Raw genomic sequence first — 115,343 nt, 5'->3', positions numbered from 1 at the left:
CTGGACGGGTTTCCATTAATGAATTCAAGCGATTTGGCAATGCTAACTAAGCAGGTTGGCGGGAATACTTTTGGCAATTCAGTCATCAGTAATGTAAATATCGCGGATATAGAGCAGATTACATTTTTAAAAGATGCTTCTGCAACGTCAATCTGGGGTTCAAGAGCTGCAAATGGCGTAATTGTGATTGAAACTAAAAAAGGCAGAAAGATAGCACCGTCCTTAAATGTAAGTTACCTTTTCGGTATCTCTAAGAATCCGTCTATCGCCGATTTGCACTGGATGAATAGTGCACAGTATATCGATTTGGAACAGGAAATGGTTGATAAAGGATTGCTTGTAGATCCGGCAGCGGCACCAGCATCGAGTGCCATTTACACGCCAAATAATAGTGAGGCTACCGAATGGATGTTTAAAGTAAAACGCGGCACGGCTACAATTGCCCAGCGTGATGCAGCTTTGGCAGAAATCGGATCGAGAGATGGAATGGCGCAAATAGAAAAATATTTGTTGCAGAACGCGGTGAACCACCAGTACAATCTTTCGTACTCCGGTGGGTCAGAAAGCAGTACCTATTATATCTCTGGCAACTACACGAAAGATACCCCAATTTTTAAAAGTAACTATGGCGAAAACGCATTCGTTAATGCCAATACCTCAACCGATTTTCTGAACAAGAAAATTACCCTGAGGGCTTTAATTAATTACCAGTATTCAAAATCTCAGTACAACGCTGCGGCAGTTAATGGGCTTTCAGTAAGCACTACGGCACTTCGTCCTTATGACTTATTGGTAGATGCCAATGGTAATAGTATTGGACGAAACATCATTATCCGTGAATCTTTAGCCAATACGATGGTATCGCAAGGTTATCTTCCTTTTACCTATAATACGTTAGATGAGTTAAATTATTCCAACTCTATTTATAAAACCAATGTTTTCAGAATGAGTGCAGGTTTAAATGGTAAAATCGCCAAATGGTTAAACGCTGATGTATCGGTATCCAACCAGCGAATGATAGAGAATGCATACACCCTGGACGAGCTAAACAGTTACGCAGGTCGGATCCTGGTTAACACGTTTACGGTTTTATTGAATGGTAAAGCTTCAAACACGGTCAATTACGGGGGCAGATATATCACTAATGGCAGGACGTCTTCTGAAACGTCTTACAGAGGGCAATTAAATGCTGATTTGAAGATTGCTGATAAACATCAGATCAATGCCATTGCAGGCGCTGAAATAAGAGAAACCTTTTCTGATAATACTTCAGAAACCAGGTATGGCTACAATGCAGATACACGGTCGGTTATTACCGTTAATCCTACCGTACAGTATCCAACCATGTATGGTTACTCGCAATCGCTTGGTGCAAACCTCAGTAATTTAACCAGCTACAGAAAACGTTATTTATCTTATTACAGTAATGCATCTTACAGCTATGATGATAAATATTTTGTAACAGGTAGCGTTCGCTTTGATGATTACACACTTTTAGGGTTGGATAGAAGCAAAAGGGCGGTTCCATTCTGGTCTGTGGGATTAAGATGGAATGCAAACAGGGAAGAATTTATTAAAGATTTAAGCTGGTTAAATACTTTTGGCGTTCGTGCTACATTGGGTACAAGTGGTGTTGTACCACAGGCAGGAACAAATATTGCCATTATTAATGTCACAGGAACTGATTTCAGAACCGGACAATCTATTGCAAGCATTGAAACACCAGCAAATTCTGATCTTGGTTGGGAAACGACCAAAATGGCCAACCTAGGTGTTGATTTTGGATTTTTTAAAGGCAGATTAGGCGGTAGTTTTGATGTGTATACCAAACGTACCACAGGAATATTGGCTGCATTCGCCTATAATGCAACTTATGGCTGGTCTAATTTATCTTTCAATAGTGGTACATTAACCGGAAATGGTTACGAGTTCTCTATCAATGCTGAAATATTAAGAGCAGGAAGGTTCAGCTGGAAATCTTTGCTGAATTTTGGATACAATACCAACAAGGTTACCGAGTTAAGGTATGCAAATAATGCGAGCACAATTGCGGGTACGAGCGCTACTATCGAAGGGATGCCATTAGGTTCGCTTTATGTTTACCGTTGGGCAGGCCTTGATAATAAAGGTCAAGCGCAGATTTACGACAGGAACAATAACATTATCAACAATACGACCAATTTAACCAATTCGTTTACAAAAGAAGATTTAGCTTATGTAGGCCGGCGGTATGCCCCTTACACTGCCGGGTTTAACCACAATTTCAAATATGGTCAGCTGGATTTGGGTATCAGGTTTACCGGTTATTTTGGACATGTATTCTTAAAAAATGCCATTACCAATTATCCAACCACAGCCGATTTTGCTTATACGGGCGTACTTGGCCGTCAGGGTGAACTGGCCGAACGATGGAGAAAACCAGGTGATGAGGCGACTACCGATGTGCCGGGAATAACAGGGGTAAATTTTAACAGTATCAACCGCTACCGCTTTTCTGATGCTTTGGTAAGAAGTGCAGATAATATCCGCCTGCAGCAAATCTCCTTATCTTACAGTGTTCCGCAACGGTTCCTGCCACGTAACACAGTAAAATCAATATCTCTTTCTGCCAATGTCAGGAATCTGGGAATTGTCTGGCGGGCAAATAAAGATGGGATTGATCCTGAATTTATCAACACCGGAAATTTCGGTAGTGTAACCCCTACACCAAGTTATGTTTTTGGAATAAACGCCACACTTTAATTAACATGAAAAAAAGATATTTAATTATTTGGTTTGCGCTGGCTGTTGCCATGGCAGGCTGCAGAAAATATGTAGAAATAGATCAGCTGTCTATCAGGACGTTGAAATATACTTCTGATTTCAGGTACACCTTAAATAATAACAATGTGCTCGAAGGAACATTTTCTTACCCTATTTTATCGGGCGATGATACTGAAATTAACGATGCCACAAGGCAAAACAGCCTTGGCGATATTCTAAGCAACGTTTATACCTGGGCAGCAAAGTATACGTCAGAGTCGCAAAGTGATGGCGATTGGGAAAAGCAATATAAAACCATTTACACCTGCAATGAGGTGTTGGAAGGCGTTTTAACTTCGCAGGATGGCACAGAAGCTGAAAAGCAAAAGCTTTATGCCGAAGCCTTGGTGCACCGTGCCTATGCATACCTGATTTTAGTCAACATGTATGGCAAGCAATATAACGCGGCTACAGCCTCAGCTGATTTAGGGGTGCCTTTGTTAACCACACCCAATTTATACACCAAATTAAACAGGGCATCTGTTGCTGATGTGTATGCGCTTATCCTGAAAGATTTAAGATCTTCGGTAAGTCGCTTACCCGCTCTGCCAGATTATAATGTGAGACCGGCAAAAGTTTCTGCCTATGCTCTATTCGCTAAAACATACCTGAACATGCGCGATTTTAACAATGCAAGTTTGTATGCAGATAGTGCTTTAGCTTTACAAAATGGTTTGCTTGATTTGAAAACCTACGAAACCGCTGCCAGTACAATCCCTGTACGTTTAAGCAATCCTGAAGTTATCTTCTCAAAAATTGCAAATGTGGCTTATACCGCTATTCCGGTAAGTAACGATTTGCTGACTGCAATGGGTACAAATGATTTGCGTTACAAACTTTTCACTGATGTAAGAAGCCGTTTTGGTACACAGCTCAGTACTGCATTTACCGGAAGGGCATCATGCAGATACCTGATTAATGAATTTGTCATCAACAACGGTCCAACGGTGCCAGAAATGATGCTGATTAAAGCCGAATGCCTGGCCAGGGCGGGCAGAACTACCGATGCGGTTGCATTGGTAAACAGTTTACGAATCAAACGGTTCACTACCGCTAACTACGTGCCTGTAACGGCCTCAAGTGCCGCCGATGCATTGCGATTGGTGGTGGAAGAAAAAAGAAAAGAGTTTTTTGGTACAGGCCTGCGTTGGTTCGATCAGAAACGATTGAACCTCGATGCTGACTTTGCTTTAACCAAAGCCAGAAATTTCAAAAGTGCCGACTACACTTTGCAGCCCAATTCCAACCGTTATCTATACCCAATTGGCGACAAATACATTCTTTTAAACCCAGAGCTGGAACAAAATCCACGATAAGCTGATATCACTATGAAAAAACATTTTTTAAAAAAATGTCTGCTACTGCTTTGCCCGTTTTTTGGGCAGCAGCTGGCGGCACAAACCCTAAGTTTCAATCCTGCAGTACCCCTGCAAAACAAACAAATTACCTTTTCTTACCAGCCTAAAGGGGGCGATTTAGAATTTAGCGACGATGCTAAAGCAATGGTAGCATTTTACGATGGTTCGAAATGGAAAACCAATACCGTTGTTTTGAAGAAAGAAAATAACAATTGGACCGGAGATTATATGTTGCCGGAAAACGCTTCATTTATAGCTTTAAAATTTTATCAGGGTGAAGCAGTAACTCCTGAGGCTTCAGATAATAACCAAGGAAAAGGTTATTACAGCAAGGTACTGTCGGCGGGCAAAAAGGGTGTTTCGGGGAATTACCTTGCTGAGGCTGCTCTTCGTTCAGGTACAACCGGAGAGTGGAGTTTAAACAGTTTTGTAACCCCGGTTAAGAATGCAAAATTGATTGATTCGTTGCTGCGACTGGAAGAGAAACTTTCCCCTGGCTCGTTCCGGTCAACTTTGTTTAACTACCTCGATCTTAAGCGCATTACCATGTCGCCAGCAGATTTTGATGTTTTTGCAGATGGTGTGATGAAAAGTGAAATCAAAAAAGGAAATCTTAATGAGCAACTTCTTGCAGGGATGCAACGCTATTACAATAAAATTAAAAATGATAAAGGTGCTGATGGTGTAGAGCAGCTCATTTATAAAGATTATCCTAAAAGTGCTACATCCAGGTTTTTAGCTTACCAAAAAGCTACAAACAGCAAAAATTACCAGGCTGATGTGGAAGCCTATCTTCAAAAATTCCCTTATGCTGAATGGAAAAATGCACCCGATTATCAGGAATACATTTATTACACCATTTACAGAGGCTTAGGTGCGCATTACTTCGAAACCAATCAAATAGATAAATTTCTTTCCCTTTACCAGGATATCAATTTTAAAACCGGCAATGAAATCTACCGGTGGAATATTACCAAAGGGCAAATGATGGGCAAGGTAGATCGTAAAATGCTTTATGCAGTAAGTAATAAAATTATCCCTTATCTGCTCCAGCGCCAAAAAGATCAGTCTTACCTTATTGATTTCGGAAATGATGCTCAGAAAGCGCAGGAGAATGCCGATAACCAGATGAATGATCGTTTATTCACGCACATCTTTTTAGCCAATAACCAGGAAGATTATGCCGGGGGAAATCATTATTTCCAATATCTATCGAAATCCGGGGCGTACAGTAATGCTGATTTGAATGCCATTCACCTGAATATCTTAACGCACTTGGACGATCAGAAATCGTTGAAAACATTGCTGGAGCAAAGTGTGGCAGCCAATGCAGTTACACCAGCCATGTTTGATAAGTTAAAACTGCTTTATAAATCTGAACACAACGGTAAAGAGGAAGGCTACGATAAATATCTTGCCTCGCTAATGCCTGATGATAAAAAAGCAGAAATGCGCGCACATGTAATGGCAAACATGGTTAATTATCCCCTGGTTCCTTTCAGCCTGGAAGATGCAGATGGCAAGATGGTCAACTCTAAAGACTGGGCAGATAAAATCGTGGTAATCGATTTTTGGGCCACCTGGTGCCGCCCATGCATTATGGCATTTCCCGGCATGCAGCTTTTGGTAGATCAATATGCAAAAGATCCTAAAGTTGGGGTTTACATGATTGGTACCATGCAGTTTGGTGACTATAAAACCAAATCGGTAAACTATGTGCGGGGGGAAGGTTTTCGCTTCAACCTTTTGCACGATGCTATAGGGCCCAAAGGAGAACAGGATCAGGTGTTCAAAAGCCTGGTGCCGCTTTTCAAATCTTCTGCAATCCCAAGGAAAATAATTGTAAAAAATGGTGTGGTCAGGTACAGTTCTGAAGGTTATTCGGGCAGCCCGAGCCAGCTTCGGGATGAGCTCTCAATGGCTGTGGAAATTTTAAGAGCAGAGAAATAAATTATGAAAACTAAAATAACAGTGTTATGCATAACGGCCATGTTGATGGGCTTTGCTGCACAGGCGCAAATGAATCCAAAGGCTAAATTGCAGGATGCGCTTAAATTAATTCAGGATAACTATGTTGATCCGGTAAATGATGAGCAGGTTGTTGATGCAGCCATCAAAGCCATGCTTAGCGACCTCGATCCGCATTCGAGTTATATTAATCGCGAAGATGTAGAAGCCATGAAAACTTCTATGACAGGCAGTTTTGCTGGTATCGGGATTACTTTCGTTATGGTCGCTGACAGTACATTTATCACTGCAGTTAATCCTGACGGGCCTGCTGCCAAAGCCGGAATACTGGTGGGCGACAGAATCAACGCGGTTGATGGTGCAGGCATCTTCGGTAAAAAGCTCAAAAATCAGGATGTTATGCACATGCTGAGAGGCGAGAAGGGAACGGCAGTTAAATTGAGTATTATCCGTAAAGCACAAAATGCACCTCTGGAGTTCAACGTGATGAGGGAGCAGATTGCCGAACTTTCCATTGCCGCCAGTTACATGGTCAGTAAAAATGTTGGCTACATTTCTTTATCGATTTTCTCGCAATCTACGCGGAGGGAAATGGATGCTGCACTTAAAAACCTGAAGGCGCAAGGCATGACAAAGCTCATTCTTGATTTGCAATCGAATGGCGGTGGTTTGGTTGAGGCGGCCATTGGTGTTGCAGATGAGTTTTTGCCAAAAGAGAGTATGGTCTTCTACTCAATAACGAATTCAGGTGTAAAAGATCATTATTTAACAGGCGGGTTCGGACAGTTCATGACCGGAGACCTGGTCGTACTGATCGATGAGTCTACTGCTTCTTCAAGTGAAATACTTACTGGTGCGCTACAAGATTGGGATAGGGCAGTAATTGTTGGCAGAAGAAGTTTTGGAAAAGGCCTGATGCAAAAAGGGCTTGAACTGAGCGATGGTTCAGTAATACGCCTTACTGCAGCACGCTACTACACACCGTCGGGCAGGTCAATTCAAAAACCTTACGCAAAAGGAAAAACCGATTATTTTGAAGATTTCAACCGGAGAATGGCATCGGGAGAACTTACCGAAGGTGGCCATATTAATTTCCCAGATTCACTTAAACATACCACTTTAAAAAACAAGCGAACAGTGTATGGCGGCGGTGGTATTATGCCTGATCAGTTTGTGCCAATTGATACGGCAATTTATAGCAGCTGGCTCAACAGGCTAATGAACAGTGGAAGGCTAAGCCAGGCCGCTTTCAATGATGTACAACAAAACCGGGCCTCACTGACTACAAAATATCCTTCGTTTGAAAATTTCGACCAAACATTCTCTCCGGATGAGCAGATGATCGATAAAATCATCGATGGCGCCACGGCTCAGGGCATCAAGCTTCCATCAAAAAACGATCCGGTGCTACGAAAAACCATTGGCGTGGAACTTAAAGCAGCAATTGCTGAGATGTTATACAGTGGTAAAGGGTATGCCTTAAGGGTTCGTAACGAGTCGAGCAGCACATTTAGCAACGCACTTTCTATCATCAATACCCAACCTGTTTACGATAAACTGCTCGCAGCAGGCAGTGTCCAAAAATCAACAAAACAAAACAAAAACTCCAAAAAATAATACCATGAAAAAAACAATATTAGCCATTTTGGTTGCTACAGCGGCCATGAACGCATCTGCACAGAATGGATATACCATCAAAGGACAAATAGGCAAGTTAGGGAAACCGGCAAAAGCATTTTTGCTTATCAAAATGGAAGGGAAAGAGCAGCTAGATTCGGTTGCATTGGTCAATGGTTCTTTCACTTTCAAGGGATCAGTTCCTTCACCCATGGAGGCTACCATTCGTTTAAAACACGACAATTTAATAGACACTCCCGGAAAACGAATTAAGGTAGATGGCGTTGGCCTCATCTTAGGGAACGAAAATATTACCATTACCGGAAAAGATTCAGTAAAAACAGCTATCATTAAAGGTTCTAACTTAACCGATGAAAGCAGGCACGTAGATGATTTGCTTCGACCCATTTATGCAAAGCTACAAGGATTAAATAAGGAATATGCTGATGCTCCTGAAGCTAAGAAACAGGATAACACTTTTATTCTTGATCTCGAAAAAAGGGCCCGGGCAATAGAAAAAGAGATTTTCGATGCAAAAATTGGTTATGCTAAACAGCATCCTGACAAATACATGTCGTTAATGGCACTAAATTCTACACTTGCACCAGGCTTTGATGCCATAGAGATGGAAAAAATCTTTCTAAACATCAGTCCTGAACTCCGTAACTCTTATTTCGGAAAACAGGTTGCAGAACGTATAGCTACATTTAAAAAAACACAAGAGGGCGTTGCAGCACAGGATTTTACCCAGCCAGATGTTGATGGAAAGCCCATAAAGCTCTCCGACTATCGCGGTAAATATGTATTGATTGATTTCTGGGCTTCCTGGTGTGCACCATGCAGACGGGAGAATCCAAACCTGGTAAAGGTTTATGAACAATATAAGTCTAAAGGCTTTGAAATTCTGGGTGTTTCTTTAGATAAGGCAGCAGATAAAACTAAATGGATCAAAGCTATTGCAGATGATCATTTGACATGGAAACAGGTGGGCGATTTGAAAGGCTGGGAGAATGAGGCTGCTCAGGCTTACGAGGTCAAAGCTATCCCAATGAACTTCTTAATAGATCCTACCGGAAAAATCATTGCCAAGGAACTGCGTGGAGTAGCATTGGAGAGCAAAATCAAGGAGATTTTCCAGGGAAAATAGTATCCAAATTTTAATAGTTAGTGATGAAAATGCAGGTTGACGGATGTCGCCTGCATTTTTTTTAGAAAGAGCCCGTAGCAGAATGCAGATTAATATCCATATTAAGGCCGGTGGTTCATGATTTGTTATTACAATGGACAGTCCTGATCAGATACAAAATCATTGCCAACAGACAAAACAACTTTCCAAGGCAAGCACTATTGTATGCTGTTCCGGTACACATTAATTTTCTGCCCGGAGAAAATGATAAAACCATCCTTTTACTTTTAAGCGTAGTAAATGAGTGCTTATGTTATGCCACCAAAAAGCATCTATACCCCCTTATTTCAAATCAATCCCTTCGTTCGGCATAGTTTTAAAAAGAAAATATGCTTAGATTTGGTGGCGGGTAAGCAAATGCTGACACCCACGACGCAACACTAAAGGTCATCCTTATAATTGATTTGAGTGCACTTGCGGGAATAATTTTCAACCAACCTTCATCATTGATTTTGGACAATAGCTTAACAGATCAGCAGCTTTGGATCCGCTTGTTGGATGGCGATATGGAAGCGCTGGAAGGGCTATACAGGCGCTATGCTCCTTCCGTTTTTCAGTATGGCTCCCGGTTGCTTTACGATTCGGAAGCGGTAAGGGATTGTATGCAGGATGTTTTTGAAGGCTTTTGGCTTAAGAGAAATAAACTCCCTGAAGTATCTAACGTCCGCAGTTTTATTATTGCTTCTTTTCGTAACTCTGCTGCTAATTATCGCTTATCAAAAAAAAGATTTAAGGATACTGAGGTAAATGACTTCGACTATTTTGATCTGAACTTTTCTGTTGAGGCTGAGTTAATCAAAAAAGAGAATCAAAACGAGCAAACACAAAGAATTTCGAAAGCGATGGAGCAGCTTACTTCCCGGCAGAAAGAAATTATTTATCTAAAATATTTTGAGGAGCTCGATTATCAGGAGATCGCCGAAATTTTGGATCTTACCATCAAGGGTACCTACAAACTAAATGCCCGGGCAATTGAAGCCCTGCGGATGATCATGCAAATTGATAAGGGACTTTTGATGATCTATCTGATCGGTATCAGCAAAAGCCATATTTTGTAGTGTCCAATCCTATCAACATAAATCTTAATTTTTTTTTTCTTTCATGGGGTAATTTCGAAGGTTAGTTTGTCTATAGGCTGAAACTGTTTAAAAGGCCAATTGGATGAACCAGAAAAAATACCATGAATATAGTGTTGAAGATTTCCTGAACGATAAAGATTTTATTCGTTTTGTCAAATTCAACCTTGATGATGATATCAAATTCTGGAACCGATGGGTGCAAACAAACCCTAATGCCACTGGAAATTATAGTTCTGCGTTAGAGCAGTTAAACTACATTCTTTCTGCTCATCAAACTGCGCTTCCTCCACTCTTTCTTGATAAATTATGGACTGATATCAAATTTTCCATAGCGGAAAAAGAAACGAGAATGATAAAGCGCAAACGCGCTGTGCTATGGATTTCATCAATGGCCGCCTCACTCTTGATCGCTGCTTTTTCAGTGTGGTATTTTACCAGTGAAATTGTGATCAGAACGGGTTTTGGAGAAACTAAAATGGTGAGTTTGGATGATAGTACCAAAATAAGGCTGAATGCAAATTCCACACTAACCATGTCCAGGGCATTTAAATGGAAAAACATCAGATCAGTAGAGCTGCAGGGAGAAGCTTATTTTAAAGTCAGGCATTTAAATATCAACCCTTCGCATGTAAGGCGTGGAGAATTGTTTGTGGTGAATACAAAAACGGTTCAGGTGCAGGTATTGGGAACAGAATTTAATGTTCAAGACCGTCGGGAAGAATCGAAAGTCGCACTAATCAGTGGACGGGTCATGGTGAAGTCTTTAAGAACAGGCAGCCATATCATCATGCAGCCGGGAAATATCTTCAAAAGCAACATGCTTTCCGAAAAAATTAGCCCCAGTTCAATCCAATCCATATCTCCGTCATCCTGGATTGAAGGAAAACTGGTCCTCAAGCAGGCAAAGGTAAGTGAAATTATCGCTGCATTTCAGGATTTATATGGGTACAAAGTGATGCTTGATGATCCGAAACTTTTAAACGAAGTGATAGATGGGACAATTTCTATCAAGGATGAGAGTGGTGTGATGTTCACGCTCAGTAATATACTTCATGTTAACATAAAAAAGGAGGGCAATGTAATTACACTGAAATCAAAACGCTGACCTATGCACTATTAAATATATAACCAACCAACCAAACAAAAATGAAGACCAAACTAACTAAACTAATCACTTTTGTGATTCTTTTCCTTTCCGTGTTTCTTCTGGTTCCCGACTCTTTTGGGCAACAAAAAACGATAACACTGGAGAAAGCATTAAATGAAATATCTGCCCGTTTCAAAATAAAGTTTGCTTATAAGCACAGTATTATACAAGGCAAAAACACAACTGATGCAAGTGTGAAAGCAAAATCAATCGATGAGGCATTAAAAAACGTCTTATATCCCAATAAACTTTTGTTCCTATATGTGAGTGAAGGTAATTATACCATCATTGAACAAGACAATCAATCGCTCGAAAACCAATTCGCAAATACACCTTTAATTGAAGGTAACGGAGAAATTTTCTATAGTGGAACAGTTACAGATCAGGATGGGGCAGGTATGCCTGGTGTAACCATAAAATCAGATGGCTCCAACCGGGCCGTGATTACCGACCGACTGGGTAATTTTTCGATCTTTCTTCCGAATACAGCGAAGCTGATAAGCTTTTTTTATCTGGGCTATCAATCTGTTTCAAAAAATCTGGATGGAAAGCCGGCAAGACTTTACATCAGGATGAACCCCTCTTCCGGACAACAACTTCAGGAGGTAACGGTGGTATCAAATGGATATCAAACATTGCCGAAGGAACGATCTACTGCAGCAGCAGCAGTGATCAAAGCTGAAGATTTACAAAAAATAAAAACACCGAATTTGGTTCAGCGGCTGGAAAATCAAACCGCAGGCTTAAAAGTTGATTTACTTTCCGACAATATGTTCACCTACGGCAATACCCAAGTGGGCATTAATAGCAGTACGCGTTCACTTGGCAGATCTGATTATAACATGTCTATTCGTGGTACCAGTACCATAAGGGGTGAAAGCTTTCCGTTGGTTGTTGTGGATGGCGCTATAAGCGAAATGGATATGTCAACAATTAATCCCAATGATGTGGAAAATATTACCATTTTGAAAGATGCTGCAGCTGCTTCTATCTGGGGTACCCGTGCCGCTAACGGTGTAATTGTAATTACCACCAAGAAAGGTACTCCCAATCAGTCGCCTAAGGTAAGTTTCTCGGTTTCAGCTACCGCATCAAATAAACCTAATCTTAACTATCTTAAAATTATCAACTCCGCTCAAGCCATCTCATTTGAACAAGATCTGGTATCAAAAAATCTAATCACAGCACCAAATTCTGCCACACCTTTCGGTCAGCCTGTTGCTAATGTAACAGATCTTGTTTTCAAGCTCCGGGCCGGCACAATTTCCCAGAATGCTTTTGATGCTGCGATAGCCCGATATACCAGCATTGATAGCCGCGACCAGATTTCTCAGTATCTAATAAGAGCTTCCAATAACCAGCAGTATGATTTGTCGGTTAGCGGCGGGGGTAAAAGCAGTGATTACTATTACTCTGCTTCTTACAGCCGTGAAAATCCGCAAACCGTAGGGGTGGATGGCCAGCGTTTAACCGTTACCTTGAATAATAATTTCAAAATTTTTAAAGTCGCAACCCTCTCTACAAATATCAAAGGTTCATTTTTCAAGTTTAATAACAATGGACAGTCGCTCAATACTTTGTTCGCACCTTCTGCATCTACATTTATGCCATATGATAGGTTAGTAGATGATCAGGGGAACCGGATCTCTTTCGGCAGGCAATACTATTCCGGATGGACAAATATCCTTCTAAGCCGGGGATATCGCAGCTGGCTTTATAATCCTTTAGATGAGCTGGACAACGCAGACAATACGCAGCAAGACAATAACTATTCAATAAATCTTAACCTTAATGTACCAGTTTTTAAAGGTTTGTCGGCAAACGTTTTCTATAATAATGAGCGAAGCTTTTCCCAGTCGAGAAGTTATTATAATGAAGCATCTTATTACTACCGTAACTTTATCAACAGCTATACGCCAATTCCCACAAGTGGAATTGCTCAAAACTCCATTGGTTTACCTGTAGGAAGTGGCATTTTAGGTAACGTAAACACCAATAGCAATAACTACAGTGTACGCGGACAATTAAACTATGATAACCTTTTTGCAGGATTGCATCAGTTAACTGTTATTGCCGGTTCCGAAATTCGTCAAACAAGAATCGGACAAGGTTCAAATACACTATATGGCTTTAATACTGGTACAGGTTTATCCAGGCCGGTCGATTTTTTTACCCCTTATGCAACAGTATCGGGCTTTTCGAGTACATTAAACGGCGCGCCTTCACAGCAGGATAAAATAAGAAGATATTTATCTTATTATGCAAATGCTGCATATACCTATGATGGGAAGTATACTTTATCCGGTAGTGTCCGCTATGATGATTATAATAACTTTGGAGTCGATCGCAAATTCAGGGCTACACCACTATGGTCAACAGGTTTGAAATGGGACATAAAAAAGGAAAAATTCCTTCAATCAGCCGAATTTTTAAACTCGCTAAGCATCCGGGCAACATATGGTGTTAATGGAAATATATCAACTAATACCTACCCTTTTACCTATATCGGCTTAGGAAGTGCCGATCTCACTACTGGTCAGCCATATGCCTTCCTTGTGTCACCTGCGAACCCGGAATTGAGATGGGAAAAAACGTATGTAGCCAATTTTGGACTTGATTTTTCACTATTCAGCGGTCGTTTATCCGGAAGTGCAGATGTTTATTCTAAACGCGGTAAAGATTTATTTTATGAGTTTCCGATCAATGGAACATATGGTGTGACTACCCTTAACCGAAATTCAACTAACCTGTCTGGCAACGGTATGGACCTAAGTGTAAGGGGCGCTATCATACGAACCAAAAATTTCGAGTGGAACAGCGGAATTAACTTTGCTTATAATACCAACAAAATAACCGATGCAAGGTTCGGAATTACCTCTTCGTTTTATTCCAACCCTGCATTTGGATCCAATCTTAATGATTATCCTACTGATAAACTTTTTGTTTACCGTAATGCCGGTTTAGATCAGAATGGACTGACCCAGGTATACAATGAATCCGGAGCAAAAGTCAGTGCATCGCAAAACATCACCTCACTGGATGCCTTGGAATATGCGGGACGTAAAACAGCACCGTATTTCGGGAACTTCAATACATCAGTAAAATATAAAGCTTTTACCGTAATGGCCATTGCTTCCTATCAGTTCGGGAGTGTATTTCTCCGCCCCACCATTACATCCTATCCTGCTGCAAGAACGGGGGTAAGATACGATTTGCATGAAGATATTGCCAGACGTTGGGTTAAAGCCGGCGACGAAGCATTTACCAACGTTCCCGGGCCTGTAGGCAATTTCGCTGCCCAGAGTTTGTTGCGCTATCAGCAATCTGATATTAATGTTCTAAAAGGCGACTATGTACGTCTTCGCGAATTATCCATGTCTTACCAGATCCCAACCCAAAAAATAACAACTTATATAGGTTCAGCCAATTTTACTTTTGCCGTGAGAAACCTTGGGCTCATCTGGCGAGCGAATAAGGAAGGTATTGACCCGGATTTTACAGCCGGACTTAATTCCACAACACTCGGTCTTCCATCTGCAGTATCCTATAATTTTTCTTTAAATGTTAACTTTTAATCTACGAAAATCATGAAATTACATCAAATTGTTTTAGGCCTTTCCGTGATCATGATGGCTACGGCCGGTTGTAAAAAATATGTTGACATCAAAACTCAGGGAAACCTGGTGCCAAATCAAACCATCAATTACCGTTATTTGCTTAATAACACATCTGCTTTTGAAAATGTTCAAAACCTGGCAGATTTTGCCTCATCTGATATAGATATCAACGATGCTGCACAGCAAAATTCACTTAGCGGATCGCAATTCTACTCTTATTATACAGGAAGCTATAACTGGAGACCGGTAATTTTTCCTTTCGGGTCTCCCTATGAGCAGGACCAAAGCTGGAATACTTTATATGTTGCCATACTCAACTGCAATACCATCATTAACGAACTTCCTGCAAGTGATGGAACAGCGACAGAAAAAGCGGCCCTTGAGGCTGAAGCATTGGTTCACCGGGCTGATGCTTACTTATGTTTGGTTAATACATATGCTAAACCGTATGTAAAATCTACGGCAGGGTCTGATGCCGGCGTACCCCTCATTTTGGTACAAACGATCAGTCAGTCATTGAATAGGGCAAGTATAGAGCGGGTATATAACCAGATCACCACTGATCTGTTACAGGCAATCCCTGCATTGCCTGCTACTCAGGCTTACAATACATTGCCGTCTAAAGCCTCCGCATATGGCGAACTGGCACGCGTTTATTTAATGATGGCAGATTACCCGAATGCGCTAAAATATGCCGACGAGGCTTTAAAGCTGCGCAATACATTAATTGATTTATCATCTATTACTTCGGTTAATACCACAAATTATCCACGAAGGATTGTAAATCCCGAAATTTTGCTATCAAAACTTCCGGTAGGCGGGTCATTAACCTTCGCGCCAACAACACTCAAGCTTAGCAATGATTTCCTTGCCATATTAGGTACAAAAGATCAGCGCTATACACTTTTCACCGTTCCGGCTGCCACCGTTTCGGCTACTTACACCGGCCGGTTTTTTTATAAAGAAAGTGTTACCGGCGAAACCAGGAACCAGGGGGTTTCCGTTCCCGAAATGCTCCTTATCCGGGCAGAGTGTCTAGCACGTTCCGGTGATGTGTCAGCTGCACTGAATGCATTGAACATGTTACGTAGTAAACGATTCAGGCCTGCCGACTATCAACCTGAAAGTGCTCAAAATGCAAATGAGGCTCTTGTTAAAGTAATCGATGAGCGGAGGAGGGAATTCTTTGGAAATATGTTACGGTGGTGGGATATGAGGAGACTGAATAGTGAACCTGCTTTTCAAAAAAATTATACCAGAGTTTTCGGGGGAGTTACCTATACTTTAACACCAAACAGTAACCGCTATACCTTTCCAATAGCAGAATACCTTCGGAACCTTAACCCTGAACTAGAACCCAATCCATAAAAGTGATATTGCCACATACACAAAAGATAATATAAACAAAAAAACATGATCCGTTACACCCTAACTCTTTTATTCTTCATTACCCTCTCTTTTACCAGCTTCGGCCAGTATACTAAAAATTTCAGGTTTTTACCTGAAAAACCCTACAATGGCAGTACACTGGACGTTTTTTATCATCCGCCGGGTGCCTCAGTTAAGAATAAAACATTTGTTGATGCGGTTGTCTACAGATATAATAATTTCAAATGGGAGGCCGCTGACGTGAAATTTACAAAAGCTGGAGCAGAATATAAAGCAGCTGTCCAGGTTCCTGCAAGCACGGGCCTCCTTGCCTTTAAATTTTTCAACGGCGATTCAGTTGACAACAACGGCAACCTGGGTTATTTCGTGATGCTGAATGATAAGGACAGGGCTGGAAAAATGGCTCCCGGCAGTTATGCGGGTTGGGGGCTTGCCAGGTCGCCCAATTACGGCAAAGACATTCCTGAGTATATTAAATTTAAGGGGATCAGTGATACCGCAACCTATCACTGGCTTAGTCAGGAAATCCTCAACAATCAAAAATCCAAATCTTTATTGGCCCGCGATTACGCAATCGCCCTGAAGGCTTTTATGGGAGAAGGAGCTAATCCTAAACTCTTGCTGGCCAAAAACTACCTGGCCCGACCAGAAGCAAACGAAGCTGAATTGCTTGACGCCAGGTACATCAGCGCAAACCTTCTCCGAAATAAGAACCTTACAGATTCTATAAATGATGTGATCACCAAAAAATTTCCTACAGGAAGTATAGCGCGGCTTGCGGCTTTTAAAAAGCTGTCGTCTATCCGAAACGTAGATACACTGTTGATAGCTTCTAATGATTTTGTGTCTAAGTTTCCTGAAGCAAATACGAATCCAAAATTCGACTCAGAAAACAGGATCAATTATGGTATCATTTATCAGAACCTGATGGTTTTTGGAACTTTAAATAAAACATCAACGGATTATGTAAAAAAATACATCGATTCCCTGTCGTATAACATTTTAACTTCCGTGTATTACAAAATGATAGGAATCCCCTATCACAGAAAGGAGGGAGATTTAAATAAAATCGCCGAATATTCTGATCTTTTGGTTAAAAAGTTTGAATATTTTAAAGTTCATCAGCCAGAAGAACTGCGCTATCTCTCTCCAGTCGAATGGCAAAATCTTTACCAGAAAACATTTGTATCCAATGTATCTTCAGATCATATTGGCCTGCTGAACTATATGAAAAAATACCAGGAAGCTTTATCATATGCGTTAGAGGCACAAAAAATCATGCAATATGGCAACGCCGAGGTGAACAATCAACACGCATTGAGCTTAAAAATGCTCGGAAAAAGCAAAGAGTTACAGGCACTCCTCAAGCGAAGCATGTTTAAGAACCAAAGCTCCACCGAAATGATCGCAATGCTCAAAGAATCATTTGTAAAAGCGAATGGTTCTGAGAAAGGATTTCAGGAATATCTGGAAAGCCTGAAAAACCCGGCAGATAAAGAGCAGGAAATGAAAGAAGTGATGTCGACAATGATCAAAAAAGAAATGCCGAGCTGGAGTATGAAGGATTTGAATGGAAAGACAGTTAATTCTGATGACCTTAAAGGCAAAACGGTAGTGTTGGATTTCTGGGCAACCTGGTGTGTTCCATGTAAAGCTTCCTTTCCAGGGATGAAACTTGCAGTTGAAAAATATAAAAATGACCCGAATGTTGTTTTCTATTTTGTTGATACAGAGGAAAGGGGAGATACTTATAAGACGGAAAATGCAAAATATATTAAAGATCATCATTACCCTTTTAATGTTTTGTTTGACAACCGTTTGGAAGGCATGAAAACCAATTCAGAGGTATTCAATAAAATTTGTCAGGCATTTACTATTTCAGGTATTCCTCAAAAGCTTATCATTGATAAAAACGGATATCTCAGGTTCATCTCTATTGGTTTCAAAGGGAGTGCAACAGGATTGGCTGATGAAATGACAGCATTAATTGAAATTACGAAAAAAGCAGATTAATATAAACATGAACAGAATCAAATTGCTCGTTGCCGTATTGGCAATATGTGCCCAAACAAGCTTCGCCCAAAATTTCAACGATAAGGACATTATATTTAAGTCGAACGACGATTCCATCACCTATGCAGGAACCTTGTCTGTTCCTAAGGCAGCGAAAAAAAGCCCTGCAGTTGTAATTGTCTCCGGAACCGGCAGGCAGGACCGGGACGGGCTCATGTCAGGCCATAAAATTTTTAAAGAGATAGGGGATAGCCTCGCCAGCCACGGTTACATTGTGCTGCGGATGGATGATAGGCAAACAGGTAAAACAACCGGGTTTTACGATAAGGCCACCACAGGGGATTTTGCAAATGATGCTTTGCTTGCTGTTAATTATTTAAAAACAGTACCACAGGTCAATGCCAGGAAGATTGGTTTGATCGGGCATAGCGAAGGAGGGGCAATTATTTCCATCGCCGCCTCAAAGAGTAAAGATGTCCGGTTTCTGATTAGTCTTTCCGGATTGGCTATGAACGGATACGATGCCCTGATATCGCAAAATGAGAGTATGGTAAACAACTCCAAACTTCCTGATTATGACAAGGCCAGATCGAATGATATTAATGCACGCATGTTTAAAACTGCTTTAAAGTATGCAGATTCTGCCAATATGGGAGCAAAACTGAATGAAACGTACGATGCCTGGAAGGTGAAAGATGACGCCTACTTTAAAACGCTTAATATAGAATTCGACCATTTCCGGTTTCCCGTTTATAGCTACGTCAATTATGCCATAGGCCCATGGTATAGATATTTTGTCAAGTATGATGCGGCAAAGACTATGGCAAAGATCAAAGTTCCTGTTCTGGCCATCAATGGCGATAAGGATAATTATGTGGTGCCTGAAGCAAATCTGCAAAACTGGAAGACATACATTGCAGCGGGTGGGAATAAAAATGTGGAAACTTATCTTTTAAAAAATGTGAACCACCTTTTATTGCCGTGCGTAACCTGCGAACAGGCGGAAATCAAAGATATTAAGGGTGGCGTAGCACCAGAAGCGTTTCGCATTATTCTCTCCTGGTTAAATAAAACAGTAAAGTAATACAAGAGAACCGGTCTGCGGATCGCGAATGTAAATTAGTTAGTGATGAAAGGGGGATGTGCCGGATGGCCATCCCCTTTTTTAGGCTCAGGCTTCAATGGAATTTACCCACTTTAGTAAAAGACCGGGCATTCGGCCACGACTTACCATTAAGCGCTAATACCAGGCAAAAAAACGCAAGTATAGCGTACAGGAAGCCTGTCAAAAAAACCATCTTAAGGTCTTTGAGTAGATAAACTGCAAGTAATGGCAACAGTTGCAAAGCGTGCATTCCGATGAAATGGGCGATGCGCAGATCGCCATATTTAAGACTCCAGTTCAGAAAAGGTATTGTTTGGCCGTCATTAGCACCTATCCTGGGCGAACCATTTGCACCCATCACAGCGCCTTCAGAAGCAAATATGACAAATAAAAAGATTCCTAACCGAATGGCCCAAACGTAATAATCAGGAAGGGTGGCAAACCTGTAGGTACAAAACAAAATGCCAATATAACCAGTATACAAGGTAACAGCTATTGCTGCAATAGCCATTGCTACAGTAAGTGAAGTATATAAACCCGAACTGAAATTATAATGTGACAGCTGACTCCGGGAAGCCTGAAGTGTGATGTAAAACAATTCGAATCCCAGAAAGATAATCACTGACCAGTTGTATACGCTGATGTATTTAAAAGCATCAAGATATCCGGTATACCACCCCATCGTTAAGCTAAAAATCCCTATTGATAGCGCAAATTTGGCCGGTTTGTACCATGTATTTACACCATTCATCTGTATATAAACAATTTTTGATAGGATCAGGATTAAAACTGCAAGAAAAAGACATAGCATCCCAAAATAAAATAAGTACTCATTTCTCGATTTCAATAAGGCTAAAAAATCCAACATATAGCGATTGATAATTTAAAATTAATTAAAAGACGCCCTGAATTCAACCGGAGTAAGTTCGGTTTTACTCTTAAATAATTTGCTAAACGACTGTGGATATTCGAATCCCAGCTCAAAAGCAATTTCCCCAATGGTGAGTGTAGTAGTGGAAAGTTTTTCTTTTGCTTTTGTAATAATTTTTTCATGAATGTGCTGCTGGGTATTTTGACCAGTAAGCGTTTTCAAAATACCACTCAAATAGTTGGGAGAACAATTGAGCTGTTGCGCAATATGCTGTACGGTAGGCAATCCATTATTAATAATGTCTTCATTGTTAAAATAGTCGTCAAGAATTTTTTCCAGTTTATCCAGTATTTGATTTCCAGATATTTTACGGGTAAGAAACTGACGCATATAAAACCGATTTGAATAATTGAGGAATGATTCAATCTGAGAGATCATAATCGATTCACTGAATTGATCAATATGTGAACGATATTCCTGCTCGATATTTTTGATAAGGCTTTTCAAAACAATTTCTTCTTTTTCAGAAACAAAAAGTGCTTCATTTATCGCATAATTAAAAAACTCATATTTTTTAATGACTTTGGCTAATGGATTGCCCCACAGGAAATCCGGATGAATCAACAGCATACTTCCCGCACTCCTAAAAGCATCATCAGCTTTAAATGAAAATATCTGGTTAGGAGCTATAAAAAATAGTATGCCATCATCGAAATCATACTTTTGTTGTCCATAACCATAATGAACATCTCCTTCTTCCACCTTTTTCAGTGAGATAATATAAAAATCGAAAACCACCCTGATTGTTTCCTCACTTCGATATGGTGTTATTTCAGCAAGGTTTATCACGCTAATCATCGGATGCTCAGGATTGGCTATACCCAGTATTTTATGGTAATCCTTAATTGTTGTTATTCGGTAAGGCTGCTGCTGATTCATTCCGGCAATTTAAAAGATTTAAATATAAGATTATTCCACATCAACTTTTTCCAAAGTCAGTCCGCGATTTAAGCCAAAGAAAGAGATTCCCCAAAAGCCTTTAATATTGAGGCTGCCGTTTTTAGTAATGGTTAGATAAGAGTCATAGGTATTACCCTTCTGCCCATCATAATCATAAAGCTTTCCCTTCCAGCTATTCTTTTGGTTATCAAATGTAATTTCTTTCAATAAAAGAATGCCTACCAGCGGCATTTTTCGTTTTTCTTTGTCAGGATTGTTGACATCTAAAATGGGTTTTCCATCAATATCGACAGCATTTTTTAAATAGATCAGTTTCCCATAGTATTTTTCACCGGTCTTAAATATTTGCACATTGCCCTCTTTTACCTGACTGTACCATACACCAACAATATCATCGGCTTTTGATTGTGAAAATAACAGTGTACAAAAATTAAGAAAAAGGATTGTTAAAAGCAGATGTTTCATTGTCTCGTTTCATTTTAAGGCGACTTACCATTTTATTATAATGCAAAGTTCAGTCAAATGAAATTGTCACAAGTGTTCAAATCCACTTTTCTTGTGTTCGAAAACACTTCAAAGTCACTCGTTAAAAAATCAATAACCATCAGAATGTAGATTACGCCCCATACTCACTTAAAGGCTATCGTTGCAAATCTGCCGCGGCAAATTTCATAAAAACCGTAAGGTAAAATTCTACGTTTATAACACTGTAGGGTAGGAATACATTGGGAATAACGTTGGATTGATTTCCTTTAGATTAACAATTTGTTGTACGACACCATTTCAACAAACATCTGCTTCGTATCAGTTTCGAGCGCATTCGAGTACGCATGTTGATCCACAATGTTTAAATCTTTTATGAATGAAAAAATCAACAAAAAAATATAGCTGTATCATCATTGATGATGATTCAAATGGAATTGAGGTGATAAAAGAGCATATCTCACTGGTTCCAAAGTTGCAATTGATAAAATCTTACCTAAATCCTGTGGAAGCGCTGAAAAAGACGGAAAATTTCAAAAATATTGACTTTCTCTTTCTTGACATTAATATGCAAATTTCTGGTTTGGATTTTGCAAGACTCATTCGTGAGCATGTCCGGTTCATTATTTTTGTAACCGGTCATCCCGAACATGCGCTGCAAGCCTTTCAGGTAGAGGCAGACCATTTTCTTTCAAAACCTATCAGGTTTACCAAGTTTTTACTGGCTATCAATCAGCTGCTGCATAAGCGAATGAGTAGCCGTCTAAGAAATTTGAGTCCTTATTCATAAACATCAGGATGATAGTTAACCTAAAAAATCTTTAGGTTAACGATTTGTCTTCAAAAAAATGTATTGTTGATGCATCATAGCGCTAAACAAGATATTCACCTCCACCATAGCGCTTATGGTTAGGAAAGCTTCATGTGGCTTGTTACCATGTTAAATTTAAGATCAATATATAGGTAAATTAAAATGCCGCATGTGCGGCATTTTTAATTCAAGGGTATTAAATTTCGATTTGACAGGAAACTATTTTTTCTTGTTTCTAATCCATGCAATCATCAGCACGCTTACCGCCGCTGTAACCAATATTTTGGTTGCAAATCCTTTAGCATTGTACCGAAGTTCCGATTTTATACCTCGCTCGGCAAGTACATTTGGAATAATGCCCTTTGCTAAATCTTCAATAATACCCTCCCAGGCATTAACCCTGTCGGCCATAATGAGGGGGATCCAGTGCCGGTATCTGTCCTCGCTATGTTTAAAAGCATAGCGCCTGATCATTCCGCTTAATCCGGATGGTGGTACGGTATTTCCAAACACTACACTATATTGCGGCCGTTCATTGGATTTTAAAAGTTCAACATCGACCTTCTGCTGTTCGGAACGTTCGTAATCGCTTCTTTTATGATCATCTCCGGTATAATTTTTCATGGGATAGGTAGGCTCATTATCTAAGTCTATATCCATTCCCCATCCTGGAATGTTTTTATAATCTTCGTTTTCAATATTCATGATTTTAATGTTTAGCTGAAGGGATTAACACGGTTTTGATACATTCGTCAAGTTTTTTTGAGAAGATATTATAAGCATCGGAAATCTCCTCCAATGGAACACGATGGGTGATAAGGCCTTTCGGATTTAGCCTGCCAGATTGAACATGTTCGATAAGTTTCGGAAGCAACCTTTTTACGGAGGCCTGATTTGCCCGAAGGGTAATCCCTTTATTAAGTACATTACCGATAGGTACATAATTAAAAGGTGGGCCGTAAACGCCAACTACAGATACAATTCCACCCTTTTTTACCGAATTGATAGCCCATTGTAATGCAGTTGCAGCACCTGCCTGCATCAATGTTACCTTACCGCTAAAGGTTTGTAAAGTATTGCCTTCCGCTTCACATCCTACACAATCAATACACACATCAGCACCGTACCAGTCTGTGGTCTTTTTCAGGAATACAACCGGGTCGGCCATTGATTTAAAATTGTATGCTTCGCACTTTGCATAGTTTTTCGCAAACTCCAGGCGGTACTCGATATGGTCAATGATGATTACACGGGCGGCACCGAAAAACCAGGCACACCTAGCAGCCATAATCCCAATCGGCCCGGCTCCGAAAACCACAACAGTATCACCTTCTTTAATACCGCCCATTTCTGCTGCCTGGTAACTGGTAGGTACCACATCGGTAAGCAGAACAGCGTCGTCGGGATCCATATCAGCAGGAATAACTGTAGGGCCGAAATTCGCATATGGAACCCTTACGTATTCGGCCTGACCACCGTTATAACCGCCGGCTGTATGCGAATAGCCAAATATTCCACCTACAGCGGTAGCCATGGAATTAGATTCATGGCAATTGCCATACAGCCCCTGTTTGCAAAAGTTGCACTTTCCGCAGGCAATGTTGAAGGGCACCAATACCTGGTCTCCAATTTTTACATTGGTTACCAACGGGCCTACTTCTTCAATAATACCTATAAACTCATGCCCAAATGTTGAGCCTACGCGGGTATCAGGAACCATTCCATGATAGAGGTGCAGATCGGAGCCACAGATACAGGTTCGTGTTACACGTACTATCGCATCCTCGGGATGGAGAATTTCTGGCATGGGGCGCTGTTCGGCGCGGACGCGGAATGGCCCCCTGTAATTCATTGCTAGCATGGTGATGTGGTTTAAGTAATATTAATATGTTTTCCTTAACGCATTCAGAAAGGTCATTTTTAGCGTCCAGATATCATAATTTACAACCATAATTAAATGAATAAGGTTTTATAAATTTCATCTGTACCACCCTAAATGTTAATTTAGTTCGCTAGCAATCTGCTACCAGGCTTATTTGATGGCACAACTTGTAAATTTGCAATAGATCCAAAATATCCCAACAATTTTAGCCGTTTGCGTGTTCTCACATCGCCATATCCTATAAAAACCTGATTTAAACTATGGAGACATCAATTCCCGGATTATTTTTATTTCCTGATTTTATCGATGAGGAACTGGAAAAACAATTACTTTCTGAAATTGACAACCAAATCTGGGCAGTCGACTATTCCAGGCGATTGCAATATTATGGATACCGCAACGAGCTGGAATCCCCCTATGATTTAATCCCATTTCCCGTTCCAATACCGCCAAAAATTTATCAGCTATCAGAAAAACTTGTGAGTACAGGGACCTTGCAGTATCAACCGGATCAGGTAATTATAAACGAATATGTACCTGGAGAGGGCATTAAACCTCATAAAGACCGGGCCTATTATGAAAACCAGATTTGTGGCGTTAATTTAGGAAGTGGCTGCGTGATGCGTTTCATTAAAGGTGCCAATCTGGAAGTGATTGATGTGGAGATTCCAAGGCGTTCAATGTATATTATGCAAGATGATTCGCGCAAAAAATGGAGCCATGGTATACCACCGAGAAAGAAAGACAAACTAAACGGAGAATTTCAGCACAGACAAAGAAGGGTGTCTATCACTTACAGAAAAGTTAAGCCTTCAAGGGTTAAGCCGATAAACCTGCAAGGGAAGGTAGCAGAAATTTTAAAAGAAAAGTTTAATGTTTTTGTTTAAACATGGTGATGAGGAGCTGCTTCCAAACAATTAAGCAGAATTTTCGATTTGTGAGTTTACTTTACCTTGAAAAAATTGCTTCAAACATCCCGTTCTGAAATGTCTGTTAGCCTTAGAGGGCATACCACAAGTACAATCGATCATCTCGTTGTCTGGTTTCTAAATATTTTTATAAGTGTGTATCTTTGATGAATTCTAAAATAAAATATGTCAGTCTATTCTCAAACGCAGAATGAACAAGATCGTCTTCTTGCGCTCCATTCGTACCAAATTTTGGATACACTCCCGGAAGAGGAATATAACGACCTGACTGAGTTGGCGGCGGGTATCTGCGGTACACCAATCGCCTTGATTAGCCTGGTGGACAAGGAAAGGCAATGGTTCAAATCTAACTATGGTCTGGGAGTTGCAGAAACAGACAGGGCTTACTCTTTTTGCGCTCATGCAATTCTCGACCCTAAAGAATTGATGGAGATAGAGGATGCGACCCAGGATGAGCGGTTTAGCGATAATCCATTGGTAACAGGTCATCCTGATATTGCATTTTATGCAGGCGTTCCTCTTGTAAATCAGGAAGGGTTTGCTTTAGGCTCACTTTGCGTAATCGATTCGGTTGCGAAAAAGCTTACGGATCAACAAAAGAAAGCCTTGAGGATTATCGCCCGCCAGGTGATGGATAAAATGGAACTCAGACGGAACGTCAGGTTGTTGAAAGCGGCTGACGAAGAAAACAAACAATTACTTAGTGCCAGTTTGTTAAGTGATGCACGTGGCCGCAGTTTAATCAACCAGGCACCTGTTGCTATTGTTTTATTTCGTGGTATTGATCTAAACATCGAGGCTGCCAACCCTCAAATGCTTGAATTATTGGGCAAAACCACAGACATTGTTGGCAAGTCTTTACTTGATGCGATACCAGAACTGGCCGGGCAAGAAGCTTACCAACTGCTTTGTAAGGTATTCACAACCGGCGAAACCATTCGTGGTTATGGTAATCAAGTTACTTTGATACGCAATGGGCAACAGGAAACCGGGTATTATGATTTCTCCTATAGCCCTCTGATCGAGGATGGTCAAATCACCGGCGTGATCGATATGGCTGTTGATGTAACCGATCAGGTTAAGGCCCGCAATGATTTGGAACGTTTGAACAAGCAATTCAATTTAGCAGTTTCAGCAGCTCGCCTGGGGATCTGGCACATTAACCCGCTATCAAAAAACCTGCAATACAACGATATGCTGGCCAGGATTTTCGGGTATGAAAGCAGTTTGCCAATGACTTATGAACAGGCTATCGGGCAAGTAACTGAGGAGTTCCGACCAATCATTCTGGCCGATATCGAAAGGTCGATCAGAGAAGGGTTAGATTATGATATCACTTATCAGCAGAAGCGCTTTAACGATAACGAGATCATTTGGCTACGCTCGCTTGGCCGGGTTACTCAAGATGAAAAAGGAGAATTAGACAACTTCTCGGGCATTGTTATGGATATTACCGAAGCAAAAAAGGATGATCAGCGCAAAAATGATTTTATTGCCATGGTTAGCCATGAGCTGAAAACACCGCTCACCTCTTTGAGTGGCTTTCTTCAAGTGCTCGAAGCGAAGGCAAAAAAGGGCGAGGATAGGCTTTCACAAACCATACTCGAGAAAGGAAGGAAGCAGGTGAGCAAAATGACAACAATGATCAATGGTTTTCTGAATGTCTCCCGCCTGGAGGCCGGCAAAATCCATATAGATAAACACCGCTTCGATATGAAAGACCTGGTAAAGGAAATTGAAGAGGAAACGATTCCAGCCAATACTACCCATCATATTATTTTCGAACCCGTATTAACAACCTGGGTAGAAGGCGATCGCGATAAGATTGGCCAGGTCATTACTAACCTGATCAGCAACGCACTAAAGTACTCCGCACCAGATACTACTATCCGGATTGCCTGTGTGGCAGAGGAAGGTTGTGCCAGGGTAAGCGTAAATGATGAGGGTATGGGTATCGCTGAAAAAGACCTGGAAAAATTGTTCGACCGTTATTATCGGGTGGAGGGAAATAACACGGCAGGCATATCTGGATTTGGGATCGGTCTCTACCTGTGTTCAGAAATTATCCAGAGACATCATGGTAGGATATGGGTAAAAAGTATTCCCCAAAAAGGATCGACCTTTTTCTTTAGTATACCTGTATTTAAACCCTAATCCCAGCAGTTTAAAATTGGAATGGATTTGGCAACGATTGAATTGACGAACGTGGTTAGGGCAGTGGTTGATGAATATATGAATACAAGTAGTGGTCATCATATTACTCAAAAGTTTAGTGATAAACTATTTATCAATGCAGATGGAGATAAACTAGGTCAGGTGATTAATAATCTGATTAGTAATGCTATTAAATATTCACCTAATAATACTGAAATATTTATTGATTGCTTCGCAGATCAACACAACGCTATTTTTAGGATTATAGACTCAGGAATGGGGATTAGCCAAGCCGATCTTCCCAGATTATTTGATAGATTTTATAGAGTTGAAAACCTGAAAACAGCTACCGTGGATGGTTAGATAGCGCAATAGTTATATGGTTTGCTTAATAAGGATGCTGTTAACTTCCGCTACAAAGCGTTCCACTTTTTTTGTGCTAAAGAAACTTGATAAAACCAATACATCTTCTTTCTGCTTGCCTGGTATTAAAAAATATAACTGTACATCGGTTCCCGAATAAATCATATTAGTTGATTTTCTAACCGTTTGAATTCCATTAAAATCATCAAATGAATAAGTTCTGTTCCCCAATCCGATAGGGTTTTTTCGCGTGAGCATTCTGGAACCCTTGTCAAAAGTGATTTCGGTAAAACCTGACAGGATAATGGCCGGTCCTCCAACCAGGGTAAAAAGCAGAAAGCAAACTCTACCGATATTAAAGCCGCCGCCGAGCCATGCATAGGGGGTAATTTCATGAACGCCTATAGCCAAAAGACAAACGCCAAGTAGCAGACTGCCGATTCTGTTCCTTTTAAGAATGTATGCGCCACCATTTGGGATAAAAAACTTATACTCATCAATATGGTGTGGGGCGAAATCTCCCGGGCTATCATGCGCTTCCAGATGACGGTGTATAGGTGTGATAACCTCATCGACAAAGGCGATTGCATTGGGATCATCATTTTTTCCATAACTGGATGATACCAATATCCCTTTTCCGTATCGATCATTTTTTTTAAATAGCCTGTAGGTATAGGAACCAGCCATGTTGGAAACAGGTGAAATGCCGTATATTTTAGAAAAGGGAAGAGAGGATATGGTTAGCAAGCCCATTATTTTTTTTCGCATGATGCCAGCACTAGTGTCAAACTCTACAGATGTGCCCGCCCACAGGATGAACAAGGTAACGACCGCCATCAGGATAATAAGTAGTGGCAGAGAAGAAGTAAAAGAATTTCGGAGATAATAAAGATAGACCAGGTATCCGCTCAGGAAAAAAATGGACAGTATGGCAGCAAGAATATAGGATAGGCCGTATGGGTAAACTGTTATACGGCCCGGCTCAATCCGCCATCGGGTTTTTGATAAAGATTTCAATGACAAGGGCTTTAGATTTTATTTACATCTAAACACTTTATGAGCAATTTGGTTTTGCCGAACTTTAAGGAAATCATTAGCTCAAAGCAAGAAGCAACCGGTGGAAAAACATTCGTTTTTTGAGACAATTGTTAAGTTCAAGCTATATTTCCTAGTCAGCCTTAGAGGCTAAATAACTTACAAGTGAAATCAATACTACTGTAATTGACTTAAGGTAGCTCCCAGAAAATGTTTGCAACTTTTTAATTAGAAACAAATTCGTAATTGGTGTTTAGTAGACACCAATTACGAATCTGTATGTAAATTCTTATCGCCCCGAAGACCTGTTCAATATATACCTGGCCGGAGATGATCTAAAACCTGTAGCTCACCATTGAGGGAATTTAGCCTTTATCGTTGCTTCAGGCCTAAAGTACGAACAAAAAGCCCGCTGGTAAAACAGATTGTCAAAGCGCCTGGTGTTGAGCCTTGGTTTTGAATTTCATTTGACAAATTACCTTTACACCTTCGGGCAACTGATATTGGGTTTTAACTTCTCAACCAAATCCTTGATGTTTAGCTGCTCTTTACTAAATCCTTCCATTGTTTCCAATACCATTACCACATCGGCATTTTTCAAATCGAGGTGTTTGTAGCTTCCTTCAAAAGAATAATCCAGACGGGTTCGCATCTGTTTAGGTATATCGTAGCTTTCTAAAGTCAGGGCGCAGGCATAATAGTAAAGGCTCAGTAAAATGGAATCGTAGAATGTGATGAAATGGAACAATAGCTGAGCATAACTTTTGGTGATGAGGTGATCCTGTATGGTAGGACTATAGCGTGCTGATGCTTCTTCGATCTCGGTACTGTCCAGGCATTCAAATGTGGTGATGCCATGTCTCAATTCTATATCGTTTGCTAATGTTATACAAACAATCATGGATTGGTATGATCTTACCACAAACGGATCTTCAACGGTTGCGAAGAAATCGGCATCCTGAACCAAAATCTCTTCATCCAACTCTTTTAAATTATAGCCATAGTGCTTCAGGCTTTTTTTGAAAGTGAGGAATAAGCAGAAATCATAAAATTGTGTTTGGATTTCACGGGTGGTGTAAACGAGTGCAGATAGGCAAATTTTGTAGTCGAATGGAGCGTTTTTATTCATGTGAGTTTTTGTTGAGAAATGAAGTGATCTTGTTTGGTTTTTTACCCATGGTAAGGGAATTGCGAAGGTCTTAAGCGCTGAAACCCTAATTGATATTATTTGTTTATTTATATATTATTAGATTTCCAGCTTAGTGTATTTGTAAACTAATCTGGAGGCGCAGGCTTATAGATTGCATAGTCAATAGTCACCGGATGTCTTAAACCGGTTAGCGGTATTTTACTCATGATAAAAAGATTTAACAGTTTTTAAACGCTGTGTAAATCATGAGATGATCTGAAACAATGGGGATAGTGCTAATTTAATAAATTGATTATAAAAAATCCAAACATGTGATAAAAAAGACATATCGCATGCGATTTACTTAGCAGACACCTGCAACAAAGTTCCCCATCGGAATATCCTTTTCCAGCATAAAATGAACGGTTGTTTCGACCTAAAAATTATCATTTACTCATTATCAAAAACTGAATTTTATGTTTGATTAATGGAATGAGTTTATGAGAAGTTAGTAAGTAAGCGGAAATTAGGAAGATAAAAAATAAACCCTTTTATAACAGATAGTATTTCCAAGCCCTAAATCGCTGATTGCCTATCAAATAACGAGGGAATAATGATAAGTTAAGTACACAAGCAATAAATTGCCTCACATACGACCATTTCTCTTTTTGCCGTAAAGCTGAAAAATAAAACTAACTAACTAACTAACGAGAACCATCTATACAAACTAGGGATTAATTATTCTTGCTTCGATGTATTTAAGTGTAATCCGTATAATTATAATTGATATTCATCTGCCCAATTGACTTAATCGCATTTAGTTATTCAATTCCTTTGACATTCATTGGCAATATATATACTTCCTTCATTGCTGTAATTAATAACACATCGTGGTTAGACCCACCAAAACATAGATTCGTGATAGTTTCTGAGGGAGTTCGAATGACTGCAATTTGAACTCCTTTTGGGTTTACAACCGTAATCATTTTACCTGTTAGGTAAAGATTGCCTCTTTCATCTAAAGTAATGCCGTCTGCGCCCTTATTGAAAAACACGACCTTGTCTTTAAGCGTTCCGTCAGCATTTATACTGTACCTATATGTTTTGTCAGCTTTAATGTCTGCAATATAAAGCATATGTCCATCTGCAGTCCCTACAATGCCGTTTGGTTTAATTAATTCTCCCTCTATCGTAACTACTTTGCTGGTTTGTCCTTTCTTTAACAATAGTACCCGCTGACTGGCGGTGTCAGATCGGATAATTGAGGTAGATCCATCTGAAGGAGGATAATATGGATCCGTAAAATAAATGTCGCCCTTTTTATTTATCCATAGATCGTTTGGGCCGTTTAAAGGTTCGAAATCGTTTTTGCCCAGCAGTGTAGTTATTTTTCCCTTTTTATCTAGCATGAGTAGTTGATGGCTCGAACTTGAGCAAGCTGCCAGGTTGCCGTTAGGATCCATGTACATTCCACTTAAATTACCTGAATTCAATTTAAAGACACTCAGCTGCCCTTGCGGTGAATACTTATAAGTTTTATCATCATTAATATCATTAAAATAAAGTGTGCCATCACTGCCGACAGCAGCACCTTCGGTAACAAGAAACTGATTGGAAAGCAGTTTTGGTGTTACATTTCCCTTTATAAAGAGTGTTGAGTCAATTGGCTCGGCATGTTTAGCGCTATCTGTCTGTTGCGCGGCCTGAACAGGCTTGCTTTTTAAAAAACTACAAGACAGGCTAAGGCAATAAATAAGGATAGTGTATCTTTTCATAAAATATGTTTTTAGTTGTTATCTATAATTACTATAAGCTAAGTACGATTAACTCTGGTGTCAGATTTGCCCCGCCGGTTGTGATAGCAATATATTGTTTACCATTCAACTCATAGGTCATTGGAGCAGCGGTGACATTCCTTGGCAATGGGATCTCACCTATAAAGTGTCCATCAGATTTGTCGTATGCTTCTAATTTTGGATTCTTTATTTGAAAAGTGGCAGGTTGATCGTCTGATTCTCTTTGGGTAGTGCCTTCCTGCCCGGCAATCAGCAATGTTTCGGTTAACAGAATATGAGTTCGTGCTGCCCTGCCCAATTTGGGTAATCCAAGGCCTTTTAGCCTAGCATTATCTTTTCCGATATCTCCGATTGGTGTCATCCATTTGTGAAGGCCAGTTTGCATATCAATCGCTGTAACACGTCCGTAAGGTGGTTTCCATATTGGCACTTCATCAATGCTTTCTACAGGCATATTTTTCCCAATCAAGCTGTACCCTTTGACCTCCGATTTTACCAGTTCCACCACGTAAGGAAAAGTGTTTGATGGAATGTATAAGGTTTGCGTCCTGGGATCAAAAGCCGCCCCAGACCAACTTGCCCCGCCTGCAATACCAGGCATTTTTATGGTTGGCTTATCTAACGCCGGAGGTGTATACAAAACCCCTGAATGGTATTTAGAAAACACTTTCATTGCCTGTTCCCGTAATTTGGGCGTAAAATCTACAAGATCATCTGCGGTCATCCCCTGGCGGTCAAACGGTGCTGGCTTTGTTGGAAAAGGCTGTGTTGGTGAAGACTCCTCCCCCGGAACATTGGATTGTGGGACAGGCTTTTCTACGATGGGCCAGACTGGTTTTCCACTAGTCCGATCAAATACGTAGGTAAACCCTTGTTTTGTAACCTGTGCAACCGCCTTAATCAGTTTATTGCCCACATTAATATCCATCAGATTCGGCGCAGCAGGCAGATCATAGTCCCAAAGTCCATGGTGGACCATTTGATAGTGCCAGACCCGCTTACCGGTCGAAGCATCAAGACATACCAGGCTTTCACCAAAAAGATTGTCTCCAGGTCGTTTGCCACCATAGCTATCGTCTGATGGTGTGCTGAATGGTAAATAGACATAGCCTAGATCGTCATCAGCACTCATTAGAGTCCAGACATTGGTACTTCCCATTTGTTTCCAGGAACCATCTTTCCAGGTTTCGTTTCCTGCTTCCCCTTCCTGGGGAATAGCATGGAATATCCATTTCTGTTTCCCTGTACGCACGTCGAATCCCCTGACGTCTCCCGGTGGCATGGGTAATTCTGAAGGCACATCATCAACCTTAGAGCCAACCACAATTACATCCTTGCAGATGACTACAGGTGAAGATACTCCGTATAGTTCTCGTTTCACTGGCCTGCCTAGTCCCTGTGTGAGGTCAATTCTGCCCTCTAACCCGAACTTATTTACCGGCTTTCCTGTTTTAGCGTCCAAAGAAATTAAAAATCCGTCCGCAGTACCAATGACAATCCGTTTATCTTTGCCATCTGCCCAGTAGGTTATTCCTCTGTGAACAAATCCATTATTGGAGGGAAGGCCATTTAACCAGGTCAGGGGATCATACACCCAAAGGGTATGACCATTACTGGCATCAATTGCAGCAACCTGAGACATGGACGTGCTGATATAAAGAACGCCATCCGCCATAACAGGAGTAGACTCCCATACCCAGGTTTTAAGCTTGGGATGCTTAAGGGTAATTTCTGCATCGGGAGATATCCAGCTCCACGCGACTTTAAGCTTGTCAAAGTTGTTTGCATTGATCTGATTGAGCTCAGAATACTTCATTCCGGCCTTATCGTTTCCCTGTCCTGCTCCATTGATTAATTTAGATTGCTGTGCATCACATAGGGTTGTAATCAAGAGCAATAAGGCCAGTATTATTGGTGATGTCCCGGCTGGGATGAAGTTAAAAGCTGTTCTTTCCAATGCTTTAACTGTTGATATTTTCATAACTACAAGAGTTTAGTTTTAGAGTTATCTGATTCAGTCATTCAATGTTTCTGAAGGGATTGCGATTACTACCGGCCAAAGGAGCTACTGAATGATTGTCCGGACTCAACCATTTTGCGAACATGCTTTAACCTGCTTGATTCATAGTTAAGCAATGCCTGAATTATATCGGTTTCCTTATTAATGGATTCTGCAAGCATAGCTGCATCCTGTAATGAGGCGTTAAAGCCCATTGCTGTTATAGGTGTTACCGTATGAGCTGCATCACCTGCTAAGGCAATACGCCCCTTTACCAACTGGTCAGGAATATATTCAGAGATTGGTAGGCCGGTAAGCTTGCGAGATCGGATACTGTACTGAGTAGCAGCAAGCCATGGCTGAGGCCAGCGCACGGCAGCCTGGTTGGTTAACTCTTTTAATGTTTTCGCCGGAATGTCTGCACCATTAAGGGAATGCTGTACAAGGTTTCCATTGATGCAACCCAGCTCCCGAAAAAGTTTATTCCGGGTATTGTCATACCAGGCCCATCCTAATCTTCGCTGCCCGGGTTCTCGTGATCCTGTTTCTCCATCAATGACCGACCCAAGCAAAAAATCACCAATGCCGTTTGGCATGCTTACACCAGCATTAGCCGAAGGCCGATACTTTTCCGGGATATCCTGTTCGTTCAAAAGTGCAACCCAGATCACATACCCTGCAAAGGTCGCGTTAGGTTTGTCCGGTGATACAGCCATGCGCACAGTACTTCGATACCCATCGGCACCAATTACCAGGTCTCCTGCAAACCGTTCACCTTTATTTGTTAACACCCAGGCGCTTGTATCATCCTGCGCGATGCTTTGAACGCGTATATTAAAGTGTAATTCGATGTTTGTGTCTGCACTTATTTGTGCTTGTAACCGACTCCAAATTGAATTCCATGCCTCTGGAGACCTTAAGCCACCAGATGCCAGCTTTCTCAATAGTTTTGCCGTATCTGAGAAGTCCGCCTCCCCACTGTTTACCTGCAATACAGCACCAGTACGCGCGTTAGGTCCCGATCGCTCAAGAACTGTGACCTTTATTCCTGTCCGGGCTAGTGCTATAGCTGTCATCAGGCCACATAGTGAGGCACCAACTATTACTGCTGATTGATTGCTAGTATTCATTATTTATCTTAATTTTCATTCTTTTAGCTATTCACTGTAGGTCGAATAAATTTAATCTCAAAGAAAATTTATCATTCAATAAGCGTATAGTATTTAAGCAGAGCCCTCTCGAAATTTGGAAGGCTTCTGCTTAAATAGAAAACCCTGACCTTTAAGTATTGGCAACCTCCAAGGATTTCAGTTTAGCAACATCTTCATCTGTACGGTTGCCATGTATTTGAATCCCGGATAGTGCAAACTCAAATGCAATGAACTCTTCATCACTAAAGTCAATGTCGGCAGCTCCAAAATTTTCCTGCATCCTTTCAAGGGTACGACCTCCAGGGATAGGTACGATAAAGTCTTTCTTCTTTAACATCCAGGCCAGCGAAATTTGTGCAGGCGTAACTTGTTTTTGCTGAGCTATATTATTAAGCAAATCCAATAGCGGCTGGTTGGCAGCAACATTTTCTTCATCAAAGCGGGTAATTACTCTACGTACATCGTCACCTGAATAGCTATTGCCGGTTTGCCCTTTACCAGAAAGGAATCCGCTAGCTAGCGGTGAAAAGGGAACAAAGCCAATGCCCAGCTCCTGGCAAGCCGGAATTACATCCGTTTCAAACATCCGTTCCATTAGAGAGTATTCGCTCTGAACTGCGCTTAATGGAGTCACTGCGTGTGCTCGTCTTATTTCTTGTTCTGTTGACTGTGATTGGCCCCAGCCAAGTATTTTGCCTTCTTTAATCAATTCTCCCATGCACCAGGCTACATCTTCAACAGGTATACCCTTAATTACCCGGTGCTGATAGTATAATTCAATCCGGTCAGTACGCAATCGTTTTAAGGATGCCTCTAAATGGCTTCTGATTTCCTTTAACAGTGAATTTGGAGTATAACTGTCATTTTTAGGGATATTGAACTTGCTAGCAAGAACAATATTGTCTCTGAATCCTTGCAGCCCTTCGCCAACAACTTCTTCGTTATGACCTTTTCCATAAACTTCAGCAGTGTCAAAGAAGGTACAACCCAGGTCATAAGCCTGATGGATTATCCGTAATGCATCGCTTTTTTCAGTAGTATTGCCATAACCATGACTAAGGCCCATACAGCCGTAACCAACAGCTGATACTTCCAATTTCCCTATTTTTCTAGTTTTCATATATAGTAATTTTATAAGTTTTTGAAATCTATATTACATTAAGTACGCTAATACTTAAGATTGTATTCACATCAAGTTATTGTAAAAACCTCCTTTTAATAAAATAGCCTGCCCCACAGAGCCGCCGGTTTTGAATCGACCCTACGATGCATTATAATTCAATTAGTATTGTTGTAGTGTTTGCTCGGACAGGCAGGCCTTTAATTCACACGTCCGGTAAGGCATTTTAATCAGTCATGTATCTTATTTTCGCCTAACCATTTTACTGTAGCAGGATCACGATGATCTATAAAGGCGCTCACTTTTTGGTCAAGTGTACCAATCACTGCCATATCCTCACTGCTCAATTCAAAATCAAAGACATCGAAGTTTTCGATAATGCGTTCCTTTTTTACCGACTTTGGAATAACAACTACATCTCTTTGTATCATCCAGCGTAAGACTACCTGCGCAGTACTTTTGCCATACTTGTCTCCGGTAGCTTTCAGCAATTCATTTGCAAAAAGGTTATTTTTACCTTCCGCAAAAGGTCCCCAAGATTCAATTTGGACCTTGTTTTCTTTGAGGAACTTTTGGGTTTCTACTTGTTGGTGGAAAGGGTGTGTTTCAATTTGATTAACCACAGGCACTACTTTATTATGTACGATTAAATCCATAAGGCGGTCAGGTTGAAAATTGCTTACCCCGATAGCCCGGATCTTCTTTTCCTCGTACAATTCTTCCATTGCCCGCCAGGAACCATAGACATCGCCAAAAGGTTGGTGGATCAGGTATAGGTCCAGATAGTCCAAACCAAGTTTTTTCAGCGACATATCGAAAGCTTTTTTTGCATTTTCATATCCTGCATCCTGAATCCAAAGCTTTGTTGTAATAAACAGTTCTTCTCTCGGTACACCACTTCTTTTGATAGCCTTACCCACGGCTTCCTCATTCAAATAAGCAGCAGCAGTATCAATTAAGCGATATCCTGCCTGTAACGCATCAAATACGCTTCTTTCGCATTCTTCTGCATCAGGTATTTGAAAAACTCCAAAGCCTAAAATAGGCATCTCAACTCCATTGTTCAATACGACACTTCTGGGCTTGTTATTAGTTGTTTCCATTTTAATCTTATTTAAAGGTTTATATATTTTAAAGCTATTTTACCACTTGAACACTACTTCCTGGTTGCTTCTACGTATTCCTTGTCAGGAACTGGCTCAAGCCATGTGTTTTCATTGGTCTGTGGATTGCCAGTTATGGCAAGATGTGAAAACCAACTATCTGGTGCTGCGCCATGCCAATGCTCAACGTTTTTCCCAACTTCAATTACGTCTCCAGGCTGCATACGTACTGCTTTCTTTCCACGCTCTTGATAGTAGCCTACTCCACCAACGGCTACGAGAACTTGCCCTCCGGTATGGCTGTGCCAGTTGTTACGGCAACCGGGTTCGAAAGTGATGTTGTTGATCGGGACGTTCAGGTACTTATTAAAGGTTAATGGCGCATTCCACGATTTTCCTGTAAAGTACTGTGCATACGCTGCATTCTCCTCTCCTAAAGGAAAATCGCTGATTTTTGATGGTGCTGTAGCTTTCATGTTTCTTTTGTTTGGTTTATCTTGTTCTTTTTGCTGTGCTGATAGCTGTCCTGATATTGCAAGAAGAACAACTGCTATGATTGCTGATTTTTTCATTTATTTGTATTCAAATGTTTATTGTGCACTTGTTGTGTTAGAAGGAAAATCCAGGTCAGGCGTTAAACAGGATCTCCAATTCTATATTCCCCAAACCATTTTACCGTAGCAGGATCACGGAAATCAAACATAGCGCCGTTGCTATCATCCAGTGTTTTAATGGCCTCCATATCTTCAGTACTTAAGTTGAAATCGAAAACGTTTAAGTTCTCTTCCATCCGCTCTTTTTTCACTGTTTTTGGAATCACAATCACCCCGCGCTGAGTCAGACAGCGAAGAATAACTTGTGCGACGGTCTTATTATATTTTTTTCCAATGGAAGCAAGAACTTCATTATTAAAAACATCCTTTTGACCTTCTGCTAGTGGTCCCCAGGATTCAATCTGTACATTGTTCTCCTTCATAAACCTTTGCGCCTCTTCCTGTTGGTAAAAAGGATGTGTTTCCACTTGATTTACGGCAGGAACGATTTCATTGTGGACAATCAGATCCATCAGCCTGTCATTGTAAAAATTGGAAACACCTATCGCTCTGATTTTACCGGCTTTATACAATTCTTCCATTGCCCGCCAGGTACCATGTACATCGCCAAACTGGGAATGCATAAGGTATAAATCAAGATAATCCAGCTGTAGTCTTTTTAATGCCTGCTCAAATGCTTTGAGCGTACTTTCGTAGCCATAGTTCTGTATCCAGATCTTTGTGGTTATAAATAATTCTTCCCTCGGGACTCCACTGCGTTTTATTGCATTACCGACTGCTTCTTCATTCATGTATGATTCAGCGGTATCAATCAGTCTATAGCCTATATTGATTGCATCTAATACAGCTCTTTCACATTCGGCATGAATTTGAAAAACGCCGAATCCTAAAATCGGCATTTCAACGCCGTTATTTAATGTTACTGTTTTCATATGTCAGGTGTTTTATTTCTTTTCCGGAATTATTTCATTGATGCAGGTGACTGCATTGAGTGTCCTTGGATAACCGATATAGGGTAATAACTGCGTAGTCACTGCAAGCAGGGTCTGTTTATCATTGCCTACATTTACATTTCCCTGAACGTGACCTTTAACCTGGGACTCAGCGCCGCCCAAAGAGATAAGGATTGAAAAAGTGAGCAGCTCCCTTGTTTTTACGTCAAATACCGGTCGCGTTTGATAATCGCCAAAACAGTTGGCCGATAGGTATTTTTGAAAATGCAGCTGGTCGGCCTGAGATGTTTGATACAGTTTATCGATCTGGCTGCCAAAAATGGATTTTTGAAAGGAAAGTCCTTTTTCTAAACGCGTATTTTCGTTGACTACCGCTTGCGTTTCCAGCGGAAGCTTTACGCCATTTTCTTTTAAGAAATCATTGGCTACCTCAATAAGTTCAGCAACTTTTGGCATGCCGACATAGGGAACCGCATGATATAGCACTTCCTTTATTTCTACAGGGGTTATGCCGTTTGCGAATGCTGCGTAGAGCGTTTTACGATATTCTCCTGGTGTATGCTGTGCAATGGTGGATGCCATGGTAACAATAATCCGTGTTTTGACATTCAGATTTCCATATTGCTGAGTTTCCCCGAATGCAAAATTCTTAAAAATTGATGAAAGTTCAGGATCAGTTGTATCTAGTGTAGAGGAATACTCAGGATACCACTTTTTATAGTTTTTTTCCGCTGTTTTCATATTCTTGTCCTGTGCGTGTAGTGTGCTGCTGGTTATTACCGCCAGCAGCACTAATGTTGAAATGATTACTTTCATCATTTGTTATTTTAGAGAATGGAATTGTGTATTCTTTTAACTCTCTTAAAACAGGTCCTTGGTGTGGAGTTTTTCGCTGGTCAAGTCCTTTTTCTTTGAGAAATTTTTCAAGCAAATCGGCTATTTGAACATTATTTAAATCCGCAAAAGGTGCATGTGTGTTGCCGTAGATACCCAATTCATTTAGCAGGATCAATTTTGCATCCCCGCCGTGACGATTAACTGCATCAACGAATTGTTTTGCGCGTTTACTGGCTACCCGCCAAACTTCACTATTAAAAACATCGGTCAGTTCTGTGGAGATATTATCACCGTAAATGATGAGAATTGGCATTTTTGTTAACTTCTTGAATTCATCAATAGGGACCAATTGCGGAGCCAGCGCTTCATTAACGAAATCTAGGGATGTAGAAATTGTATCAGGAACTTCACTGTCCGGAAAAACAACCCGTCCTGGTTCGTAGGCTACGATTGCCTTTAGCTTCTCTGGCGCTTCTAATGCGGTAGCCCAGCCATATTGTCCACTGTTTGAGTGGGTGATAAGAATTGATGGCCCCGTCTCGTCTAATAGCTTAGACATTGTTTTGCCCATGAATGCCCTTTGCTCATCTGTACGTGGCTCCTCGCCGGTATCTGGCGCTTGCTGGCGGAAAAACTGGTCTACAGCATACGGTGATTGAGGAAATTGGGACTTTTTGAAAAAATAAGGATTTACGGGTTGTTTCCAGATTCCGTTTCTAAAAGCATCCCAAACTGCACTTTCCTTTAAAATGGTCGGTATAGCATTTGTAGTGTTGATCTTGGACATGGTATAACCTGCACGGCCACGACGCGGTTGGTCAATGATGTAAACAGACCAATCCCTGCGTGGTAAAATGGACATATATCCTTCTCTTCCATCAGGTGTAGATTCGTAAGTTCTTCCAGATTGTCCAATGCCGTGCCACATCACAATTGGATAGGTTCGTGACTTTTGTGGGATGTAATACTGCGCGTATCCATGATCCCCGTGGAATGTTTCTCCACTTTTCATTGTCGTTACCGTGCCTCCGAAGAATAAGCTGCCCATCGTTCTTAAAACGATTGGATCTTCATTTTTCTGTGCATAGGAAGATACGCTTGATGTTGCAAGTATAACTACCAGTATTATCTCTTTTAATCTTGATTTCATCTATTTTATCTTTGTTTTTTATTAAGACAAAAGTACATGGTGCCTTTTGTTATTCTGTTTCACACAGGGCGGGACTATTTTCACTTTTTTCCGTTTTTAAGTAATTATTAAAATCATCATAATAATGAAAGACCTGTAAGCCTGTTATTTAAATATTTTAACTTTCTTTGTTTTGTATGCGAGAAGAAAAAATGAAAAATACGTTCTACCCTACACCTATAGGAAATGTGCATCCAGGCTACTATGGTTTTGAGCCGTCAGACCTCGTTTTTTCTGACTCTCTTGAAGAAGTAGACTCTGACAGGTTTAGTCTGTATGCCATACATGTCCTTTGTAAAAAAGGGCATTGCAATTTTCAGATGTCAGGAAGTTCTTTTAGAATAAAAGAGGGTGATTTTGTGATTTGGACGCATGGAAAACTTGTCTCTGAAATTTCTATTTCTGATGACTTTGATGTCACCGTTCTTTACGTTTCCTATCAGTTTGTTCGCAAAAATTCTCCATATAACGACTATGACATTATCGGTAACCTCGCGCTGCTTCAAAATCCTGTTCTTACACTCACAGCTGAAGAAAGGGCAATATGTGACAATGACCTGAAGCAGATTGCATATCGACTACCCGAGATCACGCATACGTTTTATCATGAATTAATGGGTTGTTTAGTTGTTGCATTTTTCCTTGACCTTTATAATATCCACAAACGAATAAATAGTAAAAGTTCCGTCTCTGATCAGAATGCCTTCCTTTTAAGACGTTTTGTGGAACTCTTAGAAACAGGCGAGTATCGGAAAAATAGAGAGGTAGCTTATTATGCCTCTAAATTGTTTGTTACGCCAAAATACCTTTCGGAAGTCTGTAAAAAGGTTAGTGGCCGCACGGCTACCTTTTGGATAGACCGGTTTACCATCAGCGAAATAACAACGCTATTGCGAAATAAACAATTAACGCTGACCGATATCTCGGAGGAAATGAATTTTTCGTCCATTTCCTATTTTAGCCGCTATGTGTTACGAACCATAGGTGTATCTCCAACGGAATACCGGCAAAGTGCAGATAAACGTAATATGACTTAAAGCATTCGATTTAGACAATTTAGCCTTACCATATCAAATACTCATTTCATTTTATATCATTAAACGGTCTATTCTTAGACGATCCCAAATAACAAGAAATTATGAGAGATGTCAAGCTTATTTTAATGAGATGGTAATATAGTAGAAGAGTCTCTACTTCTAGCCGATCTTCATGGCTACTTTCTGGCAGGTATTAAATCATCAATAAGTTCCGGCTGCATAAACTCATCGGCCTAATGGCTCCTGAATCAGTATCTAGTGATGAATAAGCAGCACTTAGAAAGGGTGCTTTCAGGGAGATTTATAGTTAGCCGCCTAAGGCAGACATAGACGTATGAACTGATCCTCCGCTCAATTCCGCTTCAAAACCATCACGCGCGCGTTTCGAAACCGCTTCAATAATCTGCTGTTCTATCATCGGCACTGGAACCTTTTCACGCAAGAAATCACGAAGATTCAGTACTGGTGCACCATAAAGACAGGTACGCAGCTCTCCTGTCGCTGACAGGCGAACACGGTTACAAGTACCGCAGAATGTCCGGCTGAACGAGGGGATAATTCCAAAAGTGCCATTGTAGCCATTGATTCTGTAATTGATAGAAGTTGAACTAGTCGCATTATACAGAGGAATAATATTATTGTAGTGCTCACAGATATAATTGTTTATCTCTTTATGCCCCCACAAAAATTCGTTAGCTGACTGACTGTTTCCATTGAACGGCATTTCTTCAAGGAAACGGACTGAAAGATCATAATGTCTGGTCAGTTCGACAAAAGGAATAATGTCCTGAATATTTTTATTGTTTGCTACAACACAGTTGAGCTTTACCTCAAAGCCCCAATCCAGCAGTTTAATAATGCTGCCGAACACGTTATCAAAACTGTCCCTTCGGGTAATTTGAGCAAAACGCTCACGGTCCAGGGAATCCAGGCTGATATTTATTTTACGAATTCCAAGTTGTAACAGCTCCTTACGGTAATTGTCAGACAAAGTGCCGTTGCTGGTTACTGTAATCTCATTTAAACTTTCGGTAAAACTCAGCTGGCGCAAAAAAGGCATAATCCCCTGCCGTAAAAAAGGCTCACCGCCAGTAATTCGGATTTTAGAGATTCCTAAACGGCAAAACAAAGAAGTCAACTGCAGCATCTCTTCGAAGCTCATCAGTTCTTTTCGCTGAACATAAGTAACGCCTTCTTCAGGCATACAGTAATAACACCTGAAATTACAACGGTCTGTGACCGAAAGACGCAGGTAGTCGAGTGTTCTGCCGTGTTGATCAATTAATTTTGATGTCATATCTATTTAGCTATAACGATAGCTTGTAAGTTGTACTCCCAGTAATCCTTCGTTAGTAAACGGACCGTATACTTCTGCTGTATCAAAAAAGTTAATGCCTTTTTCAACTGCTGCACGAATCAGTTCGATCATATCTGCTTTGTCAGCTGCAGGGCCATAATCAAAGCTCATACCCATACAATCCAGTCCAACGCTGATACTTCCAATCCGCAATTGCCAAATCTTCGCTTTTCCATAATTGATTATCTTTGATATTTATTATAAGGTTATATCAATTACGACTGGCAGCTATTTTAGCTTAGCTGCCAGATCTCAATACGTTCAAACCGGCTTCCTTATCATGTCTAAAGTTCCTGCGCTGTTGGACGGAAGATGACTTCATTAATATCTACATCCTCGGGTTGGCTGATTGCAAAAGCAACCACACGTGCAAAACTATCCGGACTGATTCCCACTTCTCCCACATAATCTTTGTTAGCCTGCTGAATATCAGCCTCGGTGATATGTTCCAATAACTCTGTTTTAACAGCGCCGGGGCAAACAATTGTGGTTCGAATATTATAAGGCTTTACCTCCATACGTAAGCCTTCTGAAAGTGCCCTTACAGCAAATTTAGTAGCCGAATAAACTGCTGATCCGTTAAATATTTTATGACCGGCTACAGAAGAGGTGTTGATGATCTGACCTGATTTTTGCGCTTTCATGTAAGGAAGAACAGCGGCAATACCATTGAGTACTCCTTTGATATTCACATCTATCATTGCATCCCACTCCTCAAAATTTAGGCGGTCTATCGGCGATAGCGGCATGACACCTGCATTATTAAGAATTACGTCCACACGTCCAAATTGTTCCACAGCGGCATCTACCAGCCCCTTTACCTGTTCCCGGACCGTTACATCCACAGCATAGGCAAGTGCATTTCCGCCCATTTCCTGTATATCTTCGGCGAGCTTTTTAATTTTGTCAGTTCTTCTTGCGCCCAGTACAACTGTTGCTCCAAGTGCTGACAGGTATTTAGCAGCTGCTTCGCCCATTCCACTACTTGCTCCGGTAATGACTACTACTTTACCTTTGATATTATTTTCCATGATTGATTTTGTTTATGTTATATAATGCTCAAGCCACCATCCACAGAGATTGGCTGACCAATAATAAAGCTTGCTGCCGGGCTTAAGAGCCACAATACGACTTCAGCTACTTCGCTAGGTTTGCCCAGTCTTTTAATCGGAGCTCCCTGTTCATTGGCCTGCTTATCCAAATCACCCAATTCGAACATTTCTGCGACCATTGGCGTTTCTATCGTCCCGGGGCAAACTGCATTGATGCGAATACCTAAAGGTGCATATTCTACAGCTGCTGATTTAGTAAGGCCTAGTACACCATGCTTTGTGGCGTGATAAGCTGCTCTGCCTGGGCCGGCTTTTAGCCCGCCGATAGATGAGTTGTTGACAATTACCCCACCTCCCTGTTTTTGCATCTGCTGCAGTTCATATTTCAAACAAAGAAATACGCCTTTTAAGTTAATATTCATTACCCGATCATATTCTTCTTCGCTCAGGTCTGCCAGTTTTTTGGGGCGGGGCTGTATACCGGCATTATTGAATGCCGCATCTAACTTGCCGTAGGTATCTACCGAAAACTTAATTGCTGCCTCTACCTCACTGGCTGAAGAAACATCGCATTTTACCGCACTAGCCTCTCCACCGGCTGCTTTGATCTTATTTACCGTTTGCCGGGCAGCCTCCTCATTGACATCTGCTACTACCACTTTAGCGCCTCTTTCAGCCGCCAAAATCGCTACCGCTTCCCCCATACCGATAGCTCCTCCTGTTATAAATATTACCTGATCTTTCATTGCATTTAATATTAAATACTTGTTGTTGTATTATATTGTTGCCGCATCAATGACATAACGATATCGGGCCTGTTTTTTCACCACCTTTTCCCAGGCATCATTGATCTCACCGGCCTTAATAATCTGGATCTGTGGATAGATCTTATTTTCTGCACAATAATCCATTAGTTCCTGTGTCTCCGGAATTCCTCCGATCATTGATCCGTTGAAGTTTACTCGGTTAAAGATCATGTTGAAATTATTGATCGGCAGGGCACCATTGATAGGCTGGCCAACCTGTGTAAAATTGCCATATGGCTTTACGCAATCTATATATGGCGACATTTCATAGCTGTATGGAACAGTAGAGATCATATAATCAAGCTTGCCTTTCCAGGGTTTCAAATTGTCTGCTGACTCAACGACGATTACTTTTTTTGCACCAAACTTTTTAATGTCATCCGTTTTTGAAGCAGAAGTGGTGAAGGCATAGACTTCGGCTCCCTTTGAAACTGCAATTTTTATCGCCATGTGTCCAAGTCCACCAATACCAACCACACCAACTTTGTCCCCTTTCCTCATTTTATACTGCATCATCGGAGAATAGGTGGTAATCCCAGCACAAAGCAATGGCGCTGCATATTGAAGTTCGATGTTTTTAGGGATTTTTATAGCAAAATGCTCCGTAACCACGATGTTGTTGGAATAGCCCCCTTGGGTAATACCTGTTGGAGAGCTTTTTTCCGGCGTGCCGTAGGTGCCAACCATTCCCGTTGTTTCGCAGTGGTGTTCTTCTCCGTTTTTGCAGCTCTCACATTGCATACAACTATTTACCATACATCCGACACCTGCTTTATCGCCCACTTTAAACTTGGTAACATTTTTACCAACTGCGGTTACGATACCGGCAATCTCGTGCCCTGGAACCTGAGGGTATTTTTGCTCGCCCCAATGCCCTTTTATCGTATGGATATCGGAATGGCAGATCCCGGAATATTTTATGTCAATTAGCACATCGTTATCACCCACAGCTCTTCTTTCAAAGTTCCATGGAGCCATTTTCCCTGCCACATCTTTTCCTGCATATCCCCTTGATTTAATATTGCTGGCCATAATTTCTGGCTGATCGTTCTGTGAAAGCACCCGTAATGGATCTGCTAATATTAATCCTGCACCTACCAGTGTGGTCTGCTGAATAAACTTTCTTCTTGATGATTGATTATTGTCCTTCATTAAAATCACTTTTATTATTCTCTTCCATGTTATCTTTGCAGCTAAGCGCTACGCTTCTAATTGTTTTTTATCTGTTTCCATTTTTTCCTGGTTTTGATTGTTGCTACATGCTATTCCCAGTATGCAGCTGATGGATATCAACGTTATTTTTACAATGCTTTTCATAGTGATTTGATCTAATAATTTTAAAACTTCATGACCACGATTAGATTTCTTTTTCGAGCTCGAAACTCCTAAAAGGTAATAGCACAAATATCGATAGTCTGAGCTTTTGCCGTTTTATACAGAATACTGTATTATTTACCACTTTTACAGATTCACATTATAGATAGGCAAAGCAGGTTTTTTTAGGCCGCCTTTAACAGATCCAAGATTGTGGGCACGCGGCAGTATGCCTACATATTAAATGCAGAATATGACCGGACGGACACAGCTTCATCATACTTACAATGTCACAGGTGACTAATATGGCCAGGTTTTTCTGGATTTATAGGTTGTGATCGTTTATTTATAAATTTCTGTAAGGCCTTTGATGGTTACTGGAATCCCAGTAACCATAGGCATACTTTAGGCATCTATTTTAATCTTTCCTAATAGCTTATCTATAGTAATTGGATATTCCCGTACCCTTACCCCAGTTGCATTATAAACTGCGTTGGCAATGGCAGCTGCGACCCCAACAAGGCCAAGCTCACCAATTCCCTTAGCTTTCATAGGCGACATGGTAGGATCGACATCATCTAACATAATGACCTCCTGATAAGGAATGTCTGCATGGACCGGAACTTCGTAGCCTGCCAGATCGTGATTTACAAAGAAACCCCGGTTTTTGTCAACGACAAGATCTTCCATTAAAGCTGCACCTACACCCATAGTCATTGCGCCAATAACCTGGCTACGTGCCGATTTTGGATTTAAAATTCTACCAGCATGACAAACTGCAAGCATTCGCCTAACCCGTATCTCGCATGTATAGACATTTACACCAACCTCAACAAAGTGTGCACCAAAGGTGTCCTGTGCATATTGTTTAGAAAGCTCTCCATAAGTCATCTCATCTTCGGCAACTATTTCCTCTGTTTTTACAGCAGCACGGAGCACGAAACTACGGCTACCTGAATGTACTTTCCCATCAGAAAACTCTGTTTTCTCAGGGTCAAATCCTAAAGATCTGGCCACCGCTTCGCGAAGCTTTATGCAGGCGGCGTAAACACCGGATGTCGACGAAGCAGCTCCCCATTGTCCACCGGATCCTGAAGATTCCGGGAAGGAAGAGTCGCCAATCTTTACAATCACCTTTTCAATTCCTACACCCATCATTTCAGCTGCAGTCTGTCCGATTATAGTATAACTGCCTGTTCCAAGATCTGTCATATCAGTTTCTACAGTTACGATCCCATCTTTGTTAAGGCGAACACGGGCTGCAGATTTAGTAATTGGAGCGCCGCGAACTGCAGAAGCTACTCCCATCCCAATCAACCATTTTCCTTCTTTCATGGTACCTACTGAGTCCGGACGCCTGTTCCAATTAAATTTTTCTGCTCCCTCACTCAAGCATTTCGCCAGTAGTCGTGTCGAGAATCTACGTTTATTCTCGGCCGGGTCTACCTGAGTATCATTAAGGATCCTGAATGCTACAGGGTCCATCTTTAACTTTTCAGCCATCTCGTCCATTGCAATTTCAAGAGCCATCATCCCGCTAGCCTCTCCTGGTGCCCGCATTGCATTACCTTCCCCAAGGTCTAGAACTGCCTGGCGCAAATGAAGCATACGATTGGCGCCGGCATAAAGTGAACTGGTGGGCGCTGTTGCAGATTCACTCATACCCCCAGGAAGGTTTCCAGACCAGCTTTCATGTCCTATTGCAGTAATGGTACCGTCTTTTTTAGTTCCAATCCTAATTCGCTGTATTGTAGCCGGACGATGTGTCGTGTTATTAAAGATTAATGGCCTCTGAAGGGCTATTTTTACCGGACGTCCGGCTGCTCTTGCGCCAAGTGATGCAGCAACTATATCTGACAGCACTGTACCTTTACCACCAAAACCTCCTCCAATGAAACGGGAAATCAGTCTAACATTCTCTTTGGGTATGCCAAGAACATTTGCCAAATCCCGTACACCCCAGTTTAGCTGTTGTATCGAACACCAGCAGGTTAATTTATCCCCGTCCCACCTGGCGATAGTAGCATGAGGTTCCATCATGGCGTGGGATTGATCTGGGGTGGTATAAGTCTGGTCAAGTTTAACATCGGCTGTATCGAAGGCACCTTTAAAGTTACCTACTTCACTTTGAGGGGCCGGACCATACGCTCCACGCTTTGGGGTAATGGAAGAATCTTTAAGCGCTTTGAAATCAAAGGATCCTTTGAGCCTCGTATAATTTACTTTCAATAAGGCTGCAGCTGACCTGGCTTGTTCAAACGTCTCTGCAACAATTACTGCCACCGCCTGGTGGTAATGGTCAATTTCCGGACCTGCCAGAAGCCTGTCTACATAGAACATACCTTTTTGAAGTGGTCCTGCATTTTCATAAGTGACAATGGCGAGAACTCCAGGAGCTCTTTTGGCCGCGTACTGGTTAATGGAATCGATCCGCCCTTTTCCAATGGCTGCGCCCACAATGTATCCATATGCATGACCTTTGTTCGGCTCATTATATTCATAGGCATATTTTGCGGTTCCAGTAGTTTTTAAGGGTCCGTCAATCCGGTCTAGTGGCTTACCAATAACCTTCATCTGGTCAGTTGGATTTTTGCCTGCTGGTTTATCAAATTTCATATTAACTTCTCCCTTCTTTTAAAATTCCTTCTAAAGCGCGCTCGACCAGTTGAATCTTAAATGCATTCTCCTGTGTAGGTCTAGCTTTTGCAAATAATTTTTCAGTAAAGGCTTTCGCGCCCAAAGGCACTACTTTTTCAATGCTCTTATTTCTCCAGGGTTTAGCAGCAACTCCTCCAACTGCGATTTGACCTGAACCATCCTTATGCAGGATAGCACCTACGGACACCAAAGCAAAAGCATACGAAGAACGGTCGCGAACCTTATGATAAAAATGCATACCACCAGATGGCGGGGGAAGAACTACGGAGGTAATCAGTTCATTTTTTTCTAAAACAGTTTCTATATGCGGGGTTTTTCCGGGAAGCCGGTAAAAGTCTGCGATCGGAATAAGCCGGACTTTACCTTTAGGATTTATTGTTTCAATAACAGCGTCAAGAGCCATCATGGCAACGGCCATATCACTGGGGTGAGTCGCAATGCAGGCATTACTTGAACCAATTACGGCCAGTTGCCTGCTAAAACCGGTTATAGCAGCGCAACCACTGCCCGGAACCCGTTTATTGCAGGGCTGGTTGGTATCATAAAAATAAGGACAACGGGTTCTTTGCAACAAATTCCCCGCTGTTGTCGCCTTATTTCTGAGCTGTCCGGATGCCCCTGCAAGTAAGGCCCTGGCTAATATCTGATAATCCCGTCTCACCGATAAATCCGCGGCCAGGTCAGTATTTGAAAGCAAGGCTCCTATTCGGAGCCCGCCGGTCAAAGTGTGTTCTATTTTATTAAGTTCTAGTTTGCCAATATCAATCAGGTGTACCGGAGTTTCAATCTGTAATTTCATCAAATCAAGCAAATTGGTACCTCCGGCAAGAAACTTTGATCCTGGCATGCGGGCTGCAGCTGCTGCCGCTTCTGCGGGCGTATGCACACGCTCGTAAGTAAATGATTTCATAGTGCTATGATAAGTGTGAATTAACTTCGGCCATAGCCTCCGCAATGTTTGAATAGGCGCCGCAACGGCATATGTTTCCGCTCATTCTTTCCCGAACTTCCATGTTGCTAAACTCTGGTTGTAGCGTCAAGTCTTCACTTACATGGCTGGGAATGCCTGCTTTAATTTCCTGTAGAACTGCTACTGCAGAACAAATTTGTCCTGGTGTACAATAACCACATTGATAACCATCGTGCTTAACAAAAGCGGCCTGCATGGGATGAAGTTTATCAGGCGTTCCTAACCCTTCAATAGTTACAATGTTATCGCCCTCATGTTGTAGTGCTAAAGATAGGCAGGAGTTGATGCGTCTTCCATTGACCAGGACCGTACATGCCCCGCATTGTCCATGATCACAACCTTTTTTTGTTCCAGTGAGCTGAAGATGTTCGCGCAGACTATCCAGCAAGGTTGTCCTTGTATCCAAATTTAGCTGCTGGGCTTTGCCGTTGACGTTAAAATTAATCGTTGCAGATGGCACTATATCAGCGCTGTTAATAGTTAAAGATTCGACCTTTTCAATAGTTCCAGCTCCAAGAGAAACAGTGACTGCAGTCGCTGTACCTACAATCATTTCCCTTCGCGTGAGGATAAGTTTTTTTGAATCTTTCATATAATATCATTTATGACCTTAGTAGAAGGCTCATGTTCAATTAAGTTCAAATTTTACGGTTACATTCCCATTACCTAAGGCCCTAGACAACTCCGAAGGGTTCTCAATTCGTCCAATCGGTGAGTAGGAATAGGACGATGAGAATGTTTTATAGAATAAAACCAGTGTATTTGTACCATACAGCATCACATCGCCGGTCTGGATATTTCCTGGTTTGCTTGCTCCTGTAGGCAGTGCAGCCGATAAGTCAATATGCTTTTCATTTCTGTTTAAGTCTGCCATGTCAAGGCTTAATGGTAGCCTGGCTTTGAATGCAGTTGCAGTTGCATTATTATTTAACCTGGCTGTAAACACATTTGACCCCACTGTTATTTTTATTTTTGCCGTGTCTGTTTGTTCCATGGTTTCTGGATTTTGTACTGGTCCAACATTATCCTTGCTACATGCACTTAGCTGTAAGCAGATTAAACTGATGAGAATTGTATGAAGCATTTTCATTTAAGTTGATTTTTTAGAGATATATGAATTGGTCATGCAGAGTCCGGTTTTATGATAGGCTACATCGTGCAATCTATACTGCCTTGACAGATAAGCCCTTTCAAAAATATTTCACCATTTACAATAGCTATATACAAATATAACAGGTCTCATTTGGCTGGGTTTTATACAGAATACGGATTCATTTACCACTTTTACTGATTTGGGTTGAAACCGGACGCTTAACAGGGAACGTTTAGTAATTTTGTTCAGCAAAAGGTACAATAATGGAAAAAGTAGAAATTATAAATACGGTACAGGACTATAACAATCAGTTTGGTGTAGACACGCTTCATCCATTGGTAAGTGTGGTGAATTTCAATGAAATCCCTTCTGTTCATCGTTTTAGAATGAATATTGGCTTGTATGCAATATTTCTCAAGAACATTAAATGTGGAGATATGATTTATGGTTGCCAGCCGTATGATTATGAGGATGGAACTTTGGTCTTTGTATCTCCAGGACAAACCTATGGGATCAACAGCAATGGTGTTGCTTATAAGGCCTCTGGATATGCTTTAGTATTCCATCCGGATTTAATTTTAGGTACTCATCTAGGCAAGCTTATTAATGATTACACATTCTTTTCGTATGAAGTGAATGAAGCCCTGCATTTATCAAAAAAAAGAATGCTACCATTGTTGAATGCTTACAGAAAATCAATACTGAAATCAAGCAGAATATTGACAAACACAGTAAAACCCTGATCGTCTCGACCATAGAATTATTGTTGAATTACTTTATGCGCTTTTATGACCGTCAGTTCATTACCCGGACTCATATTAACAAAGATATTTTGGTACGTTTTGAGAACTTACTTAATGACTACTTTAAATCAGACAAGGCGCAGACATTAGGTCTGCCAAGTGTTACCTATTGCGCAGATCAACTATACCTTTCAGCTAACTATTTTGGAGATCTAATTAAAAAGGAAACAGGTAATACTGCTTTGGAGTATATTCAACTTAAGCTTATAAATGAGGCGAAAGAAAGAATCTTTGATAACTCAAAATCAATAAATGTCATAGCTGGCGAATTGGGCTTCAAATACCAGCAGCACTTTACCAGGTTATTTAAACAAAAAACGGGAATGACACCCAATGAATACCGAAGTTTAAATTAATCCTTCCATATTCATCACGTTTAAACCATTCGTAAGGGTTTATTATTCAGGTGTATGCTAAAACTTCAAACACTTCCGTTACCAAGCAAGATAAAATTTAGATTTTAATAAGTTAAAAAACGGCCTATATTTACAATTTTGCTGCCTACTTCACCAGGCAGTCCTAACTGCCTATATTCAATATGGACAACAATGATATAAAAAGACTCTCGCGATTGACAGCAATCTTAACCCAGTTACAAACAAAAAGACTGAGCCACGCAGTAATGGATGATAATTATTGAACAGGTAGCCATACTGAATTGAAATTGCGCATATGGCCGAAAGGCATCGTGTATTATTCGCCTGATAGTTGTTTCAAAGGCGAGGTGGAAATGATAGAACTTTGGAAAAAGGATAATCGGAAAGTAGAAACAAAAACGAGCGGAGCGGCTACAATGAGGCAAAAGTAATAGGCGCAGCAAAGCGTAAGGAAAACATCGCGGCAGTGAGCAGCACGAGGGTTAGGGTTACCTGGTGGTACTGGGTAGCGCTAGTATTGGTGGGTTGAGTTTGGTGGAAGGTGAACCGCTAAATTAAAATAAGATAAATGTTCTTTACGGCTCATTTCGGAAACCTGGAACATTTTGGGTGGTAGTTTGTGGATATGCTGATTTTCGACAGTTTAATTGCGTAATTTAGCAGTTGTAATTTTTGCCTCTTGAATTTAACTTAATGCTCTCGTGAACAAAAATATCTTTTTCATTATTCTCGCTATCCTAAGCGTTCAAGCATCCGCACAGGTTGCAAGTGGGCCAACTGCTATGTCGTATTTTATTGCAAAGGAGTTTAGTAAAGATATAGCTCTTTACCGGGCTAAAGATTATGTTGTGAGGAATGTGCTCGGTAAAACAGATGCAGTGGTTGAATTCCAAATGGATCCCTTAGCTGCAACTGCCTCTGGTGAAGTGACATCTTTGGTTTACAATTGCAAAGCACTTAAAAAAGAAGGCCTTGTTTTAGGTTTTTTTGGAAGCCGATCTAATGAGGCAGGTGAAATTTATCAGGCGTATGCATTTAAAGAACTGCCTGCTGATAAGGCTGTGTACCTGATGAACAAAATCGAAACAGTGATCAAAGAAAAATCAGAATACCTTAACGCCTTACCTAATTCTAATAACATTTACTTTTCGTATGAAGACATGACTTTTATTATTACAATAAATGTAGGCACTGAAATAAGAATTTTTTGGGAAGGTTTTGATGCGAGTTGGGAAGGGGTTGCATTTAAACGAACGAAACGAAGACTGTTGAAGAAGTTGGATTAATATGCCAGCTCAATGCCATCAACCAATACATTTTTCAACCCCTTTATCAGGATAAAAATTGTTAATCAATAAACTAAGATATTTATGAAAGCCAATACTGTATTGTTCAAGCATTATCTACAGCTATTTTTTCCATTTCTAATTATTATGCTTGGAGTAGGCCATGCAATTTCAGGATACAACCACTTAATTAAGCATGCTCCGATATTTTTATTGGGCTTGTCTTACAGGCCTACAATATGGACATTTGCGGCAACAATAATAACTACAATTGTTGCCGCTTTTATTGCAATAAGGATGTTATTAAAAATACGAAAACATCAAGAAGGAAATCGTTAAGGATCATTAATCTATAAAATGATGAAGTTACTTGTAAAATCACTGATCGTGATGGCATTGCTGTGATGTACGTTATCTACCTATGCAAAAAAAACTTTCCGCTTTCTTCGCTGATGGCATGGTGCTGCAACAAAATAGTCAGGCAAAGCTCTGAGGAATCAGCGATCAAAGGGTGGTAGTAGCCTATCATTGAAGTCATTGCCGAATGGGGAAAACAGCACCGTGAGCGTACAATAAGGGAAATGAAGGTTAAGTAGTTAGCGAATAACCAACTAAGGTGAGCATGGAGGGCTTAAAAACCAGTCAAGGTGAATTTAGTTCAGCGCCCGGTATGCTTTAGGGGAATAGCCTGTTTTATTTTTAAACAATTTCGTGAAATGAGAGGGATGTTCAAATCCAAGGTCGTACGCTATTTCACTTATGGAATAACTGGTACTCCATAAGAGGTGTTTTGCTTTATCTATTAACTTTAAATGCACGTGTGTTTGGGTAGATTTACCTGTATACTTTACAAGTAAATCAGAGAGGTAATTTGTTGATATGCCCAATCGTTCGGCAAAGTATTTGCCATCTGGTAGCCCTGATTGGATCAGGAAGTCTTTTTTGAAATAATCTGTAAGCAGGCTCTCAAATCTTTCCAATAAGTCGTGTGCCGGCTTTACACGGGTCATGAACTGTCGCCCATAAAATCTTGCCGCATAAGACAGCACAAGTTCCAGGTTTGACAGTATAAGGTGATGGGAATGGTCGTCTAAGGTGCTGGAGATCTCGGAGGAGATATTCTTAAGACTTGCTTCAATGACTTTCTTTTCTGCATCGGAAACATGCAGTCCTTCATTGAAGTCATACCCGAAAAAAGAATATTCGGTTAATTTTCTGCCTTTCGCTGTGGCGTTCAACAGATCCGGATGTATAAAAATGCCCCACCCTTCTACCTGGTTATCAGGATCTGGGAAGAGAATTTGATCAGGGCTGGTGAAAAGCATCGTTCCCTCTGCAAAATCAATATGGGTTCGCCCGTATTTAAAATTGCCTTTTACTTTTTTTAAAGTTATTCCATAGAGACCTATCCTGTACCCCACATTTGGTTTCCTGTGTGTGCGGTCAACAAGTCCCATGTCAACGATAGTGATTAGTGGATGAAGAGGTTTAGAATACCTGAAGAAGTGATGTAGTTCTGCGACTGAATTAATATCAAAATATTCCATTGCCCTATATTATGCTTTCATGTTTAAAGATAATAAAATAATGCACCAAACCCATTGGGTCCATCGGTGCATTAGTCTCCTAGATCATTATCCCGCCGCCTATTTCAATGCGCTGGGCATTAACAAACCTGCTGTCATCCGATAGCATTGAAGCAACAAAAAGGCCTATATCATCCGCAACACCCAGACGGCCAAGCGCAGTTGCGGAGGCAATTTGGTTTCGATGTTCTTCGTTGCCTTTTCCGCCCCCGAACTCTGTATCTATTGCTCCCGGTGCAACGCTATTTACCCGGATCTTACGAATGGCATATTCTTTCGCGAAATATCTGGTTAAACCTTCTAAGGCCGCCTTCAAAGCCCCGTATACTGCCGAGCCGGGGAATGCAAAACGGGCGAGGCCAGATGAAATATTGATGATCTGCCCACCATCAACGATTAGAGGGATCAGATTTTTTGTCAAAAAAAACACACCTTTCAGATTGATATTTACCAACTCGTCGAAAATCTCCTCTGTTGTATCTTGTATTAGAGATCGTTGTCCAATGCCTGCGTTGTTAATCAGATAATCAAAATTTTCACGATTCCAATCTCTACGTAACGTTAAAGCAACCTGTTTTACAAACTCAACGAAAGATGGGATGTTACCTGTATCCAGCTGTAATGAAACTGCTTTACCTCCGCTCGTAATAATTTCATTTATCACTTCTTGCGCACTCTGAGCCTGGTTATTATAAGTTAAGATAACACCAAGACCGCGTTTTGCAGCGTTGAGTGCTATACTTCTGCCGATGCCGCGACTTCCCCCAGTCACTAACACGATTTTTTGTTGTTCATTTATTGTCGTCATGTTATTAATGTTTTGATACATACAAATGTCCATAGATTCTGCCTGCATCATTTGTACTTTTTACGGAAACTCTTATACATTTCACTGCATGTGATTTCCAATGAAGATTACTGATAGGATGGTAATGACTTTATCGTAATGTGGAATTAGGCCTAGCGCGAATGGAAGTAGCGCCCGCTGAAATGGAAATGGTACGATAACAGGATTAAAAACAAACGATTGCATTTATTGTTGGTTGATTAGCAAAGCTTTTTAAAACCTTAGCCCGTGATATATGGATTGGAGTAGTATTTTTTTGAACGGCCTTGATGGAGCTATGGCGCTGGAAATTGGGTTACGTACCGTTATTATGTTCACCATGATATTGGTTTTTCTCAGGTCGACAGGAAAGAAGGGGGTAAGGCAGCTTAGTATATTTGAAATTGCGATTATTATTGCCCTGGGATCTGCTGCCGGGGACCCAATGTTGAGCGGCCAGTCAGCTATTTTACCATCTTTGATCGTTTTTCTTGTGATCTTGTTGACATACCGTTTGATCACGTACTTCGCGGTTAAAAATCAGAAAGTAGAAAACATCCTTGAGGGTGTTCCTCAATATATTATTGAAGATGGAATGTTTACAATGGCAGAGGACGGAGATGCGAATTTTGCACGGGATGAATTTTTCTCTGAAATGCGTGTGCAAAGTGTAGAACACATCGGCCAGATCAGGACAGCGGTGCTGGAAACCAATGGGCAGGTGAGTTTTTTATATTATGAAAAAGATGAAGTAAAGCCTGGTCTGCCGGTTTTTCCAAAGGCATTTGCAAAAAAGTCTAAACATGTTGCGGTTCCAGGTTTATACGCCTGTACAAACTGTGCCAATGTGATGTTCCTTGATACTGCGAATCAATGCCCCAGATGTAAACAGGATGAGTGGGTGGATGCCATGTCTTCACATAGAATATCTTAACGCTAAAAAAGCTAAACTATTCGCCGACCAGCGATGTTTGCACATTACAACAGGAGCGTAATAGTTCGCTTGCATCTTAACTTTTAAAGTTCTCGTTGACAAAGTTTTGAGTGTATTTTCGAATCACCTCTCTTGCCTCACTGAATTGCTCCATCACTTCTTCGTCTGTTCCGGTAGCTTTGGCAGGATCAGGAAAATTATAATGAAACTTTCGCGCGCGGGTTGGGAAGTAAGTGAAAGTCTGTTTGGCATTATCGCAAATGGTGATCACGTAATCGAAATCAATAGCCTTGGAACCGGATACCTTTACAAGAATAATTATTACCTATTTTTGAATGTACAATTGCATCAATGAAAATATTAGTTATCGAAGATGAGCCTGCATTGGCAGGAAGTATTTTGTCTTATTTTAAGGGGGAGGGGAATGTTTGCGAACATGCGGCCGACTTCAATTCAGCAACCGGGAAAATAGAACTTTATACTTATGATTGCATTCTGTTAGATCTTGGGTTACCAGGAGGTGATGGACTTCAACTGCTGTCAAGAATAAAGGAAATGAATAAAAAAGACGGTGTGCTGATTATTTCCGCACGGCACTCTCTTGACGACAGGCTATCGGGGCTTGATATGGGAGCAGATGATTATTTGGTCAAGCCATTCCATCTTTCGGAACTTAAATCCAGGGTGAGCGCTATCGTACGTCGTAAAAACTTTGATGGAGGTAACATCATCATTTTCAATGAAGTGAAAATTGATGTGGCAGCTATGAAAGTTACAATTAATGAAAAGCCTATCGTACTAACAAAGAAGGAATTTGATCTGCTGGTTTACTTTCTGTCCAATAAAAATAAAGTAGTGACAAAAAATGCCATGGTAGAGCACTTGTGGGGAGATCAAATCGATTTGTCGGATGACTTTGATTTTATCTATACCCATGTTAAAAACCTGAAAAAAAAGTTTGCAGAGGCTGGTGCGCGTGATTATTTGCGCTCTGTATATGGAATTGGGTATAAATTCTCCGACAGATGAAGCTATCAGCGCATTACAACAGGGTAAATATCATCACCTCTATGATCATATTGGTGATTACCGGGGTTATCTATTATTTTTTTATACACCTCATCCTCACCAATAAACTCGATAGGGATCTTGCGGTGGAAGAAAATGAGATTCGTCAGTATACGAATACCTTCCATGAACTTCCTCTGCCTGCGACTTACCTCGATCAGCAGGTATCTTACTGTCCTGCGAAAGTGGATAGTGCTTCGATCAGGGATTTTAGCTATACCACCTACTACAACCCCAAGGAGAAAGAAGAGGAGCCGGGCAGAATGTTGCTGACCACGGTCAATCTTAAAGGGAAAACCATATTAGTCACCATCATCAAGTCCAGAGTAGAGTCAGAAGATTTGGTTCGGGTAATTCTGATGATTACACTGGCGGTTACCATAGTGCTCATGGGAACGCTTTTCATGATCAACAGATTTTTCCTCAAAAGGCTTTGGCAACCTTTTTACAATATCCTTAAAAGAATGAAGAATTTCGAGGTGACGAGAATGGAGCTTGTTGGTCCGGAACCCAGCCGGATTGACGAGTTTGAGGAGCTTAATCAATCTGCGAATGCTATGGCTGAACGGGTAAGGCAGGATTACAAAGAGCTGAAAAGCTTTACCGATAATGCCTCACATGAAATGATGACGCCGTTGGCAGTGATCAATTCAAAGCTTGATTCATTGCTTCAGACGGATGACTTTACCGCTGAGCAGGGTACGCTTCTGGAGGATATCTACCACGCGACCGGACGGCTTTCCAGACTTCACCAGTCTTTACTTTTACTGGCTAAAATAGAGAATAACCTGATTTCTGACGTTCAACAAGTTGATCTGAAAGAGCTGATCTCGCAGAAGATAAGGCAGTTTCAGGAATTTTTCGAACGCGATGGACTAACTGTAGAAATCAGAATGGAGGAAAAAACGACCGTTATGAGCAGGTATCTTGCCGATATAATATTGAACAATTTGTTCAGCAATGCCGTTAGGCACAATATCAAGGGTGGAAGTATCGCCGTGGAACTTTCTGCATCCCGGCTCGTGATCGCCAACACTGGAAAGGCGCTTGACAATAAAACGAGGCTATTCGACCGTTTCTCCAAATCATCTGAATCGGAAGGAATGGGATTAGGCCTGGCCATTACCAGGCAGGTATGCAACCTCTATGCTTATCAGCTTGATTATAGGGAGGAAGCTGGATGGCATTATTTTTCGATCATTTTTTAGTACCAAGCCCGAACTACAGAATTTCTACATATTTGGATTATAGTTTTGATGGAAATTAAAACTATGAAACAAATTTTTGGACGTCCTCTATTCGCGTTCGGCATGGTATTTTCATTAACGTTGCTGCTGGTAGCAGCATCATTAAGCACTTTTGCCCAGCGAATCGATTCGGCTAATGCAAGCATTATACATGATACCACAGGCCGATGGTATTCAGCTAAAACAATCCCTAAAAATAAGTTCAGGCCAGCTGCGTTTATTGCTCCCGCCATATTGATAGGTTACGGCTTTGTAGCAGTTTATGATAAAGGAGCGCTCAGAGAACTCGATCTAAGTACTAAATATGAGTTACAGGAAGATCATCCTTTATTTGCCGCCCACGTAGACGATTACCTGCAACTTGCACCTGCTGCGGCGGTTTATGCTTTAAACCTTTCCGGAGTGAAAGGAAAACATAACCTCTTTGACGCTTCTATGCTTTATGTCACTTCTGCAGCAATTATGGGGGTATCCACACATTTTGTTAAACAGGGAGTGGGCCGGATGAGACCCAATTTTTCAGGAAATAATTCTTTCCCTTCAGGACATACGGCTTCTGCTTTCATGGCCGCTGAATTCCTCCATCAGGAATACAAGGATGTTAACCCATGGATTGGTTATGCCGGCTACTTTGTGGCTACCGCTACCGGAACCCTTCGGATGTATAACAATAAGCACTGGTTTAGCGATGTGGTCGCCGGTGCCGGATTTGGTATTGCATCCACAAAAATCGCCTATCTGATTTATCCTTATATGAAACAGATGTTCGTTAAAAAGCAAGACATCAAGTTTAGCTTAATGCCCTATTATCAACCAGGTGCTGCTGGTTTAGTGCTTTCAGGGCGTTTTTAGTTGCATTATCATCTATCAAAACCCGGCTTCGGTATAAAAATTGGAGCAAATAGATTTCATGGTGGAAATGGCGGGTGTGGGCCGACAAACTGATATGCAAAGCTTTAACCAGGATGAGTGGGTAAATGCCATGTTTTCGCATAGGATATCTTAACACTAAAAAATCTACCGTAGTGATTATTTTTTTGTTCCTGGCTTTGTAGTGGTTCTTTTCGGTTTTTGTTTTGCTTTGGTGAGTGCCCTTTTTGGCTTAGGCTTTATAGCTTTTGGTTTCTTTTTCGCAGGCTTTGTTTTCCTGGCATTCTTGATTCGGTATTCCAGCAGGTACAACCTGGTCTGCCATTTTTCTATGGTAGTGTCGTCATTTTTTGGAAGTCCGGTGGGTTCGAGCAGACCCAGTACCTTGGCAAGTTCACGTGAGCTTTCTGCCTTTTCACTGTTCTGTTTTGCCCATTCCTCCTGTTTGCTGTGTAGTGCGCCCTGGTAGCTGGAGATGGCAAGCTTGATCAGTTTTACTTCATCTTCTCCGGATCTGGTCTTTCGGTAGATTATCATCAGCCTGTTCCAGGCATGGTGATTGGCAGGATCTGTTACGGTTGCCTTTTGGTAAAGTTTCATCGCACCCCCGGTATCGCCAGACTTTTCGAGTTCCAATGCTGCATCGAACTGCTCTTTTGATCTGATCTGCTTTCTCCTTGACATAGTGGTTTCAACAAGTGGGTCAGTCTGATTGTTTGATCATTCGAGTACGCAATGCTTCCACTGCCGCAAATCCTCAAAAGGTAAAACCAATTGCTACGAATTTGGTTAGACTATATTGATATCTTAATACAATTGATCAGGCATTAGCACATGGAAAACTACAGAATAGGAATAATTGGTTACGGTGGATTCGGAAAGTTTCTTCACCATTGGTTCGATAAGATGGAAAATGCAAAGGTTGTTGCCATTGCCGAAACAGGTCATCGGACCCACGATATTCCTGATTGCAAAGTTTATTACGACTGGAAAGAGTTGCTTGGCGATCCTGAAATTGATATTGTGAGCATCGTTACTCCGCCAGGCTTACATGCGGAGATGGCATGCGAAGCCATGAAGGCAGGTAAGCATGTATTGCTCGAGAAACCGGTAGCCATTACAGAAGAGACGGCAGAAGAGATTCTAAAAGTACAGCAGGAAACCGGGAAAATCATCACGGTAAATCACATGATCCGCTATAATCCCATCATGCAAAAAGTGAAAGAACTGGGTGAAAGTGGTGCCTTTGGAGAGTTAAGACACGTTGTGGTAAATAACTATGCTCAGGATGAGGCCTTACCGCTGGAACATTGGTTCTGGAATGAAGAAATGTCTGGTGGCATACTGGTAGAGCATGGTGTACATTTTTTTGATATTGTAAATTCACTTACCAGGCAAAAGTTTAAGCAAGTGTTTGGAACTTCCCATCACCGGAACAGCGAACAACGCGACAGGGTAGCAGCCATGGTGTTATATGATGACGGGATGATTGGCAGCTATTATCATGCTTTCTCAGGACCGGGAATGTTTGAACAGACCACGATACAACTTGCATATGACCTGGCCAGAATAGAAATTGAAGGCTGGATGCCTTTGAAAGGTAAAATTCACGCAATGGTAAATGACATGACTAAGGCAGAAATCGGTGAACTACCTGGCTGGACAATGCAAAGTGGTGAGTCACTGGAATCATCCGAAGACAGTTCGAGACCTGAGGGATGGGGCAGCAGTGAATATAGCCACGATACAGCCACCAAAGTTTTTGCCGGAATTGCTTATCCTGTTGATGAAGTGATGACAGGTACTTTTGAAATTCATGAATCTAAAGGTGAGGTGTATGGTAAGTGTGTGCAATCGATATTGAATGATTTGATACAAAAGATAGAGAACAAAGACCATAAACTTCAGATAACCATAGAAGATGGTGTTTTAGCATTGAAAATTGCGCTGTTAGCCTCGGAATAAGTTTACTTACATTCAGCGTAAAATATCAGCTGCATACAAAAGGAGAGAATCTAAAAACATTTAGGAATATTTCCTTTCGAAGTGCAGCCCATGTTTTAATTTAGAAAAAAAAATAGATTTGGATAAAATTCAATACGGAAAGTTCAACTTTTCAAAGGAGAACTGGGAAAAAGATTTCGGGCTTTTGTCTAAAGCTTTAGATGCATCAATATCCGGCATTATCATTACCGATAATACGCAGCCTGATAATCCGATAATATACTGTAATCAGGCTTTTGAAAAAATCAGTGGTTATCAAAGACATGAGATAATAGGCCATAATTGCCGTTTTCTTCAGAAAGATGACCGGGGACAGCAAGCGAGAAGCATTTTGAAAAATGCTGTTGAAAAAGGCATTGAATGCACGGTTGATATTCGTAATTACCGCAAAAACGGTGATCTGTTTTGGAACGAATTGTACATGTCTCCGATTAAAGACGAAGCCGGTAACGTTACCCACTTCATTGGGGTGCAGAACGATGTTTCTGCCAGAAAGAAAGCGGAGCAGGATCTCCGTCAGCAACAGGATCAAATGGAAAGGGTTATCCAGGAGCGTACGCTGGAACTACGGGATAATGAAGCGTTTCTTTCCAGTATTATCCAAACCGTTAGAGAAAGTCTTCTGGTATTGGATCCCAAATTTTTCGTGGTCAGTGCGAACACCCATTTTCTTAAAACATTTAAAGTTAACGCGGAAGAAACTGTAGGTAAGCATTTATATGACCTCGGCAATCACCAGTGGGATATTCCCCAATTGAAAGAGCTTTTGATCAGCATTTTACCAACAAATAACCCGGTTGAAGATTTTGAGGTGGAACATGATTTTCCGCATATCGGGAGAAAACTAATGCTGCTGAACGCCTATAGGGTTGAGCTCGAAGGCCAATACAAAGATCAGATTTTGCTGGCTATCGAGGATATTACCGACAGGCGGGAAATTGAGCGGAGAAAGGACGACTTTCTTTCGATAGCAAGCCATGAGCTGAAAACACCATTAACCACCATTAAAGGTTACATTCAGGCATTGGAACGTATGGCTCCTAAAGAATCGAGCGACAAATTTAAGACGATTCTTGGTAAGACCGCTGTGTATGTGGAAAGGCTCAATACCCTCATTGCAGAACTGCTTGACGTTTCAAGAATTCAAACTGGAAATATAGAATTGCATAAAGCACCCTTCGACTTTGATAAAATGGTAGTGGATTCAGTCGAGGCAATCCAGTCGGCTGCGCAACAACACACAATTATTGTAAAGGGGGAATCTGGCGTTCGCTTATGGGGCGATGAGTCTCATATTATTCAGGTTGTGAATAACCTGGTTTCGAATGCGATAAAATATGCTCCGGACTCCAATGAGGTTTTAGTCTACATTTCCAGGATTTCCGATTATGTGAAACTTTCGGTAACAGATTATGGGATGGGTATTAGTCAGGAGGATCAGAAAAAGGTGTTTGAACGATTCTTCAGGGCGGGGGATATTCAACAACGCTTTCCGGGAATGGGAATAGGTTTATACATTTGCGATCAGATCATTAAAAATCATGAAGGAACGTTATGGGTCGAGAGTGAAAAAGGGAAAGGATCTACGTTTAGTTTTACACTTCCAATAAAAGAAGGGGATTTGGATGCCGAATAAAAAAATACTTATCTGCGATGATGATGAAGGAATACTGGATATGCTTGAACTGATATTGGAAGATACCGGTTATACCATAATTCCAGAAAAAAACAGCCTTAATATTAAACATTTAATTGAAGACCAATTACCTGATCTTATTCTTCTTGACTTGTGGATGCCGGTACTATCCGGAGATCAGGTATTGCGCACATTGAGGAAAAATCCAGAAACGATGCATCTGCCAGTGATTGTGATCTCCGCCAGCCGGGAAGGAAAGCAGATTGCAGCTGAAGCTGGTGCGTCAGCATTCATATCGAAACCCTTTGATTTTGATGAGTTGATAGGTACAATAAAGCACTACCTGAATTAAGTTTAATTTCAGATGTGCTCGTTCCTTCTATTTATGAATTTAAATTCTGATTTGATAACCAGCTAATTGAATTTCCAAACCATCAGGCTAAAACAAATGTTTAACCAGTATACCTAAAAATATAAACATTATGGCAAGAGGAACAAAAGTGGAAAGAAACTCTGTTTCTAACCAGGATCATGAAATCAAATACGAAGCAGATAAACTGGATGTGAAACCTGCAAAAGTTAAAGAAGCAAAAGCCGGCGCGGGTAATCAACGTAAGGCGATTGAAAAGAAAGTGAAGTAAAACATGTGCCCCGCAGTTGCGGGGCTTTTTTCGCTTATGAAAATCGCTACCTACAACATCAACGGCATCAATGGCCGGATCGAAACCCTGCTGAAATGGCTTCAACGTGCTCAGCCGGATATTTTGTGTTTGCAGGAACTGAAGTGCGAGGATAAATCTTTTCCGATTAGCCAGATTAATGAAGCCGGCTATCATGCGTTGTGGCACGGACAGAAAGCGTGGAACGGGGTAGCGGTATTAAGCAAGAAAGAAATCAAGGAGCTGAGGCGCGACCTCCCAGGAGCGGACAAAGAATATACCCATAGCCGCTACCTGGAAGTATTTACTTTCGACACCGTAATTGGCTGCATTTATTTGCCATACGGCAACCCGTTTCCAGGACCAAAATTTGAGTATAAGAAACGCTGGTTTGGGCGATTAGTGGACCATGCAAAAACTTTAATAGCAACGGGACTACCGATAATGCTTATAGGTGATTACAATGTGATGCCTACTGATCTAGATACTTATAAACCTGAGAAGTATAAAAACGACGCACTTTTCCAGCCGGAAATTAAAGAGGCTTACGCGAGTTTATTAGATCAGGGCTGGACAGATGCCATCCGCACACTCCATCCTGATGAAGCCATTTATACTTATTGGGATTACCTTCGGAAAGCTTACGATCGAAATGCAGGGATCCGCCTTGATCATTTCCTGCTTAGCTCCGACCTGGCAGAAAAGCTGAAATCGGGAAATGTAGATAAAGAGGTAAGGGGCTGGGAGGGCGCCAGCGATCATGCGCCGGTATGGATCGAGTTATCGGCCAAAGCCCTTAAAAAGAACATCAGTAAGCAGGGTAAGAACGGCAAATCAGCAAAAACAAACAGCAACCTTAAATTATCGGACTCTGTGGCTAAAATTTTAGACGCAGGAGATATGACTGAGATGATGCAAGATTTGAGCGAAACCAAAAAAGCTGTAGTTAAAGTCGCGAAACCCGTAAAAGGCAAAAGTTTCAAGCCAAAAGAAACCCCGCTGTTAATGGGTAGAGCCGATACCGAGGAGAAAAAGATCGATGGGCACCTGTTGAAATTTACCCATCTCTCGAAACTTTACTGGCCGGAGGATAAGGTGAGCAAAAGGGAAATGTTTAATTATTACGATGCCGTTGCCCCGTTGATGCTGCCCTATCTGCTCGACCGGCCGATGTCGCTAAACCGGTATCCGGGAGGTATTCACAGTCAAAGCTTTTATCAAAAGAATGTGAAAGAGACAGCCCCGGAATGGACACATACCATGCCCCACACCAACGAAAAAGGAGAGGAGAAAAGTTATCTGCTGGGTTATAACCGGGCAACACTGTTATGGATGGCCAGCCTCGGCTGTATTGAAATGAACCCCTGGTTTTCCAGAGCTGCCAATCCGGATTATCCTGATTATTGTGTCATCGATCTCGACCCGGACAAAAACACATTCGACCAGGTAATTAAGGCCGCGCAGGTTACCCGGAAGGTACTTGATGCCATCGGGGTACCCAGCTATCCTAAAACCTCCGGTTCAACAGGTATGCACATTTACATTCCCCTCGGTGCGCAATATACCTATGAGCAAAGTCAGCTATTTGCCAATCTGGTGGTTCGCCAGGTGAACCGTGAGCTGCCGAAATTTACTACGCTTGAACGGATGATTTCTAACCGGGGTGGGAAAATGTATCTTGATTTTTTGCAAAACCGACCCGGCGCCACTATCGCCGGTGTTTATTCGCTGCGGCCAAAGCCAGGGGCCACAGTTAGCATGCCACTCACATGGGATGAAGTTAAACCAGGATTAAAAATGAAGGATTTCACCATATTTAATGCGGTGGACCGACTAAAAGAAACCGGCGATCTGTTTACAGGGGTGCTGAGTAAGGGCATTGATATGCAAAAAGTGATTGCCAGTGCTCAGGATGCGTTTAGCTAATTGATTATGGCTGAAAGCCTTGTACTACTGCAGAATTGTTTGTGTAACCTTTCAAATAAAACCAATTAATATTTCCGATTAATTTATTTTGTAGATTCGCACGTCATCGCCATACATGTCAGCAAATCTTCCATATAACGATCAGCAACTCATCTTACTCCTAAAGCAGGATAGTAAGGACGCGTTTGGGGAGATATATGGCCGGTACCAGACTTTACTTTTTTTATTCGCGGTCAAGAAACTTCAGGATGAGGAAGCTGCGAAAGATATTGTACAGGAAGTATTTATCTCCTTATGGAACAACAGGGCCACACTTATTGATAGTGCTCCTCTTGCGCCCTATCTTTACCGGTCAGTATTGAACAAAGTGCTTAACATTTTCCGTGGAAAAGGTGTCACTGATGAATACATCGCTTCTTTACAACATTCTTTAAACAGCAATTCTAATCTCTCTGCAGATTATCTGGTGCGCGAGAAAGATATTTCTGCAATGATCGAGTTGGAAATTTCAAATTTGCCCGATAAAATGCGTGAGGTTTTTGAATTGCGGCGCAAAATGTATTTAAGTAACAAAGAAATTGCCTTAAAACTTAATCTATCTGAGCATACAGTTGCTACGCAGATGAAAAATGCATTAAAAATTCTTCGTAAAAGACTAGGTTCTGCTATCTTTTCAGTTTATTTCATCAATCTTTAATTTTTTTTCCTTTTCTATACCCGATTGGCCAAAGTTGGGTGTAATGTATGGTATAGAACCATCGGAGAATGCAGAAACGCGAAGCTGAAGAATTATTTGAAAAGTTTAAAAATGGAAGCTGTAATGCATCCGAAATGGAAGCTATTCGCTATTGGCTCCACTACTACCGCTCCGAAATGGCCGGGAACTATTCATCAGACGATCTTGAAAAGATTTCAGTAGAGATATGGAGTAAGGTAGAGCCTTTATTAATTGACCGTAAACCCCGGGTGATTTCCCTGAAAGCAAAAATTGCTGCCGCTGCCGCAATCATACTATTGGCGTTAGGTGGGCTTTATGTGATTCAGAAAAAAGCAACCAATACAGGTCAGATGGCTAGCATATATAAAAATGATATTAATCCCGGAGGGGATAAGGCCTATTTAACGCTCGCCGATGGGAAAAAGATTAGTCTGGATCATTTACAACAACGCGATATTGCCCAGCCTGGCGTCGAAATATCAAAATTGGCAGACGGAATGGTGGTTTACAAAGTTTCTGCTGGTCGGGAGGCCACAGATGCAACCAACACCCTTGAAACACCAAATGGCGGGAAGTTTTCGATTATTCTTCCTGATGGGACAAAAGCCTGGCTTAACGCAGGCTCTAGCCTAACTTACCCACTCTCATTCAGGAACAAAAAAGAACGTAGAGTAACATTATCAGGGGAGGGATATTTCGAAGTGGCACACGATAAGGCGCACCCGTTTCTGGTGAATTCTCAAAGGCAAACCGTTCAGGTACTGGGAACACGTTTCAATATACAGTCCTATGCTAATGAAAAGTACATCAGGACAACCCTATTATCGGGTTCGGTACGCATCTCTGGCAATACAACAGTTGCTAAAATACTTAAACCTGGAGAACAGGCAGATTTCGACACAAATGGAATTAAGGTTTCTCAGGCAGATATGGAGCAGGCAAATGCCTGGATAAATGATGATTTTGTATTTAACGGCGAAGACCTGCACACGGTAATGAGACAGGTAGCAAGGTGGTATGATGTGGAGGTAGTGTATGATGGAGAAAAGGATAATGCAGCATTTTACAGTACCATTTCGAGAAAGAAAAAGCTTTCTGAAATATTGAAAGCGCTAACCATGAATCAGGGTGTACACTTTAAACTGGAAGGAAGGAGGGTAACTGTTATGCCTTAAAGGGAAATTCCTGTGCTGGTAAAAAAGCGGGAGCGTTGGAGGCGCCCCCGGTTAAAGGCCGGTACAGATGAATAATTGTTCAAACACTATTATCAACTAAAACCAACCAAACAAATGTATAAAAAATACCATGGAAATGGGTATGATCCAACTAATCATGTCCATCAGTCAGGTTCCTTATTTCAAAAGATCCGTCATGATGTAGGCGTAGTGCCGGGATCTTTTTCTTTTTGGCTATATTGTTTATTGTTCATTTTTCTGCTGTTTCCGACACGGTCTTTTGCGCAGAACGAGCGTGTAAGCTTGGCAAAAAAAGACGCCCCCCTCACAGAGGTACTAAGGGATATCCGCAAGCAGACTGGATTTGATTTTGTGATTAACCGTGAGCAGGTAGCGCGCTCGAAACGGGTAAACATTCAGATTAAAGATGCCGGTTTAAAAACGGTTCTGGATGAATGTTTTCGCGGTCAGCCTTTCGACTATAGCATAGAAAACAGGATTATCGTAGTAATTAACCGGATTAAAACAGAAAATAAAGCCTTTTTAATTAACCTTAAAGTCCGGGTACAGGATCAAAAAGGCGGGGTATTGCCTAGCGCCAGCGTAACCTCAAAAGAGGCAGGCCTGATGGGATTTACCGATACGAACGGTGAGTTCGTGTTTTCAAGGATTCCGCGCGATGCAAATGTTGTAGTTTCCTATGTCGGTTACAAATCTGACACACTTACGGTTAAATCAGCATCCGAGATTGTAGTCATGCTAAGTCAGCAAATCAATACGATAGATGAGGTGTCCGTTGTTTCTACCGGTTACCAGACCCTTTCCCGTGAGCGGGCAACCGGATCTTTTGGCAAGCCAGACATGCAAATCTATCAAAACAGGGTAGCTACGCAAGACCTGGTTTCCAGGCTGGATGGGTTAGTTGCCGGAGTAACGGTAATTGCCGGTCCGAAAGGTGTGACAGGAAACAGACAGTTTGGAGGTGGAAATACGCAACAAAGTATCATCAGGGGTAGATCGACTGTTCAGGCAAATTTCGATCCACTTTACGTTGTAAATGGCGTGCCAGTGACCGACCTGTCGGTGATCAATCCGGATGACGTGCAGGATATTTCGGTATTGAAAGATGCCTCCGCAGCTTCTATCTGGGGCGTAAGGGCTTCAAATGGTGTAATTGTAATTACGACTAAGAAGGGTTCTGCGGGCACACCCATAAAAATCAGCTATTCAGGCAACATATCGCTGTTCGGTAAACCGGATCTTGATTATGTTCCAATGATGAACAGTGCTCAATACATACAAACGGCAGGGGAGCTGTTTAATCCCGCTGCGTTTCCATATGCAGCCATTGGCACCTCGGTAATCGCACCACACGAACAAATCCTCTATAACCAGAACCGGGGTTTGATCACTGCGGCTCAGGCACAGCGCAGTCTGGATAGTCTGAGCAATATTAACAACAAAGATCAGATACGGGATTTGTTGTTTCGGAATGCTTTCACCACCAACCATACGCTTTCTGCCTCGGGCGGCACATCAGCCTACAATTTCTATGCTTCCGGTTCTTATACCAACACCACAAGTAGCCATCCGGGAGATCAGAATGGCGCATATCGGTTAAACATCAATCAGACTTTCATCCCCATCAGCAGACTTCGGATCAGTCTGAATACAGCATTAAACAATACTATAACCAGTAGCGACAAGAGCATCGTTATCGGAAGCAGTTTTATTCCTTATCAGCTGTTTCAAAATGATGCAGGAAACAACCTTCAAATGAATTATGTTCAGGGACTTTCACCAGAGGTAAGAAAAGATTACCAGACCAGAAGCCGGATCAATCTGGATTACTCGCCTTTGGACGAAGTTAGTATGGGATTTATTAAGGGAAATGCCCTATCAGTGAACCTCACCGGGAATGTGAACTTAAAAATATGGAGAGGACTTAGCTTTGACGGTACATACAGTTATCAGAAAGCTCCCTCCGCAAGCCAGCTTTATAATGATAGTAAAACCTACGAACTCAGAAGGGAGCTGCTGGGCTTCACTGTTGCAAGGACTGCCAACGATGTTCCCGTATACTATTTACCTACATCTGGAGGAACCTATAAAACAGTAAATATTGATCAGCGAAATTATACGCTAAGAAACCAGCTGATTTATACAATGGCGCTGAGGGATGGAAGGGACAGGATTAATGTTCAGATCGGCCATGAAGCCCTCGAGCAGCTTGCTACCAACAGAACAACTATTGCCCGGGGGTATGATCTTGATCTGTTGACTTCCGGGAGCGTAAATTATTTAGCCCTGAGCCAGGGAATTTTCGGGGCAGTATCATCTTTCAGAAGTACGTTTAACGAAAAACCATTCGAGACGTTTGAGCAACTTAACCGGAATGAATCCTTTTTCGGATTGTTTAATTACACCCTGAACGAAAAGTACATGCTGGATGCCAGTATCAGGAGGGATTACAGCAATCTGTTTGGTTCCGAAAAAGGCAAGCAACGTAAACCGACCTTCAGCGTTGGCACGAAATGGCTGATCAGTAAGGAAAGCTTCATTGAGAAGAGTACCTGGATCAATAATCTGGCACTTCGCACCACGTACGGGATTACTGGCAATTCGCCATTCATCGGTGCCGGTTCATCAAGAGATGTGATTCAGATTGGCCGTAACAATGTAACTGGTGACTATTACTCGCTTATAGGCCTGGCAAATAACCAGCTTACCTTTGAAAAAACTGCGACGGTTAATATCGGGGTTGATTTTAGTGTGCTGCAAAATGCGATTAGCGGAAGTATTGATTTGTATAATAAGAAAACCACCGATATTCTTGGGCAGGTAGATCTTAATCCGGTTAACGGCGCATCTATTATTCGCGGTAACCTTGGAAACATGAACAACCGCGGATTGGAAGTTACCTTGAATTCGAGAAATTTGCAGCTTAAAGATTTTAGCTGGACTACGGGATTAACCTTCAGTTTGAATAGAAATCGCCTGCTGAATTATTCAACTCCCCAGCCTACTCAGCTTACAACCAATGGTAGAATCAATAGCAATTATGTGGTTGGCTACGGAATACAACCCTTGTTTGCCTACGAGTTTGCCGGACTGGATGCACTTGGCGATCCGCAAATCCGTTTGGCAAATGGAACCATAACCAAGGATCCTGATGTTGCTACGGCCGACGATCTGATTTATATGGGTACCACTATTCCAAAATTTAATGGCGGATTGAGTAATACTTTCCGATACAAGAACCTTTCACTTACCGCAAACATGATCTATAATTTCGGCAACGTGATGAGACGGGATGTTAACCGTTATTTTTATGGACGCATCGATTACGGCACTGGTAGTTTTGGCGGAAACCTGAGTCCGGAGTTTCTGGATAGATGGAAAAAACCAGGGGATGAACTGCTGACCAATATCCCCTCGTATGTGGCTAGTGCAGGCGTAAATGTGAGCAGGAGAAATATTGATTATTACACCTATGCTGATATCAATGTGGTGAGCGCGTCTTATATCAAACTCAGAGACGTTACGCTGAATTATATAGTGGGACCAAGATTATTGAACCGCCTGCACGTTGCATCTTTATCGCTTTTTGCACAGACCGGAAACTTCATGATCTGGAAAGCAAATGAGTTCGGCATAGATCCTGAATACCAATCGTTCAATCAGGGAGGAAGAAATATGCCTGCCTTTAAGCACAGTTTCAGTTTCGGTGCAAATCTTACCTTTTAATTTACAATGATGAAAATATACCAATATTTCTATTTCTTCCTGTTGCTGATCTTGATAGCAGGGTGTAAAAAATCCTTTCTTGAGGTAGTTCCCAAAGGCCTGTTAGTGGCCCGCACAACCGACGATTATGAGAAGATCATGAATGCTCCGGATCTTTATCTTTACTCTTTTGCAGGTGGCTGGCAATCGATGGTACTTATGGGCGACGATGTAGCTGCAGAAGGCAGTTACTTTTCATCAGCTTCACCAATGAGCCAGAATGCATTCAATTACAAGGCAGACATATTCAGGGTAAAGGATAATACCTTCGATTTTAAGGTTTACAGCAGCAACCTGTATACGGTAAACAAGGTGATAAACGAGATCGGGGAATCTACCGGGGGTAGCACCGAACAGAAGATGGCATTGAAAGCAGAAGCGCAGGCTAACCGGGCATGGATATATTTCCAGCTCATTAACATTTATGCTAAGCCATATAACGCTGCAACCGCATCGCAGGATTTAGGTTTTCCTATTATCCGGGACGCGGACATCAATTTGAGTGGACATGTTAGAAATAGTGTGGACGAGGTTTATGCGTTTATCATTCAGGACCTCAACGACGCCATCAGTACCTTGCCCCTTAATAATAAATTTGCCCAGCGGTTTTCAAAGCCCGCCGCGGAAGGAATGCTGGCTAAGGTTTATCTCTACATGGGCAGAAATGCGGAGGCACTAACGATGTTTAATGCCTCAATAGCGGATGTTGCCGCGCAAACCAAACCTGCCAGACTTTACGATTATAATGTAGAATTTGCTTCGGGCGGGAAGTTTGATCCGATTGGCTACAATGGCCCGAATAACTCGCCGGGGATAAACTATGACGACGTAACCGAATCAGTGCTCGCGAAAACATTTTACAATGGGCCTTACAGCGGAAACGAGTTTGGCAATGATTTTCTTGTGCTTTCACCCAAGGCACAGGCTCTTTTTGCGCAGGGTGATTTAAGGCTGAACTTTTATGGCGCTTATTTCCCGTATTCAACACCGAATCCTTCGGGCAGGCTATCCAAGTATTCAGTTAATTATTCAAAATTTGGATTGCAACTGGCTGATTTATACTTGCTGAGGGCAGAAGCAAATGCGAGGTTAAATAATCTTGTGGCCGCAGTTTCTGATCTGGAGCTGCTGCGCAGAATCCGTATGCCTGTAAATGTTGCCGCTGTTCCAGCTCAGGCTGCTTCCAGCAAAGAATCACTGATCAGGTTTATCTTCCAGGAGCGTATAAGGGAGTTTGCAATGGAAGGATACCGGTGGTTTGATATGCGACGCTGCTCTCTCGATCCGGTTTTCTCGGGTGAGACATTCTCTCATATCATTTATAATGACGAGACCTTCACCAATATTACCAGTTTTAATCTGCCCCAAGACAGGCTTACGCTTCGGCTACCGCCAATCGTAATGAATGCCAATCCGGGCTTTACCAATAACCCTTAAATAATAATCATGAATATTTTAAAAAGCAATATACGCTTAACCCTTACCTTTGGTTTGCTCCTGGTTTCAGCAGCAGCCTTTTCACAGAACGAATTCACCATCAAGGGCCAGCTTTCGCCGGAAATTAATGGTAAGAAGATTTTGCTGACGTACAAAAACAATGGCGTAAGTGTAGAAGATTCTACTATGGCCGAAATGGGGAAATTTACTTTCAAAGGCCTGATTGGAGATCCGGCTTATGCGAGGATCAGTGTAAATCCACCTGCCATGACGACTATGCAAAATATAAAGAGTCTTGATGTACGCGACTTCTTTATCGATGCCGGAGAGATTGTGATTACGAGCTCTGCCGGGGCAAAAACGGCTACGGTTAAAGGCGGAAAAACTCAGGCCGATTATCAGAGAAGATTTGACCTTTACAAGCCGGTGCAGGCCCGTGTAGATTCACTAAATAATTTGATTGCGGTTTATAAGGAGAGTGGCAATACTAAAGCAATGGATGCTGCCCGGCTGGAGATGAATGCAGAGTTCGCCAAAACTGCAAAAATCGACAGCAATTTCATCAGGGAAAACCCGGGAAGCTTTCTGTCGCTTGATATCTGGAGATCGAAACACCGCGGAACCCTTCGTTCCAACTTTGCGCCTGAGTTCCAAAAATTCAGCCCTGCGGTTAGAAATACCTTTGCCGGTAAAGAGATACAGGCGAAGTTTGATTTAGCGAAAAAACTTGCTCCTGGGCAACTTGCCCCTGATTTCAAATTGAAGGATACTGCTGGCAGGGAAGTTTCGCTATCCTCACTTCGGGGAAAGAATGTATTCGTTTGTTTCTATACACCGGATTTTATGAACTATGATGCCTTTACTTTTAACCTTGGGCGGATTAACAGGGCTTTAAAGGATAAAAATACGGTGATGGTAACGGTTTATTATAGTTATGCCAACAGGCAGGATTCATACTGGATGGAAACAATAAAAAGATCCAACTTTAGCTGGCTAAACCTGAATGATATTGGCGGCGTGAACGACGCGGGAAGTGTGAGTCCGACGGCAAAAGCTTATGGATTAACCTACTATACGTTGCCTAGTGCACTTCTTATTGGTGCGGATGGTAAGATACTGGCAAGCCAGCTTAAATTAAACGATATCGGTCTTGGTCAGGAACTTGCACAGTTAATCAAATAAAAATGAAAAGAAAAGTAATATTAGTAATGGCGTTTATGGCATTTGCTATCATGAGTATGTATGCCCAAACTCCCAAACGGGAATTTCTTGATGTTGGAGACTCTATCAATACCTATCCGAAGGTGGAATGGATTAAGGGGAACGCCGTAAGTAAGTTTGATCCATCCAAAATATACATTATAGATCTTTGGGCCACATGGTGTAAGCCCTGTATTGCCGCTATGCCCCATTTCAACGCCATAGCATCAAAATTTAAAAACCGGGGAGTAGTGTTTATTGCGCAAGACGTGATGGAAGACGACCGGCCAAAAGTATTGGATTTTGTTAAAGCCAATGATAAAATGATGAGTTTTGACGTTGCCTTTGGCGGAGGAAAAGGAAGTGACTTTGAACAGGAATGGATTAAGCCGGCAGGCGTGAATGCTATACCCCAAACCTTCGTGATCAAGGGAAACAAGTTGCTTTGGCAAACCTCGCCGGATATGATTACTGAACCGGTTATTGAAATGCTGATCAAAGGTGATTTCAGTATCGAAAAAGCGAAAAAATTAAGCGCAAATTAAAATATCTCCTGATGCCTGCTGCTGGTAACTGATCGGGTTGTCAGTAGCATGCTCAGGTAAAGTTAGACTAGGTTGTGAAAGTTTTAAAAACTTTTATTCAGGTCATACCCAGTACTGTCGTTCCTAGCCTCCTCCCGGTAATCTTCCAGAAATCTGGCCACATCTGCCGGTGGAGACATTTTGGCCAGAATGCTTTTCAGTTTCGTATCGTCTTTAAGGATTTTGTGAAAATTGTCATCCCAGTTCATTATCGCTTCAGATATGGAAAGACCAGACCCGAAAATTCCATTTTGTGGAGTTTCTCCGTAGAGCACACAGTAAATATCATCTTGTTTGTAAACCTGCGGTTTAAGTCTGGCTGCCAGGCCTTTCAGGGGCGTTTTGATTAATAATTCTGGTGGAATGATCATATATTCAAGGATTGGTCTCAAAAACATGTAGTGAGTCAATATTAGCATAAACTGCAGTTAGGGTCCAAATGTTTCAAACCTAAGTATTTATATAAGTCACCACCCGTATTAAACCGGTATCAAATACCCGAAATACATGCACCTGTCACTTATAGACGGTTTTTCAAAACTTCAGCTTGTGTGCGTATGTTCAATGATAAACCCTACAACTAAACGAACATGCAAACATGGAAACAATTACCTGGCCGGGCTTTCCCGTTAGGTCCTACATGGGACAAACGAGGTACTAATTTCGCGCTGTTTGCCAAAAACGCTGAGCGGGTAGAATTGTGCTTTTTTGACCAGGATGAAAACGAAATTTCCAGATATGAACTAACGGAGCGCGAACATGATATTTTTCATACCTACCTGGAGGGTGTAGGCCCTGGGCAAAAATATGGATACAGGGTTTATGGCCCCTATATTCCCGAAGATGGCCTGCGCTTTAATTCGAATAAACTGCTGATTGATCCTTATGCGAAAGCCATATCAGGTGATATCACCTGGGATGATGCTTTGTTTGGTTATGAAATTTCCTCGCCCCTGGGCGACTTAAGTTTTTCGGATCAGGATAGTGCCCCATTTATACCCAAGTCGGTAGTGGTTGATCAGTACTTCGACTGGCAGGATGACGTTTCACCTGAAATCCCGTTTAACCAAACGGTGATTTACGAATTGCACGTGAGGGGATTTACGCAGTTAAATGTCCGGATTCCGGAAGAACTGCGCGGTACCTATGCCGGATTAGCGCATCCGGAGTGCATCAAATACCTCAAATCTTTGGGAGTAACAACGATTGAACTAATGCCTGTGCACCATTTCGTATCCGACAGGCACCTGATCGAGCGGGGACTTCAAAATTACTGGGGTTACAATACCATCGGTTTTTTTGCGCCAGATTCGAGGTATGCTGCTACAGGAAAAAATGGGGAACAACTGCAGGAATTCAAGGAAATGGTGAGGGCCTTCCACGCCAATGGAATCGAAGTGATTCTTGATGTAGTATATAACCATACGGCTGAAGGAAACCACAATGGCCCAACGCTTTCATTTAAAGGTATTGATAACCAGACCTATTACCGGCTGGAAGAAAATGAGCCACGTTACTACACAGATTATACAGGCACTGGGAACACCCTCAATAGCCGGATGCCTGCTGTACTCCGTTTTATTATGGATAGTTTACGTTATTGGGTGCAGGAAGTACATATCGACGGTTTTCGCTTTGATCTGGCATCTACACTCGCCCGTGGTTTACATGAGGTAGATCGCCTGGGCGCATTTTTCGATATTATTCATCAGGACCCGGTTATCTCGCAGGTAAAGCTCATTGCAGAGCCATGGGATGTGGGTGAGGGTGGTTATCAGGTTGGAAAATTTCCTGCCGAATGGGCAGAATGGAATGGTAAATACAGAGATCTGATTCGCAGGGTGTGGAAAGGGGAGGAGGGATTGATGGGCGAATTTGCCCAGCGCATACTGGGTAGCCCGGATTTGTACATGAAAGATTACCGGAGGCCAACGGCCAGCATCAATTTTATTACTGCCCACGATGGTTTTACACTCCATGACCTGGTTACTTATAATGAAAAATGTAATGAAGCAAATGGTGATGACAATGAGGACGGTGAGGCTCACAACCACTCCTGGAACTGTGGTGCTGAAGGGGAAACGGCCATAGAAGAAGTAAATCAACTAAGGGCTAAACAAAAACGAAATTACCTGATGACACTCTTCCTGTCACAAGGTATTCCAATGATTGTAGCGGGAGACGAACTGGGCAGGACACAGCATGGTAACAATAATGCTTATTGCCAAAACAGTGCGCTATCCTGGATCAATTGGGAAAAAGCTGATGCCGGGCTACAAAATTTTACAGCGCAGCTGATCCAGCTTCGGAAAAATCATCCCAGTTTGAGTAGGAAAGAGTGGATCCTCGGCAATACGATTGAGGCAGACGGCCTGCTGGATATCGGATGGTTCAATGTAGACGGCACTCAAATGCAACACCACGACTGGGAGCGTATTGCCCCTGTGCGTATTGGTGTGTTTTTACATGGGGAAGGTATAGTAAGTACAGATGTTAAGGGAAATGGAATTTTGGATGCTCATTTCTTCATCATCTTTAATGCGGGCGCTGATGATATAGCCTTTAAACTTCCGGAAGGGGGCTATCCGGAAAAATGGAGTGTTGCGATCAGCACCGGAACTTTACAAGCAGGAATGACAAACCTTTCAGCAGGCCAAATGGTAGACATTGAAGGTAGAAGTGTCACAGTATTTCGGGCAAGTTAACCTAATGGCGATAGATTGATATTAAAAGTAGTAACCGGGTATGGTACCTGGTGTTCGAGATAATATATGGATAACCTTAAAAATTTATAATATGGAAAGTCAAAATGAAAAAAATAAAAACCTTGGGGATGCCCAAGCGGACAATACGGTAGAGCGAACCAATATGCCCGACAACCAGGTTCCAAGATTTAGGAGTAACGAAAATTCTCAGGAGAATCGCGTAAAAAGCGAGGCCGGCTTTTTGAGTCGCGAAGTAGGAGAGGGGGATTTTGGATCAGAAGAAGCCCGAGCTGACTGGGAAAAAGGAAACGAAGGTGAAGCTGGAAACATGCCGAATTCAGTATCCAAAGAAGCTTTGGAAGCAAAAGAAAAGTTCCCGTCAAAACTTCAGTCGATATTCCATGGGATCACCGGAACCAATTGGAGAACCACTGAAACGCTTGAGATTATACTTGAAGGCGATGTTGATGTTGAAAACTTTACAAATGATTTGAAGAGTAAGGTAACCGAATTGGTAGATTTTACTGAGCACATTGATTTAGTGATAAAGAATGAAGTCAGTTCATATTTTCAGATTATTGAGATTAATAAACATTCTACTTCAGAAAATGAAGCTGTATAAGCTGACTTGGAAATTCAACAGCACTTGTTCAAATCGACCTGATCTGTTGTAAAAGTAATTAAACAAAAAATGCCGCTCTTCGCGGCATTTTAAATAATTATTGAATTTCGATCTGGCGTGTGACCATTTTTGCTTCCTCTTTTTTTGGAATGGTAAGCATTAGAATTCCATCGTTATAACTCGCCTGTATTCCATCCACATTGGCACTTTCAGGTAATGTGAACGCCCGGGTGAAGGAATGAAAGCTGAATTCCCTTTTGTTGTAAGTTCTATCTGATGATTGACTTTCTTGCTGTGTCGAAATTGTTAATGTCTCCCGCTCTACTGAAACCTTGAAATCTTCCTTTTTCAGTCCTGGCGCAGCAAGTTCGATATGAAAAGATTCGGGGGTTTCTGAAATATTGACCGCAGGTAATGTATTTAGCTTACGGTCTGCGAAAAAGCTATCGCTAAGTACAGATTCGAAAATGTCATTAAAGCCTGGCATTAATGCATTGTTTTTCTTCTCAGGATTAAATTTAACCAATGTCATAGTGTAATCTCCTTTTAAAATTTTTTAGTTAATAAATGGACTATAAATCAATTAATTCAAATGAACGCCAAACCGCGTTCTCCCTTATACATGAACAACTCAAATGCCAAACCATGATTTGTAATTTTATGTTATAAAATCCTGAAAAAATTTCAGTTTTTATGAAAAAAAATCAGCTCCAGACTGAAAAAATATCAGTTGTGTGTTGGCTAAACACAATGGGGATTTGGTTTAAAACAAGTTAGTACCCCCGAAAATTTTTTGCTTACAAATCTGTTGTAAAACTAAGTATAAGCCTCTGATAGGGATGAATACCTGAATATGAGCTCTACAAAACAAAGGCTTGCCTAATCAGCTTCTCATATTAAAACGGAAACTATGAAAACAAATCATGCTATTTATGTTGTGTTTACAGCATTTACCTTAATCGCGGCAGCCTGTACAAACTACAAACCGGTAAAGGAAGATTATTATAAGGATAATGAAGATACAATAAAAAAGGATTCCCTGAATCCCGGTAAGCGAGTGGACGTTAAAGACAGTATTCAGAAATACTAGTTCCGCTACCACAATTTGAACTGATTTTCCTTCAAAATTACTTTGCCCCTTCCCGGTATTTGTTAAGGTATTTTTTAAGCAAATGCCGGGCCTGGTGAATGTGCGTTTTTACGGTACCTAATGGTATATTCATTTGAACAGCAATTTCCTCGTATTTATACCCTTCGAAATATCGCTGAAAGGGGATGCGATAATTTTCCGGAATACTTTGCATTGCTTTTTCAATGTCATTCATCACGAATGTAGACTCACCGCTATTGGTTGATGCACTACTCATTAGATTGGCACTCGATATCTCATCATCCACCTGTATCACTTCTTGTCGCCTTTTTGCCTGTCGGTAACTGTTGATGTAAGTATTTTTCATGATGACGTATAACCATGCTTTGACGTTGGTTCCCTCGTCGAATTTATGACAAAAACGCACCCCTTTTAATAGTGTTTCCTGCACAAGGTCTTTGGCTTCATCGTCATCCTGGGTAAAACGAAGTGCGTTGGAATGTAAAGAGGTAGAGTAGCGGTCGGCAATTAAACTAAATTCGTGTTGATCCATTTTTACAAGGTTGATGTTATATTAACCAACAGATGAATCAGCTTAATGTTTGACCACTTTGGTTCCAGCTGATACTTACTTTCTGACTACCATTTACATCCATCTCAATCTGTTTATTTTTAACTGGTACTGAAAGAAATTGGGTGCCATTTAAAGCCATTTTAAAGCTTAAATCAGCCTGATATTCTTGGTGGAATACAATTTTTACCCGATAGGTCATGGCTTGGTGACTTAACATATTGAAAGTCACTTTTCCACTTTTTTTGCGCACTGTTCCAAACGGCCCGTCAACATAGATCATAAATGTTTCATCTGGAATTCTGATAAAGTGTCTTGGTAATATTCCAAAGGCATTCCCGGCGCCATAAACCTCTTGTCCCACTGCACCACTTTGCTCAATGCCATCATGGATGTCTTCTAATCAGGTAGCTGTTTCCTGCCACCCGCGACCAGCAACCTGGGTTTTCGATCAGATCTTTCAGTCCATTTTTTAGGATGTTTGGCCAGGGGCGATATTGGGTGTTGGGTTTGGGCAAGGAGATGTAAATGGTTGACAGCATGTTCAGGTAGTCAATCGCCTAACATTAAGATTGGATGTAATGTCCGAAGTGATAGTGGGATAAAAGGAAAAGTGTGCCAGATATATATAGTTGAGTTACGCTATGAACACCACCATTATTTCAGGTTAGAAAACGGCGCTGGAACCATTCTTATCATCAAATGATTTCCCTGTAGCAAACCGACAAGTAAGTTACTGACCGGAATGATGTTCAACAGATCATTTTGAAATCCTTTTAATACCGACTTTCATCAGGGAATAATTTTGTTTGCTTTCATTTCATCAAAATGACTATAAAACATCTTTTCTGTATCAATGAATTCATGAAAACCGAACCGACGTGCTTTGGTACCATCAGCAAAAAAATCATAATCCCACGAGAACACTGCATCTCCGAATGGCCATGAAGATAGCGCACCATATGTACTTTTCAGGCCATATTTTATGGACATTTCCGTCCACAGCAATTCCTTGTCTGCCATCACCGTCTGTAACGACATGTGGAGTGGGGGCGCAAATTGCAGACCAAAATATGCTGCTATTTTTGGCCAAAGTTCATTCCACCGAAACAGATCGCCATTGGAAATGTTAAAGGCCTGGTTGGCACATTGAATTTCGGTTGCTGCCCATACCGTTGCCTTGGCCAGCAGATCGGCATCGGTCATTTCCATGAGCTTATCATATGCTCCTGGTTTTCCTGGAAACCGCAGTGGAATTCGGAGCTCCTTTGAAATGGCTGCATAAACTGCAATCACTGAGATCAGGTTCATGGGATTGCCCAATGCGGTTCCGGCCACTACAGAAGGTCTGATTGCCGACCAGCTCCACTTTTTTCCCTGTTGTTTTCGTTCAAGGAATTCCTGCTGGTCTACGTTGAATTCGGGTGGCATATGTCCTGCGTCGGTTTCCTTCGCCGGGGTTTTAAAAGGCCCCAGGTGGGCACCATAAACTTTGTACCCCTGCATCAGGCTTATATGATGAAGGTTTGTTGCTACTGGTTCTATAGCCTCTACAACATTGATTAGCATGTCGAGATTTGGTTGTACAAGTTCTGCCCATGTCGGCATATCCTTGAATGCTGCATAAAATATATGGGTGACATGACTGAGGTTACTAAGTACGTTTTTACATTCCAGACTATCCAGCAGATCCACTCGAATGTAGCTTAATCTCTCTTGATCCTGACCTCCGCGACGCGACAGGCCAATAATGTTCCAGTTACCGAGCGTACGTAAATGTTTAATCAGGTTGGATGCAATTACCCCGTTTGCACCCACCACTAAGGCTGTGTTTTCCATTTCTAAATCTTTAGATACAAAGGTGTGGGATCTTGAAATTTAACCTGGGGTAAAAATCCGATACAAATCGGTACTTTTATGTCATGAAGCGATACAAGCAGTTTCAACCCATAGTGGTCTCAGACTTTGAGGTGGATACCTGGCCCCATCCCCTTCACCTTCATAACCATTATGAGTTTATCTTTATCATGAATGGGACGGGTATTCATATGATCAATGAATATAGGATTCCTTACCAGCCTGGTGATGTGTTCCTGGTTGGCCCCGAAGAAAGCCATCAGTTTAAAATTGAAAACGCAACTCGGTTTGTATATGTCAAGTTCACTGATATACATCTTCATTGTGCGTATTTTGTTTACGGTTTGCAAGCGCTGGAATATTTGGTGAAAAGCCGGGAAACACATCTATCCGGCTTTGAGCTTTGCTTAGAGGATAGGATAACCGTAAGACAAATTTTTGATGTAATACTATCTTTAAGAAAAGACCTGTTTCTGAATGAGCAACTGGTTTGGCAACAGGTGCTGGGACTCTCGGTTATACTTCAACGGAATATGCCCGGTTTAAAAACGAGCCCCAAACATACACGGGATATGCAGGCGCTGTTCTGTTATCTGCACAAGAATATATACACACCCGATAAACTACGTGCACACGCTATAGCTGCACATTTTAATACCACAAATGACTATATCGGTACTTATTTTAAGCGCAACAGTGGCACAACATTAAGGGAATATATCAGAACTTACCGAACTACGCTAATTAAAAATCGAATGCTGAAAGGGAATCATGGTTTAAAGCAGATTGCCGCTGAATTTGGACTGATAGATGAAAGTCACGTACGTAAAGTATTAAAGGTTAAAAAATAGATTCCCATACAACCCGTGAGATGCAAGTCTGATGTCGGCCAGAATGATATCTGGTTTCAAATCAGGTATTTCCTTCGATGCATTTGCAATGTCGGCCGAATGGCCTACTATCCGCAGAGAATCGAGTTTCTGCAGCATTTGTAACATGTGCTGTAAGATCAGTGCTTCATCTTCGAGCACGTAAAGTTTCATTTCGGTTTTAATCATGTACCATGGGAATGAATAACTGAACTTCTACACCTTTCTCCTGATTTATTTTTCTATCGGTAACCTCAAAAAAGCATGCTGACAATCCACCTTGAACAGTGCCTTAAGCCGTTCCTTTAATATCACTTGTGCCAGGGAGGTTTTTCCGACGGAGAAAGAGTTTTATCGGCAATACCACTGCCATTGTCCTTAATCAGAATGAGCAGCTACCCGTTCTTTAAACCAAAATCAATTGTTAAAAGTCCGTCATACTGAAGATTTCGAAACCCGTGTTCAATGGCGTTTTCTACAAATGGCGAAGGAGCATTGGTGGAATTAAAGCGCTCTCTGCATCCAGTTCATCAGATATGGTAATCTCAACGTGACATAGAATCCACAGGAATACCAGTGTTATTTAACAGTATATTGAGCAGAATCTTTTTCAGCCAGAGCGTTATTTTAACAGGCGATTGATGCGGGATTGACAGGGGAGTAGTAGGGGGTTAGTAGGGGCAATTCCCTGTTAACCCCTGGTAAAGGCCCTGTAAGTGCCCTGCTAATCAAGGGTTGAATCTCCGCTCCGTTAAGCGCAAAAGTGGTGCAAAATCGATCAGATTTGTCCGTCAAATTGGCAGGCAATAGAATTCTATGTTAATCAATACACCGACCAGTGATTTAATTATTTATATTCGTGTGGTGTTCAATCTTAAACCGGATCTTTCTAGTATGAAAAAGATATTTGCTTTACTTCTTTTTGCCTTGACGGTAGTAGAATTTTCATTTGCACAAAGTAGTAACACAGAAATGGATTATAAAGAGGTTTCAGGAAGATATGGAAGCAACGAGGGGATTTGCCTCTTCGATGACGGCGAATTTATGCTATACGGCTATGCAACTGCGGTGTTCGGTCATTATAGCTTTAACAAGAATGAGTTAAACTTTTATCCAGATAAACCTGAAGTATTCGAAATATATGCTACAGTAAACAAATCTATCGGCGACAGTACAAAAATAAACTTTGTTGGTTTCGACGGGCGTAGCCTAACTTTTATTCGCTTTGCGGAGGATGGCATTCATCAGGTGTTCAATGAGGATGCAAATTGTTTTGACGGGCCTTTCGTTTACCAGTTACCTCATCGAACTAAAACCGTAACGCTTTACGGGCAGGCAGGTAGGGACGTCGATAGTCAGAAGGTAGCTTACACCTATCAAAACCGTGGTGGATATAATGACTTCATCGTGGTATATAGTCCTCGTCAAAAAGAGAATGAAGATTTCAATGGGATCATTACAAAGGAAAATAACCTGGCAGTGATCAAATTATCTAATTATGGTGGAGGCACCGGATACTTCAAAAATAAGTCCGACGAGGATGAGCAGAAGCAATGGAAGGAAATTATGGAGATGAAGGAGCAGTATCATCAATCAAAAGTCGCTACGCAAAATGGTATATTAGCTAATAAGCACTATCAAACCTTTTTGCAAAATGATGGCGATTATCATTTTGATCAGGCCACCTATCTATACACCAGTAAAACCGCTGCAGAAAATGAAGCATACTTTTTAAGTAATCCTTTTAGTGATAACCGTTATTTACGTAAGTTCCAAAAACAAGTGCTCACCAAAACCGATGGCACCGTAGCGGCCAGTAATATTCTGCCAAAGCCTATTTTTTATACGGCGTGTGAAGATCCGGAAAAATCTTACCATTACGATGGGCTCCCTAAGCCAAAGGGAAACGAACGGGAGAAAATAATTCCTACAACTGCACCGCCACCCTTGCCAATTAAAAATAATTAGTACAGCAATGCATGCTTTGAAATAATGTTCCTTTCGGAAGCAAACATTTGATCTGGTTTGGTGTTCATTTCCCAACGACAATAAAAGTGCGGCCTGAAAGGCTGATATGATGATTGGTGGGTTAGTCGTATCCATCATTTTACAACCAAACATTTACTTATAATATGCTGCACGACGTTCTTTTTGGCCTCGGACTGTTTTTGATTCTGGCTACCCTGATTCCCTTTATCCGACATGATTTCTGGATATTCCGGGTTTTCGAATATCCGCGACTTCAGAAACTGGTTGTTAATCTATTGGTGTTAATCTGTTTTTGTTTTCTATATGCCGATGGTACTGTTTGGGATATCTCCATTCTTGCTGCATTGGCAGCCAACCTGATCTACCTCATTTACCTTATTCTTCCTTTTACAAAGTTGGGTCGAAAGCAGATTATTGGAATTAAAAATGCAGATCAGTCGCATCGCTTAAGGCTTTTTATCGCCAATGTGTTTCAGGATAACCGCAATGACGCGGCCTACCATAAACTGATCGAAGAATGCGATCCGGATGTCATCCTGATGGTGGAAACGAATGGCTGGTGGGCAAAGCAAATGGGTCCGCTATTGAATCGTTACCCTCATCATTTAAGTATGCCCCTGGAAAATACCTACGGGATGCTGTTGTATTCCCGACTTCATATTGTGGATGGATCAGTGACGTTTTTGGTAAAAGAAGACATTCCCTCGATTGAAGCCACGGTAATTCTTCCCTCTGGTCAGCCAGTTCAATTATTTTGCCTGCACCCGGAACCTCCCGTCCCGCAGGAGAATCCACGGTCGACTGAAAGAGACAAGGAAATACTCCTGGTGGGCACAAAAGCGAAAGAAATGAAAGGTCCGGTTGTGGTGATGGGCGACCTGAATGATGTGGCCTGGAGTTATACCACCGAATTATTTAGTAAAGTGAGTGGCTTACTCGATCCGCGCCGTGGGAGGGGCTTTTTCAATAGCTTCAATGCAAAATATTTTTTTCTGCGTTTTCCCCTCGACCATATTTTCTGCTCGCGGGATTTTGCACTTGGTGGCATTACACGACTAAGTAGTTGTGGTTCTGACCATTTCCCGATGTATGTAGAATTGCAATATAGCCCTGCCGCTATTGTTGTAAATGAAAAACCTGAAGCTGACACCGAGGATATGGCGCTGGCGCAGGAAAAAATTGAAAAAGAGGCGGACGATTAATTCCTCTTCCGAAGCGTTATTAATGTAATTTATAATTTTTACCTTGGCATTTCAATGGGAATATTTAATTTTTTAAAGAAAAAGGAAGAGGCAATCGCGCCTCAGGAAGGTGGCAAAGCAAGCCAGACAAAAGAACCCTATCTTGGAGATTTAAGCAAGACAGGTGTGCTATTTGAATTGACTCAGGTAGCGCCTGAACAACGGGATGCAGCTTGGGTAGATGCATTTTTAGGAAACATTGCGCAGGCCAGTTTTCGTTGTGGTGAGCCTCAGATCATCACCGGACCAGATGGCTTTCCCTATTTTCAGCTGTTTTTGCCCGAACCCAATAAAAGTTTTCAGTGTTATGTAATCGACCAGATGAAAGATGACTTTTTACTGGATGCCGGTTATGGTGTGGTGATTAACCCCTCTCCAACACATGCCGACTGGGTGCTTACCTATGGCGATATTTTGAATTACCATTTGAATAAGACCTTTTATACAGATACAGAAACTCCTTTTTCTAAAAAAGTAATGGATGAAACCATTGCTGAAAATGAGCAGATCATGATCGGGCAACCATCCGAAGCCATCCTGCCATTGCAAACCAGAAAAGTAATTAAAGAATTCCTGGAATTGAATGGGGTCAAGCAACCCAAGGTTCTATTAATGGTAAGAGAACAGGCAGGCGGGCAGGGTACTACCCAGGACATTGTTTTCAATATCACTCCCAAAGATTTTAGCGACGAGGAAACTTACAGAGGGGTAATGCAAACCATCGGCTGGTTTTTACCCAGACATTATTCTTTTGTAGGGATGAACGAGCAGGGCGTAGGGGAGGGTTTTATGGAGTTATAGGTTTCAATTCAGTTCAATAAAACCTCACTTATTCGTCCCGCTAAAAAATAAGCTGTCCGAAACTTCTTTTTTAATTTCAAAGCACTATTTTTACGGCAATTATGGAAAACGACAAAAGCGAAATATTCGATAACGTTGCACAACGTTTAAAGATTGAAGGTTTTAATGTAGTAAACCGCGATGAAACACGCCCATGGGGTGGTTTTTTTGTGATTGATGAAGCACAGGCTCAACAGTTTGCTGATACCTATTTTGACGGATTAGATGTAGAAAGCTTAAAAATTGGTGGTAAATTAAGTCCGAAAATTTTAATTGTAGCCCCAAACACACGCCTTTCATGGCAATATCACCACCGCAGAGCCGAAATCTGGCAAGTGGTAACAGGTACAGTTGGTATCAAAACCAGTGAAACTGACGAAGAAGGTGAAGTGAAAAAATACGCACCAAAAGACCAGATCAAATTGCAGCAAGGCGAACGCCACCGCCTCATTGGTTTAGATGACTGGGGCGTTGTGGCAGAGATCTGGCAACATACTGATGCTTCAAACCCATCAGATGAAAGCGATATCGTTCGCGTTCAGGACGATTTTGGCAGATAGTAAATATTCAATACCCAATAGAAAAAGGGCACGACTGGATGAACACTCGTGCCTTTTTCAAATAAAATACCTTACGCTTTATATGCATTATTTGACATAACTAACCAGTATAAAACTAAATGTCAATTAATTCCGTTTATTAAGGCATATACACATACATGATAATTCTTATTTTTTTTCTCTGCCATTGGTTTTCCTCTCTCTTTAGCCAAACCTTTTTTCTCCACCGTTATTCATCACACAAGATGTTTAAAATGGAACCTTTCTGGGAGCGGTTTTTCTATTTAATCCTTTTATTTTCTCAGGGCTCGTCATTTTTAAATCCAAGGGCTTATGCCATTCTGCACAGGATGCACCATGCCTACAGTGATACTGAAAAGGACCCGCATTCGCCTCACTTCTTTAAAGATGTTTTCGGGATGATGATTGCAACCAAAAACATGTACATGAATTACCTTCATTTCAAGATTGAACCGGAACCTGCTTTCAGAGGAAATTACCCGGAGTGGCCATTGGTTGACCGAATTGGCGATTCATGGTTATGGAGAATCGGTTGCGGTTTATTTTACATCGGTTTTTACATCATGTTTGCCGATCACTGGTGGATGTATATCCTATTGCCGATCCATTTTCTGATGGGACCACTACACGGTGCAATTGTGAACTGGTGTGGCCACAAATACGGTTACTCTAATCATGATAATGAAGATCATAGTAAAAACTCATTACCGTGGGATTTTTTGCTGATGGGTGAATTGTTTCAGAATAATCACCACAAGAAACCTAACAGCCCTAATTTTGCAACCAAATGGTGGGAATTTGATCCAACCTATCCGGTAATGAAAGTATTGCACTGGATGAGGATTATCAAGATCCGTAAGGTTTAGTATCGAGTAGTAAGTATCAGGTAGACGCTCTTAAGTAACGAGCTAGTTCATCACCCATCACATCATCATAAAGCAAAGCCCGTTATTTTTAACGGGCTTTGCTGTTAGGTTCTGATTTCATTTTATAAACATCCTGTTGACGATTGTTGTCGTATATTGATGAAAATATACAAGCACAATGATTAATTTTTTCAAAATCCTTTTTGCTGCACTGTTGGTATTCATGTGCTATAAAGTGATCTCTACTTCCTTAGAAAGCAACCTGTTTGAACAATGGGATTTTCTGGGTAGTATCCCCTGGATGCAAGCCACATTATGGGATTTCTATGCTAACATCCTGATTATTACTTTATGGATGTTTTATAAAGAAAAAAGTATTATTCTTAAAATCTCTATTACAATTTTGTTCGTATGTTTAGGTAGTATAGCCACTCTGGCCTATGTTTTAGTTCATTTATTTAAATTAAAACCGGGCGAGGGTATTAAAGAATTACTGATTAAGAGATAGGATTTACCTGTAGCGTCGAGTAGAAAATTCTGTTTTACGCGTATCCCTAAGTCCCAAACCCAAAACTTACGATGGATTATCAACATCTGCTTTTTATTGCCCTCATCTCATTAGTTGCATGCTGCGCCATTATGGCTTTGGTTTGGCTCTGGGCGAAAAAAATTAAAAATGCCGGTGTTGTTGATGTGTTCTGGGCATTGAATTTTCCTGTAATCACGATCATTACCTTCTTTCTTTCCGAGGGGTTTTTAACCAGAAATATTTTAATCTGCACTGTCTTTTTACTGGCTGAGTTAAGGCTGGGTATTCATTTATGGCAGCGGGTAATCGGGCACCTGGATGAGGAGGAAGGCCGGTACCAGCAGCTTCGCAGCGAATGGGGTGAGCAGGCTGACCGGAATTTTTTTATATTTTTCCAGTTTCAGGCTATTTCAAATGTTTTGCTCGCCATTCCGTTTTTCATCATCACCGCAAATACCGATACTGAGATTTCTCTTTTCGAATATGTTGGATTAGGCATCTGGTTAATTGCATTTATTGGTGAGCTGATTGCAGACCGGCAACTTGCTGCGTTTAAAAAAGACCCGAAAAATAAAGGGAAAGTTTGCGATACAGGGCTATGGTATTACAGCCGTCATCCCAACTATTTCTTTGAATGGTTAACCTGGATGGCTTATTTTATCTTTGCGCTGGCTTCCCCATGGGGAATACTGGCCATTATCAGTCCGGCTATAATTTTATATCTGTTAACCAAAGTAACCGGCGTACCCAACAATGAAGAACAAAATCTTCGGAGCAAACCGGAAGCCTACAAAAAATATCAACAAACAACGAGCGCCTTTTTCCCATGGTTCAAGAGCGCACAAAAGCCTTAAGCCCTTTAATTTTTAAACTTTCTACCTTAAAATGTGGTACGATAAACTTTTAGAAAACGACAAACTTCCTGATACTGCATTGCGTTTGGGAATCAGAAAACTTTGCAAGCAACGTTTAGACGATGAAACGCTTGGTGATGAAGAATTGCAGCAGGAAAAATTCATGGATCTGGTTGCCGAACTCAAGCAATCGCCAATTGCAGTGAATACAGCAGAGGCCAACGAGCAGCACTATGAACTTCCAACTGAATTTTTTCAATACTGCCTGGGCAAAAACTTAAAATATAGTAGCGGCTACTGGAAACCCGGTGTTAAGGATATCGACACTTCGGAAGATGATATGCTTGCCCTGACCTGCAAAAGAGCGGAATTGCAAAATGGCCAGAATGTGCTGGAACTGGGTTGTGGCTGGGGTTCGCTCTCGCTGTACATGGCGGCTAAATTTCCGGAGAGTACTTTCACCGTTGTTTCGAACTCGGCTACACAAAAAATCTTTATTGATGATACGGCCAGACAACGTGGGATACAAAATCTGACGGTGCTGACTGCAGATATGAATACCTTCAATATTGCAGATTCTTTCGACCGGATTGTTTCCGTTGAAATGTTTGAGCACATGCGCAACTACAAATTTTTGCTGAACAAAGTTGCAGGATTTTTAAAACCAGAGGGTAAATTGTTCGTTCATATTTTTACCCACAAAACCCTGGCATATAAATTCGAGGTAATTGATGAAACCGACTGGATGAGCAAGTACTTTTTTACCGGGGGAATTATGCCTTCGAATCACTTGTTTTTCTATTTTAACGACGATTTAAAAATCGATCAGCACTGGGTGGTAAACGGAACCAACTACGGCAAAACTTCTGAAGCCTGGCTGAGTAATATGGATAGGCATAAGAAAGAAATTATGCCAATCCTGGAAAACACTTATGGCCAGGATCAGGCGGTAAAATGGTGGGTTTACTGGCGTTTGTTTTATATGTCGTGCGCGGAATTGTTTAATTACAATAAAGGAAACGAATGGATGGTTTGTCACTATTTATTCCAAAAGGTTAAATAATATTAAACAATCTACGCTTTCAAACATCCATTTTACATTACATGAATACACTTGCCATTATTGGCTCAGGGATAGCTGGTATGGGCTGTGCCCATAAGCTGCAGCATAAATACAACATCACCATTTTTGAACAGGCTGATTACATTGGCGGGCATACCAACACCATTACGCTGGAAGAAGACGGAAAGCCCATTTATCTGGACACTGGCTTTATGGTTTTCAATTACCAGACTTATCCGAATTTGACGGAAATGTTTGCTGAAATAGATGCGCCGGTTATTAAAACAGATATGTCGTTCAGCGTTCAGTTTTTACCAAAGCATCTGGAGTATAGCGGGTCCAGTTTAAACCATCTGTTCGCCCAGCGTAAAAATCTCTTCAACATTTCTTATTTAAAGATGTTGATGCAAATTAACCGTTTCAATAAACAGAGCATCGAAATTCTCGACAAACCGGAATTTCAGGATTACTCCATAGGCAGGTTTTTTAAAGAGTTTGGATATAGTGATGATATGCTCTGGCAATATCTCATTCCAATGAGTGCTGCGGTTTGGAGTGCACCTATGGAACAGATTCTGGATTTCCCGGCTGTTACTTTAATCAGGTTTTTTAAAAACCATGGATTTTTGGGCTTAGATACCCAGCACCAATGGTACACGCTTCAAAATGGAAGTCAGGCCTACCGCGAAAAATTGATTGCCCCTTTTCGAGACCGGATCAAAATCAACAATAAAGTGATTGCTGTTCGGCGACTTGAAAACGGAAAGGTGGAAGTCGAAAATTCAAAAGGCGAGAAATTTGAATTTGACAAGGTGATTATGGCCAGCCATGCAGATGAAACGTTTGAAATGGTTAAAGATAAAACACCTCTGGAAACCCAACTCCTTTCGAAATTTAAATATCAGCTGAATAAAGCCGTAGTACATACCGATGAAGCCCAGATGCCTAAAGCGAGACTGGCCTGGAGTAGCTGGAATTATCGCGTGGAAAAGCAAAACGGTAAATTGCTGCCAAGTACAATATACTGGATGAATAGCTTACAAGGTGTATCTGAAAAGACAAATTACTTTGTTTCGATTAATCCGACAGCCACGTTAAATCCTGACAAGATCGTTAAAGAAATTGATTACCATCATCCTTTATTTGATGTCCCGGCAATGCAGGCGCAGGAACAGCTTCATCAACTAAATGAAACAGGGCCAGTATATTATTGCGGAAGTTATTTTAAGTATGGTTTTCATGAGGATGCTTACAAAAGTGCCGTTGATCTGTGTAAAAATTTATAGCAGAATGTCGTTCACGCCTGTTCCCGCTTTATAACTGAACGAATATTTTTTGTAACTTGTTAATCATGTCCGTTAGAGATACCACCTTACCCTTTAGGTCTTCCATATATACCGCCAAAGTGATGCATCACCGGCTTGCACCAAAAAAGCATTCGTTTTGGTACAGCGTATACATGTTTTATATTGACCTGGATGAAATTGATGTGCTGGCAAAAAAGCTGAGGTGGTTTAGCAGAAATAAATTTAACTTGTTTTCTTTCAGGGATGCCGAGCACCTGCAATTACCAAGAGAAAATCCGGATCCGGCTAAGAACGTTAGGGGCCATCTTGAAGATTATCTGGAGCAAAATGGGGTGAATGGAAGAAATTTGAAAATCAGGTTGCTGACTAATCTGAACGTGTTAGGTTACAACTTCAATCCTGTGTCGTTCTACTTTTGTTTTGATGAAAATGAACATCCGGTTTGCTGTGTGGCAGAAATCAGCAATACTTACCATGAAATGAAGCTTTTTTTCTTTGGGAAAGAAGAATTAAACGGAAATACATTTAAAAAAATTACCACAAAATATTTTTACGTTTCACCATTTATCGATCATGATGATTCATTCGATTTCAATCTGACGGTACCCGATGCCAGGCTTGAAATTAAAATAGACGACATTGACAAACAGGGTAACCGTTTTTTTATCAGTACATTAAATGGAGATAAAAAAACATTATCAAATGCCAGCATGATCAGATATTTTCTGTCGATTCCTTTAATTCCTTTACAGATAATGGGCATGATTCACTGGCAGGCATTTAAATTGTGGATTAAAAAAATACCCTTTCATCCTAAAGCTGAAAACCCTGAGCTGCAACGTAACGTATATAAACCATATAAACCCAAACCATAATAGATTAATTTTATGAATACGCTTGTCGCTACCAAAACATCAAAAGGTTTTTTTGAAAAAGTGGTACTGAGTGCCCTGGCCAAAATGACTTTAGGGAAACTGGAATTAGCATTGCCAAACGGCGAAGTGATAACCTTTGGAAATGGCGAGGGTAAAATTTCAGCTGACATCCAGGTTAATCATCCTGATTTTTTTAAGTCCATTGCACTGTATGGAGACATTGGTTTTGGCGAAGGCTACACATCTGGTTTGTGGGATACCTCGAATATTACCCAGGTAATTAACTGGGTGCTTTTGAATGTGGAAAATGCGCCGTCGGTAACAGGAAGCAAGGTAAAATCGATTGCACTTAACTTGTTTAAGTTTGTAAATAAACTTACACACGTTAGAAGGGCCAATACACTGGCTGGTTCTCAAAAAAATATCTCGGAACATTACGATCTTAATAACGATTTTTTTGCTACGTTTTTGGATAAAACAATGACTTATTCCAGCGGTTATTTTTTAGATGAGCATACCAGTCTGGAAGATTCACAATATGCTAAATATGACCGGTTAGCCAAACAGCTAAAAGTAAAAGCAACAGATCATGTACTGGAAATTGGCAGTGGCTGGGGTGGTAATGCAATTTTCCTTGCGAAGAACTACGGATGTAGGGTTACCTCTGTTACCATTTCCAGAGAACAGCAGAAACTTGCCGTAGAAAGAGTGCGTGAGGCGGGGCTGGAAGATCGTGTTTCGATCATCATTCAGGATTATCGTAAGATTGAAGGGACTTTTGATAAAATTGTTTCCATTGAAATGCTGGAAGCCGTAGGGCATCAGTATCTGGAGACTTATTTTGAGAAATGTCAGTCGCTACTTAAAAAAGACGGGATCTTTGCTTTTCAGGTAATAACCTCACCAGATTGCCGGTACGAGCAGTTGCGGGATGGGGTAGATTGGATTCAAAAGCATATTTTTCCAGGCTCATTACTGCCTTCTGTGGCCGCAATCAACAAGGCTATTAATAACACAGGCGATTTAACTTTGGTCGATTTGAAAGATATGGGCTTAGATTACGCTAAAACCTTGCATCTGTGGTACGTTGCCTTCAATAAACAACTCGATAAAGTGAAGGCTTTAGGTTTCGATGAAACCTTTATCCGGAAGTGGAATTATTACCTAAATTACTGTGAGGCGGCTTTCGCCATGCGGAATATCAATGTAATGCAACTGGTTTACACCAGACCTAATAATACCGAACGGTAATTGGAGATATGTTACATGAGATTCGGGAGGTGAGATTTGAAAGGTGAAATTGGAAATATGGAATGGATAATAAGCACATTGCTTGTTATCCATTTTTTTTAGGCCCTGATCTGCACCTCGGCATACATTTTCGATCTTCCGCTCGTTTTACCGAAAAAAGTCGCACTTTTGCCGATCAAATTAACTGACTCGCGTGAAAAGTATTCTACACTGTTGTAACAAATTGCAATTTGCGCAGACTAATAACTATAGACTAACAAATTAGCATGAAACGAATTCTACTTTTAACTTTTATTCTTGGTATTTTCTTTAAAGCACAGGCACAGTTTGGCGGTGGCTTTGGCGGCGCACAAAAATCCACAGTTGCCGGAAGGATTTCTGCCGTAATTTTAGACTCTGCTACCAAGCAACCAATAGATTATGCTACAATATCTCTGCTTAGGGTAAAGGATAATAAATCCATGAACGGCGGTGTAACTGATCCAAAAGGGAAAATAACTTTGCAGAACGTTACTCCCGATACCTATAAATTGATGATTGGATTTATGGGCTATAAAACTAAAACTGTTCAGGTGGTTACAACACCATCTAAACCCGATCAGAATTTAGGAACGGTATATATCTCATCAAATGAAAACTCATTGGCCGATGTTCAGGTTCAGGGTACAAAAGCCGTAATCGAAAACAAGATTGATAGAATGGTTTACAATGCTGAAGCAGACGGAACAAATGCCGGTGGTGATGCCACTGATGTGATGCGTAAGGTTCCGATGTTATCTGTTGATGTGGATGGAAACGTTCAGTTAAGGGGCGGAGCAGTTCGCGTATTGATTAATGGTAAACCATCAGGAACCATGGCCAGCAGTGTAGCTGATGCTTTGAAAATGATTCCTGCAGAACAAATTAAAAGTGTAGAGGTGATTACCAGCCCATCTGCCAAATATGATGCTGAGGGTTCAGGAGGTATCATCAACATCATCACTAAAAAATCGAATGCCCAGGGGGTGAGTGGAACCGTAAATGTTTCGGCAGGAACGCGCCAGAATAACGGTGCTTTTAATCTGACCGCTAAAACGGGACGTTTGAGTGTAAATACGAGCTTAGGAACCAATTTGGCCTATGCACAAGATTCAAGGGTTTTATTTGAAAACAATACCAGGATAGACTCACTAACAAAAACCAGCATCAATTCGATTCGTCAGGATGGCGTTTCCAGGTGGAGCCGTAATGGTTATAACGGAAGTTTTGGAGCCGATTACGATTTCAATGCTTATAACAATCTAAGTTCTACAGTTAAGTATAATAACTTCTCGAACGGAGGGCCTGGTAAAGCTGATTACATTTTAAATGGTGTACCATTGAAAAATATCAGTAATATGGATATGGGATTTAACAACCTGGACTGGAATGTGGATTATAAACACACCTCGAAAAAAGAGGGTGAAGAATTTACCATCTCCGGTCAGCTATCTTCAGGACGGAATACAACCGACTTTGAAAATGAAATTGTTGGAAGTACCTTCCCTGCAGTAAATAACAGCAATACAGGTAAAAATAAAGAATATACTGCGCAAACGGATTATACTTACCCATTCAGTAAAACCACAATTTTGGAGGTTGGTGCTAAAGGGATTTTCAGAAATATAAACAGTGAATTCTCTAATAATGCTGCTCAGGACTTTGAATACAACCAGAATGTTGCATCTGCCTATGGCGTAATTAGTTTTAAATTAAGCAAAAAACTGAATTTCAAAGGTGGTTTGAGATCAGAATATACCACCATTGATTTCAATACTGAAAAACAAGGTATCCAGAAGAATGATTACTTTAACCTGTTTCCAAGCGCCATTATCTCTCAAACACTGAAAGGCAATGCAACTTTAAAGTTAAGCTATAACCGCAGGGTACAAAGGCCAACTCTAGCCTATTTAAATCCATTTCGTAATGAGAGTGATCAGTTTAATGTTAGGCAGGGAGAACCAGGCTTGAGTCCGGAATTGAGTGATAATTTTGAATTGGGATATTCTACTTTTATTAAGGGATCAGTTATTAACGCATCCGTATTTTACCGTCGCACAGGTGGGGTTATAGAAAGTTCCATTACGCCTTTAAGAGAAAACGGTGTGGATAAAACATTGTCTACCTACCTCAATGTTGGTACAGCGCAAACTTACGGTGCAAATGTCTTTGCATCTTACAATCCAAAACCAAAATGGACATTAATGACCAATCTGGGTGTTAATACTTATGAGGTAAGCAATGAACAAACAGGTTTAAGCACAGGAACATTTTTAAACTATAACATCTTCGGCCGGTCTGCTTATGGTTTCGGTAAAGGGTATAATTTTGAATTATTTGGTGTAGTTAACTCTCCAAGAAGAACCTATCAGGGTAAAACTGATGCCATGGTGTTTTATGGCGCATCATTCAAGAAGGATATCCTGAATAAAAAGGGATCAATTGGTATTAATACCCTGAACCCTTTCACCCGTGATTTGCACATCAAAACGGTAAATAATTCTGTTACCACAGTCGGTAATAAAGTAACCACCCTTTATCAGAGTACAAATGTTTACTACCCGCTTCGTTCATTTGGCGTAAACTTTAGTTACTCATTTGGTAAGTTGAAATTTACGGAAAAGAAAAAGATTAAAAACGACGATATTAAACAAGACCAGCAACAAGGTGGTGGAATGGGCGGTGGATTACAACAGTAAAACCCAAATATAATATATAAATACTAAAGCTTCTGGTGAAAACTGGGAGCTTTTTTTATGTATGCTCAATGCTTCTTGTTGAATTCATAGTATTTCATTTTTGAATTAGCTTTATTTCTTAGAGTCATCCGCGTTTAGGTGTTTTAATACCTCAATTCCAGCAAAAAGCTGCTTTCTATCTGAATCTACGTAAAAATTTTATCTCATTGGACATGTTGTCACCTCCAAAGGATAGTGTTTTGCTTATAAAAAGCATATATTGCATATAACTAATACACTAACCTAAACAAATAGAGATATGAAAAAAATCTTTACATTGCTCTCTTTTCTGTGTCTTTTACTATCCGGCCTATCCTCCACCGCTCAGGTGAAAATGATTTCCGGAAGAATTACAGCTTCAGACGATGGAGGGGCATTACCCGGAGTGAGTATCAAAGTTAAGGGTTCCGGTACAGGGACATCGACAGATGCAAATGGCAAATTTACGATTCAGGTGCCTGGCACTAGCGCCATAATTGTGATTAGTTTGATTGGCTACAAGACTCAGGAAATTACAGTTGGCGATAGAGCAGAGATCAATAGTAATTTAGCTCCTGATGCACAGCAATTACAGGAGGTAACGATCTCTACTGCATTGGGGATTACCAGACAGGCTAAATCTCTAGGATATTCCGCCCAAACGGTTAGGTCTGAGGACTTGAACTTCAACCATCAACCAAATCTTATAAATGCATTGCAGGGAAAGGTAGCCGGCGCAACCATCTCCAGTACTGGTGGTGGCCCGGGTCAGGGCGCCAGTATCAGAGTAAGGGGCGTAAATTCAATAGATCCGAATATCTCGGGAGATCCGCTCTATGTAATTGATGGTGTACAGATTGATAATTCCACCTCTACCGTTGGAGCTAATCCAGGAGGTACAGCTTATGGCGCGCGAGGGGTGACCAACCGTGCTTCAGATATTAATCCTGAAGATATTGAGACCATTAATATACTCAAGGGTGGTGCTGCAACTGCATTATATGGATTAAGGGGAGCAAATGGTGTTGTAGTCATAACAACAAAAAGGGGGAAGCAAAATGGTTTACAGATTGATTTGAATAGCAGTTATGGCTTTGATCAGGTTCTGATTAGTCCAAAGGTGCAAAAAGAGTACACTCAAGGTGTTTTGGGTGATTACACTAATCCACCTACGGGGATTGGACCTGCATGGGGTCCAACCATAGCAGAAGCAAAACTGAAAGATCCAACACATCCTGATGAACTTTTTGATAACTATGAACAAGCATTCGGAACAGGCCAGCAAGTGAAAAATTCAGTCTCAGTAGCCGGAGGTAGTGAGGTTATCAGATTTTTCTCCTCTGTTTCTCAATTGTATCAAAAAGGAATGATGCCGAACACAGATAACAAAAACCTGTCTGCAAGATTGAATACAGACCTTAAGATCAGCCCCAAGTTAAAAGCGTCTGTCAATATGAACTTTACAAATTCAGGAGGCTACACGTACAGTGCAGACCGGTTTGGCGAAAGTCTGGCTTACTGGTCGCCGAGGTATGATGTTGCCGATTACGAAAATGCAGACGGATCACAAAAATACATTGGTACAAACAATCCCATTTGGGGAACGGCTAACAATAAACTGAAGGGCGACGTGAATAGGTTTATAGCCGGCGCAAGTTTGAGTTATGATCCAACAAAGTGGTTAAATTTTTCTTATCGTTTTGGAGTGGACACTTATAACGATAATCGTGTCCGTACTGCTAGAGGTCCAATGTACACAGGTGAGGCAATGTATGATAACGATCAGGGATATTACGGTGAATATAATACCAAGTTCAGGACAATCAACAGTACTTTCGTTGCAACCTTCAACACAAAACTCACTGATGATATTACAGGAACTTTAAGATTAGGGCAGGAACTTTATGACCGAAAAATAAAAGACATTGGAACGCTTGGAAGTATTTTAGGTATTTACAATTTCTTTAATCTTGCGAATGCAGGGGTGCTTACACCTAGTCAGTCTATCAGACAAAAGCGATTAGTGGGTTACTTCGGGGAAGCGACTTTCGACTACAAAAATTTTGTGTTTTTGACTGTAACAGGTAGAAATGATATTACATCAACGCTGCCCAAGGAAAGCAGATCTTTCTTCTACCCTTCAGCAAGTTTAAGTTACGTGTTTTCTGATCAGTTCAAACTTCCTGCTGTAATTAGCCAGGCCAAGTTAAGGCTGTCGTATGCCAGAATCGGAAAAGATGCATCAGAATATGCTACTTTCACGGGCTACACACCTTATAATTCATTACCTACCGGAACAGGTGGCTTAACTATAGCTCCGAACTTAGGAAATACTGATTTGCGTCCTGAATTTACAAATACTTATGAAGCAGGTTTAGAGATGTCATTTCTAAAGAATCGTCTGGGTTTTGACTTTACTTATTATTACTCATTAAGCAAGGATCAGATTGTTCAAACGCAAATTTCATCGGCTGTCGGATATGTTACAAAATCAATTAACGCCGGTGATATTAGAAATCGTGGTGTTGAGCTTGTCATTAATGGTAAGCCAATCGTAAGCAAAGACTTTAACTGGAATGTGAACCTGAACCTTTCAGCAAACAGGAATAAGGTTCTTTCTATGCCAAATGGTATTAGCGAAATTGTGTATGGCGCCGCCAGAGGATATGGTAATGCAGGTGTAACGATGAAACTGATTAAGGGACAACCTTATGGTAACATTTATGGAAGTTATTTTCAGAGGTATTCGCCAACTGCTCAGGATCCAAATGTATTAGATAAAGACCTTCCTCTGCTTATCGGAGCCAACGGTTTTCCAATCATTTCAGGTGGAACACAAAGGTTATTAGGAAATTCACAGCCAAATTATATCGTCGGTTTAGGTAACACATTTAATTACAAAAATTTTAGTTTAAACGTGTTGTTTGATGCCCGGCTTGGTTTTGAAAAATATAATTGGTTAGAAGATTTTTACTCTGCATTCGGTTTGCCTGATTACACCACCGATAGGAGAAGTTTTAAAGTCTTTGAAGGCAATCTGGCTAATGGAACCCCAAATACCAAGCAAGTTTGGCTTGGGCAAAGGATAGCACCTGATGGAGTTGATTATGGCGATGGCTATTACCGTATTTACTATAGAAATGTTTCAGAACCATTTGTAACTGATGCGTCCTGGGTACGTTTGCGTTCAGCTAGCCTATCTTATAAATTTCCGGAGAGGTGGTTGCCAAGTAAAACCATCAAAAATGCCTCATTATCTGTTACAGGTAATAATCTTTGGCTATGGACTAAATACTATGGTGTCGATCCGGAATCGAGTTCGTACGATTCGGGAAGCAATAATGATGGTTCAGCAGGATTTACCTATCCTTCTGCCCGCACAATTATGTTTACACTTAATGTTGGATTTTAAAAAGGAATAAAGATGCAAAAGATTATAAAAAACACTTTGTTTTCAGCTTTAATTACCGCCCTTGGATTCCAGAGCTGTAAAGATAGTTACTTCGATAAGGTAGCTGATAATCCAAACCAGGTAACCGCTCCAACCCTAAATGCGTTGCTGGCTACGTCAACCTATAAGGCAGGATTTAACAATTACAATGTCGCTAGTATCATTTTACCTTATGTTCAATACACGGCTAATCCTGCTGCCAGTGGAGCAGGAGACACCTACCAGTCGATTGATTTCAGTACCACCTGGGACGCGCTGTATTTTGCAATGGCTGACGCGAACGAAATGAAAAAGCTCGCTGTCGCACAGAATTCAAGTGAATATAAGGGGGTAGCAGATTTGCTTATTGCATATAATTTGATCATGGTAAACGATTTGTGGGGTGATGCACCATTTTCGGAGGCCTTTAACATTAATAACCTTGTTCCAAAGTATGACAGGCAACAGGATGTATATGCATCATCTATGGCACTGGTAGATGAAGCCATTGTAGAGTTAGCGAAAACCTCCTCTACGGTGAAACTTGCAGCCGCCAGTGATTTGATTTATGGAACCAACACCTCGACAGAAAGAGCCAACTGGCTAAAAATGGCCTACGCATTAAAAGCACGTTTATTAAACAAAGTAAGTAAAACGAGCACCTACAATCCAGTGGCTGTATTGGATGCCGTAAGTAAGTCTTTTGCCTCTAACGATGAAGATGCGAGGATGCAAACTTTCAGGGAACGGAACTTTTGGGCAACTGTTGCACTCAATAATGCCAATCAATCATTAGGGGGGTGGTTGTCTGAACAATTAATAGATGCTTTAAACGGTAAAACATATCCCGGTATCGAAGATCCTCGTCTGCCAAAAATTACTGATAAAACGGTTGACGGTATTTATATTGGTACGGTAAACGGGGCAGGCAATAGATTACCCGGTGCTAATACCAGAAAAGATGAATGCTATATTTCCCAAAACTCACCATGGAGCGGGAACACTTCACCAATTTTTCTGGTAACCTATGCAGAACTAAAGTTTATAGAAGCTGAAGCTGCTTTTGATACAGACAGGACGAGATCCTACAATGCTTATTTAACCGCTATACGAGCTAATATGGATAAATTTCAGGTGCCAACTGCAGATAAGGAGATTTACCTGGCGCAACCTACTGTCGCCGTTGGCGCTGCATCGCTTACCAGAGATTTAATTTTTAAAGAAAAATATATCGCCACATATTTAAATCCTGAAGCCTGGAATGATGCCCGCCGCTTCGATTACAAATATAAAGACTTTGGTATGCCGGCCAATGCAGCGTTGCCAACCTTTATCAGACGGTTAGATTATCCCCAGGGAGAAAAAAGCAAGAATAGCTCAAACGTTCCTGTTGAAGTTCCGCGAACAACCAAACTTTGGTGGGATCAGTAACAATTTTATTAAAATAACTAATACAAAGCCCTTTCCTTTATCGGTAAGGGCTTTTTTCATAACTTTCTATAAATCATCACTCATGAACAAAGCCGCAATTATATTACTGTCTCTTATTTTGTTTTCAGTTTGTGGTTTCTGTCAACCTTTCCCGATAAAATCTGTATTGAGTTATCCGTTCCCCTCTCAATTGGTTTCTTCCCCCTCCGGATCAAAAATTGCCTGGGCAGTAAATGAACAGGGTAAACGAAATATTTATACTGCAACAGCACCGGATTATCAGGTAATGAAGCTAACCAGCTATAATGAAGATGACGGGCAGGAATTAACTAGTCTATCTGTTTCCGATGATGGAAAGTGGATTGTATTTGTCAGGGGTGGCGACCACGGCGGAAGGGATGGAGGTCCCGTAAATGCCGGTTCTTCTCCAGTTGCCCCGAAAATGCAGGTGTTAAGTATTCCTTTTGCAGGTGGAAAAACGATTACAATTGGAGAAGGAGATTATCCGGTGATTGCTCCGAATAGTAAAGATTTAATATTCTCCAGCGGAGGTCAGATCAAAATCGCAGCAATAGATGGTTCGTCTCCGGCAAAGAATCTATTCTACGCAAAAGGAAATAATTCAGGATATAAATGGTCTCCTGACGGTACAAAAATCGTATTCGTAAGCAATAGAACTGACCATTCGTTTATCGGGATTTATAAAGATCAGTCAACACCCGTTCAATGGTTGTTGCCTTCATTTGCGAGGGATCACTCCCCTGCCTGGTCGCCCGACGGTTCAGAAATTACTTTCATCAGAACCCAGGGCTTGGGAAGGGAGACCGATTCCATTTTGGCGAAGAAACATCAGCCCTGGGCAATCTGGACTGCGAATGTCATTACGGGTGAAGGTAAGCAGATTTGGAAAGCCCCCACAACGATCAAAGGTTCTTATCCATCAATTGAAGGTGGCGCAAATTTAGCCTGGGCAGCTGGGCGTATCATCTTCAGTTCCTATGAAGATGGCTGGCCTCATCTATATTCAATGGATAGCAAAGGGAGAAACAGGCTGCTGCTTACTCCCGGTAATTTCGTTGTCGACAATGTAAAGCTCACGCAGGATAAAAAGACAATTATTTTCGCCGCAAATACAGGAAAGGACAAAGATGATTTGGACAGGAGGCATATTTGTAAAGTTTCAGTTGACAAGGGCGATATGAAGCCGCTGAGTGGGGGCTTAGGTATTGAAGCCTATCCGGTAATTGCCGGCGATGGAGAGCAGGTTTATTGTTTGAGTGCCACGGCCCAAAGGCCCTTGTTACCTGCCGTTTTGCAGGATGGAGGGAAAATCAGGCTCATCGGGGAAGAATTGATACCTGCTGATTTTCCGCTCAAACATATGGTTATTCCGAAACATATCAGCTTCCGGGCAGCCGATGGGCAGCTGGTTTACGGTCAGTTGTTCTCTCCTAAAAACCCACTTAAAAGTCATCCGGCAATTTTATATGTTCACGGCGGACCGCAAAGGCAGATGTATCTGGGCTGGAGTCCTATGGACTACTATTCCATTGACTACGGACTTAATCAATATCTGGTAAGCCTGGGCTTTACAGTTCTGTCGGTCAACTACAGGTTAGGCTTAGGCTATGGTTACGACTTTCATAAACCGCTAAATGCAGGTGCTCAGGGTGCATCGGAATATCAGGATATTAAAGCGGCGGGAGAGTGGCTGTCCGCTCAGGCCCATGTTGATCCTAAACGCGTAGGGATATATGGTGGATCATATGGCGGTTATCTCACGGCTTTGGCTTTAGGAAGAGATTCGAAGCTGTTTGCTGCCGGGGTTGATATTCATGGGGTAAATAACAGATTCAGTGCGAATACAGCTGAGGCCAAAGCGCCAGCACCTGATGCCACCCTTGCCGCTAAAATTGCACAGGAATCTTCACCGGTAAGTTATCTCAAAACCTGGACCTCCCCAACACTGATTATTCATGCAGATGACGACCGCAATGTTTCCTTCAGCCAGAGTGTGGACCTGGCAAAGAGGTTTGAGGATAAAAACTTTGAATTTGAATCTCTGGTGATTCCTGACGATACCCATCACTGGATGAAGTTTTCAAACGGGGTGAAGGTAAGTGAGGCAACAGCAGAATTTCTGAAACGTAAACTCTTTGGCAATTAACCTTTTTTGATTCTTTTCAAAATCATTAAACTCAACGGATTATAAGCATAACCGCTGATATTATTTTGAAGCATCACTACAGATTGATCATAAAACAGGGGCACTACCGGCGAAAAATCCATCACCATCTGATCCATCTTACGGTAAAGTTCAAAACGTTTTTCATTGTCGGCTTCGTAGTAACTTTGTTCAAATAACCGGTCAAATTCCTTGTTATAAAACGCGAAATAATTTGGCCCGTTGGGTACCTTATTTTTTGAATAAAACATGGACAGGAAGTTTTCACCGTCAGCATAATCTGCAAGCCAGGAACCACGAAAGAAGTTTACATGGTTTTTTGCCATCAGCTCTCTGAGGCTTGAACTTGGGCTCACATCAATTTTAACTTTGATACCAACGGCTGTAAGTTCACCCTGGATAAATTCAATCAGGTCTTTGTAGGTAGTTGTAGTGTTTAAAGTTATTTCTGGCAATCCTTTGCCTTCCGGAAAGCCTGCTTCTGTTAATAAATGAGCGGCTTTCTTTTGATCATAGGTATACCCATGGACTTTTGTACTGTCAAATCCAGGCATGCCCTTAGGTACAAAACCTGATGTTGCAGCAATTCCAATTCCATTTCTCAGGTATTTGATTAGCTTATCACGATCAATGGCATAGTTTATTGCCTGACGAATCTTCTTAATTTTCAGTGGTGAGTTTTTTACAATCGCTAAATTGGTGTCGACCAGAATTCCAACATATTCGGTGCACAGGTAAGGACTTTTTGTAAGGCTGAACTTCCCTTTGTACTTAGCACTCATTTTACCGCTTTTAGTCAAAATATCATCACGGTAACTTCCATCCACGTTATAATAAAAATCAAGATCCTTTTTCAGAAAGCTCATAAAACCACTTTGCTTATCGGTGATGAACGTGGCTTTTACAGCATCCAGATAAGGCAGGTGAACGCCCTTATCATCCTGCTCAAAGTAATGATCGTTCTTTAATAGTACCAGGATTTCGCCCTCTTTCCAGTATTTAAATCTGAAAGGACCGGTACCTACAGGGTGACTTCTAAAATCTTTTCCATAATGTTCAACCACTTCTTTTGGTACTACCGAACAATATTGGGTGGTAAGCAAGCTCATGAAAGGGGGAAAGGGTTTCACCAGTTTGATCTGGAACGTAGAATCATTAATGGCAATGAAACTATGCTCATCCTTCACCTTGTCGCTAAAGATCCATCCACCTGAGGAAGCAACTTTAGGATCGATGAGCCGGTAAAAACTATATGCGAAATCCCTTGCTGTTACTTTTCTCCCTTTTCCATTTTTAAAGATGGGGTCATCATGAAAATAAACGTCACTACGAAGGTTGAATGTGTAAGTCTGGGCATCTTCAGAAATCTGCCAGCTTTTTGCAATGCACGGAATAGTTTGTAAAGAATCATTAACCTGTACCAGGCCATTGAAAATCTGATTAGTCATCCAGATCGCATTTTGATTGCGCGCAAAAGCCGGATCTATGGAGGTTAAGCCCTGATCAAGGTTGATGTTGAATACCTTTTTGCCATTATCCGTTGTGTTTTCCCTACACGAAAAGATGATGCTAGAGCAAAAAATCCAAAATATATATTTAAATGAGCCTTGCATGAGGGGAGGAATGTTATTTTTGCACAAATTAATAAATTTAATGCAGATGTCTTTTTTAAACGATTTATTTATTGGCCTTGATGCCGCTCAGCAGGAAGAACTTCAGGAACGTTTGGATTTGGTAGAACACAAAATTAAGTTTATGGACAAAATGCCTGTTGCTTGTCTGGATGCAGCAAACAATCTAAACTATTTGCTGGCGGAAGAAATTGCTTTAGCAGGTGGGATGCTGGAAGCAGGTATTCTGGGTGCTGCATTTGTCATCTATTACGAACCTGGAAAAACGCTGACCGATTTAATGAGGGAAGTACCCGCAGTACTCAACGCAGAATGGCAGGCGGTTAAAAACAATCGGATTATCTTATTGAATGACGATGTCAACCGTGTACGCACTGCCGAAAATGCAGTGGCATTGATTGAGGATATTGCTGAAATGCTGCATCCCGGCTCCTTTATTTTTGGCCACGAAGGAGATAAGTGGATTAGGTTTGGAGCTTAGCCATTTGGCAAGACTCCGTATTTTTAACATGGGTAAATGATCTAAAACTTTCCCTGCTGGTTTAAAAGGTTAAAGTATTTATCCAGATTAGTACTAAGGGATTTTTCCATTGAGGCTTTGAAATCAGCCGGGGTTGGATGCCGGTTTTTCCATTCCGCAAAATAGGCCTGAAAAGCTTTGTCAAACTTTTCCTGGCCAATCTGAGATTCCAAAAGATAGAGCCATAGCGCTGTTTTGGCATAAGAAATCAATCCATATTCTTCTGAAGTTTTAAAGTCAGCTGCAGGGGTCTCAATGGCCGATTGCATAGGCACATTAGATAAGGCGCCATATACGCTGGCTAAGAACTTATCAGTAGGCAGCTCTTTAATCTTGGCCGGAATGGCATCCCCAAAAATAGAATTCGATTTGTATTTTTCAGCTTCGTACCTGAACTGGAAGAAAGTATTAAAACCCTCATCCTGCCAGGTGTGCATCCGCTCATTGCTTCCAAGCATGCTCATAAACCAGTTGTGTCCCACTTCATGGGTAATAACCCCGTCCAGCGTTTCCTTCTTTGCATCAGGGCTTGTAATTAATGTAATTGTCGGATATTCCATGCCACCACTTGCATTGTTTTTCGGACCCTCAATGGCTTGAACTACCGGATATTCATATTCTCCAATCCAGCTACTGTATTTTTTGGTGGCATCTTTAATATAATCGATGCTGTTTGCCCAAAGCGTATTTTTCTTATTGTGGTAATAGCTGAAAGCATCAACCACTTTGCCTGATGCTAATTTTACCGTATCGTATTGAATCACCAGGTCTTTATCTGCAAACCAGGCAAAATCAGGGACATTGTTAATGGAGTAGGTCAACGTTTTAGTTGCCGATTTGCTGATGGGACTATAGATCGTTGGCTTGTTCCGGTCTGCGGTGTTTTTTGCACCAATGGCTTTGTAGGCTGATAATTCATCTGCATTTTGCAGGGTGCCGGTTGCGCCCACTACATAAGCCGATGGCAAGGTAATGTTTACTTTATAATTCGCATATTCACTGTAAAATTCACCCATATCCAGGTAAGGGAATTCATGCCAGCCATCTTTATCGAAAACTGCCGGTTTAGGATACCATTGGGTAATCATGAATTCAGTTTCAGCATAACCTGATCGGGAGAAATAGCTTGGTAATTTAACGGTGAAATCTGTAGAAATACTGATCGAATCTCCAGGCTTTAATTCGGATGGGAGTATAACTTTTACAATGTCAATGTATTGTGGATTTGGATGCGCTTCGGTTTTGGCCACTTTACCATCAACTTTGAAGTTCAGGCCGTCTATACTGCCATAGGTTATGTTTTTAAGTTTTTCCTTACGGGAAGTATCACTTTTGATTTGCTGAAACAACGCTGTGGATTCATTTTTGTAGGCGTTCGGCCAAATATGAAACCAGATAAAATCAAGCGGGGTTGAGGAATTATTTTTATAAGTAATGGTTTCGAAGCCTTTCAGTGATTTATCCTTATCGTTTAAAGTAACATCAATATTATAGGTTAAGTGTTGTTGAAAATAGCTTTGTTGAGCAAAAGCCGAAAGGGAGAAGAGGAAGAGCAGTGTGGTTAGAATAGATTTATGCATATGTTTTTTCTTTGAAGATAATAAATTGTGATAAAATTGATCTTGTTTATTTAGGAACGTGGCTTTTTAAACTAAATTTCATTGATCTGGTACTCTTCAATTTTTCTGTATAATGTAGTTAACCCAATTCCCAGTAATCTCGATGTCTCTGTTTTGTTCCCTTTGGTATGGTGCAATACTTTTTGAATATGTTGTTTTTCTACCTGCTGGAGGTTATAATTGTTTTCTAAGGGAGCCAGTTCAAAAAAATCTGGTGGGAGTGCGGAAATACTTAAGATGTCGCCATCTGATAAAATAACCAGTCGTTCGATGATGTTTTTGAGCTCTCTTATATTTCCCTTCCAGCTATATTTTTGAAAAATATCAAGCATTTTTTGATCGATTTTTATTTCCGGTTTGTTTATTTTCCTAGAAAAAGCCTTCAGATAATGTGTTGCCAAAGCAGCGATATCGGATTGGCGCTCACGCAGCGGAGGTAGTACGATGGTAAATACTGAAAGTCTGTAATACAGATCAGGCCTGAATTTTCCGGCAATGGCATCAGCCTTCAAATCTTTGTTGGTTGCCGCAAGGATGCGGACATTCACTTTGTTTGTAATGGTATCGCCAACCTTGATAAAACTCTGGTTTTCCAACACCCGAAGTAATTTAGCCTGTAGATCCAGGTTCATTTCTCCGATTTCATCCAGAAACAGGGTTCCACCATTGGCTTCTTCGAGCAATCCTTTTTTATCTTTATTCGCACCTGTAAAGGCACCGGCTTTATATCCAAAAAGCTCACTCTCCAACAGTTCAGGACTAAAGCCGCTGCAGTTTAAAGCAACAAAGGCCTTAGCTGCCCGCGCACTTTCATAATGGATCGCCTGGGCGAACACCTCCTTTCCTGTTCCTGTTTCGCCCAGAAGCAGCACAGTGGTATCAGTTTGACTTACCTTTTTTGCCAGTTCTATAGCTTCCCTTAACGCTTTTGATTTGCCTATAATGGTATTAAACTGATGTTTCTGGGCAGGTTGGTCTTGGGTGTTGAATTTGTGTTTCTGCAGGATTGCCTTTTCCATCGCTTTGTAAAGCAGCGGAATAATTTTATCATTGTCATCGCCCTTTACCAGATAATCAAATCCCCCGTTTTTGATCGCGAGAACTCCATCTGCAATGGTGCCATATGCGGTCAGGTTAATGACTTCTACATAAGGCTTAGCTATTTTAATATCCTTAACCAAAGCAACGCCATTTACATCCGGCAGTTTCACATCGCTGATTACGATATCAATATCATTGTTTTTTAAAAGCTTTAAACCTTCTTTTCCGGTTTCTGCCTGCAAAGTTGTAAAACCTTCTAATCCGATAATTCTGGAAAGCAGACTGCTAATTTTCTTTTCATCGTCAATGATGAGTACTGTACCGTTCATAGGGGTAATTTATGTTGCAATATTAAGGATAAATCGCTGTTCTTTGTTTGTACCTTTTTCGTTTCTTAGCTCAGGAAATAAAAGCATTTTGAGCATATTTGCTGTACAAAGCAAATATTATGTTTAAAAAGTTAACCTTGGCAATGCTAATAGGGTTTTGGAGTTTCTATTGTACGGCGCAACAGCTCCGTCCATCAAAATCTTCAGAAATTTACAGGGAAATCAAAACCTTAAAACATCTTCCTAAAGTGCTCTATCTGGCAGCTCATCCCGATGATGAGAATACGGGTTTGCTTTCCTGGTTAATTAATGATCAGAATGTGGAAACGGGATATCTGTCTTTAACCAGAGGAGATGGTGGGCAGAATTTATTGGGCGCTGAACAGGGCGCTGCCTTAGGATTAATCCGTACGCATGAATTACTGGAAGCCAGAAAGCTGGATGGCGCTACGCAATTTTTTACAAGGGCTATTGATTTTGGTTTCTCCAAAAATACAACTGATACTTTTAAACAATGGGATGCTGACAGCATCACAGCGGATGTAGTATGGGTCATCCGCAAGTTCCGTCCGGATGTGATCATCTGCAGATTTCCGCCAACTGCTGCCGCCGGGCATGGCCAGCATGCTGCATCTGCTGTGGTGGCAGAAAAAGCTTTCGCAGCTGCAGCTGATAAAAACATGTTCCCTGCACAATTGAAATATGTAAACGTATGGCAACCTAAAAGATTGTTGTGGAATACATTTCGTTTTGGCGCTGTAAACACGACGGCGGAAAACCAGCTAAAAGTAAATGTAGGACAGTATGATGCGCAACTTGGCATGGGCTATGGCGAACTGGCCGGATTAAGCAGAAGTTTACATAAAAGTCAGGGCGCAGGAACGCAATCTGTAGCGGGTTTAAGAACAGAATATTTCACCCATGTGGCAGGCCAGCCCGCGAAAGAATCTCTTTTCGATAAAATTCCCTTAAACTGGTCGGATAAAGGAATTGGTGATATAGATGAACTGATTGATATTATATTATTATCATTTGATTATAACCACCCGGATAAAAGCCTGCATGGTTTATTGATGCTCCGTAAAAAGCTTATGGAAATACAGGATGTAAATCTTCGAAAAGATAAAATGACTGCAATAGATCAGATTATTTTAAGTTGTACCGGATTTATGGGAGAGGTGGTAACCAGTCAGGCAGAAGCAGTTGCAGGCAACAGTTATAATTTCCGTCTTAATGTAATATCGAGATCTTCAGATCCGGTTATTCTGGAACAGGTGAACTGGATTAACCAAACAGATGTGATAAATAAAAGAATTGCCGGTGATTCATTGATCACTTTAGAAAGAAAAATACAGATCCCTGCAGTGGCAACCCCAACAGAACCATACTGGCTTTCGGCACCAGCTAAAAATGCGGCGACTTTCAGCGTACCCAACGATACATTAGTCGGAATGCCAGAGCGGGCACCAGCATTGAATGTAGCACTAATCCTCAAAATAGGAAGCGACAGATTTACAGTTCAGCTTCCATTATCTTTCAAGAAATTAGATCCTGTTAAAGGGGATGTAGTTGAACAATTACGAATTATCCCGGCAATGGACTTAAGTTTTACAGAGCCCGTTTACTTTGCAAAAGAGAAAGAAGGGCTAACCGTTAGCCTTCGCCTGAAAGCGAATAAAAATATTAATTACGGTAAACTTAGTTTCAAGATTGGAAATACAGTAGTTAAAACCTTCACAGGGATAAACCTGGCAGAAAATACAGTAACAGTAAAAGATTTTCTTATTGCGGCTGAAGATCTTACGAAGATTAAAACCAGTCAGAATAAAGCTGAGGCTATATTCTCATCAGAAACAAATGAATTTAGCAAAGGACAGGTACTCATCCAATATCCTCATTTGCCTTCCCTGCAGTATTTTGTTCCCGCCACAACCTGGTTATTGAAAGGGGATATTAAAGTGCTGGCCAAACGGATTGGCTATATACAGGGAGCTGGTGATTTGATCCCTGAGTTTTTAAGACAGGCCGGTTTACAGGTTGATGTATTAAGTGAAGCAGATATTTTAAGCCCGGCAAAGCTCGCCGGATATGACGCCATTGTTACCGGCGTTCGCGTAATCAACACGGAGAAAAGAATCAGGAACTGGCAGGGAGCACTAAATGCTTATGTAGAAAACGGCGGTACAGTAGTAATGCAATACAACACCACCCAGGATATGGCGCTGCAGAATTTTGGTGTTTACCCTTTCGATATCGGTGGCAAACGGGTTACCGAAGAGCATGCTGCTGTTAAATTTTTAATCCCTGACCATAAACTCTTAAACTACCCGAACAAAATCACTGCGGATGATTTTAAAGACTGGGTACAGGAACGTGGTGCCTACTTTCCCGATCAGTGGGATTCAAAATATGAGGCTTTGTTTGAGATGAATGATACCGGAGAAGAGCCCTTAAAAGGTTCAACCCTTTATGCAAAGTACGGAAAAGGCAATTTTATATATAGTCCGCTGGCGTTTTTCAGGCAGCTGCCAGCCGGGAACATTGGAGCAGCAAGGTTGTTTTTCAATTTCATATCAGCAGGAAAATAAATGAAAAACCAACTGAGAAACTGGAACACCTGGTACATCTTGCTGGCACTGGCGTTAATCCTTCAGGTGCTGTTCTATTTTCTGTTTACTAAATTCTGGGCATGAGCAACTTCGACTGGGCAGTTTTGCTGTTTACCTTACTTGCCGTTGTGGTTTACGGGGTATATATTGGGCGCGGACAAAAAAGCAATGCGTCTTATTTAAAGGCAGATAATAAAATGCCCTGGTACATTGTACTGTTAGGCATTATGGCCACCCAGGCCAGCGCAATCACCTTTCTTTCCGCTCCGGGTCAGGCTTATACTGATGGGATGCGGTTTGTGCAGTATTATTTCGGACTGCCATTGGCGATGATCGTCATCTGCATCACTTTCATCCCGATTTTTCAGCGTTTAAATGTATATACTGCTTACGAGTATCTGGAACAACGCTTTGATAAGAAGACGAGGGTGTTAACTTCCCTGCTCTTTCTTTTCTCGCGGGGCCTTTCAACCGGAATCAGTATTTATGCGCCAAGTATCATTCTCTCCAGTGTATTAAACTGGAACATTTATTTAACCAATGTACTCACCGGCGGAATACTGCTCATCTATACTTATGTTGGCGGAGCGAAAGCCATCGCCCATACTCAAAAACTTCAGTTTGTGATTATTTTGGCAACCATGGCTTTTGCAGGCTTCTTATTGGTACAGCGCATGCCTGAAGGTGTTAATTTTTCAGATGCACTTTACCTGGCAGGTAAGTCAGGTAAACTCAATGTGATTACTACTGAGTTTGATTGGAAAGATAAATACAATATATGGAGCGGGATGATTGGTGGTTTTTTTCTGGCGCTTTCATACTTTGGAACAGATCAGAGTCAGGTAGGCCGGTATATCACAGCAAAGGATAATACGAATGCAAAAATGGGTTTATTACTCAATGGACTGGTAAAAATACCGATGCAGTTTGCAATCTTATTAATTGGTGCGCTTTTATTTGTTTTCTTTTCATTGAAACCAGCGCCCGTTTATTTTAATGAACGCGCCTACAGCTTGCTGAAAGAGACACAGCCCGAAAAGGCGCAGGGTTTTGAGAGAGAACACGGCAAACTGGAGGCTGCATTTAACACCCAATCCAAAGCTATTCTGGCCCAACGTAAAAATCAGTCGACTACACTAAACCAAGCCATACAGGACTTTAAGATTACCCAGCAAAGCATTAGGGATTTACATGGAAAAGTTGAACAAGCAATCAATGATTCTGCACTTAATGCCGAAAAAACCGATACCAACTACATCTTTTTGTATTTCGTAAAAAATAACCTCCCCATTGGAATGATTGGTTTACTGTTTGCCGTCATCTTTCTCGCCAGCTGGGGGTCAATATCAGCGGCTTTAAATTCGCTTGCAGCATGTTCATTGAAAGATGTTCATCTCATTTTCAGAAAAAATGGTGTAGATGATGAAACCGAATTGAGATACAGCAGACTTCATACTTTAGGCTGGGGGATATTCTCAATCGCAGTTGCGATGTTTGCCACACAGATGGGTTCACTTATAGAGGCAGTGAACGTACTCGGCTCGCTGTTTTACGGACCGATACTCGGAATTTTTCTTGTCGCATTTTATTATAAGAAGATAGACGGTCCCCTGGTTTTTATTTCAGCGGTACTATCAGAAATTGCTGTAATTGCCGTTTATGAGTTTGATGTAGTGTCGTTCCTGTGGCTAAATGTAATAGGTGCCGGTGCGGTAATTCTTTTTTCGACTTTAGGATTATTATTTTATCGTCCCAAAGCATTAATTTCGTAAACTCAAAACAACAAATACAGATAATATGACTATGAAAATGATTAAATCGATTACCATGCTTTTTACCGCAGTTACCATTTCTGTAAGTGCGATGGCTCAGGATGCTGCACAGCCAAAGCCGAGCCCAGCTGCAACAGCAACGGGAAAGATAAAAGGAGCTACCATCACCATTAACTACAGCAGTCCGGCAGTAAAAGGCCGCAAAATCTGGGGTGGTTTAGAGGCTTATGATAAAGTTTGGCGCGCAGGTGCAAACGAGGCTACTACCTTCGAAACAGACAAAGATATTGTAGTAGAAGGTAAGCCACTTGCTGCAGGTAAATATAGCTTTTTTCTGATTCCAAAGGAAAGTGGTGTATGGACAGCAATTTTTAACAAGGAACCAAAACAATGGGGCGCATACAAATACGAAGAAGCTAAAGATGTATTGCGTGTAGAGGTAAAAACAAAGGCTTTAAAAGCTACACAGGAGCGCCTGGTTTACAAAATTACTAAATCTGGGTTCTCTTTAGACTGGGATAAAGTTTCTGTTCCGGTTGCTATAAAATAAGCGACAAAATATGTTCAATAATAAGCGATAAGCTATTTTCAAAAAAAAGACCATTCCCAAAACGGAATGGTCTTTTTTATTTCATGACGGTTTGATAAGCGCATTTGTAAAGAAGGTAAAACATAACTTTTACTTAACCTTAAATTGGTAATTTAGGCCACTACAATATCGATCACACAAATACAATGAAATTTTCCATCAGCATCATTGCCCTATCATTACTTTTAAAGTTAAACGTTTTAGCGCAATCGAACACTACCACATTTTCAATTAGAGATAAACGGCCGGTTGATCTGGTCAATGTTTTTCTGGGCTCTTCCGGCGATCACGGACAAATGTCGCCTGCGGCATCTTACCCGTTCAGCATGCTCAGCATTGGTCCTCAAACCTATCCCAAAACCCATACCGGCTACGAGTATCTGGCAAAGAAATTCGAAGGTTTCACTCATAACCGTTTTGAAGGCGTCGGCTGCCAGGGCTCGGGTGGAAATATTTTCATCAAGCCATTCTTAGGCCATGATCCGACTCAGTCTGTTTTAATCAAATCTACAGAAATGGCTTCGCCAGGATATTATGAAGTTGGGTTTGAAAATAAGATTAAAGCCAGTTTTGCGGTTTTAAAAAATGCCGGGAAACACCTTTATCAATTCCCAGCCGGTGAAAAAGGAATTTATCTGGATCTGGGCTATGCCTTTAATGGCGCTTTCGTTGCTGAAGAGCATGTTGTGAATGGGGGGAACGTGAGCGGCTGGATTGAGTCGAGAACCACCTGCGGTGCCGGGAAATACAGAATTTACTATGAACTGGAAGTGACCGGAAATGCAACCTGGGAAAAGTTATCTGATCATAAACTCATCATAAAATTGAAATCAGTTGATAGCAAAGCTGAGATCAATATCGCGCTTTCCTCGGTAAGTGCCGAAGCTGCGAAAAAATCTATTAATCACAATGCGTTGCCACGGCTTAAATTGCAAAGCAGCGCAGACTGGAATATCAGCCTTTCTAAAATTGCAGTGAGCGGGAACATGGATAGTGCTAAATTATTTTATTCCCTGCTATATCGTACCATGCAATCACCTTACGTCATCTCTGAGGAAAGTGGTGAGTACAGAAACACAAAAGGAGAGTTGAAAAAAGATAAACAAATCCGTTATAACGGATGGGCAATCTGGGACAATTATCGTACCCAGCTGCCCCTGCTCTCGTTGATTGCACAGGATCGTTTTGCTGGTATGGTTACCTCTATTGCCGATCTTTACAATTCCGGAAAAAAAGATTATGCTACGCAGAAAGAACCCTCAAATACGGTACGTTCGGAACACGCCATTGTTGTCCTGCTTGATGCTTACCGCAAAGGTTTCCCTGTGGATTT

Annotated in this window: 97 protein-coding genes (2 of these 97 only partly in view); 59 read left to right on the top strand and 38 right to left on the bottom strand. The window is 41.2% G+C overall.

The window, feature by feature from the left end; translation table 11 throughout:
• The 11 genes from AB669_RS06315 to AB669_RS06265 form a co-directional block, all read left to right on the top strand.
• Positions 1-2,742 carry the 3' portion of a SusC/RagA family TonB-linked outer membrane protein gene (locus tag AB669_RS06315; RefSeq protein ID WP_047798425.1) on the top strand. 861 nt of this gene lie to the left of the window's left edge, so the window shows 2,742 of its 3,603 coding nt (coding positions 862-3,603); the start codon falls outside the window, past its left edge; it ends in the stop codon at positions 2,740-2,742.
• 5 nt (positions 2,743-2,747) lie between these two features.
• Positions 2,748-4,118: a RagB/SusD family nutrient uptake outer membrane protein gene (locus AB669_RS06310; protein WP_047798424.1), complete on the top strand. Its 1,371-nt coding sequence runs from the start codon at positions 2,748-2,750 to the stop codon at positions 4,116-4,118.
• A 12-nt stretch (positions 4,119-4,130) separates the two neighbouring features.
• Positions 4,131-6,110: a TlpA disulfide reductase family protein gene (locus AB669_RS06305; protein WP_047798423.1), complete on the top strand. Its 1,980-nt coding sequence runs from the start codon at positions 4,131-4,133 to the stop codon at positions 6,108-6,110.
• A gap of 3 nt (positions 6,111-6,113) precedes the next feature.
• Positions 6,114-7,745 carry a S41 family peptidase gene (locus tag AB669_RS06300; RefSeq protein ID WP_053058298.1) on the top strand — a complete coding sequence of 544 codons (1,632 nt, stop codon included), beginning with the start codon at positions 6,114-6,116 and terminating at the stop codon, positions 7,743-7,745.
• Positions 7,746-7,749: 4 nt separating this feature from the next.
• Positions 7,750-8,892: a TlpA disulfide reductase family protein gene (locus AB669_RS06295; RefSeq protein WP_047798481.1), complete on the top strand. Its 1,143-nt coding sequence runs from the start codon at positions 7,750-7,752 to the stop codon at positions 8,890-8,892.
• 443 nt (positions 8,893-9,335) lie between these two features.
• Positions 9,336-9,989 (top strand): RNA polymerase sigma factor, encoded by a 654-nt coding sequence (locus AB669_RS06290; protein ID WP_197082366.1) that lies wholly within the window; start codon positions 9,336-9,338, stop codon positions 9,987-9,989.
• A 103-nt stretch (positions 9,990-10,092) separates the two neighbouring features.
• Positions 10,093-11,115, top strand: a complete 1,023-nt coding sequence (locus AB669_RS06285; RefSeq protein WP_047798421.1) for a FecR family protein — start codon at positions 10,093-10,095, stop codon at positions 11,113-11,115.
• A 41-nt stretch (positions 11,116-11,156) separates the two neighbouring features.
• Positions 11,157-14,732 (top strand): SusC/RagA family TonB-linked outer membrane protein, encoded by a 3,576-nt coding sequence (locus tag AB669_RS06280; protein WP_053058296.1) that lies wholly within the window; start codon positions 11,157-11,159, stop codon positions 14,730-14,732.
• A gap of 12 nt (positions 14,733-14,744) precedes the next feature.
• The gene (locus tag AB669_RS06275; RefSeq protein ID WP_047798420.1) at positions 14,745-16,142 is read left to right on the top strand and encodes a RagB/SusD family nutrient uptake outer membrane protein; all 1,398 of its coding nucleotides are present in this window, start codon (positions 14,745-14,747) and stop codon (positions 16,140-16,142) included.
• A gap of 45 nt (positions 16,143-16,187) precedes the next feature.
• Positions 16,188-18,176 (top strand): TlpA disulfide reductase family protein, encoded by a 1,989-nt coding sequence (locus tag AB669_RS06270; RefSeq protein WP_047798419.1) that lies wholly within the window; start codon positions 16,188-16,190, stop codon positions 18,174-18,176.
• A 7-nt stretch (positions 18,177-18,183) separates the two neighbouring features.
• Positions 18,184-19,260 (top strand): S9 family peptidase, encoded by a 1,077-nt coding sequence (locus AB669_RS06265; RefSeq protein ID WP_047798418.1) that lies wholly within the window; start codon positions 18,184-18,186, stop codon positions 19,258-19,260.
• Positions 19,261-19,354: 94 nt separating this feature from the next.
• Here the strand turns inward: AB669_RS06265 and AB669_RS06260 are convergent, their stop codons facing one another.
• The 3 genes from AB669_RS06260 to AB669_RS06250 form a co-directional block, all read right to left on the bottom strand.
• Positions 19,355-20,032, bottom strand: coding sequence for a hypothetical protein (locus AB669_RS06260; RefSeq protein WP_231582635.1), 678 nt, complete (start codon positions 20,030-20,032; stop codon positions 19,355-19,357).
• A 138-nt stretch (positions 20,033-20,170) separates the two neighbouring features.
• Complete coding sequence (locus tag AB669_RS06255; RefSeq protein WP_047798416.1) at positions 20,171-21,091, bottom strand: AraC family transcriptional regulator; 921 nt, start codon at positions 21,089-21,091, stop codon at positions 20,171-20,173.
• A 30-nt stretch (positions 21,092-21,121) separates the two neighbouring features.
• Positions 21,122-21,577: a DUF2147 domain-containing protein gene (locus AB669_RS06250; RefSeq protein WP_047798415.1), complete on the bottom strand. Its 456-nt coding sequence runs from the start codon at positions 21,575-21,577 to the stop codon at positions 21,122-21,124.
• A 397-nt stretch (positions 21,578-21,974) separates the two neighbouring features.
• On the opposite strand from AB669_RS06250, the gene AB669_RS06245 reads away from it, so the two are divergent.
• On the top strand, positions 21,975-22,385 hold the full coding sequence (locus AB669_RS06245; RefSeq protein WP_053058295.1) for a LytTR family DNA-binding domain-containing protein: 411 nt from the start codon (positions 21,975-21,977) through the stop codon (positions 22,383-22,385).
• Between the two features lie 240 nt (positions 22,386-22,625).
• On the opposite strand, the gene AB669_RS06240 is transcribed toward AB669_RS06245, so the two are convergent.
• The gene (locus tag AB669_RS06240; protein ID WP_047798414.1) at positions 22,626-23,111 is read right to left on the bottom strand and encodes a hypothetical protein; all 486 of its coding nucleotides are present in this window, start codon (positions 23,109-23,111) and stop codon (positions 22,626-22,628) included.
• 4 nt (positions 23,112-23,115) lie between these two features.
• Complete coding sequence (locus tag AB669_RS06235) at positions 23,116-24,267, bottom strand: zinc-dependent alcohol dehydrogenase (RefSeq protein ID WP_047798413.1); 1,152 nt, start codon at positions 24,265-24,267, stop codon at positions 23,116-23,118.
• Between the two features lie 281 nt (positions 24,268-24,548).
• Here AB669_RS06235 and AB669_RS06230 point away from each other — a divergent pair, with 281 nt between their 5' ends.
• The 3 genes from AB669_RS06230 (at position 24,549) to AB669_RS06220 (ending at position 27,734) form a co-directional block, all read left to right on the top strand.
• Positions 24,549-25,175, top strand: a complete 627-nt coding sequence (locus AB669_RS06230; protein WP_053058294.1) for an alpha-ketoglutarate-dependent dioxygenase AlkB — start codon at positions 24,549-24,551, stop codon at positions 25,173-25,175.
• 207 nt (positions 25,176-25,382) lie between these two features.
• The gene (locus tag AB669_RS21475; RefSeq protein WP_053058293.1) at positions 25,383-27,371 is read left to right on the top strand and encodes an ATP-binding protein; all 1,989 of its coding nucleotides are present in this window, start codon (positions 25,383-25,385) and stop codon (positions 27,369-27,371) included.
• Between the two features lie 21 nt (positions 27,372-27,392).
• Positions 27,393-27,734 carry a cell wall metabolism sensor histidine kinase WalK gene (locus AB669_RS06220; protein ID WP_047798412.1) on the top strand — a complete coding sequence of 114 codons (342 nt, stop codon included), beginning with the start codon at positions 27,393-27,395 and terminating at the stop codon, positions 27,732-27,734.
• Positions 27,735-27,746: 12 nt separating this feature from the next.
• Here the strand turns inward: AB669_RS06220 and AB669_RS06215 are convergent, their stop codons facing one another.
• The 11 genes from AB669_RS06215 to AB669_RS06165 all read right to left on the bottom strand — a co-directional run bounded on the left by AB669_RS06215 (position 27,747) and on the right by AB669_RS06165 (position 40,561).
• Positions 27,747-28,751, bottom strand: coding sequence for a hypothetical protein (locus AB669_RS06215; RefSeq protein ID WP_197082365.1), 1,005 nt, complete (start codon positions 28,749-28,751; stop codon positions 27,747-27,749).
• A 499-nt stretch (positions 28,752-29,250) separates the two neighbouring features.
• The gene (locus tag AB669_RS06210) at positions 29,251-29,898 is read right to left on the bottom strand and encodes a hypothetical protein (protein WP_047798410.1); all 648 of its coding nucleotides are present in this window, start codon (positions 29,896-29,898) and stop codon (positions 29,251-29,253) included.
• 821 nt (positions 29,899-30,719) lie between these two features.
• Positions 30,720-31,673, bottom strand: coding sequence for an SMP-30/gluconolactonase/LRE family protein (locus AB669_RS06205; protein ID WP_053058290.1), 954 nt, complete (start codon positions 31,671-31,673; stop codon positions 30,720-30,722).
• A gap of 31 nt (positions 31,674-31,704) precedes the next feature.
• Positions 31,705-33,675: a pyrroloquinoline quinone-dependent dehydrogenase gene (locus tag AB669_RS06200; protein WP_082120604.1), complete on the bottom strand. Its 1,971-nt coding sequence runs from the start codon at positions 33,673-33,675 to the stop codon at positions 31,705-31,707.
• Between the two features lie 68 nt (positions 33,676-33,743).
• Complete coding sequence (locus AB669_RS06195) at positions 33,744-34,823, bottom strand: FAD-dependent monooxygenase (protein ID WP_047798409.1); 1,080 nt, start codon at positions 34,821-34,823, stop codon at positions 33,744-33,746.
• 151 nt (positions 34,824-34,974) lie between these two features.
• A complete protein-coding gene (locus tag AB669_RS06190) occupies positions 34,975-35,964 on the bottom strand; it encodes an aldo/keto reductase (RefSeq protein ID WP_047798408.1) in 990 nt (329 codons plus the stop codon).
• A gap of 230 nt (positions 35,965-36,194) precedes the next feature.
• Complete coding sequence (locus tag AB669_RS06185) at positions 36,195-37,067, bottom strand: aldo/keto reductase (protein WP_047798407.1); 873 nt, start codon at positions 37,065-37,067, stop codon at positions 36,195-36,197.
• Between the two features lie 53 nt (positions 37,068-37,120).
• On the bottom strand, positions 37,121-37,639 hold the full coding sequence (locus AB669_RS06180) for a cupin domain-containing protein (RefSeq protein ID WP_047798406.1): 519 nt from the start codon (positions 37,637-37,639) through the stop codon (positions 37,121-37,123).
• A 62-nt stretch (positions 37,640-37,701) separates the two neighbouring features.
• Complete coding sequence (locus AB669_RS06175) at positions 37,702-38,553, bottom strand: aldo/keto reductase (RefSeq protein WP_047798405.1); 852 nt, start codon at positions 38,551-38,553, stop codon at positions 37,702-37,704.
• Positions 38,554-38,565: 12 nt separating this feature from the next.
• A complete protein-coding gene (locus AB669_RS06170) occupies positions 38,566-39,315 on the bottom strand; it encodes a carboxymuconolactone decarboxylase family protein (protein WP_047798404.1) in 750 nt (249 codons plus the stop codon).
• Entirely contained in the window at positions 39,290-40,561 is a 1,272-nt protein-coding gene (locus tag AB669_RS06165; RefSeq protein ID WP_053058289.1) for an alpha/beta fold hydrolase, read from the bottom strand. The genes AB669_RS06170 and AB669_RS06165 overlap by 26 nt, the downstream gene beginning before the upstream one ends.
• A gap of 191 nt (positions 40,562-40,752) precedes the next feature.
• On the opposite strand from AB669_RS06165, the gene AB669_RS06160 reads away from it, so the two are divergent.
• Complete coding sequence (locus tag AB669_RS06160) at positions 40,753-41,637, top strand: AraC family transcriptional regulator (protein ID WP_082120608.1); 885 nt, start codon at positions 40,753-40,755, stop codon at positions 41,635-41,637.
• Between the two features lie 307 nt (positions 41,638-41,944).
• Here AB669_RS06160 and moaA read toward each other — a convergent pair whose 3' ends face one another.
• The 9 genes from moaA to AB669_RS06120 all read right to left on the bottom strand — a co-directional run bounded on the left by moaA (position 41,945) and on the right by AB669_RS06120 (position 50,788).
• A complete protein-coding gene (gene moaA / locus AB669_RS06155) occupies positions 41,945-42,934 on the bottom strand; it encodes a GTP 3',8-cyclase MoaA (RefSeq protein ID WP_047798403.1) in 990 nt (329 codons plus the stop codon).
• A gap of 6 nt (positions 42,935-42,940) precedes the next feature.
• Positions 42,941-43,147, bottom strand: a complete 207-nt coding sequence (locus tag AB669_RS21770; RefSeq protein WP_231582634.1) for an aldo/keto reductase — start codon at positions 43,145-43,147, stop codon at positions 42,941-42,943.
• Positions 43,148-43,278: 131 nt separating this feature from the next.
• Positions 43,279-44,025, bottom strand: coding sequence for an SDR family oxidoreductase (locus AB669_RS06150; protein WP_047798402.1), 747 nt, complete (start codon positions 44,023-44,025; stop codon positions 43,279-43,281).
• A gap of 17 nt (positions 44,026-44,042) precedes the next feature.
• Positions 44,043-44,792, bottom strand: coding sequence for an SDR family NAD(P)-dependent oxidoreductase (locus AB669_RS06145; protein WP_047798401.1), 750 nt, complete (start codon positions 44,790-44,792; stop codon positions 44,043-44,045).
• 30 nt (positions 44,793-44,822) lie between these two features.
• On the bottom strand, positions 44,823-46,004 hold the full coding sequence (locus AB669_RS06140; RefSeq protein ID WP_047798400.1) for an NAD(P)-dependent alcohol dehydrogenase: 1,182 nt from the start codon (positions 46,002-46,004) through the stop codon (positions 44,823-44,825).
• A 567-nt stretch (positions 46,005-46,571) separates the two neighbouring features.
• Entirely contained in the window at positions 46,572-48,782 is a 2,211-nt protein-coding gene (paoC, locus tag AB669_RS06135; protein WP_047798399.1) for an aldehyde oxidoreductase molybdenum-binding subunit PaoC, read from the bottom strand.
• Between the two features lies 1 nt (position 48,783).
• Positions 48,784-49,734 (bottom strand): xanthine dehydrogenase family protein subunit M, encoded by a 951-nt coding sequence (locus AB669_RS06130; RefSeq protein ID WP_047798398.1) that lies wholly within the window; start codon positions 49,732-49,734, stop codon positions 48,784-48,786.
• A 4-nt stretch (positions 49,735-49,738) separates the two neighbouring features.
• Entirely contained in the window at positions 49,739-50,386 is a 648-nt protein-coding gene (gene paoA / locus AB669_RS06125; protein ID WP_047798397.1) for an aldehyde dehydrogenase iron-sulfur subunit PaoA, read from the bottom strand.
• Positions 50,387-50,422: 36 nt separating this feature from the next.
• Positions 50,423-50,788 (bottom strand): cyclophilin-like fold protein, encoded by a 366-nt coding sequence (locus AB669_RS06120; protein ID WP_231582633.1) that lies wholly within the window; start codon positions 50,786-50,788, stop codon positions 50,423-50,425.
• Between the two features lie 362 nt (positions 50,789-51,150).
• Between AB669_RS06120 and AB669_RS22555 the strand changes: the two genes are divergently transcribed.
• From AB669_RS22555 to AB669_RS06105, 4 genes are all read left to right on the top strand, one after another.
• Positions 51,151-51,630, top strand: a complete 480-nt coding sequence (locus tag AB669_RS22555) for a hypothetical protein (RefSeq protein WP_369799737.1) — start codon at positions 51,151-51,153, stop codon at positions 51,628-51,630.
• A gap of 35 nt (positions 51,631-51,665) precedes the next feature.
• Positions 51,666-52,046 (top strand): helix-turn-helix domain-containing protein, encoded by a 381-nt coding sequence (locus tag AB669_RS22550; RefSeq protein WP_369799735.1) that lies wholly within the window; start codon positions 51,666-51,668, stop codon positions 52,044-52,046.
• A gap of 722 nt (positions 52,047-52,768) precedes the next feature.
• A complete protein-coding gene (locus AB669_RS06110; protein WP_047798395.1) occupies positions 52,769-53,353 on the top strand; it encodes a hypothetical protein in 585 nt (194 codons plus the stop codon).
• An 84-nt stretch (positions 53,354-53,437) separates the two neighbouring features.
• On the top strand, positions 53,438-53,692 hold the full coding sequence (locus AB669_RS06105; RefSeq protein ID WP_047798394.1) for a hypothetical protein: 255 nt from the start codon (positions 53,438-53,440) through the stop codon (positions 53,690-53,692).
• A gap of 314 nt (positions 53,693-54,006) precedes the next feature.
• Here the strand turns inward: AB669_RS06105 and AB669_RS06100 are convergent, their stop codons facing one another.
• Complete coding sequence (locus AB669_RS06100) at positions 54,007-54,900, bottom strand: AraC family transcriptional regulator (RefSeq protein ID WP_047798393.1); 894 nt, start codon at positions 54,898-54,900, stop codon at positions 54,007-54,009.
• A 79-nt stretch (positions 54,901-54,979) separates the two neighbouring features.
• On the bottom strand, positions 54,980-55,747 hold the full coding sequence (locus tag AB669_RS06095) for an SDR family NAD(P)-dependent oxidoreductase (RefSeq protein WP_047798392.1): 768 nt from the start codon (positions 55,745-55,747) through the stop codon (positions 54,980-54,982).
• Between the two features lie 274 nt (positions 55,748-56,021).
• On the opposite strand from AB669_RS06095, the gene AB669_RS06090 reads away from it, so the two are divergent.
• Positions 56,022-56,699, top strand: coding sequence for a DUF421 domain-containing protein (locus AB669_RS06090; protein WP_047798391.1), 678 nt, complete (start codon positions 56,022-56,024; stop codon positions 56,697-56,699).
• 76 nt (positions 56,700-56,775) lie between these two features.
• Here the strand turns inward: AB669_RS06090 and AB669_RS21765 are convergent, their stop codons facing one another.
• Positions 56,776-56,970 carry a hypothetical protein gene (locus AB669_RS21765; protein WP_197082364.1) on the bottom strand — a complete coding sequence of 65 codons (195 nt, stop codon included), beginning with the start codon at positions 56,968-56,970 and terminating at the stop codon, positions 56,776-56,778.
• A gap of 80 nt (positions 56,971-57,050) precedes the next feature.
• On the opposite strand from AB669_RS21765, the gene AB669_RS06085 reads away from it, so the two are divergent.
• From AB669_RS06085 to AB669_RS06075, 3 genes are all read left to right on the top strand, one after another.
• Entirely contained in the window at positions 57,051-57,728 is a 678-nt protein-coding gene (locus AB669_RS06085) for a response regulator transcription factor (protein ID WP_047798390.1), read from the top strand.
• On the top strand, positions 57,725-58,975 hold the full coding sequence (locus AB669_RS06080) for a HAMP domain-containing sensor histidine kinase (RefSeq protein ID WP_047798389.1): 1,251 nt from the start codon (positions 57,725-57,727) through the stop codon (positions 58,973-58,975). The genes AB669_RS06085 and AB669_RS06080 overlap by 4 nt, the downstream gene beginning before the upstream one ends.
• 63 nt (positions 58,976-59,038) lie before the next feature.
• On the top strand, positions 59,039-59,866 hold the full coding sequence (locus AB669_RS06075; RefSeq protein WP_231582632.1) for a phosphatase PAP2 family protein: 828 nt from the start codon (positions 59,039-59,041) through the stop codon (positions 59,864-59,866).
• A 177-nt stretch (positions 59,867-60,043) separates the two neighbouring features.
• Here the strand turns inward: AB669_RS06075 and AB669_RS06070 are convergent, their stop codons facing one another.
• A complete protein-coding gene (locus tag AB669_RS06070; RefSeq protein ID WP_047798388.1) occupies positions 60,044-60,568 on the bottom strand; it encodes a hypothetical protein in 525 nt (174 codons plus the stop codon).
• A gap of 150 nt (positions 60,569-60,718) precedes the next feature.
• Between AB669_RS06070 and AB669_RS21465 the strand changes: the two genes are divergently transcribed.
• From AB669_RS21465 to AB669_RS06020, 11 genes are all read left to right on the top strand, one after another.
• Positions 60,719-61,849: a Gfo/Idh/MocA family protein gene (locus tag AB669_RS21465; RefSeq protein ID WP_053058287.1), complete on the top strand. Its 1,131-nt coding sequence runs from the start codon at positions 60,719-60,721 to the stop codon at positions 61,847-61,849.
• A gap of 118 nt (positions 61,850-61,967) precedes the next feature.
• Positions 61,968-63,524, top strand: coding sequence for a PAS domain-containing protein (locus tag AB669_RS06060; protein WP_231582631.1), 1,557 nt, complete (start codon positions 61,968-61,970; stop codon positions 63,522-63,524).
• The gene (locus tag AB669_RS06055; RefSeq protein WP_047798387.1) at positions 63,514-63,876 is read left to right on the top strand and encodes a PleD family two-component system response regulator; all 363 of its coding nucleotides are present in this window, start codon (positions 63,514-63,516) and stop codon (positions 63,874-63,876) included. Before AB669_RS06060 ends, AB669_RS06055 begins: the two co-directional genes overlap by 11 nt.
• A gap of 130 nt (positions 63,877-64,006) precedes the next feature.
• Complete coding sequence (locus tag AB669_RS21760) at positions 64,007-64,165, top strand: DUF3606 domain-containing protein (protein ID WP_082120603.1); 159 nt, start codon at positions 64,007-64,009, stop codon at positions 64,163-64,165.
• A gap of 36 nt (positions 64,166-64,201) precedes the next feature.
• Complete coding sequence (xth, locus tag AB669_RS21755) at positions 64,202-66,109, top strand: exodeoxyribonuclease III (protein WP_082120602.1); 1,908 nt, start codon at positions 64,202-64,204, stop codon at positions 66,107-66,109.
• A gap of 115 nt (positions 66,110-66,224) precedes the next feature.
• A complete protein-coding gene (locus AB669_RS06045) occupies positions 66,225-66,806 on the top strand; it encodes an RNA polymerase sigma factor (protein WP_047798386.1) in 582 nt (193 codons plus the stop codon).
• 68 nt (positions 66,807-66,874) lie between these two features.
• Complete coding sequence (locus AB669_RS06040) at positions 66,875-68,002, top strand: FecR family protein (protein ID WP_047798385.1); 1,128 nt, start codon at positions 66,875-66,877, stop codon at positions 68,000-68,002.
• 114 nt (positions 68,003-68,116) lie between these two features.
• Positions 68,117-71,749 (top strand): SusC/RagA family TonB-linked outer membrane protein, encoded by a 3,633-nt coding sequence (locus AB669_RS06035; RefSeq protein ID WP_047798384.1) that lies wholly within the window; start codon positions 68,117-68,119, stop codon positions 71,747-71,749.
• Positions 71,750-71,755: 6 nt separating this feature from the next.
• A complete protein-coding gene (locus tag AB669_RS06030; RefSeq protein WP_197082363.1) occupies positions 71,756-73,225 on the top strand; it encodes a RagB/SusD family nutrient uptake outer membrane protein in 1,470 nt (489 codons plus the stop codon).
• A gap of 9 nt (positions 73,226-73,234) precedes the next feature.
• On the top strand, positions 73,235-74,407 hold the full coding sequence (locus tag AB669_RS06025) for a DUF4369 domain-containing protein (RefSeq protein WP_047798382.1): 1,173 nt from the start codon (positions 73,235-73,237) through the stop codon (positions 74,405-74,407).
• 2 nt (positions 74,408-74,409) lie between these two features.
• Positions 74,410-74,970 (top strand): TlpA disulfide reductase family protein, encoded by a 561-nt coding sequence (locus AB669_RS06020; RefSeq protein ID WP_047798381.1) that lies wholly within the window; start codon positions 74,410-74,412, stop codon positions 74,968-74,970.
• An 83-nt stretch (positions 74,971-75,053) separates the two neighbouring features.
• Here AB669_RS06020 and AB669_RS06015 read toward each other — a convergent pair whose 3' ends face one another.
• A complete protein-coding gene (locus tag AB669_RS06015; RefSeq protein WP_047798380.1) occupies positions 75,054-75,380 on the bottom strand; it encodes a hypothetical protein in 327 nt (108 codons plus the stop codon).
• A 219-nt stretch (positions 75,381-75,599) separates the two neighbouring features.
• Between AB669_RS06015 and glgX the strand changes: the two genes are divergently transcribed.
• Together glgX and AB669_RS22320 are read left to right on the top strand one after the other, a co-directional pair.
• Positions 75,600-77,714, top strand: a complete 2,115-nt coding sequence (glgX, locus tag AB669_RS06010) for a glycogen debranching protein GlgX (RefSeq protein ID WP_047798379.1) — start codon at positions 75,600-75,602, stop codon at positions 77,712-77,714.
• A gap of 91 nt (positions 77,715-77,805) precedes the next feature.
• Positions 77,806-78,336 (top strand): hypothetical protein, encoded by a 531-nt coding sequence (locus tag AB669_RS22320; RefSeq protein ID WP_047798378.1) that lies wholly within the window; start codon positions 77,806-77,808, stop codon positions 78,334-78,336.
• Between the two features lie 97 nt (positions 78,337-78,433).
• Here AB669_RS22320 and AB669_RS06000 read toward each other — a convergent pair whose 3' ends face one another.
• Entirely contained in the window at positions 78,434-78,868 is a 435-nt protein-coding gene (locus AB669_RS06000; RefSeq protein WP_047798377.1) for an Hsp20/alpha crystallin family protein, read from the bottom strand.
• A 378-nt stretch (positions 78,869-79,246) separates the two neighbouring features.
• Here AB669_RS06000 and AB669_RS05995 point away from each other — a divergent pair, with 378 nt between their 5' ends.
• Positions 79,247-79,426, top strand: a complete 180-nt coding sequence (locus AB669_RS05995) for a hypothetical protein (protein WP_047798376.1) — start codon at positions 79,247-79,249, stop codon at positions 79,424-79,426.
• A 37-nt stretch (positions 79,427-79,463) separates the two neighbouring features.
• Here AB669_RS05995 and AB669_RS05990 read toward each other — a convergent pair whose 3' ends face one another.
• From AB669_RS05990 to AB669_RS05980, 3 genes are all read right to left on the bottom strand, one after another.
• Entirely contained in the window at positions 79,464-79,979 is a 516-nt protein-coding gene (locus AB669_RS05990) for a sigma-70 family RNA polymerase sigma factor (protein WP_047798375.1), read from the bottom strand.
• Between the two features lie 37 nt (positions 79,980-80,016).
• On the bottom strand, positions 80,017-80,361 hold the full coding sequence (locus tag AB669_RS05985) for a hypothetical protein (RefSeq protein ID WP_047798374.1): 345 nt from the start codon (positions 80,359-80,361) through the stop codon (positions 80,017-80,019).
• 428 nt (positions 80,362-80,789) lie between these two features.
• Complete coding sequence (locus AB669_RS05980) at positions 80,790-81,836, bottom strand: SDR family oxidoreductase (protein ID WP_047798373.1); 1,047 nt, start codon at positions 81,834-81,836, stop codon at positions 80,790-80,792.
• An 83-nt stretch (positions 81,837-81,919) separates the two neighbouring features.
• Between AB669_RS05980 and AB669_RS05975 the strand changes: the two genes are divergently transcribed.
• Positions 81,920-82,705, top strand: a complete 786-nt coding sequence (locus tag AB669_RS05975; RefSeq protein ID WP_047798372.1) for an AraC family transcriptional regulator — start codon at positions 81,920-81,922, stop codon at positions 82,703-82,705.
• Here AB669_RS05975 and AB669_RS05970 read toward each other — a convergent pair.
• A complete protein-coding gene (locus AB669_RS05970) occupies positions 82,688-82,912 on the bottom strand; it encodes a response regulator transcription factor (RefSeq protein WP_047798371.1) in 225 nt (74 codons plus the stop codon). The genes AB669_RS05975 and AB669_RS05970 overlap by 18 nt on opposite strands.
• Before the next feature lie 705 nt (positions 82,913-83,617).
• Here AB669_RS05970 and AB669_RS05965 point away from each other — a divergent pair.
• From AB669_RS05965 to AB669_RS05895, 15 genes are all read left to right on the top strand, one after another.
• Positions 83,618-84,691, top strand: coding sequence for a hypothetical protein (locus tag AB669_RS05965; protein WP_047798468.1), 1,074 nt, complete (start codon positions 83,618-83,620; stop codon positions 84,689-84,691).
• A 164-nt stretch (positions 84,692-84,855) separates the two neighbouring features.
• The gene (locus AB669_RS05960) at positions 84,856-85,914 is read left to right on the top strand and encodes an endonuclease/exonuclease/phosphatase family protein (RefSeq protein WP_047798370.1); all 1,059 of its coding nucleotides are present in this window, start codon (positions 84,856-84,858) and stop codon (positions 85,912-85,914) included.
• 54 nt (positions 85,915-85,968) lie between these two features.
• A complete protein-coding gene (locus AB669_RS05955) occupies positions 85,969-86,754 on the top strand; it encodes a hypothetical protein (RefSeq protein ID WP_053058285.1) in 786 nt (261 codons plus the stop codon).
• 101 nt (positions 86,755-86,855) lie between these two features.
• Positions 86,856-87,353 (top strand): phosphoheptose isomerase, encoded by a 498-nt coding sequence (locus AB669_RS05950; protein ID WP_047798369.1) that lies wholly within the window; start codon positions 86,856-86,858, stop codon positions 87,351-87,353.
• A 158-nt stretch (positions 87,354-87,511) separates the two neighbouring features.
• Positions 87,512-88,240, top strand: coding sequence for an acyl-CoA desaturase (locus AB669_RS05945; protein ID WP_047798368.1), 729 nt, complete (start codon positions 87,512-87,514; stop codon positions 88,238-88,240).
• 178 nt (positions 88,241-88,418) lie between these two features.
• On the top strand, positions 88,419-88,748 hold the full coding sequence (locus tag AB669_RS05940) for a DUF1475 family protein (RefSeq protein WP_047798367.1): 330 nt from the start codon (positions 88,419-88,421) through the stop codon (positions 88,746-88,748).
• A 71-nt stretch (positions 88,749-88,819) separates the two neighbouring features.
• Positions 88,820-89,623 (top strand): DUF1295 domain-containing protein, encoded by an 804-nt coding sequence (locus AB669_RS05935; protein ID WP_047798366.1) that lies wholly within the window; start codon positions 88,820-88,822, stop codon positions 89,621-89,623.
• A gap of 31 nt (positions 89,624-89,654) precedes the next feature.
• The gene (locus tag AB669_RS05930) at positions 89,655-90,686 is read left to right on the top strand and encodes a cyclopropane-fatty-acyl-phospholipid synthase family protein (RefSeq protein ID WP_047798365.1); all 1,032 of its coding nucleotides are present in this window, start codon (positions 89,655-89,657) and stop codon (positions 90,684-90,686) included.
• 41 nt (positions 90,687-90,727) lie between these two features.
• Entirely contained in the window at positions 90,728-91,972 is a 1,245-nt protein-coding gene (locus AB669_RS05925) for an NAD(P)/FAD-dependent oxidoreductase (RefSeq protein ID WP_047798364.1), read from the top strand.
• 65 nt (positions 91,973-92,037) lie between these two features.
• Entirely contained in the window at positions 92,038-92,868 is an 831-nt protein-coding gene (locus tag AB669_RS05920) for a DUF1365 domain-containing protein (RefSeq protein ID WP_082120601.1), read from the top strand.
• A gap of 12 nt (positions 92,869-92,880) precedes the next feature.
• A complete protein-coding gene (locus tag AB669_RS05915) occupies positions 92,881-94,119 on the top strand; it encodes a cyclopropane-fatty-acyl-phospholipid synthase family protein (RefSeq protein ID WP_047798363.1) in 1,239 nt (412 codons plus the stop codon).
• 266 nt (positions 94,120-94,385) lie between these two features.
• A complete protein-coding gene (locus AB669_RS05910) occupies positions 94,386-96,836 on the top strand; it encodes a TonB-dependent receptor domain-containing protein (RefSeq protein WP_047798362.1) in 2,451 nt (816 codons plus the stop codon).
• A gap of 298 nt (positions 96,837-97,134) precedes the next feature.
• Complete coding sequence (locus AB669_RS05905; protein WP_047798361.1) at positions 97,135-100,266, top strand: SusC/RagA family TonB-linked outer membrane protein; 3,132 nt, start codon at positions 97,135-97,137, stop codon at positions 100,264-100,266.
• 12 nt (positions 100,267-100,278) lie between these two features.
• The gene (locus tag AB669_RS05900) at positions 100,279-101,715 is read left to right on the top strand and encodes a SusD/RagB family nutrient-binding outer membrane lipoprotein (protein ID WP_047798360.1); all 1,437 of its coding nucleotides are present in this window, start codon (positions 100,279-100,281) and stop codon (positions 101,713-101,715) included.
• An 82-nt stretch (positions 101,716-101,797) separates the two neighbouring features.
• Entirely contained in the window at positions 101,798-103,882 is a 2,085-nt protein-coding gene (locus AB669_RS05895) for a prolyl oligopeptidase family serine peptidase (RefSeq protein ID WP_047798359.1), read from the top strand.
• On the opposite strand, the gene AB669_RS05890 is transcribed toward AB669_RS05895, so the two are convergent.
• Positions 103,879-105,513, bottom strand: a complete 1,635-nt coding sequence (locus tag AB669_RS05890) for an ABC transporter substrate-binding protein (RefSeq protein ID WP_047798358.1) — start codon at positions 105,511-105,513, stop codon at positions 103,879-103,881. The genes AB669_RS05895 and AB669_RS05890 overlap by 4 nt on opposite strands.
• Positions 105,514-105,559: 46 nt before the next feature.
• Between AB669_RS05890 and AB669_RS05885 the strand changes: the two genes are divergently transcribed.
• Complete coding sequence (locus tag AB669_RS05885; RefSeq protein WP_047798465.1) at positions 105,560-106,012, top strand: hypothetical protein; 453 nt, start codon at positions 105,560-105,562, stop codon at positions 106,010-106,012.
• Between the two features lie 41 nt (positions 106,013-106,053).
• Here the strand turns inward: AB669_RS05885 and AB669_RS05880 are convergent, their stop codons facing one another.
• Positions 106,054-107,631 (bottom strand): M1 family metallopeptidase, encoded by a 1,578-nt coding sequence (locus AB669_RS05880; protein WP_047798357.1) that lies wholly within the window; start codon positions 107,629-107,631, stop codon positions 106,054-106,056.
• A 71-nt stretch (positions 107,632-107,702) separates the two neighbouring features.
• Entirely contained in the window at positions 107,703-109,040 is a 1,338-nt protein-coding gene (locus AB669_RS05875; RefSeq protein ID WP_047798356.1) for a sigma-54 dependent transcriptional regulator, read from the bottom strand.
• A 143-nt stretch (positions 109,041-109,183) separates the two neighbouring features.
• Here AB669_RS05875 and AB669_RS05870 point away from each other — a divergent pair, with 143 nt between their 5' ends.
• The 4 genes from AB669_RS05870 to AB669_RS05855 form a co-directional block, all read left to right on the top strand.
• Positions 109,184-111,628, top strand: a complete 2,445-nt coding sequence (locus AB669_RS05870; RefSeq protein WP_197082362.1) for a PIG-L family deacetylase — start codon at positions 109,184-109,186, stop codon at positions 111,626-111,628.
• Positions 111,629-111,729: 101 nt separating this feature from the next.
• Complete coding sequence (locus tag AB669_RS05865; protein WP_047798354.1) at positions 111,730-113,421, top strand: sodium:solute symporter; 1,692 nt, start codon at positions 111,730-111,732, stop codon at positions 113,419-113,421.
• A gap of 31 nt (positions 113,422-113,452) precedes the next feature.
• Positions 113,453-113,971, top strand: coding sequence for a DUF2911 domain-containing protein (locus AB669_RS05860; protein WP_047798353.1), 519 nt, complete (start codon positions 113,453-113,455; stop codon positions 113,969-113,971).
• Positions 113,972-114,156: 185 nt separating this feature from the next.
• Positions 114,157-115,343: the 5' portion of a glycoside hydrolase domain-containing protein gene (locus AB669_RS05855; protein ID WP_047798352.1), read on the top strand. Its footprint extends 895 nt past the window's final position; 1,187 of the gene's 2,082 nt are visible here — the first part of the coding sequence; its start codon is at positions 114,157-114,159; its stop codon lies beyond the right edge, outside the window.

It is taken from the genome of Pedobacter sp. BMA (assembly GCF_001027745.1).
GTDB lineage: Bacteria > Bacteroidota > Bacteroidia > Sphingobacteriales > Sphingobacteriaceae > Pedobacter.
The sequence above is the reverse complement of the archived record's forward strand: the minus strand, read 5'-3'. Positions and strand labels throughout refer to the sequence as shown.

Coding starts and splice junctions, on each gene's coding strand:
- glgX (WP_047798379.1), top strand. CDS start 75,600: ATGCAAACATGGAAACAATTACCTGGCCGGGCTTTCCCGTTAGGTCCT.
- AB669_RS22555 (WP_369799737.1), top strand. CDS start 51,151: ATGGAAAAAGTAGAAATTATAAATACGGTACAGGACTATAACAATCAG.
- AB669_RS06180 (WP_047798406.1), bottom strand. CDS start 37,639: ATGAAAAAATCAGCAATCATAGCAGTTGTTCTTCTTGCAATATCAGGA.
- AB669_RS06245 (WP_053058295.1), top strand. CDS start 21,975: ATGAAAAAATCAACAAAAAAATATAGCTGTATCATCATTGATGATGAT.
- AB669_RS06030 (WP_197082363.1), top strand. CDS start 71,756: ATGATGAAAATATACCAATATTTCTATTTCTTCCTGTTGCTGATCTTG.
- AB669_RS06300 (WP_053058298.1), top strand. CDS start 6,114: ATGAAAACTAAAATAACAGTGTTATGCATAACGGCCATGTTGATGGGC.
- AB669_RS06165 (WP_053058289.1), bottom strand. CDS start 40,561: ATGAAATCAAGATTAAAAGAGATAATACTGGTAGTTATACTTGCAACA.
- AB669_RS06250 (WP_047798415.1), bottom strand. CDS start 21,577: ATGAAACATCTGCTTTTAACAATCCTTTTTCTTAATTTTTGTACACTG.
- AB669_RS05885 (WP_047798465.1), top strand. CDS start 105,560: ATGTCTTTTTTAAACGATTTATTTATTGGCCTTGATGCCGCTCAGCAG.
- AB669_RS06270 (WP_047798419.1), top strand. CDS start 16,188: ATGATCCGTTACACCCTAACTCTTTTATTCTTCATTACCCTCTCTTTT.
- AB669_RS06035 (WP_047798384.1), top strand. CDS start 68,117: ATGTATAAAAAATACCATGGAAATGGGTATGATCCAACTAATCATGTC.
- AB669_RS06285 (WP_047798421.1), top strand. CDS start 10,093: ATGAACCAGAAAAAATACCATGAATATAGTGTTGAAGATTTCCTGAAC.
- AB669_RS05945 (WP_047798368.1), top strand. CDS start 87,512: ATGATAATTCTTATTTTTTTTCTCTGCCATTGGTTTTCCTCTCTCTTT.
- AB669_RS05895 (WP_047798359.1), top strand. CDS start 101,798: ATGAACAAAGCCGCAATTATATTACTGTCTCTTATTTTGTTTTCAGTT.
- AB669_RS06140 (WP_047798400.1), bottom strand. CDS start 46,004: ATGAAGGACAATAATCAATCATCAAGAAGAAAGTTTATTCAGCAGACC.
- AB669_RS06255 (WP_047798416.1), bottom strand. CDS start 21,091: ATGAATCAGCAGCAGCCTTACCGAATAACAACAATTAAGGATTACCAT.
- AB669_RS06305 (WP_047798423.1), top strand. CDS start 4,131: ATGAAAAAACATTTTTTAAAAAAATGTCTGCTACTGCTTTGCCCGTTT.
- moaA (WP_047798403.1), bottom strand. CDS start 42,934: ATGACATCAAAATTAATTGATCAACACGGCAGAACACTCGACTACCTG.
- AB669_RS05995 (WP_047798376.1), top strand. CDS start 79,247: ATGAAAACAAATCATGCTATTTATGTTGTGTTTACAGCATTTACCTTA.
- AB669_RS05960 (WP_047798370.1), top strand. CDS start 84,856: ATGCTGCACGACGTTCTTTTTGGCCTCGGACTGTTTTTGATTCTGGCT.
- AB669_RS06070 (WP_047798388.1), bottom strand. CDS start 60,568: ATGTCAAGGAGAAAGCAGATCAGATCAAAAGAGCAGTTCGATGCAGCA.
- AB669_RS05865 (WP_047798354.1), top strand. CDS start 111,730: ATGAGCAACTTCGACTGGGCAGTTTTGCTGTTTACCTTACTTGCCGTT.
- AB669_RS05990 (WP_047798375.1), bottom strand. CDS start 79,979: ATGGATCAACACGAATTTAGTTTAATTGCCGACCGCTACTCTACCTCT.
- AB669_RS05880 (WP_047798357.1), bottom strand. CDS start 107,631: ATGCATAAATCTATTCTAACCACACTGCTCTTCCTCTTCTCCCTTTCG.
- AB669_RS06230 (WP_053058294.1), top strand. CDS start 24,549: ATGGAGACATCAATTCCCGGATTATTTTTATTTCCTGATTTTATCGAT.
- AB669_RS06220 (WP_047798412.1), top strand. CDS start 27,393: ATGGATTTGGCAACGATTGAATTGACGAACGTGGTTAGGGCAGTGGTT.
- AB669_RS05930 (WP_047798365.1), top strand. CDS start 89,655: ATGTGGTACGATAAACTTTTAGAAAACGACAAACTTCCTGATACTGCA.
- AB669_RS05915 (WP_047798363.1), top strand. CDS start 92,881: ATGAATACGCTTGTCGCTACCAAAACATCAAAAGGTTTTTTTGAAAAA.
- AB669_RS05970 (WP_047798371.1), bottom strand. CDS start 82,912: ATGATTAAAACCGAAATGAAACTTTACGTGCTCGAAGATGAAGCACTG.
- AB669_RS06160 (WP_082120608.1), top strand. CDS start 40,753: ATGAAAAATACGTTCTACCCTACACCTATAGGAAATGTGCATCCAGGC.
- AB669_RS05980 (WP_047798373.1), bottom strand. CDS start 81,836: ATGGAAAACACAGCCTTAGTGGTGGGTGCAAACGGGGTAATTGCATCC.
- AB669_RS06095 (WP_047798392.1), bottom strand. CDS start 55,747: ATGACGACAATAAATGAACAACAAAAAATCGTGTTAGTGACTGGGGGA.
- AB669_RS06280 (WP_053058296.1), top strand. CDS start 11,157: ATGAAGACCAAACTAACTAAACTAATCACTTTTGTGATTCTTTTCCTT.
- AB669_RS05920 (WP_082120601.1), top strand. CDS start 92,038: ATGTCCGTTAGAGATACCACCTTACCCTTTAGGTCTTCCATATATACC.
- paoC (WP_047798399.1), bottom strand. CDS start 48,782: ATGAAATTTGATAAACCAGCAGGCAAAAATCCAACTGACCAGATGAAG.
- AB669_RS05905 (WP_047798361.1), top strand. CDS start 97,135: ATGAAAAAAATCTTTACATTGCTCTCTTTTCTGTGTCTTTTACTATCC.
- AB669_RS06200 (WP_082120604.1), bottom strand. CDS start 33,675: ATGAAAATATCAACAGTTAAAGCATTGGAAAGAACAGCTTTTAACTTC.
- xth (WP_082120602.1), top strand. CDS start 64,202: ATGAAAATCGCTACCTACAACATCAACGGCATCAATGGCCGGATCGAA.
- AB669_RS06185 (WP_047798407.1), bottom strand. CDS start 37,067: ATGGAAACAACTAATAACAAGCCCAGAAGTGTCGTATTGAACAATGGA.
- AB669_RS05860 (WP_047798353.1), top strand. CDS start 113,453: ATGAAAATGATTAAATCGATTACCATGCTTTTTACCGCAGTTACCATT.
- AB669_RS21475 (WP_053058293.1), top strand. CDS start 25,383: ATGTCAGTCTATTCTCAAACGCAGAATGAACAAGATCGTCTTCTTGCG.
- AB669_RS05900 (WP_047798360.1), top strand. CDS start 100,279: ATGCAAAAGATTATAAAAAACACTTTGTTTTCAGCTTTAATTACCGCC.
- AB669_RS06195 (WP_047798409.1), bottom strand. CDS start 34,823: ATGAATACTAGCAATCAATCAGCAGTAATAGTTGGTGCCTCACTATGT.
- AB669_RS06020 (WP_047798381.1), top strand. CDS start 74,410: ATGAAAAGAAAAGTAATATTAGTAATGGCGTTTATGGCATTTGCTATC.
- AB669_RS21760 (WP_082120603.1), top strand. CDS start 64,007: ATGGCAAGAGGAACAAAAGTGGAAAGAAACTCTGTTTCTAACCAGGAT.
- AB669_RS06240 (WP_047798414.1), bottom strand. CDS start 23,111: ATGAATATTGAAAACGAAGATTATAAAAACATTCCAGGATGGGGAATG.
- AB669_RS06025 (WP_047798382.1), top strand. CDS start 73,235: ATGAATATTTTAAAAAGCAATATACGCTTAACCCTTACCTTTGGTTTG.
- AB669_RS06295 (WP_047798481.1), top strand. CDS start 7,750: ATGAAAAAAACAATATTAGCCATTTTGGTTGCTACAGCGGCCATGAAC.
- AB669_RS05935 (WP_047798366.1), top strand. CDS start 88,820: ATGGATTATCAACATCTGCTTTTTATTGCCCTCATCTCATTAGTTGCA.
- AB669_RS06120 (WP_231582633.1), bottom strand. CDS start 50,788: ATGGAACAAACAGACACGGCAAAAATAAAAATAACAGTGGGGTCAAAT.
- AB669_RS05975 (WP_047798372.1), top strand. CDS start 81,920: ATGAAGCGATACAAGCAGTTTCAACCCATAGTGGTCTCAGACTTTGAG.
- AB669_RS06170 (WP_047798404.1), bottom strand. CDS start 39,315: ATGAAAACAGCGGAAAAAAACTATAAAAAGTGGTATCCTGAGTATTCC.
- AB669_RS06205 (WP_053058290.1), bottom strand. CDS start 31,673: ATGAAAAGATACACTATCCTTATTTATTGCCTTAGCCTGTCTTGTAGT.
- AB669_RS06085 (WP_047798390.1), top strand. CDS start 57,051: ATGAAAATATTAGTTATCGAAGATGAGCCTGCATTGGCAGGAAGTATT.
- AB669_RS06150 (WP_047798402.1), bottom strand. CDS start 44,025: ATGGAAAATAATATCAAAGGTAAAGTAGTAGTCATTACCGGAGCAAGT.
- AB669_RS06145 (WP_047798401.1), bottom strand. CDS start 44,792: ATGAAAGATCAGGTAATATTTATAACAGGAGGAGCTATCGGTATGGGG.
- AB669_RS21465 (WP_053058287.1), top strand. CDS start 60,719: ATGGAAAACTACAGAATAGGAATAATTGGTTACGGTGGATTCGGAAAG.
- AB669_RS05910 (WP_047798362.1), top strand. CDS start 94,386: ATGAAACGAATTCTACTTTTAACTTTTATTCTTGGTATTTTCTTTAAA.
- AB669_RS06190 (WP_047798408.1), bottom strand. CDS start 35,964: ATGAAAACTAGAAAAATAGGGAAATTGGAAGTATCAGCTGTTGGTTAC.
- AB669_RS06210 (WP_047798410.1), bottom strand. CDS start 29,898: ATGAATAAAAACGCTCCATTCGACTACAAAATTTGCCTATCTGCACTC.
- AB669_RS06055 (WP_047798387.1), top strand. CDS start 63,514: ATGCCGAATAAAAAAATACTTATCTGCGATGATGATGAAGGAATACTG.
- AB669_RS06235 (WP_047798413.1), bottom strand. CDS start 24,267: ATGCTAGCAATGAATTACAGGGGGCCATTCCGCGTCCGCGCCGAACAG.
- AB669_RS06045 (WP_047798386.1), top strand. CDS start 66,225: ATGTCAGCAAATCTTCCATATAACGATCAGCAACTCATCTTACTCCTA.
- AB669_RS06080 (WP_047798389.1), top strand. CDS start 57,725: ATGAAGCTATCAGCGCATTACAACAGGGTAAATATCATCACCTCTATG.
- AB669_RS06090 (WP_047798391.1), top strand. CDS start 56,022: ATGGATTGGAGTAGTATTTTTTTGAACGGCCTTGATGGAGCTATGGCG.
- AB669_RS22320 (WP_047798378.1), top strand. CDS start 77,806: ATGGAAAGTCAAAATGAAAAAAATAAAAACCTTGGGGATGCCCAAGCG.
- AB669_RS06075 (WP_231582632.1), top strand. CDS start 59,039: ATGAAACAAATTTTTGGACGTCCTCTATTCGCGTTCGGCATGGTATTT.
- AB669_RS05875 (WP_047798356.1), bottom strand. CDS start 109,040: ATGAACGGTACAGTACTCATCATTGACGATGAAAAGAAAATTAGCAGT.
- AB669_RS05870 (WP_197082362.1), top strand. CDS start 109,184: ATGCTAATAGGGTTTTGGAGTTTCTATTGTACGGCGCAACAGCTCCGT.
- AB669_RS06310 (WP_047798424.1), top strand. CDS start 2,748: ATGAAAAAAAGATATTTAATTATTTGGTTTGCGCTGGCTGTTGCCATG.
- AB669_RS05925 (WP_047798364.1), top strand. CDS start 90,728: ATGAATACACTTGCCATTATTGGCTCAGGGATAGCTGGTATGGGCTGT.
- AB669_RS06100 (WP_047798393.1), bottom strand. CDS start 54,900: ATGGAATATTTTGATATTAATTCAGTCGCAGAACTACATCACTTCTTC.
- AB669_RS05965 (WP_047798468.1), top strand. CDS start 83,618: ATGAAAAAGATATTTGCTTTACTTCTTTTTGCCTTGACGGTAGTAGAA.
- AB669_RS05890 (WP_047798358.1), bottom strand. CDS start 105,513: ATGCAAGGCTCATTTAAATATATATTTTGGATTTTTTGCTCTAGCATC.
- paoA (WP_047798397.1), bottom strand. CDS start 50,386: ATGAAAGATTCAAAAAAACTTATCCTCACGCGAAGGGAAATGATTGTA.
- AB669_RS06015 (WP_047798380.1), bottom strand. CDS start 75,380: ATGATCATTCCACCAGAATTATTAATCAAAACGCCCCTGAAAGGCCTG.
- AB669_RS06000 (WP_047798377.1), bottom strand. CDS start 78,868: ATGACATTGGTTAAATTTAATCCTGAGAAGAAAAACAATGCATTAATG.
- AB669_RS06040 (WP_047798385.1), top strand. CDS start 66,875: ATGCAGAAACGCGAAGCTGAAGAATTATTTGAAAAGTTTAAAAATGGA.
- AB669_RS05950 (WP_047798369.1), top strand. CDS start 86,856: ATGGAAAACGACAAAAGCGAAATATTCGATAACGTTGCACAACGTTTA.
- AB669_RS06260 (WP_231582635.1), bottom strand. CDS start 20,032: ATGAATGGTGTAAATACATGGTACAAACCGGCCAAATTTGCGCTATCA.
- AB669_RS06265 (WP_047798418.1), top strand. CDS start 18,184: ATGAACAGAATCAAATTGCTCGTTGCCGTATTGGCAATATGTGCCCAA.
- AB669_RS06275 (WP_047798420.1), top strand. CDS start 14,745: ATGAAATTACATCAAATTGTTTTAGGCCTTTCCGTGATCATGATGGCT.
- AB669_RS06175 (WP_047798405.1), bottom strand. CDS start 38,553: ATGAAAACAGTAACATTAAATAACGGCGTTGAAATGCCGATTTTAGGA.
- AB669_RS05955 (WP_053058285.1), top strand. CDS start 85,969: ATGGGAATATTTAATTTTTTAAAGAAAAAGGAAGAGGCAATCGCGCCT.
- AB669_RS05940 (WP_047798367.1), top strand. CDS start 88,419: ATGATTAATTTTTTCAAAATCCTTTTTGCTGCACTGTTGGTATTCATG.
- AB669_RS22550 (WP_369799735.1), top strand. CDS start 51,666: ATGCGCTTTTATGACCGTCAGTTCATTACCCGGACTCATATTAACAAA.
- AB669_RS06105 (WP_047798394.1), top strand. CDS start 53,438: ATGAAAGCCAATACTGTATTGTTCAAGCATTATCTACAGCTATTTTTT.
- AB669_RS06130 (WP_047798398.1), bottom strand. CDS start 49,734: ATGAAATCATTTACTTACGAGCGTGTGCATACGCCCGCAGAAGCGGCA.